This window comes from Parabacteroides sp. PM6-13 (assembly GCF_029892605.1).
GTDB lineage: Bacteria > Bacteroidota > Bacteroidia > Bacteroidales > Tannerellaceae > QVMG01.
Genome location: NZ_JARXWF010000013.1, coordinates 1 through 110,289, shown reverse-complemented (window position 1 = coordinate 110,289; position 110,289 = coordinate 1). Strand labels below are relative to the sequence as shown.

The 110,289-nt window shown below is 45.6% G+C and carries 89 protein-coding genes and 1 pseudogene; 46 read left to right on the top strand and 44 right to left on the bottom strand.

Annotation, left to right across the window (positions count from 1 at the left end):
- Positions 1-162: 162 nt before the first annotated feature.
- The gene (locus M2134_RS12760; RefSeq protein ID WP_280751700.1) at positions 163-1,503 is read right to left on the bottom strand and encodes a dihydroorotase; all 1,341 of its coding nucleotides are present in this window, start codon (positions 1,501-1,503) and stop codon (positions 163-165) included.
- Positions 1,500-2,264: a polyprenol monophosphomannose synthase gene (locus tag M2134_RS12755; protein WP_280751699.1), complete on the bottom strand. Its 765-nt coding sequence runs from the start codon at positions 2,262-2,264 to the stop codon at positions 1,500-1,502. The genes M2134_RS12760 and M2134_RS12755 overlap by 4 nt, the downstream gene beginning before the upstream one ends.
- Positions 2,265-2,395: 131 nt before the next feature.
- Between M2134_RS12755 and M2134_RS12750 the strand changes: the two genes are divergently transcribed.
- Together M2134_RS12750 and yihA are read left to right on the top strand one after the other, a co-directional pair.
- Positions 2,396-3,871, top strand: a complete 1,476-nt coding sequence (locus M2134_RS12750) for a sodium:solute symporter (protein WP_280751698.1) — start codon at positions 2,396-2,398, stop codon at positions 3,869-3,871.
- Positions 3,872-3,890: 19 nt separating this feature from the next.
- On the top strand, positions 3,891-4,487 hold the full coding sequence (yihA, locus tag M2134_RS12745) for a ribosome biogenesis GTP-binding protein YihA/YsxC (RefSeq protein WP_280751697.1): 597 nt from the start codon (positions 3,891-3,893) through the stop codon (positions 4,485-4,487).
- Between the two features lie 25 nt (positions 4,488-4,512).
- On the opposite strand, the gene M2134_RS12740 is transcribed toward yihA, so the two are convergent.
- Entirely contained in the window at positions 4,513-6,528 is a 2,016-nt protein-coding gene (locus tag M2134_RS12740) for an AAA family ATPase (protein WP_280751703.1), read from the bottom strand.
- Between the two features lie 164 nt (positions 6,529-6,692).
- On the opposite strand from M2134_RS12740, the gene M2134_RS12735 reads away from it, so the two are divergent.
- Together M2134_RS12735 and M2134_RS12730 are read left to right on the top strand one after the other, a co-directional pair.
- Complete coding sequence (locus tag M2134_RS12735) at positions 6,693-7,640, top strand: SPFH domain-containing protein (RefSeq protein WP_280751696.1); 948 nt, start codon at positions 6,693-6,695, stop codon at positions 7,638-7,640.
- A 21-nt stretch (positions 7,641-7,661) separates the two neighbouring features.
- Positions 7,662-7,844: an Arc family DNA-binding protein gene (locus M2134_RS12730; RefSeq protein WP_280751695.1), complete on the top strand. Its 183-nt coding sequence runs from the start codon at positions 7,662-7,664 to the stop codon at positions 7,842-7,844.
- A 4-nt stretch (positions 7,845-7,848) separates the two neighbouring features.
- Here the strand turns inward: M2134_RS12730 and M2134_RS12725 are convergent, their stop codons facing one another.
- Positions 7,849-8,808 (bottom strand): SPOR domain-containing protein, encoded by a 960-nt coding sequence (locus M2134_RS12725; protein ID WP_280751694.1) that lies wholly within the window; start codon positions 8,806-8,808, stop codon positions 7,849-7,851.
- A 175-nt stretch (positions 8,809-8,983) separates the two neighbouring features.
- Here M2134_RS12725 and M2134_RS12720 point away from each other — a divergent pair, with 175 nt between their 5' ends.
- Complete coding sequence (locus M2134_RS12720; protein ID WP_280751693.1) at positions 8,984-9,274, top strand: hypothetical protein; 291 nt, start codon at positions 8,984-8,986, stop codon at positions 9,272-9,274.
- Positions 9,275-9,359: 85 nt separating this feature from the next.
- Here the strand turns inward: M2134_RS12720 and htpG are convergent, their stop codons facing one another.
- Entirely contained in the window at positions 9,360-11,411 is a 2,052-nt protein-coding gene (gene htpG / locus M2134_RS12715; protein ID WP_280751692.1) for a molecular chaperone HtpG, read from the bottom strand.
- Between the two features lie 195 nt (positions 11,412-11,606).
- Here htpG and M2134_RS12710 point away from each other — a divergent pair, with 195 nt between their 5' ends.
- The gene (locus M2134_RS12710) at positions 11,607-13,907 is read left to right on the top strand and encodes a cation:proton antiporter (protein WP_280751691.1); all 2,301 of its coding nucleotides are present in this window, start codon (positions 11,607-11,609) and stop codon (positions 13,905-13,907) included.
- On the opposite strand, the gene M2134_RS12705 is transcribed toward M2134_RS12710, so the two are convergent.
- The 5 genes from M2134_RS12705 to M2134_RS12685 all read right to left on the bottom strand — a co-directional run bounded on the left by M2134_RS12705 (position 13,904) and on the right by M2134_RS12685 (position 21,577).
- Positions 13,904-15,172 carry a hypothetical protein gene (locus tag M2134_RS12705; protein WP_280751690.1) on the bottom strand — a complete coding sequence of 423 codons (1,269 nt, stop codon included), beginning with the start codon at positions 15,170-15,172 and terminating at the stop codon, positions 13,904-13,906. The two genes, M2134_RS12710 and M2134_RS12705, sit on opposite strands and share 4 nt — an antisense overlap.
- 121 nt (positions 15,173-15,293) lie before the next feature.
- Complete coding sequence (locus tag M2134_RS12700) at positions 15,294-17,846, bottom strand: ATP-dependent Clp protease ATP-binding subunit (RefSeq protein WP_280751689.1); 2,553 nt, start codon at positions 17,844-17,846, stop codon at positions 15,294-15,296.
- A gap of 875 nt (positions 17,847-18,721) precedes the next feature.
- A complete protein-coding gene (locus tag M2134_RS12695; protein ID WP_280751687.1) occupies positions 18,722-19,306 on the bottom strand; it encodes an LEA type 2 family protein in 585 nt (194 codons plus the stop codon).
- An 88-nt stretch (positions 19,307-19,394) separates the two neighbouring features.
- The gene (locus tag M2134_RS12690) at positions 19,395-20,078 is read right to left on the bottom strand and encodes a response regulator transcription factor (protein ID WP_280751686.1); all 684 of its coding nucleotides are present in this window, start codon (positions 20,076-20,078) and stop codon (positions 19,395-19,397) included.
- Complete coding sequence (locus M2134_RS12685; protein WP_280751685.1) at positions 20,075-21,577, bottom strand: HAMP domain-containing sensor histidine kinase; 1,503 nt, start codon at positions 21,575-21,577, stop codon at positions 20,075-20,077. The genes M2134_RS12690 and M2134_RS12685 overlap by 4 nt, the downstream gene beginning before the upstream one ends.
- A 159-nt stretch (positions 21,578-21,736) precedes the next feature.
- Between M2134_RS12685 and M2134_RS12680 the strand changes: the two genes are divergently transcribed.
- Together M2134_RS12680 and M2134_RS12675 are read left to right on the top strand one after the other, a co-directional pair.
- Positions 21,737-22,594 carry a GLPGLI family protein gene (locus tag M2134_RS12680; RefSeq protein WP_280751684.1) on the top strand — a complete coding sequence of 286 codons (858 nt, stop codon included), beginning with the start codon at positions 21,737-21,739 and terminating at the stop codon, positions 22,592-22,594.
- Positions 22,595-22,598: 4 nt separating this feature from the next.
- Entirely contained in the window at positions 22,599-25,106 is a 2,508-nt protein-coding gene (locus M2134_RS12675; protein ID WP_280751683.1) for a carboxypeptidase-like regulatory domain-containing protein, read from the top strand.
- A 157-nt stretch (positions 25,107-25,263) separates the two neighbouring features.
- Here the strand turns inward: M2134_RS12675 and xylE are convergent, their stop codons facing one another.
- The 4 genes from xylE to M2134_RS12655 form a co-directional block, all read right to left on the bottom strand.
- Positions 25,264-26,649, bottom strand: a complete 1,386-nt coding sequence (gene xylE, locus M2134_RS12670) for a D-xylose transporter XylE (RefSeq protein ID WP_280751682.1) — start codon at positions 26,647-26,649, stop codon at positions 25,264-25,266.
- A 67-nt stretch (positions 26,650-26,716) separates the two neighbouring features.
- Entirely contained in the window at positions 26,717-28,045 is a 1,329-nt protein-coding gene (gene xylA / locus M2134_RS12665) for a xylose isomerase (RefSeq protein WP_280751681.1), read from the bottom strand.
- Positions 28,046-28,073: 28 nt separating this feature from the next.
- The gene (locus M2134_RS12660) at positions 28,074-29,552 is read right to left on the bottom strand and encodes an FGGY family carbohydrate kinase (RefSeq protein WP_280751680.1); all 1,479 of its coding nucleotides are present in this window, start codon (positions 29,550-29,552) and stop codon (positions 28,074-28,076) included.
- A gap of 4 nt (positions 29,553-29,556) precedes the next feature.
- On the bottom strand, positions 29,557-30,309 hold the full coding sequence (locus M2134_RS12655) for an NUDIX domain-containing protein (protein ID WP_280751679.1): 753 nt from the start codon (positions 30,307-30,309) through the stop codon (positions 29,557-29,559).
- Between the two features lie 842 nt (positions 30,310-31,151).
- On the opposite strand from M2134_RS12655, the gene M2134_RS12650 reads away from it, so the two are divergent.
- Genes M2134_RS12650 through M2134_RS12640 form a run of 3 tightly spaced genes read left to right on the top strand, consistent with a single transcriptional unit; the run spans position 31,152 to position 34,643 of the window.
- Entirely contained in the window at positions 31,152-31,916 is a 765-nt protein-coding gene (locus M2134_RS12650; protein WP_280751678.1) for an exodeoxyribonuclease III, read from the top strand.
- A gap of 22 nt (positions 31,917-31,938) precedes the next feature.
- A complete protein-coding gene (locus M2134_RS12645; protein WP_280751677.1) occupies positions 31,939-33,282 on the top strand; it encodes a sigma-54 dependent transcriptional regulator in 1,344 nt (447 codons plus the stop codon).
- Positions 33,283-33,314: 32 nt separating this feature from the next.
- A complete protein-coding gene (locus M2134_RS12640; protein WP_280751702.1) occupies positions 33,315-34,643 on the top strand; it encodes an ATP-binding protein in 1,329 nt (442 codons plus the stop codon).
- A gap of 71 nt (positions 34,644-34,714) precedes the next feature.
- Here the strand turns inward: M2134_RS12640 and M2134_RS12635 are convergent, their stop codons facing one another.
- The 3 genes from M2134_RS12635 to M2134_RS12625 form a co-directional block, all read right to left on the bottom strand.
- On the bottom strand, positions 34,715-35,050 hold the full coding sequence (locus tag M2134_RS12635; protein WP_280751676.1) for a YegP family protein: 336 nt from the start codon (positions 35,048-35,050) through the stop codon (positions 34,715-34,717).
- Between the two features lie 84 nt (positions 35,051-35,134).
- Positions 35,135-39,397: an acyl-CoA dehydratase activase gene (locus M2134_RS12630; protein WP_280751675.1), complete on the bottom strand. Its 4,263-nt coding sequence runs from the start codon at positions 39,395-39,397 to the stop codon at positions 35,135-35,137.
- Positions 39,398-39,451: 54 nt separating this feature from the next.
- Complete coding sequence (locus M2134_RS12625) at positions 39,452-40,069, bottom strand: TetR family transcriptional regulator (protein WP_280751674.1); 618 nt, start codon at positions 40,067-40,069, stop codon at positions 39,452-39,454.
- Positions 40,070-40,298: 229 nt separating this feature from the next.
- On the opposite strand from M2134_RS12625, the gene proS reads away from it, so the two are divergent.
- Both proS and M2134_RS12615 read left to right on the top strand, forming a co-directional pair.
- Positions 40,299-41,780 (top strand): proline--tRNA ligase, encoded by a 1,482-nt coding sequence (gene proS / locus M2134_RS12620; protein WP_280751673.1) that lies wholly within the window; start codon positions 40,299-40,301, stop codon positions 41,778-41,780.
- 271 nt (positions 41,781-42,051) lie between these two features.
- Positions 42,052-43,902, top strand: coding sequence for a biotin/lipoyl-containing protein (locus M2134_RS12615; RefSeq protein WP_280751672.1), 1,851 nt, complete (start codon positions 42,052-42,054; stop codon positions 43,900-43,902).
- A gap of 86 nt (positions 43,903-43,988) precedes the next feature.
- Here M2134_RS12615 and M2134_RS12610 read toward each other — a convergent pair whose 3' ends face one another.
- Together M2134_RS12610 and M2134_RS12605 are read right to left on the bottom strand one after the other, a co-directional pair.
- Positions 43,989-46,073, bottom strand: a complete 2,085-nt coding sequence (locus tag M2134_RS12610; RefSeq protein WP_280751671.1) for a pitrilysin family protein — start codon at positions 46,071-46,073, stop codon at positions 43,989-43,991.
- Positions 46,074-46,105: 32 nt separating this feature from the next.
- Complete coding sequence (locus M2134_RS12605; RefSeq protein ID WP_280751670.1) at positions 46,106-47,428, bottom strand: pitrilysin family protein; 1,323 nt, start codon at positions 47,426-47,428, stop codon at positions 46,106-46,108.
- Between the two features lie 348 nt (positions 47,429-47,776).
- Between M2134_RS12605 and M2134_RS12600 the strand changes: the two genes are divergently transcribed.
- The 17 genes and pseudogenes from M2134_RS12600 to M2134_RS12520 all read left to right on the top strand — a co-directional run bounded on the left by M2134_RS12600 (position 47,777) and on the right by M2134_RS12520 (position 66,667).
- Positions 47,777-49,066 (top strand): L-serine ammonia-lyase, iron-sulfur-dependent, subunit alpha, encoded by a 1,290-nt coding sequence (locus tag M2134_RS12600; RefSeq protein ID WP_280751669.1) that lies wholly within the window; start codon positions 47,777-47,779, stop codon positions 49,064-49,066.
- A 136-nt stretch (positions 49,067-49,202) separates the two neighbouring features.
- The gene (locus M2134_RS12595) at positions 49,203-49,808 is read left to right on the top strand and encodes a DUF6088 family protein (protein ID WP_280751668.1); all 606 of its coding nucleotides are present in this window, start codon (positions 49,203-49,205) and stop codon (positions 49,806-49,808) included.
- Positions 49,801-50,817 (top strand): nucleotidyl transferase AbiEii/AbiGii toxin family protein, encoded by a 1,017-nt coding sequence (locus M2134_RS12590; protein WP_280751667.1) that lies wholly within the window; start codon positions 49,801-49,803, stop codon positions 50,815-50,817. Before M2134_RS12595 ends, M2134_RS12590 begins: the two co-directional genes overlap by 8 nt.
- A 63-nt stretch (positions 50,818-50,880) precedes the next feature.
- Positions 50,881-51,255 carry a LytTR family DNA-binding domain-containing protein gene (locus M2134_RS12585; RefSeq protein ID WP_280751666.1) on the top strand — a complete coding sequence of 125 codons (375 nt, stop codon included), beginning with the start codon at positions 50,881-50,883 and terminating at the stop codon, positions 51,253-51,255.
- Entirely contained in the window at positions 51,252-51,902 is a 651-nt protein-coding gene (locus tag M2134_RS12580) for an FHA domain-containing protein (RefSeq protein WP_348525044.1), read from the top strand. Before M2134_RS12585 ends, M2134_RS12580 begins: the two co-directional genes overlap by 4 nt.
- A gap of 203 nt (positions 51,903-52,105) precedes the next feature.
- A complete protein-coding gene (locus tag M2134_RS12575; RefSeq protein ID WP_280751664.1) occupies positions 52,106-52,345 on the top strand; it encodes a hypothetical protein in 240 nt (79 codons plus the stop codon).
- Positions 52,342-52,857 carry an FHA domain-containing protein gene (locus M2134_RS12570; protein WP_280751663.1) on the top strand — a complete coding sequence of 172 codons (516 nt, stop codon included), beginning with the start codon at positions 52,342-52,344 and terminating at the stop codon, positions 52,855-52,857. The genes M2134_RS12575 and M2134_RS12570 overlap by 4 nt, the downstream gene beginning before the upstream one ends.
- Positions 52,858-52,871: 14 nt before the next feature.
- On the top strand, positions 52,872-53,678 hold the full coding sequence (locus M2134_RS12565; protein ID WP_280751662.1) for a protein phosphatase 2C domain-containing protein: 807 nt from the start codon (positions 52,872-52,874) through the stop codon (positions 53,676-53,678).
- 43 nt (positions 53,679-53,721) lie between these two features.
- A complete protein-coding gene (locus tag M2134_RS12560) occupies positions 53,722-55,572 on the top strand; it encodes a serine/threonine-protein kinase (RefSeq protein WP_280751661.1) in 1,851 nt (616 codons plus the stop codon).
- Between the two features lie 6 nt (positions 55,573-55,578).
- The gene (locus M2134_RS12555; RefSeq protein WP_280751660.1) at positions 55,579-56,523 is read left to right on the top strand and encodes a hypothetical protein; all 945 of its coding nucleotides are present in this window, start codon (positions 55,579-55,581) and stop codon (positions 56,521-56,523) included.
- Between the two features lie 12 nt (positions 56,524-56,535).
- Complete coding sequence (locus M2134_RS12550) at positions 56,536-58,764, top strand: hypothetical protein (RefSeq protein WP_280751659.1); 2,229 nt, start codon at positions 56,536-56,538, stop codon at positions 58,762-58,764.
- Positions 58,765-58,769: 5 nt separating this feature from the next.
- Entirely contained in the window at positions 58,770-59,657 is an 888-nt protein-coding gene (locus M2134_RS12545; RefSeq protein WP_280751658.1) for a serine acetyltransferase, read from the top strand.
- Positions 59,658-59,838: 181 nt separating this feature from the next.
- Positions 59,839-60,237 carry a (2Fe-2S) ferredoxin domain-containing protein gene (locus M2134_RS12540; RefSeq protein ID WP_280751657.1) on the top strand — a complete coding sequence of 133 codons (399 nt, stop codon included), beginning with the start codon at positions 59,839-59,841 and terminating at the stop codon, positions 60,235-60,237.
- A 29-nt stretch (positions 60,238-60,266) separates the two neighbouring features.
- Positions 60,267-62,060: an NADH-quinone oxidoreductase subunit NuoF gene (locus M2134_RS12535; protein ID WP_280751656.1), complete on the top strand. Its 1,794-nt coding sequence runs from the start codon at positions 60,267-60,269 to the stop codon at positions 62,058-62,060.
- A gap of 8 nt (positions 62,061-62,068) precedes the next feature.
- Positions 62,069-63,817, top strand: a pseudogene (locus tag M2134_RS12530) (NADH-dependent [FeFe] hydrogenase, group A6); the annotation flags it as partial.
- A 6-nt stretch (positions 63,818-63,823) separates the two neighbouring features.
- Positions 63,824-64,297, top strand: coding sequence for an NAD(P)H-dependent oxidoreductase subunit E (locus M2134_RS12525; RefSeq protein ID WP_280751701.1), 474 nt, complete (start codon positions 63,824-63,826; stop codon positions 64,295-64,297).
- Positions 64,298-64,342: 45 nt separating this feature from the next.
- On the top strand, positions 64,343-66,667 hold the full coding sequence (locus tag M2134_RS12520; protein WP_280751655.1) for a UvrD-helicase domain-containing protein: 2,325 nt from the start codon (positions 64,343-64,345) through the stop codon (positions 66,665-66,667).
- 127 nt (positions 66,668-66,794) lie between these two features.
- Here M2134_RS12520 and M2134_RS12515 read toward each other — a convergent pair whose 3' ends face one another.
- A complete protein-coding gene (locus M2134_RS12515) occupies positions 66,795-68,468 on the bottom strand; it encodes a M56 family metallopeptidase (protein WP_280751654.1) in 1,674 nt (557 codons plus the stop codon).
- A gap of 12 nt (positions 68,469-68,480) precedes the next feature.
- The gene (locus M2134_RS12510) at positions 68,481-68,840 is read right to left on the bottom strand and encodes a BlaI/MecI/CopY family transcriptional regulator (RefSeq protein ID WP_280751653.1); all 360 of its coding nucleotides are present in this window, start codon (positions 68,838-68,840) and stop codon (positions 68,481-68,483) included.
- A gap of 464 nt (positions 68,841-69,304) precedes the next feature.
- On the opposite strand from M2134_RS12510, the gene dnaB reads away from it, so the two are divergent.
- Together dnaB and M2134_RS12500 are read left to right on the top strand one after the other, a co-directional pair.
- The gene (dnaB, locus tag M2134_RS12505; protein ID WP_280751652.1) at positions 69,305-70,831 is read left to right on the top strand and encodes a replicative DNA helicase; all 1,527 of its coding nucleotides are present in this window, start codon (positions 69,305-69,307) and stop codon (positions 70,829-70,831) included.
- A gap of 5 nt (positions 70,832-70,836) precedes the next feature.
- Positions 70,837-71,769, top strand: a complete 933-nt coding sequence (locus M2134_RS12500; RefSeq protein ID WP_280751651.1) for a DMT family transporter — start codon at positions 70,837-70,839, stop codon at positions 71,767-71,769.
- Between the two features lie 2 nt (positions 71,770-71,771).
- Here the strand turns inward: M2134_RS12500 and M2134_RS12495 are convergent, their stop codons facing one another.
- Positions 71,772-73,034, bottom strand: coding sequence for a DUF5103 domain-containing protein (locus M2134_RS12495; protein ID WP_280751650.1), 1,263 nt, complete (start codon positions 73,032-73,034; stop codon positions 71,772-71,774).
- Between the two features lie 131 nt (positions 73,035-73,165).
- On the opposite strand from M2134_RS12495, the gene M2134_RS12490 reads away from it, so the two are divergent.
- From M2134_RS12490 to M2134_RS12460, 7 genes are all read left to right on the top strand, one after another.
- Positions 73,166-74,539 carry a Na(+)-translocating NADH-quinone reductase subunit A gene (locus M2134_RS12490; protein WP_280751649.1) on the top strand — a complete coding sequence of 458 codons (1,374 nt, stop codon included), beginning with the start codon at positions 73,166-73,168 and terminating at the stop codon, positions 74,537-74,539.
- 23 nt (positions 74,540-74,562) lie between these two features.
- Positions 74,563-75,765 (top strand): NADH:ubiquinone reductase (Na(+)-transporting) subunit B, encoded by a 1,203-nt coding sequence (locus M2134_RS12485; protein ID WP_280751648.1) that lies wholly within the window; start codon positions 74,563-74,565, stop codon positions 75,763-75,765.
- A gap of 18 nt (positions 75,766-75,783) precedes the next feature.
- Positions 75,784-76,467 (top strand): NADH:ubiquinone reductase (Na(+)-transporting) subunit C, encoded by a 684-nt coding sequence (nqrC, locus tag M2134_RS12480; protein WP_280751647.1) that lies wholly within the window; start codon positions 75,784-75,786, stop codon positions 76,465-76,467.
- 4 nt (positions 76,468-76,471) lie between these two features.
- Positions 76,472-77,101, top strand: a complete 630-nt coding sequence (gene nqrD / locus M2134_RS12475) for an NADH:ubiquinone reductase (Na(+)-transporting) subunit D (RefSeq protein ID WP_280751646.1) — start codon at positions 76,472-76,474, stop codon at positions 77,099-77,101.
- 26 nt (positions 77,102-77,127) lie between these two features.
- A complete protein-coding gene (gene nqrE / locus M2134_RS12470) occupies positions 77,128-77,748 on the top strand; it encodes an NADH:ubiquinone reductase (Na(+)-transporting) subunit E (RefSeq protein ID WP_280751645.1) in 621 nt (206 codons plus the stop codon).
- Between the two features lie 28 nt (positions 77,749-77,776).
- Positions 77,777-79,036: an NADH:ubiquinone reductase (Na(+)-transporting) subunit F gene (gene nqrF, locus M2134_RS12465; protein WP_280751644.1), complete on the top strand. Its 1,260-nt coding sequence runs from the start codon at positions 77,777-77,779 to the stop codon at positions 79,034-79,036.
- 184 nt (positions 79,037-79,220) lie between these two features.
- Positions 79,221-79,427 carry a hypothetical protein gene (locus tag M2134_RS12460; RefSeq protein ID WP_280751643.1) on the top strand — a complete coding sequence of 69 codons (207 nt, stop codon included), beginning with the start codon at positions 79,221-79,223 and terminating at the stop codon, positions 79,425-79,427.
- Positions 79,428-79,560: 133 nt separating this feature from the next.
- Here M2134_RS12460 and M2134_RS12455 read toward each other — a convergent pair whose 3' ends face one another.
- A complete protein-coding gene (locus M2134_RS12455) occupies positions 79,561-80,022 on the bottom strand; it encodes a type I restriction enzyme HsdR N-terminal domain-containing protein (RefSeq protein WP_280751642.1) in 462 nt (153 codons plus the stop codon).
- A gap of 47 nt (positions 80,023-80,069) precedes the next feature.
- Between M2134_RS12455 and M2134_RS12450 the strand changes: the two genes are divergently transcribed.
- The 5 genes from M2134_RS12450 to M2134_RS12430 all read left to right on the top strand — a co-directional run bounded on the left by M2134_RS12450 (position 80,070) and on the right by M2134_RS12430 (position 84,887).
- Entirely contained in the window at positions 80,070-80,846 is a 777-nt protein-coding gene (locus M2134_RS12450; RefSeq protein ID WP_280751641.1) for an AMP nucleosidase, read from the top strand.
- Between the two features lie 41 nt (positions 80,847-80,887).
- Positions 80,888-81,910, top strand: coding sequence for a DNA polymerase III subunit delta (holA, locus tag M2134_RS12445; RefSeq protein ID WP_280751640.1), 1,023 nt, complete (start codon positions 80,888-80,890; stop codon positions 81,908-81,910).
- Positions 81,911-82,696: 786 nt separating this feature from the next.
- Entirely contained in the window at positions 82,697-83,140 is a 444-nt protein-coding gene (locus M2134_RS12440) for a helix-turn-helix transcriptional regulator (RefSeq protein WP_280751639.1), read from the top strand.
- A 59-nt stretch (positions 83,141-83,199) separates the two neighbouring features.
- The gene (locus tag M2134_RS12435) at positions 83,200-83,982 is read left to right on the top strand and encodes a dihydroorotate dehydrogenase electron transfer subunit (RefSeq protein WP_280751638.1); all 783 of its coding nucleotides are present in this window, start codon (positions 83,200-83,202) and stop codon (positions 83,980-83,982) included.
- Positions 83,970-84,887 (top strand): dihydroorotate dehydrogenase, encoded by a 918-nt coding sequence (locus M2134_RS12430; RefSeq protein WP_280751637.1) that lies wholly within the window; start codon positions 83,970-83,972, stop codon positions 84,885-84,887. Before M2134_RS12435 ends, M2134_RS12430 begins: the two co-directional genes overlap by 13 nt.
- Here the strand turns inward: M2134_RS12430 and M2134_RS12425 are convergent.
- The 3 genes from M2134_RS12425 to M2134_RS12415 form a co-directional block, all read right to left on the bottom strand.
- Positions 84,884-87,439 (bottom strand): hypothetical protein, encoded by a 2,556-nt coding sequence (locus M2134_RS12425; RefSeq protein ID WP_280751636.1) that lies wholly within the window; start codon positions 87,437-87,439, stop codon positions 84,884-84,886. The two genes, M2134_RS12430 and M2134_RS12425, sit on opposite strands and share 4 nt — an antisense overlap.
- A 44-nt stretch (positions 87,440-87,483) precedes the next feature.
- Complete coding sequence (locus tag M2134_RS12420) at positions 87,484-90,420, bottom strand: hypothetical protein (protein ID WP_280751635.1); 2,937 nt, start codon at positions 90,418-90,420, stop codon at positions 87,484-87,486.
- A gap of 659 nt (positions 90,421-91,079) precedes the next feature.
- Positions 91,080-91,616: a TlpA disulfide reductase family protein gene (locus tag M2134_RS12415; RefSeq protein ID WP_280751634.1), complete on the bottom strand. Its 537-nt coding sequence runs from the start codon at positions 91,614-91,616 to the stop codon at positions 91,080-91,082.
- A 225-nt stretch (positions 91,617-91,841) separates the two neighbouring features.
- Here M2134_RS12415 and rplS point away from each other — a divergent pair, with 225 nt between their 5' ends.
- Positions 91,842-92,189: a 50S ribosomal protein L19 gene (gene rplS / locus M2134_RS12410; protein WP_280751633.1), complete on the top strand. Its 348-nt coding sequence runs from the start codon at positions 91,842-91,844 to the stop codon at positions 92,187-92,189.
- A 136-nt stretch (positions 92,190-92,325) separates the two neighbouring features.
- Positions 92,326-92,949: an HAD family phosphatase gene (locus M2134_RS12405; protein WP_280751632.1), complete on the top strand. Its 624-nt coding sequence runs from the start codon at positions 92,326-92,328 to the stop codon at positions 92,947-92,949.
- On the opposite strand, the gene M2134_RS12400 is transcribed toward M2134_RS12405, so the two are convergent.
- The 18 genes from M2134_RS12400 to M2134_RS12315 all read right to left on the bottom strand — a co-directional run.
- On the bottom strand, positions 92,944-93,624 hold the full coding sequence (locus M2134_RS12400) for a queuosine precursor transporter (protein WP_280751631.1): 681 nt from the start codon (positions 93,622-93,624) through the stop codon (positions 92,944-92,946). The genes M2134_RS12405 and M2134_RS12400 overlap by 6 nt on opposite strands.
- Before the next feature lie 548 nt (positions 93,625-94,172).
- Positions 94,173-95,288 carry a universal stress protein gene (locus M2134_RS12395; protein ID WP_280751630.1) on the bottom strand — a complete coding sequence of 372 codons (1,116 nt, stop codon included), beginning with the start codon at positions 95,286-95,288 and terminating at the stop codon, positions 94,173-94,175.
- Between the two features lie 116 nt (positions 95,289-95,404).
- A complete protein-coding gene (locus M2134_RS12390) occupies positions 95,405-95,680 on the bottom strand; it encodes a DNA-binding protein (protein ID WP_280751629.1) in 276 nt (91 codons plus the stop codon).
- A 115-nt stretch (positions 95,681-95,795) separates the two neighbouring features.
- Entirely contained in the window at positions 95,796-96,503 is a 708-nt protein-coding gene (locus M2134_RS12385) for a phosphatase PAP2 family protein (RefSeq protein ID WP_280751628.1), read from the bottom strand.
- Positions 96,504-96,531: 28 nt separating this feature from the next.
- The gene (locus M2134_RS12380; protein WP_280751627.1) at positions 96,532-97,305 is read right to left on the bottom strand and encodes a tetratricopeptide repeat protein; all 774 of its coding nucleotides are present in this window, start codon (positions 97,303-97,305) and stop codon (positions 96,532-96,534) included.
- Positions 97,305-99,140 (bottom strand): BatD family protein, encoded by a 1,836-nt coding sequence (locus tag M2134_RS12375; protein ID WP_280751626.1) that lies wholly within the window; start codon positions 99,138-99,140, stop codon positions 97,305-97,307. The genes M2134_RS12380 and M2134_RS12375 overlap by 1 nt, the downstream gene beginning before the upstream one ends.
- A gap of 27 nt (positions 99,141-99,167) precedes the next feature.
- Positions 99,168-99,902: a tetratricopeptide repeat protein gene (locus M2134_RS12370; RefSeq protein ID WP_280751625.1), complete on the bottom strand. Its 735-nt coding sequence runs from the start codon at positions 99,900-99,902 to the stop codon at positions 99,168-99,170.
- Positions 99,903-99,910: 8 nt separating this feature from the next.
- Positions 99,911-100,927, bottom strand: coding sequence for a VWA domain-containing protein (locus M2134_RS12365; protein ID WP_280751624.1), 1,017 nt, complete (start codon positions 100,925-100,927; stop codon positions 99,911-99,913).
- Positions 100,928-100,939: 12 nt separating this feature from the next.
- Positions 100,940-101,926, bottom strand: coding sequence for a VWA domain-containing protein (locus M2134_RS12360; protein ID WP_280751623.1), 987 nt, complete (start codon positions 101,924-101,926; stop codon positions 100,940-100,942).
- A 2-nt stretch (positions 101,927-101,928) separates the two neighbouring features.
- Positions 101,929-102,936 (bottom strand): hypothetical protein, encoded by a 1,008-nt coding sequence (locus tag M2134_RS12355; RefSeq protein ID WP_280751622.1) that lies wholly within the window; start codon positions 102,934-102,936, stop codon positions 101,929-101,931.
- A gap of 7 nt (positions 102,937-102,943) precedes the next feature.
- The gene (locus M2134_RS12350; protein ID WP_280751621.1) at positions 102,944-103,813 is read right to left on the bottom strand and encodes a DUF58 domain-containing protein; all 870 of its coding nucleotides are present in this window, start codon (positions 103,811-103,813) and stop codon (positions 102,944-102,946) included.
- 98 nt (positions 103,814-103,911) lie between these two features.
- Positions 103,912-104,907, bottom strand: a complete 996-nt coding sequence (locus M2134_RS12345; RefSeq protein WP_280751620.1) for a MoxR family ATPase — start codon at positions 104,905-104,907, stop codon at positions 103,912-103,914.
- 162 nt (positions 104,908-105,069) lie between these two features.
- Entirely contained in the window at positions 105,070-106,197 is a 1,128-nt protein-coding gene (locus M2134_RS12340; RefSeq protein ID WP_280751619.1) for an HU family DNA-binding protein, read from the bottom strand.
- The gene (locus tag M2134_RS12335) at positions 106,190-106,480 is read right to left on the bottom strand and encodes an HU family DNA-binding protein (RefSeq protein WP_280751618.1); all 291 of its coding nucleotides are present in this window, start codon (positions 106,478-106,480) and stop codon (positions 106,190-106,192) included. Before M2134_RS12335 ends, M2134_RS12340 begins: the two co-directional genes overlap by 8 nt.
- A gap of 60 nt (positions 106,481-106,540) precedes the next feature.
- Entirely contained in the window at positions 106,541-107,833 is a 1,293-nt protein-coding gene (rimO, locus tag M2134_RS12330; protein ID WP_280751617.1) for a 30S ribosomal protein S12 methylthiotransferase RimO, read from the bottom strand.
- Positions 107,834-107,836: 3 nt separating this feature from the next.
- Positions 107,837-108,790 carry a signal recognition particle-docking protein FtsY gene (gene ftsY, locus M2134_RS12325; RefSeq protein ID WP_280751616.1) on the bottom strand — a complete coding sequence of 318 codons (954 nt, stop codon included), beginning with the start codon at positions 108,788-108,790 and terminating at the stop codon, positions 107,837-107,839.
- A gap of 89 nt (positions 108,791-108,879) precedes the next feature.
- Positions 108,880-110,019, bottom strand: a complete 1,140-nt coding sequence (gene nspC / locus M2134_RS12320) for a carboxynorspermidine decarboxylase (protein WP_280751615.1) — start codon at positions 110,017-110,019, stop codon at positions 108,880-108,882.
- Positions 110,020-110,104: 85 nt separating this feature from the next.
- A partial coding sequence (locus tag M2134_RS12315; RefSeq protein ID WP_280751614.1) for an RHS repeat-associated core domain-containing protein occupies positions 110,105-110,289 on the bottom strand: 185 nt, incomplete at its 5' end.

Genomic DNA, 110,289 nt, shown 5'->3' with positions numbered 1-110,289 from the left:
TAAAACTACACCAATATGGATTAAACTCCATAACTGAAGTGTCAAGGAAGGATTTTGTACAACCCAGAGTAAGCGCTGGGTCTCAAGAGACCGCGATTACTCTACTTATTATCCATGTAGAAGCCCTTTCGGGCTTTATTTCTAAATTAGCTACACCGTATCTTAGCGATACGCTACTTCCATCCCCCGAACAGCGTCATTGATGCAGCCATCGCTGTAAACCTCCTGCCCGTTGACAAAGGTTTTCCAGACTTTATGGTGGAACCGGGTTCCTTCAAAGGGCGACCAGCCGCATTTATACAGTATATTCTCTTTCGTCACCACCCAGTCGGCCTTCGGGTCGACCAGTACCAGATCCGCGTAATAGCCGCTCCGGATATAGCCGCGCTTCTCTATACCAAAGAGATCAGCCGGAGCATGCGCCATTTTCTCGATCACCTTCTCGACAGAGAACAAGCCGTTGGATGCCATTTCGAGCATTGCTACCAACGAATGTTGTACCAACGGACCTCCGGATGCCGCCTTCAAACAGCTTCCTTCTTTCTCAGCGGGTAGGTGAGGGGCGTGGTCGGTGGCCACGATATCCAGCTTGCCATTGTTGATCGCCTCTCGCAAGGCTTCCCGATCGTCGCGTGTTTTAATGGAGGGATTCCACTTGATGCGGTTCCCGTATTTCGCGTAATCAGCATCGTCAAACCAAAGGTGATGCACACAGACTTCGCCGGTAATCTTTTTATCTTTCAGCGGTTTGTCGCTCAAGAGTGTCATCTCCTTCGCAGTCGACAGGTGAAGAATATGCAACCGGCTACCTAACCGCTCGGCCAGTTCCACCGCCTCGGCGGAAGAGGCATAGCAGGCCTCCGCATCCCGTATCTTCGCATGGAAGGAGATATCCAGGTCTTCACCGTATAATCCGGTGTAATAGGCTATGTTTTTCTTGATGATTTCCTCTTTTTCGGCATGCACGGCAATCAACATATTGGCTTCGCCAAAGATACGCTCCAGGGTCTCTTTCTTATCGACCAGCATATTACCTGTCGATGAACCTAAGAAGAGTTTTAAGCCCGGTATGCGTTTTTTGTATATTCGTTTTATCTCCTCCAGGTTATCGTTGGTGGCTCCGAAAAAGAAAGAGTAATTGGCACATGAAGTCTCTGCTGCACGTTGCAACTTCCATTCCAGATCAGCGATTGTCGTGGTCTGCGGCTTCGTATTGGGCATATCCATAAAAGTGGTCACGCCACCGGCCACAGCAGCACGGCTTTCACTGGCGATATCGCCTTTGTGGGTTAATCCCGGCTCGCGGAAATGCACCTGATCATCGATCAGGCCGGGCATTAGCCATTTACCGGCGGCATCGATCACACGATCCGCTTCCTGTTCACGACCGGCAGACAGACTGCCTTCCACAATCTCGCCGATGGTTTCGTCCTCTATCCGGACGGAGCCATCAAATATCCGCCCCTCATTGACGATGCTGGCGTTTTTGATCCATGTAATCATACGTTTGCGATTGCTTTCTTTTGCTTCTGAGGATATTTGCGGAAGAAGCTCCACCATTTGAGTTTGAGCACCCCGAACAGCGCCTCTCCGAAGATCGAGCTGTTCATCTTTGATACACCCAATACCCGGTTTACAAAGATAATAGGCACTTCCGCCAATGTGAATCCGCATTTATAGGCGGTGAATTTCATCTCTACCTGGAAGGCATACCCTTTGAAATGAATCTTCTCCAGTTCGATTGTCTCCAATACCTCCCGGCGATAACACTTGAATCCCGCCGTGGTGTCTTTGATTTTCATACCTGTCACGATACGGACATACATAGAAGCAAAATAGGACATCAACACACGCCCTAAGGGCCAGTTTACCACATTCACGCCATCGATATAGCGCGATCCGATCGATACGTCGGCTCCCTTTAGGGCACACGCCTCATAAAGGGGAATCAAATCGTTCGGGTTATGGCTGAAATCGGCATCCATCTCAAAGATATACCCGTAGGTATGTTCCAATGCCCATTGGAATCCCCGGATATAAGCGGTGCCAAGCCCTTGTTTTCCTTCGCGTTCCACAATAAACAGACGCTCGGGAAACTCCTCTTGCATCCTCTTGACGATAGCAGCTGTCCCGTCGGGCGAGCCATCATCAATAATCAGGATATGAAAAACCTTCTCCAGACCAAAAACGGCCCGGATAATATTTTCAATGTTCTCTTTCTCGTTGTAGGTGGGAATGATAACGATACTATCCGACTTATTCATTTTGCTTTCAATTGGATTAGATTACAAATGTAAGGATTTATTTGTTGTATAAACCTTTTCAACAGCCGGATGTTCGCTAAATCGAGGTTTTTCTCACAATTATCCCTACCTTTGTGCGAAATTTATTCTGCATGAGTAGTTCCGTCATTCTTCTGATTATTATAGCCTATTTTTGTCTCCTTCTTTTAATCGCCTGGATAACCGGACGGAAAAACAGCGGGAACGATGCCTTCTTTCTGGGCAATCGTCAGTCGCCCTGGCTGATTGTATCGATCGGTATGATCGGGACCTCGCTATCGGGCGTCACTTTTGTGTCGGTGCCGGGCATGGTGCGGTCGATTGATATGACCTATATGCAGACAGTGTTGGGCTTTTTTGTTGGATACATCCTGATTGCGAAGATATTACTGCCATTATATTACAAACTGAAACTGACGACAATTTATTCGTACCTCAAGGTTAGGATAGGGCAGAGGGGGTATAAAACAGGGGCCTCCTTCTTTTTGCTTTCCAAAATAGTAGGAGCGGCCGCACGGCTCTATCTGGTGGTGCTTATATTGCAGAATTATGTGTTTAGTGCCTGGCATATTCCGTTTGGGGTGACGGTGGTGATCAGTATTTTTCTTGTCTGGTTATATACCTTTCGCAGTGGGATCAAAACCATTATTTGGACAGATACCTTGCAGGCTATCTGCTTGATAGGTATGCTGATACTGATTATTTGGCAAGTAAAAGATCAAATGGGATTGGATATGCGGGGCATGGTCGATACGATCGCTTCGAGTCCTCATTTCCGGATCTTTGAGTTCGATGACTGGCACAGCACTCAGCATTTTGCCAAACAGTTTTTTAGCGGGATATTTATAACCATTGTGATGACGGGACTCGATCAGGATATGATGCAAAAGAACCTTTCCTGTAAGAACTTACGCGCGGCACAAAAGAATATGTACACATACGGCTTTGCCTTTACGCCGGTGAATTTTCTCTTTCTCTGCTTAGGGGTGTTGTTGATTGTCTTTGCTCAACAGCAACAGATCGCCCTGCCGGAGATGAACGACGACATATTACCGATGTTTTGTGCTTCGGGTATGTTGGGTAATAGTATCCTGATATTCTTTACCATCGGTATTATTGCGGCTGCATTCAGTAGTGCCGATTCGGCATTGACGGCACTGACCACCTCGTTCTGCGTGGATATTCTGGGGATCGAACGCGAGGAAGCCGGGAAGGCCAAGCGTACGCGCCTGAAGGTGCATTTATTGATTTCTGTCTTGTTTGCCCTTATCATAATCGTATTTAAAGCGGTGAATAACAGATCGGTTATTGATGCTATCTACATGATTGCTTCTTATACCTACGGGCCATTGCTCGGACTGTTTGTGTTTGGTTTGTTTACCCGCCGACGTCCGCGCGATAAATATGTTCCTTATATTTGTATTGCATCGCCGTTGATCTGTTTTGCAACCGATCAATTAGTTACTCATTATACGGGGTATCGTTTTGGCTATGAGATGTTGATGTTGAACGGGCTGATTACCTTTGCCGGTTTATGGATAAGTGCTGTCCGCAGAAGCCTGTTGCCGAAAGAACCCTCCGGGAAATAATCAATTAAAAGACGAAGAAATGGAAATCAAAAGTGCTGAATTTGTCATTAGTAATACGGATGTAACGAAGTGTCCGCAAGATAACAGACCCGAATATGCCTTTATCGGGCGCAGTAATGTAGGGAAATCCTCCCTGATCAATATGCTGACCAACCGCAAAGGCTTGGCAATGACTTCGCAGAAGCCGGGGAAGACGCAGTTGATCAACCATTTCCTGATCAACGATGAATGGTATCTGGTCGACCTGCCCGGCTATGGCTATGCCCAGCGCGGAAAAGAGGGACGCGAACGGATACAGAAGATCATCGAAAACTATATCCTGGAACGGGAGGCTATGACCAACCTGTTTGTGCTTTTGGATTGCCGGCATAGTCCACAGAAAATAGACCTGGAGTTTATGGAGTGGTTGGGCGAAAACGGCATCCCTTTTGCGATTATCTTTACCAAGATCGATAAACTCAGTAATTCACGCCTTACCGAGAACCTGGAAGCCTACACAGAAAAGCTGCTTGAAGTCTGGGAAGAGCTGCCTCCGATATTCGTAACCTCCTCAGAAAAGAGGGATGGCCGCGACGAGGTGTTGAATTATATTGAAGAGATTAATAAGAGTTTATAATGAGTCTTTTTTAAGTTTTTCAGACTTATCGCCCTCTTTCTTCCCGCAATTCATTGGCAATATCCTGGTGCTTTTGAGCCAATTCTTCTTCTCCCAGATGGCGGTATGCCTCGGACAGGTATTCATGTGCGGGGGGATGCTTGGGTTTTAAAGACACGGCTTTGTATAGATCAGCCATTGCCTCTTCGTAATACTTTATATGCAAATAGCATTTCCCTCGGTTATAGTGCGCCTTGAAGGAGTTGGGACTAAGCTTTACCGCTTGATTAAAACATGACAAGGCGTCGTATTCTTCCTCTAAATCAGCCAGAGTAATGCCTTTGCGCACCCAGGCATCCACAAAGGTTGGATCGAGTTTGAGGGCTTTATCGAAATTGCGGATAGCGGCACGAGCATCACGGGCTTTCGTAACACATTCGTTGCCCATCAGATAATATTCATGGGCATACTCCTTTTGTACTTCACGTAGGGCATGCAGTTCCTCTTTTAGTTTTTTGTTCTGTTCCGTCAGGGTATTGATCTTGCCCAGTTTGAAACGCAACAAACGCTGTACCTCTTCGCTTTTTAGTTCATTCCGCTTTTCGATGGCTGCGGCAAACGATTCCACCGCCGTTTTCATATCCCCCTTATTAAAGCTAAGAGCGGCTTGTGCATATTGCAGTTCGGCTTCACTCTCGCGGAAGCTGTTTTCTATCAGTTGCGGATTATTAAAGCGTTGACTGAAGGCTACAATCTCTTTGCGCACAAAGATATCGTGGAAAGAGATGCGGTTTCGTAAGACTAATCCTTCCAATGAAGTGCAACGACTGAGGGCAACGTATGTCTGTCCACCGGCAAAAACACCGCCGGTCAGGTCGACTACGACACGACTGAAGGTGAGCCCCTGGCTTTTGTGTACGGTAATGGCCCAGGCCAGACGGATAGGGAGCTGCTCGAAGGTGCCGATAATCTCTTCTTTCACCCGTTTTTCCTTTTCATTATATTTATAGCGATAGTTGCGCCAGGAGGTCATTTCCACCAAATGTTCAGAGCCATTCTCCAGCATCACATACACATTGCCGTTCTCATCGATCCCGGAAACCATGCCGATCGTGCCGTTTACCCAGCGACGCTCGTGATCGTTATCGATAAAGATCACCTGTGCCTGCTCCTTAATGGCCAGGTTAAGCTGGGTGGGGAGGGAGGCTTCGGGGAAGTCCCCGTCGATACGGCCCACAGAGACAAACTCTTCTCCCTGCAACTCTTTGAGTTTGCGCTCATTGATAAAGTCGACCTGGTCGCGTCGGGTGGCCAATGTGATGTACATATCTTCATTGCGCGGTTCGAACTGAGGGAAAAAGCGGGTATTCAATACCTCCAGATGCTGCTTATGGGCTGCATTGTTGCGTATATGATCCAGGATATCGATGAATACCGGATCGGTCTGGCGATAGACCTTCTGCAATTCGATCGGCACCAGGTTGATTTCCTTGAATACCCTGGCCGAGAAAAAGAAGGGCGTGGCATAGAAAAGACTCAGTATCTCCTTCTGATCGGAAGGAACCACCGGCTCTAACTGGAAAATATCGCCGACAAACAATAGTTGCTTGCCGCCGAAAGGCAGACGCGTATTGCCGGAAAATACCCGTAGAATGCGGTCTATCGTATCGATAGTATCCGCCCGTACCATAGAAATCTCGTCGATAATAATCAGTTCGATCTCCTGAATCAGCTTCCGGTGCTTCTTCTGGTATTTAAAGAATTCGAATATGCGTCCGCTTTTTGTGCTCAGATCCGGATCGTCGGGCATCATCGGGCGAAAGGGCAACTTAAAGAAAGAGTGCATCGTAACCCCTTCCGCGTTGATGGCGGCAATACCGGTAGGCGCCAGTACGACATGTTTCTTTTTGGTATGCTTACAGATATATTTCAGAAAGGTCGATTTTCCTGTCCCCGCCTTGCCGGTCAGGAAGACCGACTGGCGCGTATGCGTGATCAATTGCAACGCGTTTTGAAACTCGCTATTATCTGTATCTAATTGGAACTCGAACTCAGCACTCATAATATCGACAAAGATAGTGAAAGTTGAGCGCAATCAAGCTTGCTTGAATAGCCGAAACGCATCCTATCTTATCAAAAGATACAAATTCTATGAAATCATTTGCATTTTCAAAAAAATATGCTTTCATTTGTGATATCATTTTAATATCATAACAAAATCAAATCATGAAAGCATCAGAAACTGTTTTTAAAGGCGTGAAAATGTCAGGCTTTGCCGCCCTGACTGCTTGGTTTATCTTGTTGGCAGGGTTTATTTATCTTATTACTTTGGGACTGACCTGGAGTGTTCTCGTCGGCATAGTCGGCCTGTTTACATTGTTCATCTGCCTGATGGGCTTTATGACTATTGAGCCAAACGATGCGCGGGTGATGGTTTTCTTCGGAAAATACAAAGGGACTATTACGGAAAACGGGTTTATGTGGGTGAATCCTTTCTACAATAAGAAAAAGATAACCCTGCGCGCCCGCAACCTGGATGCTGCACCTATCAAGGTGAACGACAAGGTGGGTAATCCGGTGATGATCGGAGCCGTTATGGTATGGAGAGTGAAAGACACCTACAAAGCGATGTTTAATATCGACTCTTCTTCGTTCTCCGTTGTACAAGCCGGCACAGTAACGATCGGAACCTCCGCCGAACTGTCAAAACATATGCAGAGTTTCGAGAACTTTGTTACGATTCAGAGCGACGCTGCTTTGCGTAAGATCGCCGGCATGTATGCCTATGATTCGCATGAAGCGGAGGGAGATAATGTTACGCTTCGATCTGATGATGGAGAAGTGGCGCGCAAACTGGAGGAAGAACTCAACAGTCGCCTGGCGATTGCCGGTATCGAGATCATCGAAGCCCGCATCAACTACCTGGCTTATGCTGCTGAAATTGCTGGAGTTATGCTGCGTCGCCAGCAGGCCGATGCCATCATCGCTGCCCGGGAAAAAATTGTAGAAGGCGCGGTGAGCATGGTTCAGCTCGCTTTGGATAAATTGGCAAAAGAAGAAATCGTTGATCTGGACGAAGAAAAGAAAGCTGCTATGGTAAGCAATCTATTGGTTGTTCTCTGTGCCGATGAAGCGGCCACGCCGGTACTCAACACAGGAACCCTGCATCATTAAACAAAAAAACTGTAACTGAAAATGGCCAAAAAAGAGAATAAAAGCTTCATATTGCGGATTGATGCTGAGATGATGGAGGCTATTGAAAAATGGGCTGCGGACGAGTTCCGCAGCACAAACGGCCAGATTCAATACATCCTGGATCAGGCCTTGCGTAAAGCCGGACGATCAAAGAAGAAAAAGAAGGGGGACGAGAAGGAGTGAATCCTTAATTGCGGCTGACAAACAACCAGGCTTCTTTGTGCTTTTCAGATTCCCGGATGGAGCTAAGAAAAGACTCCGCATCCTGTTTGTTGTCGAATGTATTGGCATACACCCGATAGCGACCATCTTTGACTATGGTTCCGATATACGGATATTGATCGAGGTCAAGCGTTGAAAGATATTCGTTTGCCTTTGCTTCGTTCGGGAAACTTCCGATAACAATGTGGTAATTCTTAGTACTTTTTGCCGGTTCCGGCATAGCTTCCTCTTTTGTATTCGGTTCAGTTTCTGCCACCACCTCAAGCGATTCTCCAATCGAAACCGTCTCTGCCGGCATCTTATTCAACAGTTCATGTGGAATCATACTGGCGGTATAGGCCGATTGCTGCACATCTGTTACCGGCGTTGATATGATCAGGAACAGGACAATGGCAGCCGCCACGGCGACAGCGCTACGCACAAACCGCATATTGACAGGCAGGTAGAACACGTCTTTCTTTTGCTTTTCCGGAAGAATAACCCCTGTTTCGTCGCGCTCTATCATAGGAAGCTGCGGGAAATGGAAAGAAGGCAATCCGTAATAATCTACATTGAAGTGATTTGTTTTTGCCGGATGGTAAACGATCTGCCCTTCATCACCCAGGGTGAGGGAGCCTAATTGCTCGAAAGCCACTTTCCTAAAACGGCGGAGTTGCGCCAGGAGTTCAGCTACATCTTCTTCCACCATCATTTGAGCTTTACGGAAATCGGTCTTGTAGGACTGCATATAGGACTCTGTCAACAGTCCATCGTTGTGTTGCAGCGAACAGTTAAAGACCACCTCCTTATGCATCGGCTCGAAGAAATGCGTCACCTTCTCACGGGAGGAGGCGACAGTTTGTAATACAAAACCACCCGCCTTGGGCACAATCACACAATCATGTACCAATAGCAACCGTTCGATATGTTTTGTTATTCGAAGCATAGGTGCAAAGGTAGCCAATTTTTGTTACTTACCCAAAAGATCTATTAATATCGAGGGATATTGGAACTATTTCTATTTAATAGTTGTTATTTGGAATAGAAATGTTGCAATATGGACCTTTTGTAATCGTTTTAAATGTACGAAATTTACTGTATAATATTTAACTGATATAGAGATGAGGATAGCATTAGTTTTAAGGCAAGAGCAGAAAGAGGTCGAAGACCGTATCAGTCGAGTGATCGTATTCGATGTAGAGAATGACAAGGTAGTAGGAGTGGAAAATGTGGATGTGGCATCAGCCGATCTGAACACCCTCTCCAATTGGGCCCTCACCGAACAGGTGGAAGAGATATTTGTCCCTGAGGCGAACGACAGAGTAAAGCCCTATTTCAATCTGAAAGGAATAGAAATGAAGGCGTATGATGAGTTAGGAGACAACAAACTGTTTCAAACATTTATAGTGTAAAGTGACTTTTTCGATTCAAAGGAAAGGCTGCCTCCCGAAAGGGAAAGCAGCCTTTTTCTATATCTATACAATACAAGTAAAATAATTACTCAATCATCTGCACACTTCGCTTGATAAACTGGCTGAGGGCTTCACCTTTCAGCATGCCGTTGGCCAACAGAGCCAGGTCGATCAACTGACTAACCATTTTGTTCGTGCCGGCATATTCGGCGATGATCGCATCGCGCTGTCCGCGCAGTTCTTCCAACTTTTTGTCGGTGTTGGCCTTGTCTTCTTTCTCTTCGGAGGTGATTTCTTCCTCTTTCTTCTTACTCTGTGCCTCCTGAAGGTCAGCCTGACGAGCCTCCCAGCCTTTGATATCGGCAGCAATCGGCGTGATCTTGTCATTTAGAGCCAGCTCTTCATCCGCCAATACTTTTTTCACCAACGCATGATCGGTGTTTAATACCAGGTTATAGCTGTCGGGCAGTTCGCCATAGAAAGACATGCCAGGTTGCATAGCCGCCATTTCACGCATACGGCGCATATATTCACTTTGAGTCAGCATCACCGGATTACTGTTTTCGCCTAAGGCTTCGAAAGTAACCATAAACTCTGTTTTCTCGATCTGGGGAAGCTGCGTCTTGAACATCTGCCGCAAAGCGTTCTGCTGTTCTTCATCGAGTGTCACCTTGTTGGCATCGCTTTTGCGGATCAGGTTATCAACCGTATCGCTGTCGACACGCACAAAACGTGTCTTCTCAAACTTCTGCTCCAACTGCCCGATCACGTGCGCATCCAATTGTCCATCCATAAACAATACGCTGTAGCCTTTGTCTTTCGCTGCATGGATATAGCTATACTGCTCTTCCCGGTTGTTGGTGTAGAGATAGATTAGGTTTCCTTCTTTATCTGTTTGATTCTCATTTACCAACGTTTTGTATTCCTCGAAAGTGAAATAGGTATTATCCACATCTTTCAACAGGGCAAACTTAGCCGCGCGGTCGTAAAACTTCTCGTCGCTCAGCATACCATACTGGATGAAAAGTTTCAGACTGTCCCATTTCTCTTCAAACTGAGGACGGTCGCTCTTGAAGATCTCTTCCAGGCGGTCGGATACCTTCTTGGATATATGGTTGGAGATCTTTTTCACATTCTGATCGCTCTGCAGATAGGAGCGCGACACATTCAATGGAATATCCGGTGAATCGAGCACACCATGCAACAGGGTCAGAAACTCCGGAACGATGCCTTCTACCGAATCAGTTACAAAGACCTGATTGCAGTATAGTTGGATCTTATTCCGGTTCAGGTCGATATTGCTCTTGATGCGTGGGAAATAAAGAATCCCTGTCAGGTTGAACGGATAATCCACATTCAGGTGAATCCAGAACAGTGGCTCTTCCGCCATCGGATAGAGGTCGCGGTAGAACTTCTGATAGTCTTCGTCGGTCATATCAGCCGGCTTGCGCACCCAAGCCGGTGTGGTGTCGTTGATGATGTTATCTTCTTCCGTGTCGACATATTTACCATCTTTCCATTCCTGTTTCTTGCCGAAAGCGATCGATACCGGCAGGAAGCGGCAATATTTAGTCAACAAACCGAGCAACTTCTCTTTGGTAAGGAAATCTTTATTCTCATCGTCGATATACATGATGATATCGGTACCACGATCGGCCTTTTCAGTTTCCTCCATGGTGTATTCAGGATCGCCCTCGCAGCTCCATTTCATAGCGACAGCACCCTCTTTGTACGATTTGGTGACAATCTCCACCCGTTTAGAGACCATAAAAGAGGAGTAAAAGCCTAAACCGAAATGACCAATGATTGAGGCCGCGTCGTTTTTATACTTCTCTACAAACTCTTCGGCACCAGAGAAGGCGATCTGGTTGATATACTTATCGATCTCATCGGCCGTCATACCGATACCACGGTCTGAAACAACGATCTTCTCGTCATCGAAACTGACACGGACTGTCAGATCGCCCATTTCACCTTTGAAATCGCCTACCGATGCCAGCGTCTTCAGTTTCTGGCTCGCGTCGACTGCGTTTGATACAATTTCGCGCAGGAAGATTTCGTTGTCACTGTAGAGGAACTTCTTGATAATGGGGAATATATTTTCACTCGTTACCCCAATGTTACCTTGTTTACTCATCGTTCTTTATTTTTATGTAGTTATACTATTGTTTGTTCTTTATTCACTACTCTTTCCTATACAAAAGAGATGCCAAAAAGGGCAGGAGAGGGGAAGTTTCTTTCCGACTGACACATTTGCAGACATAAAAAAGAGAAATTGTCATTTGATACTAACGGATTTTTACTAATTTTAACGACACAAACGACTTTTACTATGACGCATCTGCATGATTTCATAGGCGACCTGGCCCTTATCCTTATCACGGCAGGTATCGCTACTATACTTTTCAAATGGCTGAAACAACCGGTAGTATTGGGCTATATTGTAGCCGGATTTATAGCCGGTCCTTATATTACATGGCTTCCGACGGTGACCGATATGGGAAACGTAGAGATATGGTCGGAGATTGGTGTGATCTTTCTTTTGTTTGCGCTCGGGCTTGATTTCAGTTTCAAGAAACTGATGGACGTAGGTGGGACGGCCTCCATTGCGACATTGATCAATATGGGCTCGATGATTCTGATAGGGTATATTGTCGGGCAACTGCTCGATTGGTCGCAAATGGATAGTATCTTTCTCGGGGGTATGCTCTCCATGTCGTCGACCACCATTATTATCAAAGCCTTTAATGATATGGGGTTGCAAAAGCAGAAGTTTGCCGGTATTGTATTCGGTATGCTGATCGTCGAAGACCTGGCAGCTATCCTGATGATGGTATTGTTGTCGACGGTTGCCGTAAGCCATACCATCGAAGGGGTGGAACTGTTGAATAGCCTGTTGCGCCTGATGTTCTTCGTATTGGTATGGTTTATCGTAGGTATTTACCTGATCCCCACGATGCTTAAGAAGCTGGGGCGGTATCTGAACGACGAAACCCTGTTGATTGTCTCGATCGGTCTTTGCCTGGGCATGGTCTTGTTTGCCTCAAAGGTTGGATTCTCAGCAGCGCTTGGGGCATTTATTATGGGATCTATTCTGGCGGAAACAGTTAAGGCAAAGGCGATAGAGCATCTGGTAGAGCCTATCAAAACCTTTTTTGGGGCTATCTTTTTCGTTTCTGTAGGTATGATGCTCGATCCGAATATAATCGTAGAGTATGCCACACTCATCGTTGTGCTCACTTTAGTGGTACTCGTAGGGCGTATTATTTTTGCCACCCTGGGGGTGTTAGCTTCCGGAGAGGGGCTGAAAGTGGCGATACAGGCAGGCTTTAGCCTGGCACAGATCGGGGAGTTCTCTTTTATCATCGCTACGTTGGGCAATAGTCTGGGGGTGATCAGCAACACGCTTTACCCGATTATTGTCGCCGTATCCATCATTACCACCTTCACTACGCCCTATTGCATTCGCCTCTCGACACCCTTCTACAATTGGATAGAAAAACATACGCCTGCCAATCTGACCCGCTTACTGGAAGGCTATGCCTCTTCGAACCTAAAGACGGTAAACAAACGCACGCATTGGAATCGTTTATTGCGTAGTATACTGCAGTTTACAGCCGTTTATGCAACGGTCTCTTTAGCCGTTGTCTACCTGAGCGAATACTTCATTACGCCTTTTATTTTAGAGAATGTGCCGGCTATTTGGGGGCGGTTATTGGCGGCTACCATCACGCTTATCCTGATGGCGCCCTTCCTGCGTGCCATCATGATGAAGAAGAACCGCTCGGAAGAATTCAAGTCTTTGTGGGAAGACAACCACTTCAACCGCGGAGCCTTGATCTCGCTGATTGTACTTCGTGTGGTTATATGTATCGGCTTAACCATGATGGTATTGACGCCTCTGTTTCCGAACGCCACGGTTTGGCTATGGGTTATCTCCGGTGGTGTGGTTACCTGTATCATCTTCTTCCAGGGCTTTAAGACGCAATCGCGGCGTATGGAAGCACGCTTCTTAGAGAATCTGAACCAGAAACAGCTGTTTGAAGAGAAGCGGGCACCCATACATCCGAAGATTGCCAATGCCTTATTGTCGAAAGATATCCACCTGGAAGAGATAGATGTGTCGCCCTCTTCGCCCAAAATAGGGAAGACCTTGCGCGATCTTGACCTCAGAAGTCGCTATGGCGTGAATGTGGTCTCTATCATCCGTGGAAGCCAGAAGATCAATATCCCGGATGCCAACGAGCGTATCTATCCTTATGATAAAATGATTGTGGCCGGATCGGATGAAGATATCCAGAACATGACCAAGGTGATTGCCGACCGGGCACAGGTGGAGATACCGGAAGAGACTCCCACCTACCAGATCAGCTTATCACAATATGTGGTGGAACCCGGCTCTCCCCTGATCGGAGAAACGATCCAGTCCATGAATATACAAAACCAGACAGAATGTATGATTATCAATATCGAACGCGACGACGTCTCCATTATCCATATCTATCCCGACTTTATGTTCGAAGAAGGCGACACACTATTGCTTGCCGGTGAAAAGGAGAAGCTCAACGCGTTTGAAGAAAATCTGGGATTGATCCCGCCTTTTATCGGGATATTACATACCGATGCACATTAATCGATCGATAAGGTTCGTATATTCCGGGCGTTTTCCAGGTAGTGGATGGTCTGATTATCGATCCATCCCGGACGCGAAATGCCGTAGGCTTCCCTTTGGTTGACATCAAATCCGGTCAATTGACTAAATTGTTTCTTTTCGATATCATAGACCCAAAGCTGTGTGTTTCCAGAACGGTTCGAACTGAAAGCGATTCTCTTTTTGTCGGGAGAGAGGGATATATCCGTATCGATCCATTGGGAGTGGAATATATTTTCGCATTTGTCGCTGTTGACAGATGCCTTATATACACAAGAATAATACGGATATTCATATGCTGTTTCTCTTGCCTCAAAGATAAAATCTTCGTTGTTGATCCAATCGATACTTTCCAAACTGCTGAATTCATCTCGCTTTAGGATGTTTGCAATCTCTTTTGTTTCCATGTCGAACAGACGGATAGAGTACTTCCGTTCAGTGGCGTCATCCAGCGAAGTGTACAGGATCTTTTTGCAATCGGGTGAGATGGCCAGACGGAACATATAGGAGGCAGGCTCTGTAAATAGGATTGATTCCTCTTTTGTCTTCAGATCATACAAGATAACAGTTTTATCACTTCCGATAACCGTGGAATACACAACCATATTCCCGTCACTGCTCCAGCAAACATCATACAGAGAGCGATTTTCATTGATCATTTCTCTTTCTGAACCATCCAGGTTGGATACCAGCAATGGATTCTTATTTTCACTATTCAAAAAGGTGTTGAACACAATTTTTTTATTCGTCGGACAGTAGCGTATGTGATTAATAAAATCGCTCGTGTTTGCTTCTTGAAAGATAAACTGGGGTTTTACTTCCCGGTTAGGAACAACCATAATAGTCGGTGACACCTCCGAATCATAGTCCTTCCGAGAGGATTCTACATAGAAATAAACCGTTTTTCCATTCTCCAGGTCTTTAATCGTATATTCTAAATAGGACTCTTTTCGGTTCTTTAATTCAGCCACCTTGGTGAAATTCTTATCCGAGTCAAACGATTGGTAGATGGTAAATTTCTCAGGTTCAAGATCAGGCAGCATGATGCACTTGGTATTTGCATCTTCGTAATGCAGTTTGCTACCCCAGGCAACGGTTACTTGTCCATCGCCAATGGTGGTCTTTTCCATGCGTACAGTGCGTAATTTTCCGCTATTTTCTTCCGGATCGTCAAAATCGAAACCGTTATCACAGGCCGAGAACAATAAAACAGACAGGACGAAAGCAAATAAACAGGACTTTTTCATAAGATTATCTTTTACTGTGTTTCTATTATGATGCAATAAGCATTTGAAATGTTGCACTATAAAATATAAAAAGGTTACCAACCCATTCGCCGGTAACCTTCTCTCGATTATATTATTTATTTCAAGCCTCTTCTTTCGGCTCTTTCTTCTTTACTTCGGTGGTGATCTGTTGTTCTTCTTTGTTGAAGCCGACAATGATCTCATCACCTTCGCCCACCGATGCCCGAATGATCATCTCTGCCATTTCATCTTCCAGGTATTTCTGGATGGCACGTTTCAATGGACGGGCGCCAAACTGTACATCATATCCCTTGGAGGCGATGTAATCCTTCGCATCATCGGTAATAACTAATTTGTAACCCAGGTCTTCAACACGCTTGTAAAGTCCCTTCAGTTCGATGTCGATAATCTGATGGATCGATGATTTATCTAATTGGTCGAACATAATGATATCATCCACACGGTTCAGGAACTCAGGAGCAAAGGCCTTATTCAACGCCTTTTGTATCACGCCGCGCGAGAAATCTTTATCCGCTTCGCTTGCCGCCTGTGCCTGGAAGCCGATGCCACGTCCGAAGTCTTTCAACTGACGGGTACCGATATTGGATGTCATGATCACAATCGTATTCTTGAAATCAATGCGGCGTCCCAGACTGTCGGTCAGGCGCCCTTCGTCTAACACCTGCAGGAGCAGATGGAACACATCCGGATGTGCCTTCTCGATCTCATCGAGCAATACAACCGAATAGGGTTTGCGGCGCACTTTCTCCGTCAACTGTCCGCCCTCTTCGTATCCCACGTATCCCGGAGGCGCACCGATCAGGCGCGATACGGCAAACTTCTCCAGGTATTCGCTCATATCAATACGAATCAGAGAGTCAGCCGAGTCAAACAGATATTCCGCCAACTTCTTTGCCAGGTGTGTCTTACCCACCCCTGTCGGCCCCAGAAACATAAAGGTACCGATCGGCTTGTTCGGGTCTTTCAGTCCGACACGGTTGCGCTGAATGGCTTTTACGATTTTGCTCACCGCTTCATCCTGGCCAATCACCTGCTTTTTCAGGATATTACCCATTTCCAATAGGCGGGCATTCTCCGTGGTGGCAATACGTTGAACCGGCACGCCTGACATCATGGCAACCACTTCGGCCACCTTGTCTTCGTCGACCGTTTCACGATGTTCCTGCATCTCCTGTTCCCACTTGGCTTTCGCTGCCTCCAGCTGCAACAGGTATTGACGCTCTTTGTCACGGAAGCTGGCAGCCAGCTCAAAATTCTGCGATTTCACAGCAGCCAGCTTCTCCGCTTTCGTATCTTCAATTTTTCCTTCCAGCTCTTCGATGCTCTTAGGAACAATGATATTGGATATATGTACACGCGATCCGGCTTCATCCAGGGCGTCGATCGCCTTATCCGGGAAGTTACGGTCGCTGATATAACGTTCTGTCAATTTGACACACGCCGTAAGCGCACCGTCCGTATAGGTCACGTTGTGATGCTCTTCGTAGCGCGGTTTGATGTTTTTCAATATCTGTAATGTCTCTTCCGCTGTGGTCGGATCGACGATTACCTTTTGGAAACGACGTTCCAGGGCACCGTCTTTCTCAATACTCTTGCGGTATTCATCCAGTGTAGTCGCCCCAATACATTGTATCTCACCACGCGCCAACGCCGGTTTCAACATATTGGCTGCGTCCATAGCACCCGAAGCCGAACCGGCTCCGACAATCGTATGAATCTCGTCGATAAACAGGATGATATTCGGATTCTTGGAAAGCTCGTTCAGGATCGCTTTGATTCGTTCCTCGAACTGTCCGCGGTATTTCGTTCCGGCGACAATCGATGCCACATCCAGACTTATCACACGCTTGTCGAACAGGATCCGCGATACCTTACGTTGGGTGATCCGAAGCGCCAGCCCCTCTACGATGGCCGACTTACCAACACCCGGCTCACCAATCAACACCGGATTATTCTTCTTGCGACGACTCAGGATCTGTGCCAGGCGTTCGATCTCCGTCTCACGTCCGATAATCGGATCCAGACGGTTTTCGGCGGCTGCACGGGTCATATCGGTACCGAAATTATCGAGTACAGGTGTGTCATTCGGCGACTTCGGCTGATTGCCACTCTGTCCACGCGGACTGTCCTTGCGGGAAGCAAAATCATCTTCGTCATCATCTTCATCGTCGATGTATCCGTCGCTTATCTCATCTACCTCCTCATATTCGGTCAATCCGCTGCCGCTTACCAAATGATTGTAAACGCTGCGGTAGTTAACACCCTCTTTGTTCAACACCCGGGCAGCCACATTAAATTCCTCTTTAAGTATGGCTAAAAGCAAGTGTTCGGTTCCGGTTTCCGTACTTTTGAACATACGGGCTTCCAATACGCTCATGCGCAGTACGCGTTCGGTGGTTTTAGACAGGGCAATCTCCTGCTGGTTGTCGTCGTCCGCATCGGCCGTATTGCGAATATCCTGTTCGATATTCTTTTTTATGCCAACCGGATCCGCATTCAAGTCATGCAGAAGCTGTATCGCTTTCCCTTCACCGTCGCGGATGATGCCCAGCATCAAATGCTCCGGTCCTATATAGCTATTTTGAAGACGCATAGCCTCTTCACGACTATATTCGATCACATCCACCAGTCTCTTAGTATAGTTTTGTTTCATCTTTCTGTTTCTTCTTATTTGTATCTATGCAAATATAATCATCTCATTTAATAAACAACAAATACTATGCCATTGTTTTGAGAATGACGAAAGTGTCCAAAACGCAAAAATACCATTTGTCAAATTGATAGCAAAAAGTCGGTTTTGCTTTACAATATGATACGTTAAAAAGTGTTACTCGCAGGACTAATTTTAAATACCCCTACGTTTTTGGAAAAATAGTCGGGCGATTTTGACAAAATGTCAGATGCTGAACTGTGATTTTTTTGAACCGCAGGATAGAGTATGATGTGATTGTCTGATTAAAAAAGATGACTCTGATGGATGCTTTTCTTCAAATCGGAGAAAAGGGGAAGGAGAAAGGAGAAGGGAGAAAGGGAATAGGAATCGAAGATCGCTTAGCCGAAGGCGCAGAGCAAATAGGAGATGTTGGCACAGGTGGCACAGATAACACTATGCTTGAGTTTATTTATGTGACTGAAGGTCACAGCAGGCCTGCAAGGCCGAGTCCCAACGGGACGAAGACTTAGCCCACGGGTAAGCAGGTTGAAGGCCTGCGCCACCCTGGGATTCCATGGATATATAAAAATGAGTTCTGTAAGAACGAAAGAAAAAAACCAATATTCACAGGCGCTATCCTATCATAATATCTATCGTTCTTTCAGAACTCCATTTATTGTATTGTTGTGATACCCAGGGTGGCGCAGGCTTTCAGCCTGCTTACCCGTGGGCTAAGTCTTCGTCCCGTTGGGACTCGGCCCTTCAGGCCCTCTGTGGCCTTCAGCCATGAATATATATCCCAATTCCTTCAAACCTTCCAATCTTCCAAAATCTGAAGATTTCCATGACAGCAGATCCGAGTGACCTTCGGTCATCTATTTCCCCCCAAAAGCAAAGCTAACAGGCAGGTAAACAGGGGAGGGGATGGTGTAATCGCCCACTTTGATATTGGGACGCAGTTGGAGGGTGATTTGTGATTGCTGGTCGTTCACGCCGACAATGTTCTTTACGACATTGACTACGGCATCTTTGCTATCGCCTTTCAACAGTGTAGCCAGGTCGAAGCCGATGGTCAGTGGCAGTTGTTGTTTGCCTCCGGCAGCGATATTGAGCGCCTGGTTGATGCTTCCGGTGGTAAACTGCACCCCATCGATCTGCAGGATATATTGCAGTCCCTGCAGGAAAGCGGCTGATTGATTAGGATTGGTTATGTCCAGATTGAGATTAAAATGGAGTGGCACAGAGCTGGCCTGTCCGGTTAACAGGGGTGTCAGTTGCAACAACTGCATCGCGTTAACGCCTTTTGACAGATCCATGCCTGCCAGTTGCAGGTTGGTTATCGAGTTATAATCAAATTTACACTGTGTCAGGTTGTAGGCACCACTTACCTGTTTGGCTACATCGCAGCCTTGCAATAGGACACAAGCCAGTAACAGAGAGAGAAAATGTTTTAGTTTCATATCAAAATAATTTTATAGTGTATGTATATATAAACCGCGAAAGCCTGATTTGTTCAATCAGGCAACAAAAATAGGTAAAAAGAAGGTTCTATCCTTTCAACATATAGCCTTTTCTTGGGATGGCGACTATCCGGATGGTCGGATCATGGGCGATCGCCCGGCGGATATAGGTGATCTGCACATTCAATGCCAGGGAGTTCGTATACGAGGGATCGCCCCAGACTTGTGTGAGCAGGATGTCACGACTGACAGCCACCTCTTTGTTGCGCGCCAACAGACGTAAGATGTCAGCCTGCCGTGAGGTGATCAGTGCTTTATTATTGCCGACACGCAGTTCATTGGTACTGTAATTGAAGGTGGTTTGTCCGAATGTATAGGTCTCTTCTTCGACTACATCCGTAATATGAAGCTCCAGCCGCTCTTTGATACGTGCCAGAAGCTCTTCCGGATAAAAAGGTTTGGCCAGGTAATCATTACCCTTCAGGCTGAATCCTTTCAGGCGATCGCTTTTGTCGGAGCGGTCAGAAAGAAAGAAGATCAATGTGTGCCGGTCGGTCTCGCGTATCTTTTCTGCTACTTCAAAGCCATTCAGGCCGGGCATATTGATATCCAGTAACACCAGATCCGGTTTAATAAGTGGGAACTGCTCCCAGGCTTTCTCACCGTTGCCGGTATAGGTCACTTCGTAGCCCTCCTTTTCCAGGAAGCGTTTGATCACGAGTGAATACTTCAGATCATCGTCGGCAAAGAGTATTTTCAGATGACGGTTCATTGCGGTAAATATAATGTGATGCTGGTTCCTTCGCCCAGGCGGCTATCTAAGGAGACCCGTCCATGGTGCGCTTCGCTGATCAGTTTCACGTAGCTTAAGCCCAAGCCTAATCCCGGAATGGTTTTGTCGGGGATCTGGCTACTTCGGTAGAATTTGGCAAATACCTTCTCTTGCTCCACCAGCGGAATGCCAATGCCATTATCCGAGACGGTAAGGCATAATTGCTGTTCTCTCCGCCGGGCTTCGATGGTGATCACCACCCGGTCGCCGGAATACTTGATCGCATTCTCAATCAGATTACTAAGCACATTCGCCACATGGATCGGATCAGCCTCAATACAGGGCGACTCCATATCGAAACAGGTAGAGAAGTCGACCCGTTTTCCCGCAGGAATATGCGTCAGGCGAATCACCTTCTCGATCAGTTCCTTCAGATCGAACCGGCTGATATGCAACGGGGTCATCTCATCGTCCGCACGTACCATATCCCGCAGTTTGTTCAGGTATGCAGAGAGGTTGTCCAGTTCAAACATGGAGTCCTGCACGATCTGTTCTGTCATCATCTCGTCGGAACGCATCTCTTTGTCGCTCAGGAAGGCAACAAATGTTTTAAGCGTTTGCACCGGGCGTTTCAGTTCGTGAATCATCGTGTTGACAAAATGCTTGCGCATTTCTCCTATTTTCCGCTGCTTGAGAATGGTAGAAATCTGGAAAACAATACAACCGATCAATAACAGGATCAAGCCGAAAGAGAGAAGTAGCTGTGTTGCCATCTGCCGGAAAAGGGGCATAGGGGGAATGGTTGCTTTCACCTTGACACCAAGCTGCTGAAATGGATTGTACGCGTAATATACCTGAACGGCAGGAGCATATGGCATGCCTGTTTTTGTGCCGTAGGATTGCATAAAAACGGTATCAGCAGCGCTTTCCCAAGGGGTTATATGAAAATCTATTTCGGGGAGAGATTGACGGATCAGGGAGTCTAAAAGAGCCGCTTCAAATGGCCTGTTCTTATGCACAAAAGCCCTACTCATTCCGATAACGATGGAGTCTTCCGACAGATTATTCGGGAAAGAGAATCGCATGAGTACCGAATCCGGTTTGGCTATGGCGGCCATCCCGCTTTGGGACACTTTTGCCAGATTCAATAGGGAATCCATATTCTGTTTGAGCAATTCGTCCAGGCTGTTATCATCATGCAGCCGATTGTTCTCTCCGTTGTAGAACGACATAACTGTTTTCCGGCTTTTCACATTGCCTGAGTCTTTTTGAGCAAATTCCAGATCGCGTTTGATAGAATAGGAGAAAGATCCTCCACCTTCTTCTTTTCGGATCGTATATTCTTCATCACCGGCCTCCAGGATTTTCTGAATGATCTCGTTTGCATAGATATCGGCTTTGTATTGGTATTGGGTGTACAGCCAGTTGCCTTGCACGCCAATGACAAGCAGCGCCGACAAGAGCGACAATATCCACACTATTTTGATTCTCCTCTCCATGTACTTTGTTTTGTGCAAATATAAACGCTCTTTACCTACTGACAATGTACGCGAACGCCTTTTATCCGTTGAGTAATATTTCAGTAATATAATCCGAGCCGATATATCTCATGCCTCTTTTACTTTTGCCTCCGTGAAACAATTAAAAAGAACAGCTATATGAAAACAATTATCCGAGCCACACTCGTGTTGGCAGTACTTTTTACGATGCCCTTGGCAAAGGCACAAATCATGGTTTATTCGAATGCTCCGGTTCAAACGGAACCGATTGATAAAGCCCAGTTTTCCGTTCAGTACGACATGACCTTCCTGCGTGACACCTTAAAAGAGGAGCGTAGAGAGGAGGAGACCATGATTTTGAGAATAGGGAAACAGGTCTCTCAGTTTTATAGCTTCTCTAAGTATATGACGGACTCCCTGGCGACTGAAGCCTTAGCAAGCGGTGCCTCGCAGGATGTCTTGATGGGTATTTTTAAGAAGTATGTAGCGAAAGTCACTTATCAGGTATTTAAGAATTATCCTTCCGGCAAGGTGACCCTATTGGAACATATAGGCATGAATCGTTTTCGCTGTGAAGAGGAAAATGAACGTCCTGTATGGGAACTGCACACTGATACCCTAACGATCCTGACCTATCCCTGCCGGAAGGCGACCTGTCGCTTCAAAGGAAGGGACTATGAGGCCTGGTTTACCACAGAGATCCCCCTGAGCGAAGGTCCCTGGAAGCTACATGGCTTGCCCGGCCTGATCCTGAAAGCGGCAGACAGTCGCGGGCATTACACTTTTGAGGCAACAGCCATAACGCAAAACAACGGGGAAGATATCCTGTTTGCCGGCAAAGACTTCGAACCCATCACCCGGAAAAACCTGAATAAGGTGTACGAACGCTTTGCCGCGGATCCGGTAGGGTTTGTGACCTCCACCTCGCCCAATGTGAAAGTGACCATTCGGGGAGAAGATGGGCAAGCGACCTCGGCACCGAAAAATACACCTTATAACCCGATCGAATTAGAATAAAAACATGAAAAGGACACATTGCCTATTCACTCTTTTGATCTCTCTGATTTTTTCATCATACAGCTCTTTTGCCCAGACTGTTTTGCGGGGGATGGTTATGGATGCAGAGACCGCTCTGCCGGTAGAAATGGCTACCGTGCAACTCCTTCGGCAAAACAGTGGGCAATTGATCAGTTATGCTTTGACAGATGAGAAAGGGGCATTCACCCTGTCGACCGCTCAGATCGATGAGCCATTGGAAATCGTCATCTCTCTGCTTGGGTATGAAACCAAGAAGATAGTTGCGGAGACCGATAAGAATATGTTAATCAATCTGACACCTAAGGTGTTTGCCATTCGGGAGGTCGAGGTACGTCCCGGAAGGGTATGGGGCAATCGGGATACGATCAATTATGATGTCTCTCAATTCATTTCTCCTAAAGACGATTCAATTAAGGATGTGATCCGTAAACTGCCCGGGATTGATGTGGACGATGTGGGGCGGATCTCCTACAATGGGAAACATATCAGTAACCTATATGTGGAAGGAATGGATATCTCCGATAGCCGTTACGGGCAGATCACCAACAACCTGGATGCAAAAGCTGTCGAGAAGGTACAGTTGCTTGAGAATCATCAGCCGATCCGTATCCTGAAAGACAAGGTGAATACGGAAGATATTGCCATTAACCTGAAGCTGAAAGAGGATTTCAAAGATAAATGGATGGTGACACTACAGGGCGGGGCTGGTCTCTCGGAGTCTTCTGTATTATGGGATGCCAACCTCTATGCCATGCAGTTAGGGCGTAAGAGCCAATCGGTCTACGGGTATAAATCAAACAACCGGGGCGTGGATGTGACGGAGGAGATGATGGAATTAGGACAGTTATCCTTTTACCAAACACAGGAACCGGCTGTTCCCTCTTTTCTCTCTATGCCCTCTTTCTCTGCGCCTTTGAAACAAGAGAAGATGCTGTTTAACGATACGCATACCCTCTCTGCCAACCGACTGTATAAATTGAACGAGACGATGCAGCTGCGAATCAACGCGGGGTATGTGTATGACGAGCGAAAGCAGGAAGAGGGCAGTGAGACGACCTATTTCCAAATAGGCGACACCGTGTCGGTAACCGAGCAGCGCCATGCCCGTTTGCGCAACGAGCGAGGTGAATTAAAGCTTACGCTCGAGAACAATGCAGATTCTCACTATATGAACAATCGCTTCACCACATCGGGCGAGTGGGGGAGATCCTTCGATCAATATAGTACCGAACGGCTTATTAAGCAAGCGATGAAACGAACGGATCTAATGCTGAAAAACGATTTCAAAACAAACTGGAACCGAGGTGCCTATACCTATGAGGTGCGGTCGTTTCTTCGTTTCCATCACCTGCCTTCGGAGCTTACGGTAGACGGAATGAAGGAGCGTTTGCCTATCAATCAGTTCTATGGCGACCATTCCTTTTCGCTTATCCGCAAGAAGGGCATCGTTTCCCATCGCTATTCGGCCGGCATCAAAGGGGAGGCAAACACGATAGAGAACGGATATACCCCTTATGCAACGGCCCATTGGCAGATCGACTACCGGAAGTGGCAAACGAACCTGACTCTTCCTGTTACGTTTACCCATTACCCAGGGATTGATTTCTCGCGCTTCCAAGGTAGTCCGTTGCTTTATATACGCTATAAGTATAATTACGCCTGGCAATTCTCTCTAAGCGCAAGCTACCGGGAGGCGTATGGAGATATCATTTCTTTGTATGATCGTCCCTATCATACCAATTACCGGCATATCAGGCAACAGATAGGAGAGTTACCGATTCGACGTACACAAGGCTATAATCTGTATGGAGAATATAAGAACACGGTGAATGAGTTCTTTGCTACGCTTACCCTGAGCCACTCGCGCAACTGGTCGAATCAGACCTATGAGCAAATCGTCGATCAGCAGCAAACTCTTTTACTTGCTCATAAGATATCGAACCAAGGAGAAGGGTGGGGGGTGAGAGGCACGCTTTCTAAGGGCTTCTATGATTGGAATATGAAGACTTCGCTTGACTTCCAGTTCTCCACACAGGAATCAGAAATGATCAGCCAGGGCGAACGCCTATCTTCTCAAATGCGCTTTATGCAGTATGAACCCAAGATCACCTGGTCGCCCACGCGTCGCTGGGAAGCCGCCTATCAAGGAAACTTCCGTTATGGTGGCAATAAGATTGGGGGAAACCGTCTGACTCCCTTATGGAATGTGGTGCAGAAACTAAGTGTTTCTTACGCGCTTTTCCCGATCGAATTCAATCTTTCGGCTGACCATTATTATAACGACATTGATAAGAGGAAATCTGTAAATGCCTTTTTCCTCGATGCTATGCTTCGCTGGAAAACGGCTTCCTGGCAGTTCGACTTTATCCTCTCCAACCTTTTCGATAAGAAGCAGTATAGCTACACTCAATACAATGCGTTACAAAGCTATACCTCCTGGATACATATCCGCGGGAGAGAGGCCTTGATCTCAGCCAGATACAAGTTCTAACAGTAATGAAACGAATTGGTATAAAAAAACGCGGGAACCATCCTTTTGTAAAGGATAATTCCCGCTCATCATTCATTAGTGGTAATATTTGTGTCTTTTAAGTGGTTTTTTCGTTGTCTCTTTTAGAAGCTTCTATACATATCAAAACAGCTTCTTCTTATTTTTTCCAATATTTTTCAATCTCTTCCAGTGATTTCCCTTTGGTTTCCGGAACCATCTTCCAAACAAAGAGCATGGATAAGACAGCCATTAATCCGTAGAACCCGTAAGTCATCGGTTCGCTAAAGCTCATCATAGACGGATAAGTCGATGAGATGAAGAAGTTAGCTGCCCATTGTGCCGCTACTGCGATAGCAACCGCCTGTCCGCGAATCTTATTCGGGAATAGTTCGGAGATGTAAACCCAACAGATCGGTCCCCAAGACATCATAAAAGAGGCCGTGAAGATGATGATAAATACCAATGTCAGGATATTGATAATCTGAAAGTGTGCTAAAATAGCTACGGCAAACATACCCACTGCCATACCAATAGAGCCAATGATCAACAAAGGCTTACGTCCCAGCTTATCTACTGTCATGATCGCCAGTACAGTAAAGATTACATTAACCAATCCCATCACAATGGTTTGTAGCATAGAGGCATCTCGTCCGGCACCCATGTTCTCAAAAATGGTCGGGGCGTAATATAGTACGACATTGATTCCTACAAACTGTTGGAATACAGAGAGTAATACACCGATGATGATTACTTTTTTGCCATAAGACAATAGTTTGCCTTTCGTATTTTCAGATACTGTAGCAACAATCTCTTCCAGGATTTGTTTCGCTTTTTCCTTGTTTATGTTGATCTTTTCCAGCACACTCAGTGCTTTATTCTCTTCACGTATCAACGCCAAATAACGCGGTGTTTCCGGAACGAAGAAAAGGAAGAGGAAGAACAAACCGGCAGGAATAGCCTCTGAGGCAAACATATAACGCCATCCCATATCGTGTACCCATTCAGTCGTTTGCCCTTTAGCAATACCCCAGTTCACAAAGTAAACCACAAGCATACCAAAGATAATCGCAAACTGGTTGAAGGATACCATCCGTCCACGCATATCCGCAGGAGCAATCTCTCCGATATAGGTAGGACATACAGCCGACGCTAAACCGACACCGATACCTCCGATAATACGATAACAGTTAAAAGCCAACAGCAGGCCAATAGAGGCTTCCCCTTTTGTGAAGAACAGTACTTCGGGGTAAGCGGAGGTCAAAGCCGAGAGGAAGAAGAGGAAACCCGCGATTTGCAGACTTCTCTTTCGTCCGTAACGATTGGATAGAAAACCGGAAATCAGACCTCCGATAATACAGCCAATCAAGGCACTGGATACGGTAGCTCCCAAAGCAAAATCACCCAATTCGTTTGGCGTAATGAAATTAGCTTTGATGGAATCAACCGTACCGGAGATAACTGCCGTATCGTAACCGAAAAGCAGCCCTCCCAAGGTAGCAACCAAGGTGATTGCAAAGATATAGGTCGAATTGTATTGTTTCATGGTAATCGGTTTACAGTGAGCCGTAAGCAGTGGTTTTCACTGCTTACCGCTTGACTGTTTACTACTATTAGATGTACAAATTAACGATTGCTTCGTAAAGCTCTTGCTTGCCGCTGGTTTGAGCAGGCTCGCCTTTTGCCTTCGCGTATGCAACGATCTCTTCCAAAGAGAGCTTTCCTTCTTCGAATTCTTTTCCTTTACCGGCATCGAAAGAGCTATAACGATCTTCCAACATCTTCGGCATCGGAGATTCTTCTAAGATAGAAGCAGCTACTTCCAAAGCACGAGCGAATGCATCCATACCGGCGATATGTGCAATGAAGATATCTTCCAGGTCGGTTGAGTTACGACGTGTTTTAGCGTCGAAGTTCGTTCCGCCACCTTGCAATCCACCACTGCGCAGGATCACTAACATAGCCTGAACCAGTTCGTTGATGTCGATAGGGAATTGGTCGGTATCCCAGCCATTCTGATAATCACCGCGGTTAGCGTCGATTGAACCCAACATATCTGCATCAGCAGCACATTGCAATTCGTGTTCGAACGTATGACCTGCCAGCGTAGCGTGGTTTACTTCGATATTCAATTTGAAGTCTTTATCTAAGCCATGTGCGCGCAAGAAGCCGATCACTGTTTCCGCATCCACATCGTATTGGTGCTTCGTTGGTTCCATCGGTTTCGGTTCGATCAGGAAGTTACCTTTGAAACCTTTGCTGCGAGCGTAGTCGCGAGCGGCTGTCAACATCATAGCCAGGTGCTCTTTTTCCCGTTTCATTTCGGTATTCAAGAGAGAAGAATAGCCTTCGCGACCTCCCCAAAATACATAGTTTTCGCCTCCCAGTTCGATCGTTGCATCGATAGCATTCTTGATCTGAACCCCTGCGCGAGCCACTACGTCAAAGTCAGGGTTGGTAGCCGCACCGTTCATATAACGTTTGTGTCCGAATACGTTTGCCGTACCCCACAACAGTTTGATGCCTGTTTCTGCCTGTTTTTCTTTCGCATAAGCGACAATAGCTTTCAGGTTAGCTTCATATTCTTCGATTGAGTTACCCTCGTCGATTAAGTCTACATCGTGGAAGCAATAGTATTCAATGCCTATTTTCTGCATGAATTCAAAGCCTGCATCCAGTTTTTGCTTGGCTATTTCCAAAGCCGAGTTGCCTGCTGCCCAGGGGAAAGTCTTGGTGCCACCACCAAATGGGTCTCCTCCTTCTGCGCAAAGGGTGTGCCACCATGCCATAGAGAATTTGAACCAGTCTTTCATTTTACGTCCGTAAACCATCTTTTCCGGATCATAATAGTGGAATGCCATTGGGTTTTTAGACTCTTTTCCTTCGAAAGCGATTTTCCCAATGCCAGGGAAATACTCGTTGTTACCTTTGTTGATACTCATGATTCTTACTGTATTAATTAAATGAATATTAAATCTGTTTTTCCAGTTTCTCTTTCCATACTTCGTAAGCAGCGCAATAGCTATCGGCATGGATGCCGTCCGGCTCAATCACCTGCAGTTTTTTAAGCGAAATAAAAGCCTCCTCCGGGGAAGCATAAATACCCGCACCTATTCCGGCTCCACGGGCTGCACCTGCTGCCCCATCCGTATCATATAATTCGATTTGGGCGCCGGTTACTCCCGACAGGGTGTCGCGGAAGATCGGGCTCAGGAACATATTGGCATTACCGGCACGGATCACACTGATGTCGATGCCCATACCATTCATGATATCCATACCATATTTGAAGGAGAATACGATCCCTTCCTGTGCGGCGCGTGCCAGATGTGCTTTGTTGTGAATGTTGAAATTGATGCCGTTCAGTGAGCAACCAATCTCTTTATTGGCGAGCATACGTTCCGCCCCATTCCCAAACGGCAACACAGAAACGCCGCCGGAACCGATGGGCGCAGTGGCCGCCAGGTCGTTCAATTGATTGTAGCTCAACTCTTCGCCGATCATGCGTTTTGTCCAGGAATTCATAATACCCACGCCATTGATACAGAGTAATACACCCAAACGTGGGTTCTCTGCCGTATGGTTCACGTGGGCAAAGGTGTTAACGCGTGAAAGCGTGTCGTAGTTCACCTGATCGTTTACCCCATACACCACACCCGATGTGCCGGCTGTTGCGGCGATCTCTCCGGGATTCAGGACGTTAAGCGACAAAGCGTTGTTAGGCTGATCGCCCGCGCGATAGGTCACCGGAGTGCCTTTCTGCAGACCCAATTCTTCGGCAATAGATCCGAGCAGTTCGCCCTGCAACCCGAAGGTGGGTTTGATATCGGCAATTACCTCCCGGTTGAAGCCATAATAATTCATCAGATCATCCGACAGGCTGTTATTTTTGAAGTCCCAGAATATCCCTTCCGACAAGCCCGATACCGTCGTAACGATATCGCCCGTCATGCGCATAGCGATGTAATCGCCCGGCAGCATGATCTTATGGATCTGATCGAATAGCTGCGGTTCGTATTCTTTTACCCAGGCCAATTTAGAGGCCGTGAAGTTACCGGGGGAGTTAAGCAGATGTGCCAGGGTATGTGCCTCGCCCATATTCTTAAAGGCTTTTTCGCCATAAGGCACCGCGCGGCTATCACACCAGATGATCGAAGGACGAAGCAACTGCTGCTTCTTGTCCACCAGCACCAATCCGTGCATCTGATAGGAGATACCAATTGCTTTGATATCTTTTCCGCTGGCATTCGCCTGAGCCAAAGCACCTGCAATAGCCATTTTCAGGTTTTTCCACCATTCGTTGGGATCCTGTTCGGCCCAACCCGGACGAACAGCATGGATCGCTGCCTCCTGCTTAGGATAAAAGTCTGAACCAATAATCTCACCTGTTGTCTCGTCTACAAGCGCTGCTTTAATAGAAGAGCTTCCTATATCACATCCTAATAACATATTATTACTCCAAGTTTTTATTGAGCTTAGCTCTTTGTTTATTATAAATTATCTTGTCAAAACGATAATAGCGGGGCGAGCGATGTGCCGTACCCTCTTTCCGGTCTTCGGTTGGCAATAGGTATTCCCACGATTTCATCTTCTTATGGAAATTACGTACGTCCAGTGTCTTATTGTACAGGATCTCGTACGTGCGCCGCAATTCTGAGGCCGTGAATTTCTTTTTCAGGTAATTAAATACGATCGCCGGTTCCCGATCGATCCATAACCGTATCTCTTTGACGGCTTCGTTGACGATCTCATTGTGGTCGAAGGGCATACGGGGCAGGCTGTCGATCGCCACCCAGTGTTTGGATTCATATTCGCTGTCAGCGGTTTTCTTGTCGGGCTTGCATAGAGCCAGGTAAGCCACTGTGATGATACGAATACTGCCCTGATAGGCCTGCATGATCTTTTGGTTCGAAGCCGATTCCAACCAGATCACATCCTCTTTATTCTTTGTACGCATAGGGGAACCGAAACAGCGGAACTGGTGCAGTTGCACCCGTTTCATACCGGTCGCATCGTTCAGCGTTCGGTTGGCCGCTTCATCCAGGTCTTCTGTCTGGTAGATCAATCCACCCGGCAGTTTTAACCCCAAAGCATGCCCATGTTGATCCTTTCTTTCTACCAACAGGACAGAAAGTTTATCGTTAACGATGGTCATTAAGACGCAGTCTACCGATACGTGCGGATTGAACATTTTTGCGTTTTCCATGTGTACTCACTCGAATAATCAGTGCACAAATATATGTATTAATTTCATATGTCAAAATTTTATTCTCATTTTTTACAACATGTAAACAGCTTAATATAAGCATGTTTATTATCTTACTTTGTACAATAACAATTTATCACTTTGTGTAAACGATACAATAACTACCTTTGTGTACTTTGTACAATATAGTATTGATGGGCATTTTCCACAAAAGCAGGCGACAAAAAATGACATTATCTACACCGGGAAATAGACCAGCTTGTAGGGAGCGAATAAAAAGTAAGATGTAAAGAGGCTGTCAAGCTGTTGTCAAAACGTGGTGAGCTGGTGGTATGAGACGATTTCCCGGAAGCGTACAGATAAGGGAAGGAGTACCTCCATACTGCCTAAGGGGTGCCTACGTACTGCCTACGTACTGTCTACGTACTGTCTACGTACTTTTTACGTACTTTTTATATAGGCACTATGTAGGCACCATATAGGCACTATATAGGCACTCCCTAGGCACCCCCTAAATACTGTTAAAACGTAAGTTAATCACCCTGGATACAACCCGTTTTCTCGGTATATTCCTATCAAAAAGAGTCTTATTTCGGGGAATTGGTTACTTTTTGATAGTGAGAAAAATGCGAATTTGAAGCTTCATTTTATGATTTATTAACATATGACCTGATTTAAGGTCATTAAATAGCGAAAATGCAGGAGAGATGGCAGGTTCTCTTGTGGTTATTTCTTTTCTTTACTCTGCGACTTTTCACAGCTTTGTGGCAGGAATTTAGTTCATTGATAGTATCTTTGGAGGGCATTTCATACGTCATGCGTATAAAAAACAAGAATGGTATATGAAAATAATCACCTATAATGTAAACGGTTTACGTGCCGCTATTGGCAAAGGTTTTCCTGCCTGGTTAGCCGAGGAACGGCCGGACGTGCTCTGCCTGCAGGAGACTAAATTGCAGGAAGATCAGTTTCCGAAAGAGGTTTTTGAGGCGTTAGGCTATCACAGCTACCTCTTCTGTGCCGAGAAAAAAGGCTATAGCGGCGTGGCGATACTGTCGCTGCAGGAGCCGGACAAGGTAACCTATGGCATGGGTATAGAGCAATACGACCGGGAAGGACGGTTTATCCGGGCTGACTTTGGCGATCTCTCTGTGGTCAGTGTCTATCACCCTTCGGGCACCAGTGGCGACGAGCGGCAAGCCTTTAAGATGGAGTGGCTGGAAGATTTTCAACGGTATGTGGTCGATTTGCAGCAAGAGCGGCCGAACCTGATCCTGTGTGGTGATTACAATATCTGCCATGAGCCGATCGATATTCACGACCCGGTGCGCAATGCGAAGAATAGCGGTTTCCTGCCCGAAGAACGTGCCTGGATGACTCGTTTCCTTGCCGCGGGATACATCGACAGCTATCGACACCTGCATCCCGACGCGGTGGGCTATACCTGGTGGAGCTATCGCTTCAACGCCCGGAAAAACAATAAGGGATGGCGTCTCGACTACTGCATGACAAGCGAACCGGTGCGCCCCCTGATCGGAGAGGCAACGATCCTACACGATGTTCACCATTCGGATCATTGTCCGGCTACACTGACAATCCATAAATAACGCAAAGAGCAAGAAAATAGCTATGGCAAAACAAGGTACCCTATTGGTTGTGGATGATAACAAAGGCATACTGACAGCCGTTCAGATGTTGTTGAACGCCTATTTTGAAAAGGTGATACCCCTTACCAATCCCAATAAGATAAACGCTACGTTGCAGGCAGAGAAGGTTGATATCGTTCTCTTAGATATGAATTTCAGCGCAGGCATCAACAGCGGAAATGAAGGATTGTTCTGGCTTTCGGAGATCAAGAAAAAGGAGCCCTCCCTGCCGGTCATTCTCTTTACGGCCTATGCCGACATTGAATTGGCGGTCAAGGGAATCAAAGAGGGGGCAGCGGACTTTGTTGTTAAGCCATGGGACAATCAAAAACTGATCGAGTCACTGCAAAACGCTTACAAACAACGAAAAGGCGAGAATAAAGCCCGGCGGAAAACACAACCGCTATCGACCGAAAGCGGTATGTTCTGGGGAGAGAGCCCGGCGATGCAGCAATTGCGTCACCTGATCGAGAAGGTGTCGGTAACCGATGCCAATATCCTGATCACCGGAGAAAACGGGACGGGGAAAGAGATGTTAGCCCGGGAGATACACCTGCTTTCGCGGCGTAAGAACGAGGCGGTTATCACGGTCGATATGGGAGCGATCACGGAAACACTGTTCGAAAGCGAACTCTTTGGGCATGTAAAAGGGGCGTTTACCGATGCCCGCGCCGATCGTCCGGGCAAATTCGAAGCCGCCAACAACGGCACCCTCTTCCTCGATGAGATAGGTAACCTGCCTTATCATTTGCAGGCAAAGCTACTGACGGTGCTTCAGCAACGGGCGGTGGTGCGCGTAGGCAGCAATACGCCTATTCCGGTCAATATCCGCCTGATCAGCGCTACCAACCGGGATCTGACGCAGATGGTGCGTGAAGGAGCGTTCCGCGAAGACCTCTTGTATCGCATGAATACGATCCATGTAGAGATCCCTTCGTTGCGTCAACGCATCGAAGATGTGATTCCCCTGGCGGAGATATTCCTGGTCAAATATGGCAATATCTACGGAAAACCGAACCTGCAATTATCGCCTCAGGTAAAAGAAAAGCTGAAAGAACTGCCCTGGATGGGAAACATACGGGAACTGGAACATACCATTGAGAAGGCGGTTATTATCGGCGAAGGGAAGGTGTTGGATATCGCTGACTTCCATTTTCCACAAAAGCCGGTGACTCCACTCAAGGAATCGACCACCTTGGAGGAGATGGAATACAACATGATCAAAAATGCCATGGATAAATGCAATGGCAACCTATCGATGGTCGCCAGTCAATTAGGGATCTCGCGACAGACACTCTATAATAAGATTAAGCGCTACGGATTGTAAAAACAGACCAGGAGATGAAACAACTAACGACGATCCGCCTTATCATCAAGCGAATAGTTGATAATATCTATTTCCGCCTATTGCTGGTGGTAGGATGTACGATACTCACCATGTGGTGTTATCAATCAAGTAAATGGGAAGGGTTTCTCTTATCCTTGATCGGGTTATTTGCCTCCCTATTGTTGACCCGTAACCTCTATGGGAAAAATGCCCGTAAGATCGCTTTTATGTTCGATGCGATCGATAATAGTGATTATGCCTTTAAGTATGCCACGCGGGGGCATGCTTCTGATGATAAATTGGTCAGTGAGTCGATGAATCGTATCACCCAAATACTCTTTCAGGCAAAGTCGGAAGCGGCACAGCAGGAGAAGTATTACGAACTGATTATGGACTCGGTCTCTACCGGTATTATCGTATTAGACGACAACGGCTATATCTACCAGACCAACAAAGAGGCATTGCGCCTGTTGGGCTTATCGGTATTTACCCATGTCAAACAATTAGCGAAGGTAGGGGCAGGCGTGGCTCAGGTGATGCAGCATATACAACCGGGCGAAAAGCATCAGATCTCCTTTACGAACGAACGGGGAACGGTCTATCTCTCCCTGCGTGTGTCGGAAATGACCCTGCAATCGAAGCATCTGCGCATTATAGCCATCAATGATATCAACCGCGAACTGGATGAGAAGGAGATCGACTCCTGGATCCGACTAACACGGGTATTAACACATGAGATCATGAATTCCGTAACACCGATTACCTCACTGAGCGATACACTCCTTTCGATGCATCAGGAAGAGGTGAATGAAGATATCCGAAGCGGACTGGAAACGATTAGCACCACCGGTAAGGGCTTGATAGCTTTTGTGGACTCTTATCGTAAATTCACCCGTATACCGACGCCTGTGCCTACCCTGTTCTATGTAGGCAAGTTCCTGGAGAGAATGATACAGTTGGCAAGACATCAGAACAATTATCCGATGATCGAAGTCGTAAGCCTGGTAGAGCCCGATGATCTGATTGTTTACGCCGACGAGAATCTGATTACCCAAGTGGTACTCAATCTATTGAAAAACGCTATGCAGGCGATTGGCGGTGAGCGGAGTGACGGGAAGGTGTTGATACGCGCCTATTCGACAGAAGAGGAGGCGGTCGTTATTGAGGTGAGCAACAATGGTCCGATGATTCCGGCCGAAGAGATCGAACATATTTTCATTCCTTTCTTCACCACCAAAGAGGGTGGGAGTGGGGTCGGACTCTCTGTCTCCCGACAGATCATGCGCCTTTCGGGTGGCAGCATAACGCTGAAAAACAACCTGCCGCCCTTCTCTACTACGTTTGTACTGACCTTTCCGTAAAGAGTTTAAAAACGAAAAAGCTGCCCGCAATCGGACAGCTTTTCTTTTTTTCAACAGTTATTTGTCGGTTTTTATATGATCGTTAAATCGACTAAGGTTGCATCCGGTGCATTCTTTTTAACGGATTCAATACCATTCTTCATAGCTGCTTCGCTACTATACATCTCGCTGGTACCGATTACTTGTCCGTTTGTTGCTTTGAGATTGAAATAAGGACGGTTGTCTTTCGACGTCTTTATCTCAAAACGAGTATCAATTTGACTGTTCTTACGTACAGATTCAATACCCTTTTGACAACTGTCCTTGGCTACGTATCCTTCACTTGCCAGAATTACCTGACCGTTACTTGCTTTCAAATTGAATTGGAACTCTCCATTCTTTCTCTTTGTAATTTCAAACTTTCCCATACTATTTCTCTTTCTTTTATTGTTTACTATTGATATAACAAAGAAGAAGGAGAGTTGGTTCAGCATTAACAAAATTAAACTATTTCAGGTGTATGCCATCATGAAATGCAAGCGGTTTTGCAGGTTTACCTCGGCTACGCCTCCGTCGATATCGAGGAAGAGAATATTCATTTCCGGATATATCTTTTTCAGCCTCTTCTCTACACCACGCGCTACAATATGGTTGGCAATGCATCCGAAAGGCTGTATGCAGACCACTTTGTTTACTCCCTGACGGGCATAACAGGCCACTTCTGCCGGGATTGACCAGCCTTCGCCAAACTGATGTGCCAGGTCGAGCACCTCAGAAGCATACTCTGCTTTGACAAAAATCGACTCGGAGGGCTCGTAGAACCGGAAATTTTTCATGCGGCTCTCAAACACCTGCATTTGTTTGTTGATATATTTCCAGGCGATCGAGTTGAAGAGATCGCCCAAAATAGTCTCCTTCTTGATGCCATTCTTCACGTTGGTCTGCGCATTCACGAAGTAGGGTAGGACGAAATCCATAATGGGCGGCGTGTGTACTTCCATGCCTTTCGAACGCAGCCACTCGGTGATATGTGCCTGACCATAGTTGTTGTATTTCAAATAAATCTCCCCTATCAATCCCACTTTGGTAAACACACGGTCATAGATCGCTACCTGGTTGAAATCGGCAATGGCCTGCTCCAATAGCTCTACGAGGCATTGATGATCGTTGCGCTGCGTAGCCTTCACCCCCTGTTCGATATAGAAATCAAACAATTGCTTGCTTTCTCCCTCTTTCTTCTCCCGGCTAACGAGCGAGCTATACATACTTTGAATCGCATCCGCATAGAGTATCGCGTAGATAATGATGTGAATCAATTTGACAACCGGGATCTTAAAGGCACGCTGGTCGTTCTGATACACCTTGCCTGTGCTGACGGCCAAGATGGGGATATCTTTGAATCCGGCACTCCGGATGGCATTCTTTATTTGGGAAATATAATTCGTTGCCCGGCATTGCCCGCCGGTTTGCGTGATGGCTACCACCGTATTTTCCAGGTCATACTGCCCGGATTGCAAGCCCATAATGATATCCCCCACAATCAAGGTCGAAGGGTAACACACCTCATTATGCCCGTATTTCAAGCCTATCTCTGCCGATGCCTTTGATGATTTGGGGAGGTTCACAATCCTATACCCCGCCAATTTACCAATAGCCGGGATAAAAGGAGAGATATAATCGGCAAACCAAGGGATAAGAATAGTCTTCTTCCGGTCCTCCTTTTTATAGGTTACCCCATAAGCTTCAAAGCCTTTTGCTTCCGAAGGCATATCTGTTGGCTGAATAGCTTTCAGCGATTCGATCAACGAGCGCAGGCGCAAACGAATAGAGCCGGGGCTGGCGATTTCGTCGATACGCAATATCGTATGGTTCTTCCCGGCTTGTTTTAGGATGTCTCCGATCTCATCCATAAAGAAGGAGTCGGGGCCACATCCGAAGGAGTTCAGTTGAATATACTGCACATTTCGGGGCGACTTTGCCACCTCCATGGCGGCTTGTACTGTGCGGTTGGGATAAGACCACTGGGATACGATATTCAAGACACCAAAGCCTTGCTGGTTTGTCACGCGAAACACATCATCCGTAAACACATAGCCTCCCAGGTCAGACAGGATCTGTCCCACCTTCTGATGAATAAGCGGGTCGGCATGATAGGGACGTCCGGCAACCACAAAGACGGGTTTGTTGTTGGTCACCGCCTCGTCAAAGATTCTTTTTTGCTCGACAGCCAGCTTCTCTTTGGTGGCGGCACGCTCCTTCAGAGCATGCGTAAAGGCACTTCGGAAAATCCCTTTAGGCACCCCTAAGGAGGAGATATAGATCCAACAAGCCTTCTCAAGCGCCTGATCGCTACTGAAGGTAACCACCGGCTTGTCGAAAGGAATGCCAAAGCGCTCTTCCGGGTTCATGGCCGAACGGATCACATCGGGATATCCGCTGACTACCGGACAGTTATACGAGTTATTCGCTTTTCCGAATTCAGCTTCTTCTTTTGGCACAATGGGGTAAAAGATACGATCCACTCCTGCCTCTGCCAAGGCATGGATATGCCCGTGTACCAGCTTGGCCGGGAAACAGATATTCTCGGACATTACACTGCCGACCCCTTTCTGATAAAGCGCAAAGGTAGACTCCGGCGATAATACTACCCGCAGACCGCAATCGGTGAACAAGCGATGCCAGAAAGGATAATTCTCGAACATATTCAATACCCGCGGAATACCTATAACAGGCAGGGTTTCGTTTTGCGCCGTAATCTCTTCCCGCTGGAAAAGGATTTCGTTCTTCTTTTCAAACGCATTGTATCCTTTTTGATGAACCGTGTTTTTGTTGAAAAAAACCTTTTCGCACTTATTCCCTGCATAAGAGGTGTTCCCATTCTTGAAGCGGAAACGCAAGACGGAGCATTTATTGGTACAGCCTTTACACTGCAACTCTTTGGTTTCGATATGATCGACATCGGGCAGGGCTTCGTGTCCGGTGAACGAGGTGGTCTTTTCTTCATTCCATCTTCGCTGGGCATACAAAGCAGCCCCCAGGGCACCCATCAGTTCGGGATGGTCCGTAGTGCTGACTGTTTTCCCGGATAGCTGCTCCAACACACGGTAAACCGCGTCGTTGCGGAAGGTTCCTCCCTGTACTACGATGTGGTCGCCCAGTTGGTTCAGGTTATTTATTTTAAGCACCTTGTATAGGCAATTCTTCACTACTGAATAGGCCAGTCCGGCTGCAATATCCCCGATTTCAGCGCCTTCCCGCAGGGCTTGTTTCACTTTTGAATTCATAAACACCGTACACCGCGAGCCCAGATCGCTCGGACAGGCCGACAGACAGGCAGCCTTCGAGAAGTCGGATAGGGAGATGTGCATGGTTGAGGCAAAGTTTTGCAGGAAAGAGCCGCAGCCCGATGAACAGGCCTCGTTCAGTTCGATGTTAGAAATAACCCCTTGATCGACAAAGAGCGACTTCATGTCCTGCCCGCCGATATCGAGTATGAAGGAGACTTCCGGATCAACATATTGGGCACCGGAGAGATGTGCCATCGTCTCTACGATCCCGTAGTCCAGGTTAAGGGCCGAGCGCACCAGGTCTTCTCCATATCCTGTTACAGCCGAAGAGAGGAAGCGGTAGTTTACCCCCTTTTCCGCCGCGGCGCGATAAAAGGCCTGCAGGCCTTCTACCACCTTTTTCAACGGATTGCCTTCGTTCGCACTGTAATAAGTATAAAGAATATGTCCGTCTTCTTTCATCACGACGATCTTGGTCGTGGTCGAACCGGAGTCGATGCCCAGGAAACAGCTTATGTCTTGTTGAAGCCCTAAAGGCTCCATCTTGATTCTCTTGATCTTTCTTGTCTCTTTCCACTGGTTGTACTCCTCTTCCCCTTTGAACAGAGGGGGCAGGGTGTCTTTCTCTTCCGTTTTGGTGGCGTTTAATTGCTGAAGCAACGCTGGGATATCGACCGCCTGGAGGTTCTCTTCCTCCTCTTTTAATAAGAGGGCGCAGCCCAATGCCGGGAAATATTCGCCGTTTTCGGGCATAAGAAAATCCTCCTCTTTCAGTTGAAGCAATTCCCGAAACGCATGGCGAAGTGCCGGCAGGAAAGTCAACGGGCCACCAATACACAATACTTTACTTTCGATATCATATCCTCGGGCCAATGAGGTGATGCATTGCAGGGCTACCGTATGGAGAATAGAAGCCGATAGGTCGTTCATCGGTACGTTCCGGCAAATCAGATTTTGCACGTCCGTCTTGGCAAATACACCACAGCGCGATGCGATCGGATAGATCTTATCGTACTGCATCGCCTGCTGCCCTAACTCTTCAATAGATATATGCATCAGGTCTGCCATCTGGTCGATAAACGCGCCCGTACCTCCCGCACAATTCCCATTCATACGGATATCAGGCTGCTTTCCGGCGTGAAAGAATACCATTTTAGCATCTTCACCACCCAGATCGATCAAGGTACGCGTTTCGGGATAGAGGCGATTGACTACCTCCACGGATGATACCACCTCCTGCACAAACGGAATGCCCGTACGTTCGGCAATGCCCAACCCGGCAGAGCCTGTGATTTGTATCCGGTAAGAAAACGCAGGGAAGGTATGGATAATCGTATGAAGCTCTTCCGCGAATATGCGGTTGATATTGGCTTTATGACGACGATAGGTTTTGTAGATGATGGTGTCGGAAGGGTCTAATACGATCATCTTTATCGTAGTAGAGCCCACGTCAATGCCCACACGGCACACTTGTTGATCTTTCTTCATGTTAATGTCCTCTTCTTTATTAAACGATCGTTTAATTTATAGGCAAAAAAAATATTATGGCTTGAGAGCTTGTATGACAAAACGTTTTACATAGTCTTTATGCTGAACCAGTACCTCATGATATTCATCCATGGATCGGCCGGTTACTTTAACAGCCAACGAACCGAAAATGAAAGGGAATATACAAAGGGAGAGTATGTTCAGAAGTAGGTCTAACACCGATGTTTCCCGGATATTCCCTTGCTGAGCCTCCTCTTCCAAACGCTTGGATATTTTAAGGAAGATATCGTAAGGCTCGCGCCTCTTGATGCGTTCAGGCAGTCTTTCCGGGTGCTGATTGACCTCATACAGTATGAAAATAGGTATCTGTGGATATTCCATCAAACTTTCGTAATAGGAATCGATCCATTCTTCTATCAGCTCCAGGATCGGCAAGTCTGAACGGAGTACGGAAAACACCCGGTTCATTACTACATCGAACGCCTCTTCGAAGATGTATTCAAAGAGGTTGTATTTAGAGTGATAATAGTAATTGATCATCGCTACATTGGTCTCCGACGCAGCCGCTATCTCCCGGATGCTCGTACCATTATAGCCCTTCTCAATAAAGAGGCGGCGCGCCACCTCCAGAATCCGACCTTTTACATCTGTATTATCTTTTGCGCTAAACATTTGTTTTAAACACTTGTTTAATGCAAAGGAACGGTTTATTATCGTCTCAGCAAAGGTTTAGGGGCTTATAAAGCCTAAAGGATGTTAATAAAGCTTACGTTTAAAATATTCTCACCCGCGTGAGAAAAAATTCTCATGCGGGTGAGAATAAAAAAACACGTCTCAGTCAGTTTTTTTGTACCTTTGCGCCTTATTATTAATCAGTGTAATTTTTTAGAATACAAGGAAAATGGCAAAAGAGCTGAAAGAACTTACCAAAAGAAGCGATAATTACTCGCAATGGTATCAGGACCTGGTCATTAAAGCCGAGCTGGCGGAGAACTCCGCGGTGCGCGGTTGTATGGTAATCAAGCCATACGGATATGCCATCTGGGAGAAGATGCAACGTGTGTTGGACGATATGTTCAAAGAAACCGGTCACGTCAACGCTTATTTCCCCTTGCTGATTCCCAAGTCTTTTTTAAGTAAGGAAGCGCAACATGTGGAAGGATTTGCCAAGGAGTGCGCCGTGGTAACCCACTATCGTCTGAAAAACGACCCGGAAGGGAAGGGTGTGGTGGTTGATCCGGCGGCAAAGCTGGAAGAAGAATTGATTATCCGTCCGACATCGGAAACAATTATATGGAATACTTACCGCAATTGGATCCAGTCCTACCGCGATCTGCCTATCCTGGTGAATCAATGGGCAAACGTAATGCGTTGGGAGATGCGTACGCGTCTGTTCCTTCGTACGGCAGAGTTCTTGTGGCAGGAAGGCCATACGGCTCATGCTACGCGTGAAGAAGCAGAAGTAGAAACACGCAAGATGCAGGATGTCTATGCTACTTTCGCCGAACAATATATGGCTATGCCGGTTATCAAAGGGGTGAAATCGGAAAGCGAACGCTTTGCCGGTGCGGAAGATACCTATACGATCGAAGCGATGATGCAGGATGGCAAGGCGCTTCAGGCAGGTACCTCGCACTTCCTCGGACAGAATTTCGGTAAGGCTTTCGATGTGACATTCATTGATAAAGAGGGCAAACAGGAATATGCCTGGGCTACCTCCTGGGGTGTTTCTACCCGTTTGGTGGGGGCGTTGATTATGGCTCATTCCGATGATAACGGTTTGGTATTGCCTCCGCTGTTGGCTCCGATACAGGTGGTGATTGTTCCGATCTACCGCAGCGAAGAGCAACTGAATGCAATCCGTGAGAAGGTAGGTGGCATTGTGGCCAACCTGAAGAAGCGGGGTATCTCGGTTAAGTTCGATGATGCCGACAATAAGAAGCCGGGCTGGAAGTTTGCCGAATATGAACTGAAAGGGGTACCCGTTCGTTTGGCAATGGGTGGCCGTGATCTGAAAAACAATACGATCGAAGTGATGCGTCGTGATACTCTCGAAAAAGAGACCATCACCTGCGACGGCATCGAAGAATATGTACAGAATCTGTTGGATGAGATCCAAAAGAATATCTTCCAGAAGGCATATGACTTCCGTGAATCGCATGTGATCTCGGTAGATACCTACGAAGAATTCAAGGAAAAGATCGAAGATGGCGTATTTATCCTGGCTCACTGGGACGGCACACCGGAAACAGAAGAGCAGGTGAAAGCGGAAACCAAAGCCACCATCCGTTGTATTCCATTGGAAGGCGATAAGACACCGGGCGTATGTATGGTGACTGGTAAGCCATCCAAGCAACGCGTTGTATTCGCAAGAGCGTATTGATAAAGAGAGCCTACGCTCATAAATAAACGACAAAGGGCTGCCCAATCAGGCAGCCCTTTGTCGTTTATTAAAGTCTATAAGGATATCAAGGTATTTAAGGCCTAAAAAGCAGCAATCCGCCAAACAAAAAACTCTTCTGCAAATTAGTTAATATGAGGCAAATATAGGACTTTAATTCATATGTTTGAGATCATTGTGGAAATATTTCTTTAATATAATTTAATCCATACATTTACGCCGTCAAAAGACTAACTAAACTAAGAATTAAGACATGAAGCCAAAATTGAAAATCAGGGATTTGACCCTTCGTGATGGTCAGCAGTCTTCCTTTGCGACACGCATGACCCAACAACAAATTGACCGGGTGTTACCTTATTACAAAGACGCAGGTTTTTACGCGATGGAGGTATGGGGCGGAGCCGTTCCCGACTCTGTCATGCGCTACCTGGAGGAGAACCCCTGGGATCGATTGGAGAAGATTAAAGCAGCCGTAGGTGATGCCTCTAAACTAACAGCGCTGTCGCGCGGACGTAATCTTTTCGGCTACAACCCTTATCCCGACAGTGTGATCGATGGTTTTTGCAAAGAGAGTATCGATTCCGGCTTAGGGATCATGCGTATCTTCGATGCCTTGAATGACATCAACAACATTCGATCGACCATCCACTCCGTGAAGAAGTATGGCGGTATGGCCGATTGCGCGGTATGCTATACCATTGATCCGCATTTCACCATGGCGGAGCGTCTGAAAGCGCAGCTGAAAGGGAAAAAGCTGCCTAACCATATCTTTACGGATGACTATTTCCTCCGGAAGGCAAAGCAGATGGAGGCGCTGGGCGCTGATATGATTACGATCAAAGACATGAGCGGACTGATCCCGCCCAGACGGGTAGCAGGCTTAATTAAACTTTTCAAGAAGCATTTATCTATTCCTATTGATTTCCATACCCATTGTACGCCCGGCTACGGATTGGCTTCTGTACTGTCCGCTATTGTGCATGGGGTGGATATTATCGACACCAATATATGGTATTTCGCCGGTGGCCCGGCTGCTCCGGCTATTGAGTTGATCTATGTTTTCTGCCAGAAACTGGGCATCGAGCTGGATCTGAATATGGAAGCCATCGAAAAGATCAATGGCGAACTATTCTATATCCGGAAAGAGCTGGAGGATTTCGATGTGGTGAAACAATACCCGAATAAATTCTCCCCATTACGCGATCAGCTGCCGGAATCGGTAGACAACCTGTTCGACGTAGCTATAAAAGCGGCAAAAGAAAACAACGAAGAGACCTTGGTAAGGGTTTGCCATGCCATTGAAGCCTATTTCGGATTCCCTAAACCGGACGAACTGGTGAAGAAGGCGGAAATACCGGGCGGTATGTACACCAATATGGTTGCGCAGCTCAAGCAGTTGAAGAGCGAGTTTATATTGCAACGTGCCATGGAGCTGATACCACACGTTCGACTGGATGCCGGTTTGCCTCCATTGGTAACGCCTACGAGCCAGATCGTCGGGGTGCAGGCGGTCAATTGCGCGCTCGACGAAAAGAACGGAAAACCCAAATACTCGAATGTATCCAATCAGTTCCGTAACCTGGTGAAAGGAGAATATGGAGAAACACCTGTACCTGTTGATCCCGAATTCCGTTTTCAGATTGCCGGTGTACGTGAGGAAACGCCTTACGACACGTCGGCTTATGAGACACAACCCAACCCGGTCTTGGAGGATTGTGGTGGTGTGAAGCTGGCGGAAAACGACAAAGAGCAATTATTGTTGGAACTCTTCCCCATCGTTGCCAAAGATTATCTGACAAAGGTCAAGAAAGAGCGATATCAAAAAGAACACGCCGGAGCCGTGGGAGAGGAGTCTTCGAAAGAGACCACCAAGCAGACCACACAAATAACCGGTCGTGTTATCACTTCGCCCATGCCGGGACGCGTTTTCCAATTATTGGTAAACCCCGGTGATATGCTCAGTGGCGGAGAGAATGTGTTGATCCTCGAGGCGATGAAGATGGAGAATAATATCTCTTCTCCTTATGCCGGCAGGGTAAAGCAGGTGTTGGTCAACCGGGGCGACTTTGTGCCGGAAGGCGCTCCGATGTTGGAGATAGAATAGGGGAGTATATAAATCGAGTAGGGGCTGTCCAACTTTTTGGACAGCCCCTACTGTTTTTATAGTAAAATCCTTAAGGACTTCTCTGATTACTTAAACACCGAATCTTGCAAGCCTGTGTTTACTTCCACCGTTTTGAAAACCGTTTTCATGGCTTGTCCCATCACCGATTGCGTCATCTCATGCGGGAACTTCACACCATTCACCTCACGGTAGTCGCCGATATCGCTAATGGTCTGCATCTCGCCCATAGGAGACTGAACGGTCTGTACGCTGCGCAATTTCAATCCGCTGGCTACGCTGTAATACTCCGTTGTGGCGTTTCCGTCGCGTTCTACCTTCAAGGTATAAGCCTTTTCGCCATTCACCTCTTCTACAGCGCCTACAGTCAGGGTATATCCATTCTGCAGATAAGACATTTCAGGAGCAAGACCCGTGCCGTTTTTAATCGCGTCGTACTCTTTGCCTTCGGTCAGTTCCTGGCTTCCCTGCATACCTGATACGCGCAGTGTCTTGCCGTCGAAAGCCATTTTCTGGATCACCATTCCCTGTATAGACATAGAGGTCACAGACATATTCGGTTTCTTGAAGTATTGTTCCACGACTCCGGTCTGTCCCATCATTTCCATCTCGCCAACGATCTTATAGTCGTTCACCTTATCGATAGCCTCTTGGCCACCCAGTGCTTTCACATAGTTAGCTATGATCTCTTCAGCGCTTACATTGGCCACTTCTGCTTTAGGGGCTTCGATCGGGTTCACATCGTAATCATACCATTGCACCTTTCCGTCACCGGCAAAACGTGCCAACGCGTCTGCATATTGCTTGTCGCCGGTCACTACGATCCAGGCATTCTCCGGTTTGATATATTTCTTGGCAGCCGCCTGAATATCGGCAGGAGTCAATGCTTCCAGACGTTTCAGGTAGTTACGGTAATAATCTTTCGACAGGTTATATTTGTCGATGTTCACGGCAAACTGAGCCATTGTTTCCGAGTCGGCCAGTGAGCGTGAGAAGTTACCCGCACGATAGGTCACAGCATCTTTCAGTTCCTGTTCGGTTACCGGTTCGTTGATGATGCGATTGAACTCATAAAGCACTTCATGGATAGCGCTATCCGTAGCCGCAGCCTTCACCGATGCCGCTCCGCGTCCGCTTGTCAGTGACATGGAACCCACCTGTTCGCCGGAAGACAGGCTGGTATAAATACCGTATGTCCAGCTTTTATCTTCGCGCAGGTTCATAAAGAGATGACCGGTTCCGCTACCGCCCAAGATCTGGCTCATCACGGCTGCCGCGTCGTAGTCAGCCTCTTTCACGTTGAACTGGATAGGATAACAAACATCGATAGCCGATTGCACAGCGCCCGGTTTGTTGGCAAACGCCACTTTCAATTGTTCCGGCGCGGTCGGAATAGTGTACTCAGCCACAGGCACATTCTTCTTTGCCCATTTGCCGAAATACTTCTCCGCCTGCTTTTTTGCTTCCTTCAGGGAGATATCTCCAACAATCACCAGACGCGCTACATTCGGTGCGAAATAGGTATTGTAATAGCCTTCCAGGTCTGCCAGGGTAATGTTATCCAATGTTTCCAATGTTTCCACTTCACCCGCGGGATATCCTTTGCCATAAATAAGGGCGTTCGCTATACGGCTTGTGATCTGTCCCGCGTCATCTCCCAGCGTATTGAGGGCCGTTTTGTATTTTCCTATGTTCAGATCGAATTCTTCCTGTGAAAACACCGGATTGAAAAGCATATCTGTCATGATATCCAATGCCTGATCATGGTATTTCTTTAGGAAATAGCCATATCCGCCACCACGGTGTACGCCACCGCGCATCGCGATCATGTCGATGTCTTTGTTGAGTTGTTCTTTCGTGCGGTTTTTGGTAGCCGTACCAAACACATCCGAGAACAGGCCATTCATGCCCGCTTTCTCACCCTGCAACTGTTGTTTCACGTCCAACTGCAAAGAGTAATATACCAAAGGGGTGTTTTTATCCTCTACCAGGAACACTTTTAGCCCGTTCTTAAGCGTAAATATCTGGGCATCTTTGATGTTCACCTCCTTAGCCGGAGCCGCCTCAGGGCGGATGCTTCTGTCGAGAGTCTGTGCCTTAACGCCTATAGAGCAGATAAGGACAAACAATAAACTATATATAATTTTCTTCATGTTATATTCTTTTTTTAGGATTATCGTTGGGATTATTCTTTCTCAGCCATCGGCAGGTAATGAAGCACCACCCGTGAGTTGGTTTGCAGGTATTTCTTGGCAACCGCCATCACATCTTCCCGCGTCACCGCTTCATATTGTTCCAGTTCCTTGTTCACCAGGCTGGCATCTTTGAAATAGGTATAGCAATTAGCCAGGGCTTCCGCTTTACCCGACAGGGATTGCAAATTAGCAGCTACCGAAAACTCTTTCGCTGCCAGCACCTTCTGGAACTCCTCTTCCGACACCAATTCTTTCGACATCTTTTCTATTTCAGCTGTCAGAATAGCCTCTACCTCGTCGAGCGACTTACCCATATTCGGAATAGCCAGGACATAGAGCAATCCGGGATCTTCGCTACCCATCGCCATCGCCAACGTTTGAATGGTCATCCCTTTATCGTCCAGGTTCGTTTTGAAACGGGAAGAAGCACCTCCGTAGAGGATACGGGTCAGGATATCCATCGCGAAATAGTCTTTTGTTCCCATAGCCGGCACATGGTAAGCCATGAATATCGCCGGAAGCTGGATGTTATCATATACGATGTCGCGGATCTCTTCTGTCTGTTGAGGCTCTACGACATTCGGACGGTGCATAGGAAGTGTTCCTTTGGGTATGCTTCCGAAGTATGTATCGATCCATTCACGTGTCTGCTTTTCGTCGTAATCACCGGCAATCACCAATACACAGTTGTTAGGCACATAATAGGTGTCGTAGAAATTCTTGATATCATCGAACGTAGCCGCGCGGATATGCTCCGGATCACCGATCGTTTGCCATTGGTAGGGATGCTTGGTAAAGGCTCTTTTGCCCAATTCTTCGATGAAAGTACCATACGGCTGGTTGTCGTAAGACTGCTTGCGCTCTTCGATTACCACGCCTTTTTGTGTTTCCACACCGATCTCATCTATTTTCGCATGAAGCATACGTTCCGACTCCATCCACAACGCCAATTCCAATTGGTTAGACGGCATGGTCTCGAAATAGAACGTTCTGTCTTGTGAAGTGTTGGCATTCAAGGAACCTCCCGCAGCCTGTACCAGTTTGAAATACTCACCCCGGTCAATATTTTCAGATCCTTCAAACATCAGATGCTCAAAGAAATGGGCAAATCCTGTACGAGAGGGGTCTTCATTTTTGGCGCCTACATGATACATCAGCGATACCATCACATTGGGCGTACGGTCATCCTGATGAAGAATAACATGCAATCCGTTCGGCAGATCGTATTCCACGAACTTGATTTTCTCCGATTGTCCATTTGCCGTCAGAATACTGGCAAAAAAGACAAATAACAACATTAATTTACTTTTCATACTTTTGAATTAATAACTATTTATGATGCAAATGTAACAATTTAAAGGCGGAAGATACAAAACCATCTACTTTTTCGTCAAATGTTAAAATTCATATTGTCAGCAAAACGCCCCTTTTCGCAGCAATCCGATACGTTAAAAAGTGTTACCCGCCCGACTAATTTTAAATACCCCTACGTTTTCGGAAAAATACTCCCGCATTTTTGACAAAATGACAAATCGGATTTTTTAAGAAAAGGTGTAAGTTGACATATATTCACACACAATCAAATGAAGTAACTTTCCCTCATTCGCAAAAGAAAAATATGGAAAAGTCATTATCTTTGCTGTGATTAAACCATAGTAAGAATGAACGCAAAAACTAAACAACAGATTATTGATCTTATAAATCGGGAGGTGATTCCTGCGATTGGATGTACGGAACCGGTGGCGGTTGCTTTGGCAACGGCACGCGCTTCGGAGGTGTTGGCTCAAACGCCGGAAAAAATAGAGGTGCAATTAAGCGGAAATGTATTGAAAAACGCGATGGGCGTGGGTATTCCCGGAACCGGGATGGTCGGATTGCCTATCGCGATTGCTTTGGGTGCGCTTGTCGGCAAATCGGCTTATGGGCTGGAAGTGTTGCGCGATATCACTCCCGAAGCCTTAGAAAAAGGGAAACTCTTTATAGAGGAGAAAAGGATATCCATCAGCCTCAAAGAAGCGGATGTCGATAAGCTCTATATAGAGGTAGGCTGTTTCTCTGGTAAAAACCAGGCGCGGGTGATTATCTCCGGCGGGCATACCACGATTGTCTATGAAGAAAAAGACGGGGCGGTGTTGTCTGACAAACGCGGTTTGGTTTCTGACAATCAAGAGGAGGAGCGGGAAGAAGATATTCCGCTTACGTTTGCCCTGGTGTATGAATTTGCCAATACCATGCCGTTGGAGGATATTCGTTTTATACTGAAAACGGCGGAGGTGAACAAGAAAGCCGCAGAAGAATCGATGCATAATCACTTCGGACATACGGTGGGACGCATTGTATCGGGCGAAACGGGTAAAAAATGGCTGGGCGAATCACCATTCACCCATATGCTTGCGATGACAGCCGCCGCTTGCGACGCTCGTATGGATGGGGCGATGATTCCGGTGATGAGCAATTCGGGCAGTGGAAACCAAGGATTGGCAGCCACCCTGCCTGTCGTTTCGTTTGCAGAGGATATACATTGCTCGGAAGAAGAATTGATTCGTGCCCTTATGCTGAGCCATTTGATGGTTATCTATGTCAAACAGAGCCTGGGCAGGCTTTCCGCCCTTTGCGGATGTGTCGTAGCGGCGACCGGCGCCAGTTGTGCCATTACCCAGTTGATGGGCGGAAACCGGGAGCAGGTGATTTACGCGATCAAAAATATGATTGGCAACCTGACCGGCATGATCTGCGACGGTGCCAAGCCCAGTTGTGCCATGAAGGTGTCGAGCGGTGTTTCCACTGCGATGCTTTCCGCGCTTATGGCGATGGAAAATAAGGTGGTCACATGCGTGGAAGGGATTATAAATGAAGATGTGGATCAAAGCATCGCCAACCTGACACAGATCGGCTCCAAAGGCATGGAAGAAACCGATAAATTAGTTCTTTCTATTATGACAAAACAGTAAAATACTTGCACTTTTCCATTCAAAGAGCGACTGATGTAATGTCTACCGCTTTATTGTTTCAAAAAATATGTATTCAATCAGTTTGTTTTGTCGCTAATATATCGTATTTTAGCGACATAAATAAACGAAAAACCAAATGCAATCGATTGAATCAAAGATTATTGCCAGCATATCAAAATGCGGAAGAGGTTCTGTTGTTTTTCCTTTGGATTTTGCTGGTTATGGGGAACCGAAAGCTGTTCAAAAAGCCTTCGAACGATTAACAGCAGATAAAAAAATAATCCGAGTAGCTCGTGGAATTTACTGTTACCCAAAGATTGATAAGAAGTTGGGACTTGGCATTCTTTATCCTACGTTTGAGGAAATTGCAATTGCCATTGCAAAACGCGACAAGGCAAAGATTGTTCCTACCGGAGTTCATGCATTGAATAAACTCGGACTGTCTACGCAGTTCCCTATGAATGTGGTGTATTTCACTGACGGATCTCCTCGTAAAATCAAGTTGCAAGAGGAGAGGGGCATAGAGTTCAAACATACAGCAAAAAAAAATATGGCGTTTCAAAATGATTTCACCATGCTGCTTACATTTGCTTTACGTGAGCTTGGCGAAGGTAATATTACCGATGAACAGCTGACGCATGTCAAAGCCCTTGTCAGTCAATACCCATTTGAAAGTATTAAAAACGACTTTAAACTTATCCCTGCATGGATTCGTAAAATAATACTTTCCGCTTATGAATAAATTCCTAACACTTGCCGTCGCCCAGCGCAGGTCAATTTTTGAGCAGACAGCTGTGCGAAAACACCTTCCGGTGCGAGCAGTTGAAAAGGATTTTTGGGTGACGGAAATTTTGAATATTCTTTCTTTGTTGCCTTATGCGGATAAGATAGTGTTCAAAGGTGGAACATCACTAAGCAAGGTATGGAATGTGATCAAACGTTTCTCGGAAGATATTGATATTGTCGTTGACCGTAGCTTGTTTGGTATAGAGGGGGATGTGACGAAAAAACAACTAAAAAAACTCCGCAAAGAATCTTCGTTATTTGTAAGAGATACCCTTGTGCAAGATTTGATATTTGCTATTGAAAAAGTTGGACTAAGTGAGTTTTTTACAGTTATTCCTGATCCGGATGGGGAAGGCGATGCTATGTATCCGGAACCTCGACAAATTCATGTCTTCTATCAGTCCGTTTTTCCAATAGAACATAACGTCTATCTTCGCGATGAGGTACTGCTGGAAGTGGGGGCTCGTTCATTATTTGAGCCAACAGCCATCGCGAAAGTTGAATCTTTTGTAACTGAAATGTTTCCACACCTCACGTCACGTAATTTGGGGACTCATGTTGTTGTAGCTGTAGCAGAAAAGACATTTCTCGAAAAAGCATTTCTTTTACATGAATTATTTTCGACAGACGGATGTCAAAATGCCAATCGCAAATCACGCCATCTTTATGATCTCTACAAAATGATTGAAATAGGCATCGTCGACAAAGCGATTTCTAATGACAACCTCTGGGAAGCAATCCGTCATCATCGTGAAATATTCACCCCCGTGCGCGATGTGGATTATAGCTGGGATGTGCGTAGTCGCATTTGTCTATTGCCTCCCGAGAAAGTTAGAAGTGAATGGCGGAAAGATTACGAATCAATGGTCGAAAACATGATTTACGATGATGTTGTTCCGTCTTTCGATCAAATAATTGAAGCGATGAAGCAACTTCAAAATGCATTTCAGCAGTCTCTGTTATGATTTTCTTTTGCCGTTTGCGGAAAAAGCTGTATTTTTGTTATTTGTATAAGATAAAATCAAAGCATGGAGCGATATTTAATTATCAAGACGCGAGATGAATTATTGCGTATCAGAATTGGTCAAATACTTTATTTCGAGGCGGATCGCAATTATACTAAACTTTTGCTTACCAGTGGGATTCAATTTACTTTTGCTATCAACATCGGCAAGATAGAAGAGATGCTGGAACGCCAGGTGGAAGGCAGCAAAAAGATTCTGATGCGTGTAGGTAAGAGCCATATTATTAATAAGAACCATATCTTACAAATTCACCTGCCCAAGCAGCGCTTGATCTTGCTATCCAACGAAGGAAAGCCTCGTGAATTGAATATCTCCAAGGATCCCCTGAAAGCATTGAAAGAATCGCTGGAAAAGGAGATGGGTAAAACGGAAGCATAATGATTAAAATAGGCAAGGAAAGCGACAACCAGTACATTGTAGACGACCCACACGTGAGTCGCCATCATGCCCAGCTTGAAAAACAAGAGGATGGGGTATGGTTGCTTATTGACCTGAACTCCACAAACGGCACCTATGTGAACGACCAGCAGGTGGCTCGCAAGCGGGTGAATACAAAGGATGAAATCCGGTTCGGAGAACATGTCTGCTCTCTTTCCGATATCCTTAATCAGCATAATGACTACAGCGAAGAGTTCGCTTTGTTGAAGGGAATATATGATCGTTATATTGAATCAAAAGTTAAGATACAATCATCGAACCAGTTCAAAACAAGACTGTTACAATCTATTCCATTCGCACTACTCGGGGTGGTTGGGGTGACCCTAAGCTTTCTTGAGAAAGGTAGCCCTTTGTTGATGGTAATCAGTTTCATTGTGATGGTTTGCGCACCGACAATAGGCATTTTTCTTGGCGCCAAACAATCGGCTAAAGTGCCACGACAACTGCAACACATCGCGAATCAGTTCAAAATTGATTATGTCTGCCCGAAATGCGGCACGTTCCTGGGCGAAATACCCTGGGAATCGCTACGAAACAGAAAGCAATGCCCCGTCTCTTCGTGCAAGGCCAAATGGATTAACGAATAAAAAGGGTTTTCGTCATATGAAAGAGATACTTTCGTACAATAAACCCAAGTCTTTGATTATAAGAGATTGTTATCTGTTTGCTAATCTAACACTTTTCGTACATTTGTATAATGTAAGATGCGCTTCGGCAATATCAAGCAAGCTTGATTGCGCTCAGCTTTCAATACATTTGCTTTGTATTTTATGTCTTATTAAAGTGTAGTATGCAAGAAGAGGAATATACATTCGTGACTATAGACAGTGATGACGCCTTAACGGAGGACGCTGTTATTATAGTAGAAAACGATGATGTAATCGAAGCAGTCGTTGTGGATGAAAACACCGATGAGAACTATGGCTTCTTTACATTGTCGGACGAGACGGTTATGCTGTCGGAGGCCGATATGCTTGACTTATCATCCGACGACTTAATTATTGACAGCTCTGACATTATTGTACTATGATCTCCATCCGATGTCCACATTGCCACGTAGGGTTAAAGGTTGATGAAGGAAAACTGCCTCCGGGCATTTTGTCTTTCAAATGCCCGAAGTGCAAAAAATCGATACCCATTTCTCTGTTACGAGAAAGAAATACGACTGATGATTCTTCGTCAGACACCACCCTCTTACAAACATCCAAATCAACGCTTGGGCAAATAACGGTCTTAGCCGACGAGAACACACAGGAGCAGAAATTCCCTCTGTATGAAGGCGTTAGCGTTATAGGCCGCAGCTCATCTGCTTCGAACGCGACAATCAGCATTGTGACCAACGACCGCTCTATGAGTCGGGAGCATATTCGCATCGAAGTAAGAAAAGAGGCAAAAGGAGGATATAAACATTACCTTTCAGATAATAATAGTAAAAATCAAACGTTATATAATAGCAGTTTCTTAGAAAAAGGAGAAGTTATTGTACTTAAAGATAATGATGAGATCATTATTGGCCGTACGGTACTTCGCTTCAACGATTAAATCTCGTGCCTGTTATGAATATAACGATTGGAAAGCCATGCGCTATTAGTGAGAAGGGTGGCCGGTTGAACAATGAGGATTCGCTTTATCCGCAACCGGAAACAGTTACCATCAACCAACGCTTGTTTATCGTCTGCGACGGAGTAGGAGGAGCAGACAAAGGTGAAGTAGCCAGCGCGTTGGCATGTGAATCCATTCAATCCTACTTTTCCACCTTCCTGGAGGGAGGGGATCCCACCAAAGAATTTATCCAGAAAGCTATTCAGTATACGGAAGCACGCTTTGACGATTATACCGAAGAGCACCCCGAGGCCAAAGGAATGGCTACCACATTAACCTTGTTGTATATTGGCTCCAAAGGAGTAACCATTGCCCATGTTGGAGATAGCCGCATCTATCACTTCCGCCACGGAGAGATCAAGTACCGGACAGAAGATCATTCATTAGTAAACTCACTTGTTCAATTGGGGAAAATCACTCCGCAAGAGGCAACGGTGCACCCACAAAGAAATGTAATTCTTCGCGCCATCCAGAGCACGACACGCCCCACGGAAGTAGATGTTGCCCTATGCCAGGACATCCAGGAAGGAGATGCCTTTCTCATGTGTACGGACGGTGTATTGGAAAATCTGTCCGACGACAAACTATCTGACATTTTCAAAAAGACCTCGGCAGCGGATGCCATTAAAGATTCCATTGTGGAATATTGCAATGGACGCACACGGGATAACTTTTCATTTTACATCATTCCCGTTCAACAAGTGCATGATAATGCAGGATTAAAGCAAAATCTTCTTTCTTTATTTTATTCTTTTGTATAATTAATGTACTTTTGGCAAATAAATAAGCATTGCCAAAGTAATTATGAATTTACCCTACGGGCACCTACTACAAAATGGAAAATACCGTCTTACTCACGTGGTGGGACAGGGGGGCTTTGGCATTACCTATAAAGGAGTCTGGAACACAGAAGTAAAGGGCTCGCTGGGTACGGTAGACACCGAAGTGCCTATCGCTATCAAAGAGTATTTCTTTAAAGACTATTGCTATCGTGACACCGAAACCAATGAGGTAAAAGTTCATTCAGAGACCGGGAACAATCTCTTCCATAAATTCAAGGAAAAGCTTATAAAAGAGGCGCGTATACTTTCGGACGTACATCATCCGCATATTGTGAATGTATTGGAAGTGTTTGAAGAAAACAATACGGCCTATATTGTCATGGAGTTTATCTCGGGATTATCATTGAAAGAGATGATGGAGCGGGATGGTGTTATGTCTGAAAACAGAGTGCTCCGTTACATCCACCAGATAGGCGAAGCACTTCAGTTTGTACATGACAAAAACATCCTCCACCTGGACATCAAGCCCAGTAATATTCTGATTGACCAGAGAGACAATGCCAGGTTGATCGACTTCGGTGTAAGCAAACGATACGATACCGAGCAGCAGGAGACCAGCACCACCATGCTCACGCTCTCCAAAGGTTTTGCCTCTATTGAACAATATGACAACGAAGGAACCCAGGTGTTTTCACCCTATCCGGATATCTATTCCTTAGGGGCGTCACTCTATAACCTGTTGACCGGCAAGATCCCGGTCGAGTCGATTCTTCGGGCTACGCGCCCCATGACGAAGCCAACGGTGATCAACAAAGCCATCTCCGCAAAGACAGAAGGTGTTATTCTGAAAGCCATGGAGATTGTGCCGACAGACCGATACCAGACGGTGCGGGAGATGATGAGTGTCTTAGATAAACCCTCAGAGGAAGCATGCAGCCCGACCGACGCGACGAGGACAACTGGAACAAACATCGGTAAAGGAGGAGATACGACACTTCTTTTTCCAACCAACACCCCGGAACAGCGAATAGGAGACACCGCGGATCAAACGATTCTGAATACCCCCCAGGAAGAGATCAAAAAGCCAAAGGGCAAGAAAAGAAAGGTGATAATGACTGCTGTTTTTGCTGTTATCGCTCTTGTTGCTTCTGCTGTAATCTATACGCTCTATATCCAAAAGGGACCGCAAACGACGATGGGAAACGATAGTCCGTCTACGACAGAACAAACCACGGAGATTGAGAATCCTGCCCCGGCGGAAGAAACAGAAAACACCCCCGTTTCTACACCGGAGAATACCTCCGGATCACCCCAAACGACTTCACAAACAGGAGATAACGAAGAAAAAGCACCTGTAAATGAGCCTCAAAGAGATCAGGAAAAGATTGTGTCGGAGCCTATCGAACAGCCGGGCACACCGACAACAACGGAAGAATCAGCCTCCCTGCTTCCTTCAAAAGAAGAACTGAATGCAACAATTTCCGCATTGATTGCATCAGCTAATAAAAAGATGCTTCAGTCGGATTTCAAAGGAGCAGAAGACGACTACACCGAAGCGTATAAGCTATCGCTCGATGATAACCTACTGGATCAAATCAAAGAGGCCAGCAAAAAGGCGGAAGAGAAAGATATTGAAGAAAAGAAGGCACAGTATAAGACGATGATGACCATTGGACATGGTGAGCTGACAGTCGTAAAGAAAATATCAACCGGTAAAATTGGCGCCATCAACAACGCGGGTATGGAGATTATACCGTGCAAATACCTTGTAGCCGACTGGCATGAAGAAGGCAGAGCTTTTCAACGGGAAGATATGCTTTATGATATATATGACGAAAATGGTAAATTGGTTCGCGAAGGCGTAATCTTATAAGAAATTATGAATAGAATTTGGATTATGATGGTATTTGCTTTGTCTGCATTCTGTTTGAATGCGCAACAACATGCAACGTACAATCAAAAAGGAGATGAAGCTTTACAGCAAAAAGATTATACCAGTGCCCGTATGTGGTATGGGGAAGGCATTGGCTATTGTGATATATACAGCATCGAAAAACTGACTGATATCTGGTTGGAAGACGAAAATATGCGTCCTTCTATGCGTAACCTGATGACACGTTGCCTGAAATGCTTGAATGATAAAGCTGAGCTTAACGACACGACAGCCATTAAATTGTTAGTGGTCTATCACGCGAAAGGAATTGCTACCCCAAACAGCGATACCATAGCCGAACATTGGCAAAACAAATACGAAGAACTGACAAATCCCTATGCGATTTACGCAAACAATCTGATTGCCAAAAAACCGAAAGAACCGATGTCTTTTTTTGCCGGTTATACCTATTCAACAGAGATGCCGGTAGGTTTGACCTTCGGCGGTCTACAGGAAAAGGCTGGTTGGTATGTCCGTGTGAGATCCGATCTCTCATTCAGAACTACGGACTATGCCTGTAAGCTGGAAAATGACGCCAGCGCGATTGTTGATCCAGATAACAATAAGACCTATCAGGCATTAGATATGTCGAATAAGAAAACCTCCTTTGCAGGTACGGCCGGTTTTATTTATAAATTCACGGATTGGTTATATGCTTCTGTCGGAGTGGGCTATGGAGAAAGAAATCTGTTGTCGCCATTCACGATGACGGATAATACGTCGGGTGCGAAAGAGTTTATCTGGTGTAATAATCAAACCTATTCCAGCAAAGGAGCCGTAGGAGAATTAGATCTCACGCTGAGATTTAATTATGTTTACGTCAGCGTCGGAGGTCATACAGTAAACTTTGATTATGTCGATTTGAATGCCGGTATCGGCCTGTTTTTCTAAAAATAGATAACAATGAAAAGGAATATTTCGCTTATATATATCGCTTTAGCCTCACTCTTCTTTGTCGGATGCGCTGAAGACCCCCGCATGCCCGGCAACCTGATAGGCGCAAAAGAACCGGTTGTTACCACCGAAAAGGTAGAAGGAATAAAAGCAACGGAAGTAACGGTATTTGGTAAAGTGGACAAAGAAAATGGAACCCAAGTGACCGAAAGAGGCTTTGTCTGGTATAAAGAAGAGACTCCGGAAGAGAAACAGACCCAGGCGGTTACGGATGGAACAAACGAATCTTTCTCTTTCAAAATCACCTCTTTGGAGGACAGCACTAAATATATTGTTCAGGCGTATGCGAAGAATAGTATCAATTATGGGTATGGTAGCACCCTCTCGTTTACTACGATCGAAGGCCTGGCCAGTGTGATAACGCTGGAAGCACTGGATGTTAAATCGACCTCAATAGAGATAGGGGGTGAAATCACCGACAAAGGCGAGGGTGAAATCCTGGAACGAGGTGTCTATTACGCTAAAGCGTCGCTCACCGAAGCGGGTACCGAGAAAGACTCCCTGGCAAGCACCATGGATACGGATTCATATACTTGTACCATCACAGAACTGGAGGCGCTTACTACCTATTATGTGCAAGCTTATGTAAAAAATAAGTTCGGCACCTCTGTCGGAAAAGAGATAGAAGTAAAAACGACCGACGGACTTCCTGTCGTGGGCAATCTGACCATAGATCATGTTACGACTACCTACGCGGAATTCAGTGCCGAGGTTACTAACCCGGGAGATACAGACGTCACGCTCAGAGGATTCTGCTATGGATTGTCGAGAAACCTTGAAATCGGGGCAGCCGGAACGGATACGATCCTGTGTGATGCCGGTGTGGGTCTCTTTACCGGACGGATTTCCAACGTCGAACAACAACGTCCCTACTATGTGAAAGCCTTTGTGAGTAATGCGGATACGCTTGTTTATAGCTCGGAAGTTGTCTCGTTCACTTTATTGAGTGAGAAACCAACGGTGGTGACGGCTACTCCTATTGTTGGAGACGGGACGGTAACCCTTGGCGGATCGGTTGCTGCTCCGGGAATAAAAGAAGAGGGGCAACCGGCCACTATCGTTGAAGCAGGTATCGTATGGTCAACGAATGAAAACCCGACGATAGATGATGATGTAAGAATTGATTTGTGGGGAACCAGCACGTCGTTCACTACGTATATAACCGATTTCCTTCCCGGAACCACTTACCATGTAAGAGCCTTTGCCTTGAATAGTGAAGGATATCTTTCTTATGGCGACAATGAAACGTTTACTACGGTGGAAATCTTCGCGACGTTGCCGACAGGCTATTTTAGTGGAGAGATACAAGTCCCTAATTCAGGAGCTTACCTGACGTTGGCCGAACGAAGAGTGGGGTATCTCGTAGGAGGTGATAAGAACTCCTACGGAGATCAAACCAATCAGTTCTGGAAATTCGATATGAATAGAGATAGTGAATATTATCTTACCTGGCAGGAAAACACAAGCCATCTCCCCGCGAAAAGGAGTATGATGGCCATAGCCAGCAATAAAGATGGTATTCATGTTTGGGGAGGCTTTAACACCCATCGACAACCGACAAGCGACCATTATTTTAATGTTTTTATTAAAAACAACTGGATACTCGCCGAAGATGTAAGCCCTACGCCTATGTATGGCTCTTTTGCCTGTTACCTGATTGATATGATTATGATTGGTGGTGTGCAAAGGACTGCGTCGGGTGACTCGATTGTTGCCGATGTGTGGAAACAACGTGTGATACAAACCCCACGATGGGTACAGGAGGCTGATTTCCCTGAAGCACAGTATAGCGGCTACGCCTTTGCTGTTGGCGACTATATCTATGCCGGATTAGGTTTGACCTCCATAGGTATGAATCCCGATTTCAGCAATAGGTTATGGTCAACCAGAAAAGCGGTGAACGACAGCGAAGTATTCAACTGGGAAGAGCAGGAGCCTATGCCGGGAGATTACGCGGCGAAAGCCGGGGTGGCCATCGGTTCTTCTATTTATATGATCGACAGCGAAGGATATATCCGGATATTTGACACCATAGCGAAGACCTGGAGTACAGCCAATTCACGGGTGCCGGAAACGCATCGCGATATTCATTGTGTATTCTCCGATGGCAAGAGAATGTACATAGGCTTTGGTTCAAACCGAACCACCATTTGCTACGACCCGGCATGGGATAGATAAACACCATGGACAAGAATCATATCCTCCAACAAATACTGGAAAACAGCGATAAACTGGCAGCGGCTGACCTGCCGGAATATCGTTATATCCCATTACATCAAAAGCCGTCACCATCGATCGCTTGCCTGGAAGAGGTGATGCATCTGTTACGTTTGGTGGTTTTCCCCGGTTTTTTTGGTACGACCAAAGAGGCACAACCCGACACGATCCGTTACTATATGGGGGTTTATCTCGAACAGCTATATGATCTTTTGTTGGAACAGATCTACCGAGGACTTTGTTTCGAGTCCGAGGCTTGTTGTGATTCAAAACAAAGAGCCTCCGAGATAGCTATTTCTTTCATCAACAGAATCCCTGAGATCAAAGCGTTGTTGTCGACCGATGTAAAAGCCATGCTGGACGGAGACCCGGCAGCCACCAGCGCCAGTGAGGTGATCTTTTCCTATCCCTCCATCGTAGCGATCCTGCATCAACGTGCGGCCCATCAACTCTTGAAACTGGGGGTGCCTGTTATTCCCCGTATCATCACGGAAATGGCACACTCCAAAACCGGCATCGACATCCACCCGGGAGCAGAGATAGGCGAATACTTCAGCATCGACCACGGCACAGGCGTTGTGATCGGAGGCACGGCTATTATTGGCAACCATGTACGTCTTTACCAAGGGGTTACTTTAGGTGCCAAAAGCTTCCGCCTCGACGAAGAGGGGTTACCAGTTGATATTCCCCGTCATCCGATTATAGAAGACGATGTGATCATCTATTCCAACACCTCTGTTCTGGGACGCATCACCATCGGCAAAGGCTCCGTTATCGGCGGAAATATCTGGCTGACACACGACGTTCCTCCCTATTCCAAAGTACTTCAATCCCGTATCGTAGAGGATAAATAGTATTTCTTTTTTTAACATATCATATTGTAAAGCGAAATAGGCGTTTTACTTTCATTTTGTCAAAATCACATTTTCGTCTGCTATTTCCCTCTGAATCATGCTTATTCTATGAAAGAAATTTGTATGTTTGTGTAGAAAAACGCAAACATAAATCAGTTATTAACCTTAGTTAAAGTACGCCATGAATAAAATTAAGACCTTAGATGACCTGCGCAAAATGCGGGAGGCTTTCAAAGCCGACATTGATCTTCGCGAAAAGAGCAACCATCCGGAGCAGATGATTCAGATCAAAATTTCTATGGCCACCTGCGGCATTGCCTCCGGGGCTAAAGAGATTATGAATTATTTTGTACAAACACTCAATAAGCGTCAGATTGACGCACTGGTGACCCAAACCGGCTGCATGGGCTATTGCTATGCCGAACCAACGGCTGAGATTATCCTGCCCGGCAAAGAACCGTTGGTGTTCGGATATCTTACGGAAGAGAAAGTCGACGAACTGATCAATCAGTATATCCAGCAGGGCATACTGGTCGACGGTATTATGCCGATCACATACAACGCGGTGAATCCGGAGTAAACAAAAATCCTTACTAATAGAAAACACATATGACGACATTCACAGATTACATACTGGTATGTGGAGGTACCGGTTGCCGTGCATCTCAAAGCGAACAACTGATCAATTCGCTGAAATCGGCTATCCTGCAGCAGGGATTGCAGGAAAAAGTACAAGTGCTTCGCACAGGCTGTTTCGGCTTTTGCGAACAGGGACCGATTGTTAAAATGGTTCCCGACAACACTTTTTATGTACAGGTGTATCCTTCAGATGCCGATGAGATCGTTCGCGAACATTTGGTTAAAGGGCGCAAAGTAGCCCGACTGTTATACACGAATCCGGAAACCAAAGAGCATATTTCCGACTCTAAACACATGGATTTTTACAAAAAGCAATACCGCATTGCTTTGCGTAACTGTGGTTTCATCAACCCGGAAAACATCGACGAATACATTGCCCGCGACGGATATGTATCCTTAGGCAAAGCCTTGACGGAAATGACGCCCGAAGAGGTGATCCAGGAGATTAAAGACAGTGGCTTGCGGGGTCGGGGAGGAGGCGGATTCCCTACCGGCATGAAGTGGGAAATCACCCGTAAGGTGGTTGCCGACCAGAAATACGTGGTCTGCAATGCCGACGAAGGCGACCCGGGTGCCTTCATGGACCGTTCAATCCTCGAAGGCGACCCTCATTCTATATTGGAGGCAATGGCTATCAATGGGTATTGTACGGGTGCTGATAAGGGCTTGATCTACATCCGTGCCGAATATCCGCTGGCAGTAGAACGCCTGAAAATCGCTATCAAACAGGCAACGGAATACGGGCTTTTGGGAGACAATATCTTCGGAACCGACTTTTCGTTCTCGATCGAGATTCGTTATGGTGCCGGCGCCTTTGTGTGTGGTGAAGAGACGGCATTGATCCATAGTATGGAAGGACAGCGGGGCGAAGCAACCAGCAAACCTCCCTTCCCCAGCGAACAGGGCTACAAAGGGCAACCGACCAATGTAAATAATGTGGAGACCTATGCCAACATTCCTGTAATTCTGCAAAAAGGTGCCAAATGGTTCAGCAGCATCGGAACGGAGCGCAGCAAGGGTACCAAGGTGTTTGCCCTGGCCGGAAAGGTCAACAATGTCGGCCTGATCGAAGTGCCGATGGGCACAACGCTCCGCGAAGTAATCTTCGGTATCGGAGGCGGCATCAAAGACGGAAAGAAGTTCAAAGCCGTACAGACGGGAGGTCCTTCGGGAGGCTGTCTGACGGAAAAGCACCTGGATCTGCCTATCGACTATGACAACCTGTTGGCTGCCGGCTCTATGATGGGGTCGGGTGGTATGATTGTGATGGATGAAGACGACTGTATGGTGGCTGTTTCGAAATTCTATCTGGACTTTACCGTAGAGGAATCCTGCGGGAAATGTACTCCTTGTCGCGTTGGAAACAAACGCCTACAGGAGATCTTGCACCGTATCACGATCGGAAAAGGAGAGGTAGAGGATTTAGAACTATTGAAAAACTTAGGGAATGTAATCAAAGACACCGCTCTTTGCGGGCTGGGGCAAACATCGCCCAATCCGGTCTTGTCGACCATGGAGCATTTCCGTGACGAATACCTGGCGCATGTGGTGGACAAAAAATGTCCTTCGCACCAATGCCGCAAATTGATCCATTATTATATAAATGCGGAGAAATGCCGTGGATGTACTGTCTGCGCCCGTATCTGCCCGGTGCATTGCATTACGGGAGAGCGTAAGATACCGCATGTGATCGACACCTTAGAGTGTATCCGCTGTGGCTCTTGTATTGAGAAATGTAAGTTCGACGCCATCTATATCATCTAAACAATACCATGGAAACAATTAAATTAACGATAGACAATAAAGCTGTTGAAGTAGAAAAAGGAGCCACCCTCCTGGACGCAGCGAAAAAGATAGGGATACGTATTCCCACACTCTGCCATTTGAATCTGCATGAGTTTGAATATAAAAACGAACCGGGCGCCTGCCGTATATGCGTCGTGGAAGTAGAAGGACGCCGCAACCTGGCGCCTGCCTGTAAGACCACCTGCATGGAAGGTATGGTGGTGCAAACCTATAGCCCCCGTGTGATCAACGCCCGTAAGACAGTGATGGAGCTGATTCTCTCGAATCACCCGTCGGATTGTTTGATATGCAGCAAGAATGAGAATTGCGAACTGCAGAAGGTTGCCTACGACCTGCACATGCGTGAATCGCGCTTCTCCGGCCATCGCATAAGCCATCGCAAAGACCGTTCGGAGTCGATTGTACGCGATATGAGCAAATGTATCATGTGCCGTCGCTGTGAAACGATGTGTAACTCCATCCAGACTGTCGGCACCTTGTCGGCTGTCGACCGTGGTTTTGAATCACTGGTACAAACGCCTTTCGACCGCAACATAGCCGACAGCAGTTGTACCTATTGCGGACAATGCGTGGCAGTATGCCCGGTAGGCGCCTTGAGCGGACGCAGCCATACGCAGTATGTACTCGATATGCTGGCTGATCCGACGAAAACAGTGATCGTGCAAACAGCGCCTGCCGTTCGTACGGCATTGGGAAATGACTTCGGATTCCTTCCGGGAACCTTGGTGACCGGCAAAATGGTAGCGGCCTTGCGTCAGCTTGGTTTCGACTATGTGTTCGATACCGATTTCGCTGCCGACCTGACCATAATGGAAGAGGGAACGGAATTGTTAGGCCGCCTGGGTGGTTATCTAAACGGGGACAAAGAGGTGAAGATACCTTTGATGACCAGTTGCTGTCCGGGATGGGTTAATTTTGTAGAAAAGAACTATCCGGAATTGAGCGATCACCTGTCGACTGCCAAGAGTCCGCAGCAAATGTTTGGCGCCATCGCCAAGACCTATTTTGCCGAGAAGCTGGGCATCAAACGGGAAGACCTGGTGGTTGTCTCCATCATGCCATGTCTGGCTAAGAAATACGAAGCCAGCCGTCCGGAGTTTGCTGTCGATGGAAATCCCGATGTGGATGTATCGATCTACACTCGTGAGTTGGCACGCCTGATCCGTTATGCCAATATTGACTTCCGCAACCTGCCGGATAGCGACTTCGATCAGCCACTCGGCGAATCGACCGGTGCTTCGGTTATATTCGGAACGACCGGTGGTGTGATGGAAGCAGCCTGCCGTACAGCCTACGAGGTGCATACCAAGAAAACATTAGGTGATGTTAATTTTGAATGTCTGCGTGGCCTGAATGGTATCAAAAGCGCGACAATCGATTTCGATGGCGTGCCGGTCAAGGTGGGAATCGCCAATGGATTGGGTAATGCCCGAGCCATGATCGAAGAGGTGAAGAACGGAACCTCTCCGTATCATGCTATTGAAATCATGGCTTGTCCGGGTGGATGTATCAATGGCGGAGGACAACCTTTCCACCATGGCGATATCAATGTGATCAAACGCCGGGCATCCGCTTTGTATAAAGAAGATGCCGACAAGGCACGACGCAAAAGTCATGAGAATCCCTATATCATCTCCCTCTACAAAGAATACCTGGGCGAACCCTGCGGACCGCTTTCGCATAAATTGTTGCATACGCATTATTACGATCGCCGTCCGAAGTTGCCGAATGGAAAGGCGCAAGAGTTGAAAGAGATATGCGCGCGATTCAACAATGACCCGGGCGAACTGATCAACGTACTGCATGCCGCACAGGGCAAGTTTGGTTATATTCCGCAAGAGGTACAGGAGGTGATTGCTGCGGAATTGAATATCCCCGTGTCGAAAGTCTACGGCGTAGTGTCGTTCTATTCCTTCTTTACGATGACACCGAAAGGGAAATACCCGATCTCGATCTGTATGGGTACGGCCTGTTATGTACGCGGAGCGGAAAAGGTATTGGATGAGTTTGAACGCCAGTTGGACATCAAGGTGGGCGAAACCACACAGGATGGTTTGTTCTCCATCGATTGCCTGCGCTGCGTAGGTGCCTGTGGACTGGCGCCGGTAGCCATGATCGGCGACCAGGTGTACGGACGGGTGACGCCTGAAAAGGTGAAAGATATCCTGAGCGATTATTACGAGAAAGAGGGATGATTTAATCTGTTTCTTACTACCTTTGTTTTTTGAACGAAAAGCAAAGTGGAAGAATATCTGAATCAACTGAATGAAAGTCAGCGTGCAGCTGTCACATATACCGAAGGAACATCGTTGGTAATAGCAGGTGCAGGATCCGGGAAGACCCGGGTCCTCACCTATAAAATAGCCTATCTGTTGAAGAAAGGGGTGCCTCCTTATGCCATCCTGGCATTGACCTTTACCAACAAAGCGGCTCGTGAGATGAAAGAACGAATCGCTTCCGTTGTAGGCGAACAGACGGCTCGCCGCCTCTGGATGGGCACTTTCCACTCGATCTTCTCGCGTATACTGCGCTCCGAAGCGCAATATATCGGCTATCCCGCCCAATTCACCATCTACGACGCCACCGACTCCAAGAGTCTACTCAAAGCAATCATCAAGGAGATGCAACTGGACGATAAAACCTATCGCCCCGGTATGGTGCAGAGTCGTATCTCCAATGCCAAGAATGCGTTGATCACCTGGCGCGCGTATGAGCAAAACCGGGAACTGATCGATATCGATACGAAAGGGAAGGTGCCACTTATTCGCGAGATATATAAGCGTTACCAGCTGCGTTGTCAGCAAGCCGGTGCCATGGATTTCGATGATCTGTTGTTGCAAACCAACATTCTCTTCCGTGATCACCCCGATGTATTGGCGAAATACCGCGGTTTCTTTCAGTATATCCTGGTCGATGAGTACCAGGATACCAATTTTGCCCAGCACCTGATTGTGCAACGCCTGAGCGAACACCATGGACATCTGACGGTTGTTGGCGATGATGCCCAGAGTATTTATTCTTTCCGCGGGGCAAATATCGATAACATCTTGCAACTGAAGCAGGTATACCCCGATTGTAAAACATTCAAACTGGAGCGCAATTACCGTTCGACACAGAACATTGTTAACGCGGCTAACAGCTTGATAAATAAGAATCAAAAGCAAATTCCCAAAACAATTTATTCAGAGAAAGAACATGGAGAGAAGGTATTCGCCTTTTCAACCTATTCCGATTACGAAGAGGCATACGCCGTGGCGGCCCGATTGGCTGAAATGAAACGGAATAAGGAGTATGATTACGCTGATTTTGCCCTGCTCTACCGCACGAATGCTCAGTCGCGTATTCTGGAAGAGGCCTTTCGCAAACGCGGCATTCCTTACAAGATCTATGGCGGTTTATCTTTTTATCAGCGTAAAGAGATCAAAGATGTGATTTCTTACTTCCGCTTGATCGTAAACCCGCACGACGAGGAGGCTTTGAAACGCGTAATCAATTTCCCGGCACGTGGGATAGGGGATACGACTGTTGGCAAACTAACGGCTGCCGCTTCACAACATAATGTAAGCCTTTGGTCGGTACTTCGTGAGCCTTTGGAATATGGTATCTCGATCAATAAAGGTACGGCCACGAAGCTGAATGCCTTCCGCGATATGCTTCTCTCCTTTATCAATTTCAGCCTGGAGAATACCGCCGAAGAGACAGCCGCCCATATTGTTAAGAAAAGCGGCATATACGCGCTCTACCTAACCGATCAATCGGTTGAAGGAACCAGTAAAAAGGAGAATATAGACGAATTATTGAATGGTATCGTCGAATTCGTGCAGGTTCGACGGGAAGAGGGAATCGAACGTGTCACCCTGGCGGATTTCCTTTCGGAGGTCGCTCTGTTGACCGATCAGGACAATGAAAAAGAAGAGAACAACGATAAAGTAACCCTGATGACTGTTCATGCGGCCAAAGGATTGGAGTTTAAGAATGTATTCGTTGTCGGGCTGGAAGAAGACCTTTTCCCATCCCAGATGTCGAAAGACAGCCCCCGGGCGATTGAAGAAGAACGCCGTCTGTTTTATGTCGCTATCACCCGGGCGGAGGAGAACTGTGTATTGTCTTTTGCTAAAAGCCGTTTCCGCAATGGCAAAACCAATGTGTGTTCGCCCAGCCGTTTCCTGCGTGATATCGATAAAGCCTACCTGGAATTTCCGGAAGAGACAACAACGACAACCGAAGAGGACTTCGCTACCGAGCGCAGCCGCTACCAAAAGCCAGCCTTCCAGTCACTCTTCCGGCAACCGCAACCCAAAGAGGAAGTGGCACTTGTTGAGCCTCCCACACGTTTCCGCAAAGTGGCCTCCAAGCCGTCGGCTGCGGAAGCCGCACCAACACCCTCGCCAGTTTCTATTGGTGGTTTGCAGGTTGGTACCCGTGTTCAGCACGAACGCTTTGGGGAAGGTGTTGTGTCAGCCCTTGAAGGAGAGGGGAACAATGCGAAGGCAACCGTCCAGTTTACCCATGCGGGACAGAAAAACCTGCTTTTGAAATTTGCTCGGTTGACTATTCTTGATTGATAGAGTCATTAAAGTCTTTAAGGTCTTTAAGGTCTTTAAAGTCTTAAAGCATTAAGATCATCCTCAAAGTCTTTAAAGTCTTTAAGGTCTTTAATGACCTTAAAGACCTCAATGACTTTTCCCCATTTTATAAACTAAACTGCACTGGCAAAGCATATCTCACCCGAACAGGCTTGCCTTCGCTTAGTGCCGGTGTCCATTTTGGAAAGGTTCCAACTACGCGCATAGCTTCTTTATCAAGAGACGGATCCACACTCTTCAATATCTCCACACTGGAAACGCTTCCGTCTTCCTCCACAATAAAAGAGACGACTACCCGCCCTTTAATACCATTATCTTTCGCTATCTGCGGATATTTCACATTGTCTGTCAGATACTTCAACAACGCCTGCTCGCCACCGGGATATTGAGGCATTTTTTCCGCCACCCGCAAAGCATCGCTCTTAGGCGAAGGAGTATTAAGACCCGAATCTGTCTTTTTACCTAAACTGAATTGTATAGGTATCGTGTACTTTACCCGCACCGCTTTTCCTTTATCTTGCCCCGGTGTCCATTTAGGAGAAAGCATAATAACACGCATAGCTTCCTCATCCAAAGAAGGATCTACACTTTTTACCGCTTCCGGATTAGTAATGGAGCCATCTTTTTCAACCACAAAACTAATCACCACACGTCCCTCAATGTCATTTTCATGCGCAATCTGCGGATAACTAATTGTGTTATTGAGGAACTTCAACAGCTCTTTGTCACCTCCGGGAAACTTTGGCATTATATCAGCCATGGTCAAAATAGGATCCTCCTGTTGCTGGATAGGGAGAGAGGTTGCTGCCACGATTTCTTCTGTCATCACAGGTTCTGTAGATTCACCTGTGACCATTCGGGCCATGGCATCCAGGTTGCTGACGATCAACAGCCCGGCAACAATGGGAATAAGTGCCAGGTATTTCAATGTCCTAACACGGTTTGTTCTTTTTTTATTCAACATACTAATTCGCTTTTTTAAAGGTAAAACACTAAAATAATTATATAGGTTTGCTGCAGCCAAAGGATGATCGTGCTCCATGCCAATCAGGTGATATTGGTAGTTTTTCTTATTGCACCCAGAAAGCATAACGCTTTGGTCTGCAATATATTCATGGTTTATCCCAATCTCTTTCTTTAAGAGCCATACGAAGGGATTGAACCAACAGATGACCGATATACATTCCGCTAAAACGATATCGAACGAATGGAATTGACGCACATGGGTATGTTCGTGCAAAAGTATTTCACGCAGTGTCTGATTATTGTATTTCTTGGGATCAATAAATATCCAATCAAAAAAAGAATAGGGCTCTTCGATCTCCTCTGAAATATGAACCCTGATGTCCGCCAACACCTCTTGCCGGCAACGTCTACGCGTGCGGACAACGGATAGGATCTCCGCCAGGCAGCGGAACACCAAAAGCACAACACCTATTACATATATAATAAGAAGAATCATCCTCCCTGTTTCCTTCCAATTGGTTGCCGCGACCTCTTCATTCGCTTCCAAGGTAGAGACATAAGCTATTTCATCGATCGGTTGCGGCGTATCCAGCCAGGAGGAGTAGGTGACTACGAACTCATTCAATGCCGGCTTTTCCGAAATCCAACCGTTCAGATCAGGAAACGGATAGATAAACGCCAGTAATAGAATGGCTAAAAGCGTGATCCGCCGTAACTGAAAGAAGGTGTCATTGCGGAATAATAGCTTATAAACCAGGTAGAAAACAGCGAATGCCAGGTTTATTTTCAGAAAGTATATCCAAGCTGCACTCATAATCGGTGGTATTTATTCTTCGTTTTCAATTTGATTCATTAGATCCTGCAGATCATTCCGTGAGAGTTTTCGGTCGCGTATAAAAAACGAAACCATCTCTTTATAGGAACCGGTGAAATAATCGCTTACCACCTTCGACATAAAGACACGCTTATATTGCTTTTCCTTGATAATAGGCGCATACCGGGTTATCACCCCCAATTTCTCTGCCGAAACATAACCTTTGCGTTCCAGGTTGCGCACAACAGACGCCACACTCGTATAAGGTGGTCGAGGCTCTTCCATCTCATTCAGTATATCCCGTATAAAACAAGGCCCAAGCTTCCATATATGAAGCATAATCTCTTCTTCCTGCATCGTTAATCGTTCCATAATCATCAAATTACTACTGTTTCGTATTATTTCTACGCAAACCTACTTAATTTAAGTAGATCTACAATTATTTCGTAGATAATAATTGTTAAAAGAGAAAAAACGGTTCGATAAACCATCCATTTTACCACTCAAAACCGTTTACCTTGAATTATCATTTTGATAGCAAAAAGGCGATTTTGCTATACAATATGATACGTTAAAAAGTGTTACTCGCCTGACTAATTTTAAATACCCCTACGTTTTTGGAAAAATAGTCGGGCGATTTTGACAAAATGATATTTCGAAAACTGTGATTTTTTTTTGAATACAGGACGGGCTATGAAATCACCTACCCATTTACCAGATAAAGCCAAGAAATAGGCCCGTTCATTTTTGGTTAATAACTATTCGTCGCTTCCCGCTTCCACTCTCGGGAAATAGTTGTAATTTTGGTGTCCCAATAAAAAGGGTATTCTATTGATATGGCAGAAAAAGGAAGATCAACGACAAGTAAAGGCAGACAAAAAACAGTTGTCGTGCCGGATATGGCAGGGCGGTTACAGCCTCAGGCACGCGAATTGGAAGAGGCCGTATTGGGTGCTCTTATGCTGGAAAAGGATGCTTACTCGATGGTGAGTGAGATTCTCAAACCGGAATGTTTCTACGACAAATCGCACGAATTGATTTATACCGCTATTGTCGACCTGGCGCTTACGCAGCGACCGGTGGATATGTTGACGGTGACGGAACAATTGAAGAAACATGGAAACCTGGAAGCTGTTGGAGGCCCTTTTTATATTTCACAACTTACGACAAAGGTAGCCAGTAGTGCCCATATAGAATATCATGCTCGCATTATTGCCCAAAAATACCTGGCGAGAGAGCTGATATCTTTCTCTGCCAATGTGCAGAATAAAGCATTCGATGAAACTCAAGATGTAGACGACCTGATGCAGGAGGCGGAAGGGAAGCTCTTCGAGATCTCTCAACGCAATGTCAAAAAAGACGCTACACAGATCAATCCGGTAATCGGGGAAGCCTTGGAATTACTGCAAAAAGCTTATAACCAGAAAGAGGGATTGAGCGGACAGCGTACCGGCTTTGAAGACCTCGATAAGATCACCTCCGGCTGGCAGAATTCCGACCTTATTATTATTGCGGCCCGTCCGGCTATGGGTAAAACAGCTTTTGTGCTCTCCATGGCGAAGAATATGGCGGTTCAGTTTAATATTCCGGTAGCCCTGTTCTCGCTTGAAATGAGTAACGTACAGTTGGTTAATCGTTTGATTGTCAACGTGTGCGAATTACCCGGGGAAAAGATCAAGAGCGGACGCCTGGAACGCCATGAATGGGAACAGCTCGACTTCAAACTGAAAGAACTATACGACGCCCCCATTTTTGTAGACGATACGCCCAGTCTCTCCGTGTTTGAATTGAGAACCAAAGCGCGCCGCTTAGTACGCGAACATGGCATTAAATGTATTATCATCGACTACCTGCAATTGATGAATGCCAGCGGGATGAATTTCGGAAGCCGTGAACAGGAGGTGAGTACGATCTCCCGCTCGTTGAAAGGATTGGCAAAAGAACTGAATATTCCGATTATCGCGCTTTCACAGCTGAACCGTGGGGTGGAAAACCGGCAGGGCAACGAAGGCAAACGCCCGCAGCTGGCCGACTTACGTGAGTCGGGAGCGATCGAGCAGGATGCCGACATGGTTTGTTTTATCCATCGTCCGGAGTATTATAAAATATTTGAAGATGAAAAGGGTAATAACCTGCGCGGCCTGGCTGAGATCATCATAGCCAAGCACCGTAACGGGGCAACCGGCGATGTGCGATTGAAATTCAAAGGTGATTTTGCCAAGTTTATGAATGTGGGCGATGATTACGATGTCAAAGAATATGCCTCTGGCATTAATAGCGCCGACCATATGCCACCACCTATCTCACCGGAAGGCGCCGATTTTCTGCAACAGGCAAGTAATTTTAATGATCCTCCCTTCTGATCCGTATGTACACAGGGGAGATCATCTCGCTGGGAGTGGCCTGCTCCTGGACCATCACAGCGCTTTGCTTTGAGTATGCCGGAAAGCGAATCGGCACCCTCTCACTGAACATCCTGCGATTATTGTTAGCCATTGTGATGCTGGGACTTACGATGGTTTATTTCACCGGACACTTTATGCCCGTCGACATGGGCGCAAAGGCCTGGTTCTGGCTGGCTGTCTCCGGTTTTATCGGGTATGTCCTGGGGGATTACTGCCTCTTTAATTCCTATATGATCATCGGTTCGCGCTTCGGACAACTATTTATGACCCTGGCGCCTCCATCAGCAGCTATTGCCGGTTATTTTGTATTAGGGGAAAAACTGGGCCTGACAGCCTGGCTGGGCATGGCTGTTACCCTTTTCGGAATCGGCCTGTCGATTGTTGGTAAGCCGGATGGCAGCCGCAGAAGACTCAACCTAAAGCTACCGCTCAAAGGCGTTCTTTTAGGAGTTGGCGCCGGAGTAGGACAGGGGATAGGATTGGTTTTCAGTAAATTAGGCATGGATTATTATATGCAGGATATCGATCTGGCCAATCAAACAGTCGTACAGTTGGTTCCATTTGCTTCCACACAGGTGCGCGCGATTGTGGGTGTGATCGGCTTCCTCGCCATGATGATGTGGACAAAACAGGGTAAAGCGCTGATTGCTGCTCTAAAAAATAAACGAGGCATGGCTTTCACCACCGCCGGAACCATATTCGGTCCCTTCCTGGGCGTCTCTTTTTCGCTTATGGCCGTTCAATATACCGAAGCCGGCATCGCCTCTACACTCATGGCCTTAACCCCCATTATCATCCTATTACCCGCCTGGCTTTTCTTTAAACAAAAGATTACAACAAGAGAAGTTATCGGAGCTATTATCAGCGTATTAGGGGTTGCATTGTTTTTTGTATAGTATCACAACAACTGATCACTTTTTACCTTTCCCATTCCAATCAAGCGATCATAGCGTTCGCCCATCGGACGGTAATAGACATGGATGCGGTATTCGTTTTCGGTCGGGTAATAACTGCCCTCTATCGGCAGGACAGTAGCCTTTGATTCGCCTTTTTGCTGAAAAAGATACTGGTAGTTGTAATGACCCTGCTTCAGGAAGATATTCTTCTCATAAAATCCTGTCTGAGGATTGTAGAGCATACGGCTTCGTTCGTTTGGGAGATTATTGGTGAGATCCCCTGAAAGATAGATACTTCCATCGAACTGAACAGGGTAATTCAAAGCAAAATGCACCATATAATAATCAGCCTGTGTGTCGGGCTCGGTGCAGTTGCGGCAATTAACCAGGTAATGTCCATTCTGATCCTGATCGTACTGATACACATAGTTGGCGCGTGCCTCGTCCGCCATGATCGTTACATGGTAATAGGGGTGATGGAAGGAGATATCTTCCACACGCAGTCCGTTGTAAGTGGGACTCAGAAATTCAAAGCGACGAAACTCATTACCCGCCTCAAAGATCAAGTCCTTCAGGTTTACGTAATCAACACGGTTATTGCTTATACCTGAAGGCATAAGTGCTGAGACGGCATTATCCCGACGATTATTCTGATAAACATACACCTTTAGATCGGTTTGCGGGTAGGGAATCGGGAAGCGAGAGGTGTTGATGTTAAAGTTTAATTGCTGATGCGTAAGATTGGTATCAATCAATGTATTAGAGGTTACTTCAGCAGCCAGTTGCACTGCGTTTTCAAACACATAAAAGCAGGCTGTCAATACCTCATTCTGCGGATTATCTTCATCAAAAATACGTACGGCATAATTACCGGAAACCTTAAACCGTACCTCTTCATTGGGTAGAAAAAGACGATAATTAGTATAATCAACAGTCGTTCCCATACCATTAGCAAAATCCTCTATAGGAAGTCCCTGAAAACCGTCCATATATTCAAACGGTATAAGCGCAGAGGGCTGCCAGTTGGCATCACAATGCACAACAGAATAGGTAAAACGATGAAAATCGGGATCCAACAGATCAAAATTGATCTCAATCTGCTGGTCTCCATTCAGATGGATATAAGGGCTGGAAAGCATTTCATCTGCCACCTTCACCTGGAGTGTATGTATTTTATTATTGAAGACCTGAGTCCGGTAAACTTCCTGCGCTTTGAGGGGCAAAATAGCGATCAGAGCGGCAAATAGGAACCCTATATTCTTCATATTTTATGCGTTTTAAATGATAACGCCAAAATTAGAGAATTATTTCCTTAATTATTTACTATTCTCTGCCATAAAGCATAAAAAAATGTTTACTTTTGCGGGAAATTTTGAAATACCAACTTAAGTATATCATGGCAAATGTGATTAAGATTAAAAAAGGCTTAGACATTAATCTCAAAGGCAAAGCTTCAGAGACCTTGTTGAGCGGGCATACTAGCGCGACCTACGCTATTGTTCCTGATTCATACAACGGTATCTATCCGAAGGTGGTAGCCAAAGCGGGAGACAAGGTCAAGGCCGGCTCAGTTCTTATGATAGATAAGAACCGTCCCGAAATCAAGTTTGTTTCGCCCGTCAGTGGCGAAGTAATTGCCGTTAATCGTGGAGAGAAGCGTAAAGTGCTTAGCATCGTTGTGAAGCCTGACGCTCAAAACGAGTACGAGCCATTCGGCAAAAAGAATGTTTCTTCTCTTCGTCGGGAAGACATCAAAGAATCTCTTCTCAATGCAGGTCTCTGGCCCTACATCAAACAACGTCCGTACGACCAGGTTGCTACACCGACAGATACGCCGCGCGACATCTTCGTCTCGGCTTTCTATTCGGCGCCGTTGGCTCCTGACTTCGACTTTGTTGTGCGCGGACAGGAAGGCGATTTCCAAACTGGTTTGGATGCGTTGGCCAAATTGACCGACGGCAAGGTGTATGTAGGTGTACGCCCGGGCTCTTCCGTGAAGCCGAAAGGAGTAGAAGTGGTTGAATTCGTGGGACCGCATCCGGCAGCTAATGTTGGAGTGCAGATTAATCACATCAAGCCAGTTAATAAAGGTGAAGTTGTGTGGACAGTGAATCCGCATGATGTTATTCTGATGGGACGCCTGTTTAACAATGGTATAGCTGATTTCACCCGCTTGATCGTTATCGCCGGTTCCAGAACCAAGGAACGCGGATATGTCAAAGCGATTGCCGGCTGTACGATCGAGAGCCTGGTAAAAGACAGAGTAGAGAAGGAGACCTTCCTCAATGGCTTCCAAGGACTTGACCACGCACGCATCATCAGCGGTAATCCGCTGTCGGGCACGAAGGTTGACCGCTCGGGTTGGCTGATGGCTTACGACAACCAGCTTTCTGTTATTCCGGAAGGAGATAACGTGCATGAGTTCTTAGGATGGGGTATGCCGGGATTGGATAAATTCAGTACCACCCGCACCTATTTCTCCTGGTTGCTTGGCAAGAAGAAAGAATATGATATCGACGCCCGTATCCGCGGCGGAAAGAGAGCCATGATTATGTCGAACGAATACGATAAAGTATTCCCGATGGATATTCTTCCCGAATATCTGTTGAAAGCGATCATTGCTTTCGACATCGACAAGATGGAAAACTTGGGTATCTATGAGGTTGCTCCAGAGGACTTTGCATTATGTGAGTTCGTGGATACCTCTAAGATAGAATTGCAGAAGATCGTCCGCAACGGCTTGGATCTTTTATACAAGGAAATGAATTAATAACATTAAAAAATTAGAATACATTGAAAGCGTTAAGGAATTTTCTCGACAAGATTAAGCCCAATTTTGAGGAAGGAGGAAAGCTGTCGATGTTCCGTTCTGTATTCGATGGTTTCGAAACATTCTTGTTTGTGCCGAATACCACATCGAAATCAGGCGTACATATTCATGACAGTGCAGACTCAAAGAGGACGATGATTATTGTTGTCATCGCCTTATTGCCGGCGTTGCTTTTCGGTATGTACAATACCGGTTACCAACACAACCTGGCTATCGGGGCAGATCCAGGCTTCTGGATGACTATGGTATATGGTCTGTTGGCTGTATTGCCTAAGATCATTGTTTCTTATCTGGTAGGTCTGGGTATTGAGTTTACGGTTGCCCAATTCAAAAATGAAGAGATTCAGGAAGGATTCCTGGTGTCAGGTATATTGATCCCTATGATTGTGCCCATCGATACACCGTTATGGATGATCGCGGTTGCTACGGCTTTTGCGGTGATCTTTGCCAAAGAGGTGTTTGGTGGTACGGGGTATAATGTATTTAATGTGGCGTTGGTAACCCGCGCGTTCCTGTTCTTCGCCTATCCGGCAGCTATGTCGGGCGACCAGGTGTTTGTGCGTACCAGCGATACCTTCGGTATTGGCGCCGGACAGGTGGTGGATGCCTTCTCAGGTGCTACGCCTCTCGGACAGATCGGTATTGCCGGAAAGGAACTGATCGGTTCGTTCCAGACAGTCGATGTGTTAGGCAATCCGCTGACAACCTGGGATATGTTTCTGGGATTGATCCCGGGATCGATCGGTGAAACATCGGTGATCGCGATCCTATTGGGTGCGGTTATATTATTGTTTACCGGCGTAGCCAGTTGGAAAACGATGGTTTCGGTTTTCATCGGAGGAGCTGCAACGGCCTTCTTGTTCAATCTGGTTGGCACAACCGTTCCGATGAGTGTGTCTCCCCTCGATCATATTCTGTTGGGAGGTTTTGCTTTTGGTGCTGTCTTTATGGCAACCGATCCGGTTACATCGGCACGTACCGAAACAGGGAAATACATCTACGGCTTCCTGGTGGGAGCGATGGCGATTATTATCCGCGTATTGAACCCCGGTTATCCGGAAGGTATGATGCTTGCTATTCTGTTGATGAATACGTTTGCTCCGCTGATCGACTATTATGTGGTAGAAGGAAACGTGAACCGTCGCTTGAAGAGAGCAACCAAATAACTTTATAATAAGAAGATTATGAATAGAGATAGTAATGTATATACCGTTGTCTACGCCTCAATCATGGTGTTGCTGGTAGCCGTTTTACTGGCTTTCACTTCACAGACGTTGAAGAGCTACCAGAAAGAAAACGAAGATAACGATAAGAGACAACAGATATTGCGATCTGTCAATGTAACAGCTACGGCAGACGAAGCGAAAGCAAAATACGAAGAACTGATCAAAGAGGCTTTTCTTGTCAACGATAAAGGTGAAAAGGTAGAAGGCGATGCCTTCGCTGCCGATTATACCAAGTCGTTTGCGCAGAAGACCTATCCGGTTTTTATCGCTGAGATTGATGGACAAACCAAATATGTCATGGCATTGCAAGGAGCCGGACTCTGGGGACCTCTCTGGGGATATATCGCCCTGGATGCCGACACAAACACTATTTTCGGTACGGACTTCAGCCACGCCGGCGAAACTCCGGGGCTGGGAGCTGAAATCACCAATCCGAGCTTTAGCCAACAGTTTATCGGGAAAAAGATTTTCAAAAACGACGCCTTCAAATCGGTGGCAGTCGTTAAACCCGGAAAATCGGCTATCGACCAGGATTATGTGGATGGCATATCCGGTGGTACGATTACCAGCCAGGGAGTTGACAAAATGCTTTTTGACAGCCTCGGCGGATATGTTCAATTTTTAACCTCTCAAAAACAGTAAGAAGATGGGATTATTATCAAATAAAAATAAAGAAGTATTGGTAAGCCCGTTGAGCAAAAACAACCCGGTCATCATTCAGATGCTTGGTATTTGCTCGGCCCTGGCTGTAACATCCAAACTGGAACCGGCTATTGTAATGGCTATTTCAGTGACCGTTGTTGTTGCCTTTGCCAATGTTATTATATCCTTGTTGCGTAATACGATACCCAACCGTATCCGTATTATCGTGCAATTGGTGGTCGTTGCCGCGTTGGTGACAATCGTAAGTGAGGTATTGAAAGCGTTTGCTTACGATGTAAACAAGCAACTTTCCGTATTCGTAGGGTTGATCATTACAAACTGTATCCTGATGGGACGCCTCGAAGCATTTGCTTTAGGCAATGGCCCGTGGGAATCGTTCCTTGACGGGATCGGTAATGGCTTGGGCTATGGTCTGATCCTGGTGATTGTTGGTTTCTTCCGCGAACTCTTGGGTTCGGGTACACTCTTAGGATTCCAGGTCATACCACAGGCTTTCTATGATTGGGGATATGTAAACAATGGGTTGATGATTCTGCCTCCGATGGCATTGATCGTGATTGCGGTCATTATCTGGGTCCACCGGGCGAAGAACAAAGAACTTCAGGAAAATTAATACAAAACGAATAAAACGATAAAAGAATGGAATTAGCATTAAGCACATTTGTCCGCTCAATCTTCGTTGAGAATATGATCTTTGCCTACTTCTTGGGGATGTGTTCCTACCTGGCCGTATCCAAGAACGTAAAGACCGCATTAGGATTGGGTATTGCAGTAACGTTTGTATTGGTTTGCACCCTGCCGATCAACTATATGCTTGAAAACTACGTACTGACCGAAGGCGCCCTGGCGAAATGGCTGGGTGACTCTTTTGCTACAGTCGACCTGAGTTTCTTGTCATTGATTATATTCATTGCCATTATCGCCTCTTTCGTACAGTTGGTAGAGATGGTCATTGAGAAATTCGCACCCACTCTGTATGCCTCTTTAGGTATCTTCCTGCCCTTGATCGCAGTAAACTGTGCCATCTTGGGAGGTTCTCTCTTTATGCAGCAGAAAGCATTCCCTAATGTAGGGATAGCGACTGTTTACGGTCTGGGCTCCGGTATCGGTTGGTTGCTGGCTATCCTTGGTATGGCAGCTATTCGTGAGAAGCTGACGTATTCGGATATTCCGAAGCCATTGAGAGGCTTAGGTATCGCTTTCATCATCACCGGGTTGATGGGGATGGCATTTATGTGTTTCTCAGGGATGAATATTTAAGTATTAACGCGACTAAACGAATATAGAGATGATTTTATTAATGGCAGGCGGACAAACGATCGTAGTGAGTGCAGTAGTATTCCTGGTGATTACACTGATACTCGTTATTGTCCTTTTGTTCGCAAAAGCAAAACTGATACCATCCGGTAATATCAAGATGGTGGTCAATGATGAAAAAGAGTTTGACGTCCCTATGGGAGGAACCGTATTAAATACGCTTCAAAGCCAAGGCATCTTCCTGTCTTCCGCTTGTGGAGGTGGAGGTAGCTGCGGCCAGTGCCGTTGCCAGATCCCGGAAGGGGGTGGTAATATCCTTCCGACCGAGGTGGGCTTCTTCTCACGCAAACAGATCAAAGACAACTGGAGACTGGGATGCCAGACAAAGGTGAAAGAGGATATGAAGATTATCGTACCGGAAGAGGTATTCGGTGTGAAAGAGTGGGAGTGTACCGTGGTTTCCAACCATAACGTGGCCTCCTTTATCAAGGAATTCACCGTACGTCTACCAGAAGGCGAAGCTATGAACTTCAAACCGGGTAGCTATTCTCAGATCAAGATTCCTAAATACGATTTGAAATTCACCGAGTTTGCCGTGGAAGACCGCTTCAAAGAAGAATGGGATAAGTTCAAGATGTGGGATCTGGCTTGTAAGAACGACGAAGAAACCATCCGTGCCTACTCCATGGCCAACTATCCTGCGGAAGGAAATATCATTACGTTGAACGTGCGTATCGCTACGCCTCCGTTCGATCGCAATACCGGAACGTGGAAAGCAGGTATCAAACCGGGTATCGGTTCTTCTTATATCTTCAACCTCAAACCGGGTGATAAGGTGACTATGTCAGGTCCTTATGGCGATTTCCATATTCTCGACACGAAACGGGAGATGTTGTATATCGGTGGTGGTGCAGGTATGGCTCCGTTGCGTGCTCACCTGTTGCACCTGTTCAAGACACTGAAAACGACCGACCGCCAGGTTTCTTACTGGTATGGTGCCCGTTCTAAGAACGAGATCTTCTACGAAGAGGACTTCCGTGCTATCGAAAAGGAATTCCCGAACTTCAAGTTCAACATTGCCTTGTCGGAACCGCGTCCGGAAGATAACTGGACAGGTCCTGTCGGATTCATCCACCAGGTGATCCACGACAACTACCTGAAAGATCACGACGCACCGGAAGATATCGAATACTACATGTGTGGTCCCGGCCCGATGGCGAAAGCCGTTGAAGGCATGCTCGACAGCCTGGGTGTACCCCGTGAAATGTTACACTTCGACGACTTCGGATAAGAAGAAACAAGCGAACAAACAGACAAATAAAAGCCGCAGAGAACACCTCTGCGGCTTTTTTATGCGCACTGGAAAAGACCAGTATTCGACTCTAAAAAATAAAAAACACTCTTTTATACAATATCATGCAACATTATTCGTTCTTATTACATCTAAGCTTATGTATTAAATAAAAACTGTTGACATGAAGCCTTTGATATTATCATTTTTCCTGGTTATTTTAGCCTACTCGCTTTTTCTGGACAAGAAAGAAGAGCCGCAGGAGATCACCCCTGTGAACATTAATAGCCAAACTATTCATCTCAACTTCATCGATAATACGGAAAACACAGACTCGACAGTTCTGTTTGCCCAACAGATTGTCTATCCTATGATATTGAAGAACTCATAACAATCTTCATTGCTTTACGCCTTCGGCTAAGCGATTTTTAATTTTTCATTGCTTTACGCCTTCGGCTAAGCGATTTTTGATTTTTCATTGCTTTACGCCTTCGGCTAAGCGATTTCCGCTTCGCTCCAATTCTTCATTTTTCATTCATCATTTCCTCGTACCTGGGGATCTGTTCCAAAAAAGTATAATTTCCATTCCCATCATCGATCCGGCAGCAATAATGGTTCATGCCATTGCTTACGATTAGGTATTTCACCTGCAGGGTCATATTATAGCGCACGATCTGATCGAATACAGCAGGCGTTATCTCAACGGTGGGGGCTTTATACTCCAGAACCATCAAAGGGGCTAAAAAACGATCGTAGACCACCGTATCGCATCGTTTGGAGGTCCGATGCACCTTAATGCTGATTTCATTCCCCACTAAATTCTTCGGATAGCCCTTTTCGCGGATAAGATATTGCACAAAATGCTGCCGCACCCATTCCTCAGGGGTAAGTGCCACATATTTGTTTCGTATCTCATCAAATATCTGCTTTTTTCCTTCTCTTTCGGTTACTTTATAAGCGTATGTTGGTAAATTTAGTGCGAGCATTTCTTCTATTTCACTATATTTGTAGAATAGAACAAAGGTAGGTAATTATGAAAACTAAACAAGAGATCGTTGAGAATTGGTTGCCGCGTTACACCGAGCGAAAACTGGAAGACTTCACCAATCATATACTATTGACAAATTTCACCAAATACGTGGAGATATTTGCCAGCCATTTTGATGTGCCCATTATGGGCCTGAAGTCATCCATGCCGAATGCATCGGCCAATGGCATCACCATCATCAATTTTGGTATGGGAAGCGCCAACGCCGCGACGATCATGGATCTTCTTTCGGCCATCAAGCCGACAGCGGTTCTTTTTCTTGGGAAATGCGGCGGGATCAAGAAGGTGAATGCATTGGGTGATTATGTGTTGCCTATCGCCGCTATCCGGGGTGAAGGGACATCCAATGAATACCTGCCGCCGGAAGTGCCGTCGTTGCCTGCCTTCTCCATGCTTCGCGCCATTTCTTCGGCCATTCGTGACCAAGGGAAAGATTATTGGACAGGTACGATCTACACCACCAATCGCCGCGTCTGGGAATATGATAACTCGTTTAAGGAATACCTGGTGAAAACACATGCGACAGGCGTGGATATGGAAACGGCCACCCTGTTTACGGCCGGATTCGCCAATAAGATACCAACCGGAGCCCTACTGATGATCTCCGACAAGCCACTGGAGGAAGATGGCGTAAAGACGGAGGAAAGCGACAGAAAGGTCACGCAACTGTTTGCTTCGGAGCATGTTTTATTGGGAGTAGAGACGCTTCAGCAGATTATTGAAGAAAAAAAGACCATCCAGCATATTCGGTTCAGTTGGTAAAAACCGGAATTGAGAGGATCATGAATAATTGATAGAAAGAAATGGCTAAGAAAGAGCATACGTTTGAAGGAATTTGTCGGGATATTGTTCAGAAGCAATTCGCACCTGTTTATATACTGATGGGGGAAGAACCCTATTTCATGGATAAGATCACAGATCTGTTGTTGGAACATGTCCTGACGGAAACAGAAAAAGATTTCAACCTAACGATCCTCTACGGGGCAGACTCAGACGCCGCCAAGGTATTGAACGCTGCCCGGCGCTTTCCTATGATGTCGGAATACCAGCTGGTGGTCGTTCGGGAGGCGCAAATGATCCGCGATATCGAACTATTGACCAACTATGTCAAAAAGCCATTGGAGAAGACGGTGCTTGTGGTCAACTACAAATACAAGACGTTAGACCGGCGTAAAACGTTAGCAAGTGCGGCGGATGCAAACGGAGTTCTGTTCGATTGTAAGAAGATCCCTGACTACAAAATGGCCGGATTTATCTCTTCGATGATGCAGATGCGCCAGATCGGTATCGATCAGAAATCCACACAAATGCTTGCCGATTACCTGGGGAATGATCTAACCCGGCTCAATAAGGAATTGGAAAAATTGATCCTCCTAATGCCTCCAACGGGGGTAAAACGGATCACACCGGAGCTGATCGAACAGAATATCGGAATCAGCAAGGAATTTAATAATTTTGAGCTATTACGTGCTATTGTAAATAAAGAGGTGTTGAAGGCCAACCGCATCATACAATACTTCGAGAAAAACCCGAAAAACAATCCGATACAGGTGACATTAACGGTACTTTTCAACTATTTCTCCAACCTATTGATCTGCTACTATTCCAAAGATCGATCCGAATATGGACTGATGAATGCGTTGGGTATGCGAAATGCCTTCCAGGTGAAAGACTACCTGACCGGCATGCGCCATTATCCGGCCATGAAGGTATTCAATCTAATCACCGATATACGGCTTGCCGACGCGCGATCAAAAGGAGTGGACAATAGCTCTGCCACAGATGGAGAATTGCTAAAAGAGCTCCTTTATAAAATATTACACTAATTACCGTCAACTACATTTTTGCCTTTTTCGATAAGGTAATCAATCACTTATCTCTATTTTGACCAATTATAGGGCGCATATCCTGTGCTCATCGTCCACTTGTTCACAAATATATCAACCACATAAAATATACAACTGTAATTTACATAAGTTATAGTAGGAGGATGCTTTTGTGTTACATAAAAGCAGAATTCTCTAAGGAGAACCTATTTGTTACAAATGTTCGTGTGTACATTTGTATAAAACTAAAAAAATATACAAAAGCATAGCTCTGCGATTGTTTACATTTGCACACATTTGTATTGTATCACTTTTGTATACTGAGCTAATTTGATACAAGAATATCTATAAATTAACAACTTTATCAGCGTAAAAAACCACACTATAAAACAAGAATAAATACACATATATACGCATCTAAACCAGTGTTTTACGTCGTTTTACTATACATTTTATTCAAGTTGCAATATATGAATGTATAAATAGAGTGGGGGAGATGGCGAATTTGCATAATACTCATAATATATATTACTATAAACCAGTTTTTTACGTCAATAATATAAAGTTTTGATACAAGCCGTTTTTACCCGTACAATCCAATGGGGTTAAACAAATGTAACAAAGCATCTAATCATGTATACAAATATATATGTAAACATTCTTTTTGTTGACTACATTTGTTTCGTTTATATTTTATACATTTGCAACATCGCCTTGTAACATTAGTATACACACGTATACAGGTAAAAAAGGTCAAATATGTAACATCAGTAAACAAACAGGAATATGAGAGATCGAATAAATCAGATTATGGAGCATGAGCAACTCAAAGCTGCACGTTTTGCTGAAGAGATAGAAGTTCAGCGCGCGACATTGTCTCATGCATTAAGCGGGCGTAACAATCCAAGTCTCGAGATAATCACCAAAATACTTCAGCGCTTTCCGGAGATAAATGGCGAATGGCTGTTGTTAGGGAAAGGCAAGATGGTTAAAGAGAAAACCATGGGAGATTTGTTTACAACTACGTCATTATTTCCCGACGAGGAACCGGAAGTTCCGGAATATCGCAAGGAAATTGAGCCAAAACAGCCTGAAATAACGATTGAACCTCCACAAATGCAGGAGATTAAGGTTATCGAAAAGCCTACCAGAAATGTAAGCCGAATAATGCTTTTCTATTCAGACAATACCTACGACACGTTCATCCCCGAGGATCAGGAGGACAAATAAGCTCGCAGACTGATAATTTAGAATAGAATACCTATCTTTGTATCACTAATAATGTGGATATGAAGAAATACATGTTGGACTTGAAGGTGGTCGAAAATCAACGCCTTCATTCAAATTATTGTCTACTGAAACTGACAACCGACGATTCCTTGCCCGAAATGCTTCCGGGGCAATTTGTTCAGGTCAGGGTAGATAATTCACCTACTACTTTTTTACGTCGCCCCATCTCTATCAACTATGTCGATTATAAAAATAATCAACTGTGGTTGCTTGTTCAATTGGTTGGAGACGGAACACGAGCCATGGCGGCATACAAACCCGGAGATATTGTAAATCTTCTGTTGCCATTAGGCAATACGTTTACCATCCCCTCTGGTGATACAGCCGAAAAGTTGTTATTGGTCGGCGGTGGTGTGGGCACAGCCCCTATACTTTTCTTAGGAGAAAGACTGAAAAAAGCCGGCTTCGAAGTAACTTTCCTATTGGGAGCACGCTCGGCCGCGGATCTGTTACAGCTGGATCATTTTAATGCAATTGGCAAAGTAGCCGTGACTACCGAAGATGGTTCCATGGGCGAGAAAGGATATGTAACCGATCATTCCCTATTGAAATCCAACCGCTTTGACAGAATTTACACCTGTGGGCCGAAGCCTATGATGATGGCAGTAGCCCGTTATGCGGCTGCCCAGTCTATTACTTGTGAAGTTTCTTTGGAAAATACGATGGCTTGCGGTATCGGTGCCTGTCTCTGTTGTGTAGAGAAAACAAAAGAAAATCACCATGTATGTGTGTGTACAGAAGGTCCTGTTTTTAATATCAATCAATTATCATGGCAAATTTAGACATACAAATAGGCAATCTTTCCCTTAAAAATCCGGTGATGACCGCTTCCGGCACATTCGGATACGGCACAGAGTATGCAGACTTTATGGATATCGAACGCTTAGGCGGCATTATCGTAAAAGGAACAACGGCCGAACTACGTGAAGGAAATAATTACCCGCGTATGGCGGAAACTCCGGCGGGTATGTTGAATGCCGTGGGCTTACAAAACAAAGGGGCGGACTACTTCATCAAAGAAATATATCCGACTATCAAGGATCTCGATACCCGAATGATCGTGAATGTGAGCGGTTCTTCTGTTGATTCGTATGTGGAATGTGCAGAAAAAATAGCCACGCTGGATCATATCCCGGCCATCGAACTGAATATATCCTGCCCGAATGTAAAACAAGGTGGCATGGCTTTCGGGGTGACTTGCGCCGGAGCTGCTGAAGTAGTAAAAGCGGTGCGCAAGGTATATCCCAAAACGTTGATCGTTAAGTTGTCGCCCAATGTAACGGACATCACAGAAATTGCCCGGGCTGTGGAGGCAGAAGGAGCTGACTCGGTTTCGCTGATCAACACCTTACTGGGTATGGCCATTGACGCGGAGAAGCGAAAACCCATCCTCTCGACAGTCACCGGCGGATTATCAGGCCCTTGTGTAAAACCAGTTGCCTTGCGCATGGTATGGCAAACCTATAAGGCTGTCAAGATACCAATTATCGGTTTGGGAGGCATTTCCAATGCAAAAGATGCCATCGAGTTTATGCTTGCCGGAGCTACCGCCATCCAAATCGGCACCTACAATTTCATCGATCCGACAGTTTCTATTAAAGTCATCGAGGGAATCAATGATTATTGCGATCGCCACGGATTCCAATCGGCTCGGGAATTAACCGGAGCCTTACAACTTGCCCACTAAAATAGGGGCCATTCAACGCGCATATCCTTTATCAGCGTAGCTCCTCCATGCACTGTACCGGTATGCTGGAAGCCAACTCCTCCGAAAGGATTGAGTTGAATATCCGTTTCCATATTAATCTCGTTCGCGACATTCGCTCTTGCTGTCTTGTTGTTGCCTCCCAAGAGTTCGGCTTGCGCAATAAGCTTATTTCCACGTACTTCAACCGTAATACGACATTCCGGATTATAACATGAGGTGGTGATAGGTTCGCTTATCGGATGTGCTTTTCCATTTTCATAACGCATAAGAACAAAATCAACCGCATCGTGATACTTCGTTGTACGCACAATCCGCAACGCATACCCATTCATCGTTTGGGTATCGAACTTGATGAAAATATCCATATATTGCGCCGTCGCACTACCAAAACCCTGCCCGGCTGTCTTTGCCGGCACAGCTGTAAAGCTGATTTTCATATCACCATAGTCGGTCCCTACGGGAGTATAACGCATACGTGCGCCTCTTATAGCCTGCACAAATCCGATAGCATTCGCCGCCCCATTGATACCCGGTCCATAGTACCAGGGATCAACGCTATTGTCTGCCTCCCAGTTATGTCCACGTGTATCTTCCGGAGCGTAGCAATCAAGTGTCCAATATCCCGGCAACACCAACGGCTGATAGCTGGAAGAGAGCGTTTTGAAATCTACATCCATCCATTTATTCGATGTACGAACATCCTTTGCCCGTATCGACGTTTTGGAGATCACACAGGTAGCCTCTCCGGGTAACGAGCGCAAATCCTTAGGCATGATCTTGGCCATCAAATATTTACCGCAGTCACCGGCAGTCAATACATATTCGCGCATCGGATCGTTCATACGCGATACGGCAACCTCTATCGGATTTGTGCCATTTTTATCATTACAACGATACCAGGTAATGAGTGACTGGTCGGGATAACGCGTATCCAATGTATAGTCTAACAACAACTTACCGTCCTTCTTCCGCAGCGTAGGTTTTCGTACAAACGCAGGAGCCTCCAGCACCTCGGGAAGGATATAGACTACGCTCGCGGCCTCCAACCCCGAAGCAGAAACAGCAGAAACGACAATTTGTTGGAGATGATCGGTTTGATTCGTCGGGATCACTTCACACTCCTGTCGGTCGTTCACAGAGAGTTGAGCAAAGGCTCTGTCTTGTGGAGAAATACTCCATTGAATATGCTCACTGACCTCGGCATCGAAATTACCAAACCGTTTCATAATAGGGCGCAACAGCAGCGTAGACTTAGCTGTTTCGATCGTATCACGCGTGGTGGAGATCAGCAATTGTGTAGGAAGGTTTGTGTACGATTTCCCATCTCTTTCTTCCGCCTCACGCACACACTCTTTCATATGTAATGGATCCCAATCATCGTTTCCCTTGAGCAGATTGTATATATTATAATGTATCTGTCCATCGTGTTTGAAATAATAGGCATCCAGCAGAGGTTTATCGCCCAGCTGCACCGTATTCATAGGATTACGTTCGCCCCCAATTATATAGGGTTTATCATTCAATGTAACCTCATGTTGATAGTTGCGTGACTCATCGGCAGGGATATCGCGCCATCCCCAATAAGGAGCCGTTTCCGACCTTAATCGTGAATGCAGAACAGCAACCTGTCCACCGCCTTTCGTAAAATACTGTTCAGAGGTGGTAAACGACTGCAGATCGCAATTCAGGAATACGGAACCGGTAAGAATAGTACTTCCAAAGGGTTTAGAAGAATAGAAGTCAAAATCACAATTCAGATAAACCGCCGTTTTGCACAGCGCATCATCGGTCGATTCAAAATGACAATTCACAAACAAGGTTCTTTTTCCACTGCCAAAAAAAGGATTCAGATTCAGTCTACTCACAAAACGACAGTTACGTGCAAAGACCTTATCGCTATCACAAATCACCAACTGCGCCTGCACAATAGCACTTCCTCTTTTCGTGCGATTCAATTGTGGCAGAAGCGGATATTCCAAGTCGATATTACAATAATTACCCAATGTGATATTTTCGGTTGTAATGCCGTCTCCTGACATTTTGAACATGGTGTAATTGCCTTTTGCCCCCATTGTTTGTCCTCGATTAACAGCCAATACCACATGTCGCGGATCCTTGTTCAACCCATGAAAGCGCAACCAGTTGCACTTCAGAATAATGGCATAAGGCAACGACTCACCCTCTTTCGCCACTCGTATCGCCGGGTCATCGGGATCGTCAAGCCAGTAGACATAAGGGGCAATGTGCAAGGTCATCGGCTCATCTTCCGTTCCGTCGATGATCTGCTCCACAGCCTCATTGACCGTATTAAACACATAGGGATACCGCGCGGCGACCTCGTCGGGCAGGCGGGCATCGATGAAAAACGATCGCGCCCCAAGCTCAATCCGCTCACCTTGATAAACAATATGGTCACCACCAAAACATATCGGATCGCTCTGATCTAAAGAGTGATACGCGTAGGGTTGCTGACTCATCACACTCGCTGCCAAGGTAAGAAATGTGATCAATAAGGAAAGTTTTATGTTCATATCTCTGTATCGATTAAAACAATTCAGCAGTATCTTACCTTCTATCAAAGAACCGGCTTTTTAGCGAACTGGTAATAACAGTCTACCAAATAGGGGAATCCGCCATTTTTGTTTTCCTTGTCTATCAGCCAGTATCTGCCGAAGGAGAAGTTCTCAAAGGTACCTTCTTTCTGTTTCTGCGAATCGCTGAATTCTTTTCCTTTCCAGCTTTTTCCCGATCCTTTCAGGTAATACATATAGTTGATATAGAAAAACAAATCGTCATTGGGATGAGAACCGACGCCTCCGTTTCCATGTTGAACCTTTCCTATATTAATACATTCGTGTACAGCGGCATAGCTCTGTATCGATCCCAGTATGCCTCCGTTATCACGATTGTTCGACTCATTTACCGCCCCTTTGTTGTAGCAATTGTGCATATTGACAGTACGCTCACCATCTTTATCTCCATTAAACAAGCGGCCTGCCACACCCCCCATCGTATAACGGGATTTGCTTTTATCCCCATGGTTGGTTATGGTCGCTGTATTACAACAACTAATCAGTTTTATATGACTTTGATTCTGCTCTTTGCCTCCCAGTACACCCGCGACTCCACCTACACCATTATAGGTAGAATATTGCAACGCCGTTACCGGACCGTGGTTGGCAGATTCTCTGATCTCGGCACAATACCTGGCTGTACCGACAACTCCACCTAATCCAAACATTTCCTCCCCGTCTCTGTAGGATCCTGAAACCTCACCGTAGTTGACCGCGCGTTTCAGGGTCACGATATTATCATTCTTAGACCCCTTATCTTTTGATATGAAAGAGCCGATAACACCACCAACAGATCCGAAACCTGTTACATTCCCTACATTAATAAAATCAGAGATGGTACCCTTTCCTGATTCAAAATAACCAATTATACCCCCTGAGGAATCTCCTTCTTTATTGGAACAGGAGACAGACGCATTGTTGACTAAGTAATTGATTCCTTCCGCTTTAGTCATAAGCATTTTCCCACAAATACCGCCTGCAGCGAATGATTGTGCCTCCACAGATCCGCCTTTCGTCACACAATATGTTAGGAATGAATTTATTGCATTACCGGCAATACCACCAATTAATCTTTCACCTCGTACCTCGGCGTCAGCCATAACATTCTTGATCGTACAATCTTCCACCTCTCCAAAGAGACCTCCGGAAGTGTAGGTTGTGGTTCTATACGCCTCTAGGTTATTAATCTTTCCTGAAAAAGAGGAGGATCCTTTTAGATTCTTAATAGCCTGATCCTCGTCCACTATGAAAGAGACATCTCCGGTAAACGTTGTATTCTCCGCTCTTCCAACAATTCCACCAACCGTATAAGCAGCATTCACCGACACGTTCTTACCGATGGTAAAAGAAGCCGGAGATATGTCAATCTCATTTTTTGACTTTAATACCTCGCCAAATACTCCACCGGCAACTTTTTTCTTTGCCGTGATTGGTTCGCTCGGTTCAATCTTGACACCGTTCACCTTTCCGCTTACCCAGTTTGCCGCATACAATTGCCCGACAAAGCCACCAACATTTGTCATTCCGGTGACACTTGCTTGTTGAAGCAGATTAGACAACTCATTCACTCTTACGTTCGCCCAGTATCCCACGAATCCTCCGACATCGCTCACCCCGGAGATCTGGCTTGGCAATACCCTATTATCTTTTAATGTGATACCATAACCTGACTCATACTCATCTAGAGAAAGATTACCCAAAAAAGCACCTACCCGATCCACACCATGAATAGGAAGTTGTATCGTAGAACCACTGATCGTGGAATGACCTCTTAGACTCGCCCTACCAATTATACCTCCGAGACAGTAAGCCGTTCCCCACAATGCGAAAGATCCATCATCAACCGTAGCCACTTGGAGGGATACATTCTTAATATCGAAGATGCCAGAAAAATCCCCGATCAGACCACCCACATTATCTCCCCCGGAAACAGAGAAACCTTTCGTATTCCGAACCGACGTAATGGTCACATTGCTGAGACACAGTCCAAACAAGCCGCCGACACCAAAATCATTTCCTTTTACAATGATACCCAAGTTTATATCCTCCACTAAAAGATTGCCCGTCGTAGTAGACCCGATCAGGCCTCCTACACTTAGGTTACCCTGCACCTTGCCGGATACCGAAATATTCTTCAAACTTACTGAGCCATAGGAACTGCCAGCGACAACGCCCACATTGTTTTCCGCATTGATAATCATAACGTCGCTAAACACTATATTAGAGACAGAAGAACCATCGTTCAACTCTCTAAAGAATCCCACATACGAGTTTTCCTTCACATCATTATTCGCCCCATCAAAGGTCAGGTTTTTGAGTTTGAAACCACCTCCGTCGTAGCTGCCGGAAAAGTTGGATCGGATGGCCTGCACAGGCATTATCAGATCCTCTGTCTGTCGGAAGAATAATCCTTTGGCGTTGGTACGATCCGCCGATAACAGGGTAAGAAACTTATCTATATCGTTGACTAAATAAGGACTTTCAGCCGTTCCGTCGCCGGAGAAATAGGCCGAATAGTTTGTCGTATTTTGCAAGATCGCCGCGACCATTTCATCCTTGAATGTCAATACAAACTGAGTGGGAATAGTTATCGAATTATCCGCCGCTGTGAAAGCCAGATTGTAATCTCCATCCGGAATCACGTTGTCGATGGGTATATGTAATTCACAGATTATCTCATCAGGTTTTATCTCTTTTATACTTCCATTGAAGTTGAATTTTCTACCATCACGCAGCGACTGTAATCGATGCTTGAGCTTCATTAGCCGTTCTATCGTCAACTGTTTATTGGGTATTTTGAAAGAGCTCACTTTCATATTTCCAACTACTTCGATTTGCGAACCAGCCGCATTGGTGATTACTTCCTGTTTGTCGTCTTCACAAGATGAGCAGAATAGCAACAGACAGAATAAGAAAAAGGGATACAGTTTATTTGCCATTGGTAATTGATTTTATATAGTTATATTTTATACGTCTCCTTAGGGTGAGTTCCAGGTTAATGTTATCCACGGAAAAATTTTGTTATGTATAATTTTTTGTAACAAAGATAATAATTTTCATATTGGTCATATCCAAGAGCCCCAAAATCAAGGCTAAATCCGAAGGTTTGTAAGGTTTGTAAGTTTATAAAAGCCCTAAATTTGGTTTTTGGGTATCGTTATTATCACGCATCTTTTTTTTCGAGAAATAAAACACGACACTGTATCTATCTTTCAGTTTTCGATTTTCGAGTCAAACAAGTATTGGTTTTATGGCTTTTACTGTATTAGTTTCTAAAATAATCATTCAGAAGTACTAAAAAATCAAGGGCTATGTCTATTTTTGATACATAACAAAAGAGCAAAGAACGATGAACCTTTTTAGGGAAATTGCCTTTACATCTTTTATATATGGTTTTTTAGGCAAATATAACTTTACCAAAACCTTAACTATTTTTGAATTATGACTTTGTAGTGAATTGGAACTATGGCGCACATGCACACACTTTGTTTTACTTGTGCTAGTGAGGGGGGTCCGAGATGGATACCCCTCACTTTTGCTTTAAACCCATCCCTCGCGTTTTAGCTCCTCGTAAATTTGATATCAAAATATTTATACATCAAGGAAGCTTTTTCAAACGATCAACAAGATCTTCAGCCGTTGTCGACTCCAAATTTTCTATAGCCATCCAGCGTACGGTGCCGGTCGTATCAATCAGGTATATACGAGGAATGTAATTACCGGCAAAAAGTGTAAAAATCTCCCGTTTGGGATCCGGAAAAGCAGGAATCGTCAAATGACGCTCATTCCAACAAGCATCTATTGACTCCATCGTCTCTTGCCTTCCAATGGCAATCACCTGGTAATCCGGATCATTTTTCAATTTTTGCCAGACAGACTCTATGATTTCCAATTCTCTTTTGCAGTCGCTACACGTGGTATTAAAAAGCGTCAACAACGAACGCTTCCCTTTAAAATCATCCGCATGGAATCTATTCCCTTTATTATCTTCCACCGAAAAGGAGGGAACCCGGTCACCTACAAATACATAGCTAACCACATCATCCGAATCTTCATTATGTTCTTTTATGCAAGACGATAGGCTGCAAACAAGGCAAAGCGCCCAAAAAACAAATACACTTTTGGTTAATCGCATAAGGAGTTTTATTTAGTTTATTGACTACAAATATAAGAAAGCTTTTCATTTTCATCGATTAAATTCTCCTATCTTTGCCTCTAACACTAAAATAACCAAGCACTTTCTTGGTAGATTCACAAAACTTTCGTTCCTTTGCAACCGCTTTACGTAATCTCTGTCGGGATCAAAAGTGGCCCGTTATATTGCGTTTCATTATTAATTACAATTAAAAAGCTATAAACAATGGATTTAATTAAAATTGCAGAAGAGGCATTTGCTGTAAAGAAAGAGCATCCTGCATTCAGAAGCGGAGACACGATTACAGTGGCTTATCGTATCAAAGAAGGTAACAAAGAACGTATCCAGCAGTATCGTGGTGTTGTTATCCGTATCTCTGGTCATGGAGACAAAAAACGTTTTACCGTGCGTAAAATGTCTGAAAACGTAGGTGTTGAACGTATCTTCCCTATGAACTCTCCGTTTATCGAAAGTATTACCGTGAACAAACATGGTAAAGTTCGCCGCGCCAAATTGTATTATTTACGTGCGCTTACCGGTAAGAAAGCCAGAATCAAAGAAAGAAGATTCTAACAACTATTTAGCAAATAGTAGAAAAAGGTGGATTCAAACGAATTCACCTTTTTTCTTTATGCTACCTTGAGGGGATTTACATATCTTTGCACGGAGACAAACGAAAGGATGTCAGGGAAATTGGAAGGAATGACTTATGGGAGGGATAAAAAATTTGATTTTTGACTTTGGAGGTGTGATTATCAATCTGACGCGCAATCGTTGTATCGAAGAATTTGCCCAGTTAGGTGTTGATGTGCACGAACAACTGGAAGGATATAACCACAAGGAGCTGTTTATGCAGCTGGAACTTGGCGCTATCTCTGCCGCGGAATTTCGGGATGGCATACGCAAACGATCGAATCTCCCTATCACTGATGCACAAATAGACAAGGCATGGATCAATATGCTGGACGATGTGCCCTCTACCAAGCTCGACATTTTACTGGATCTCCACCAAAAATACAACCTTTATCTACTCAGCAACACCAACACCATCCATTGGGAATGGGCCGAAAAAAAGATCTTTTCCTACAAGAACCATACAATCAACGATTTCTTTCATAAAATATACCTTTCTTTCGAGCTTCATTTGTTGAAGCCCAATGCAGAGATCTATGAATACGTGTTGCAGGATGCCGGCCTACGCCCCGAAGAGACCCTTTTTATCGACGATGCCCTGGTGAATTGCAAAGCGGCCGAAGCCTTAGGCATTCACACCTACAATGCCCAGCCTCGGGAAGAATGGACCTTTCTTTCCAACGAGAGAGAATTATTATAGATCCTTTATTTTCAGGATATTATAAGAAGTATCCGTATCATACACATCGCTACCATCTACCTTTTTAATATACTTCACCACCAGAATGGTAAGAGGAAGAATGATGATCTCGTAGAGAGATTTAAGCACTGCCTGTGTCCCAATCAAAACAAACAGCTCGGGTAGGGGAATCAATCCGATAAAAGCTATCGGGAAGAAAATCAACGAATCCGCAGTTTCTCCGACCAAGGTAGAAATAACTGCCCGAAGCGAGAAGTGTTTTCCTTTTGAGGCCACCTTCATCTTACTCATAATAAAGGCATTAAGAAACGATCCGACCAGGAATGCCACCAAGCTGGCCACAGCGATACGCGGCGCCATGCCAAATACGAAATTAAAACTTTCTTCGCCTTCCCAATAAGGAGCTGCCGGCAGATGAATAGCTATCTGCGCAAACATAATCACCAGGAAATTGGAAGCAAATCCGCTCCAGATAATCAATCGGGTCTTTTTATATCCCCAGACTTCAGCAATACAATCATTGATAATGTACGAGATGGGAAAAACGATTAAACCGGCGGTAGCGGTGACACCAAACACTTGCACAACTTTGGTTTCCAGCAAGTTGGCTGCCACAAGGCAGATGTTGAAGAGAATACCCAACAGCATGAAGGGTACAGATACTTTCTTTTGCATATTTTCTTGTTTTTAACGAGGTATTCAAGCACTCGGCTGCAAAGGTAATGAAATTTAACCGGGATTTCGCTGAAATCAAAACAATCACATCCAGAAAATCCAAAAATTAGCGAAATCCCGGTTCTGACCGATTTGACAATTTGTCAAAATCGCCCGAGAAATTTTCCGTAAACGTAGGGGTATTTTAAATTACCCGCAGGAGTAACACTTTTTAACGTATCATATTGCAAAGCAAAATCGCCTTTTTGCTATCAAAATGACAAATCGGTTTGAGAGGCTCCAGAAGCCTATTTGAATTCAAAGTCCCACTTTTGTATAATCACTATTATGTTTAATTGTCTTTTCCGAAATAGCTATTCATCTTCCCCCAGCCACAAAAAAAGATCCGTATACAACTTCACAGTCATATACGGACAAACAAATAACAAACTCTACTTATATGAAAAAACAAATACTACTAACAAATTCTTTTATATAGAACAAAGAAAGTAGTAAAATGTTCATTCGTAAAACATTTTTTTTTCGTTTTCTATGTTGCAACACTTATTTTATGTGTGCATCACCAATAATGGCGTATCTGTATGGAATAACATCTTCCTTGCAATGCTCGGATTGAACATCCGTGCCAGAATATTCCGACGCTGCGTGCTCAAGGCAATCATCTCTATGTCATTCTCACGGACAAATTTCTCAACAGCCAACAACAGATCGCCATCCGCCAATACATTATGCACAATGTTAGCATCCGGGTATTGTTTTTTAAAGTATTCCTCCACCCCTGTCAGTCGAATCTCATTCCATTCATCCTTGCTGGTCGAAATGTTAAACAGGTGGATGCGGAAGTTATATTCCTTCATCAAATCCATAAATTTATCGAAGATAACCAGGTCGCGTTGATTGAAAGAGGTTGCAAAAGCGATATTATGTACGTAATCGAGGTTTCGGAACCTAACATTCTCAGGCACAGCCAATACCGGCACCCTGAGCGCTTCGAACACCTCGCCTGTCACACTACCAATCAGATCCACCTCTTTCTGGTTTTTCCCACGGGTACCCATGATGACCATTGTCGGATGATATTCTTTGCTATACGCCACAATTTCCTCTTCCGGCAAGCCTTCCCGTAGGATGTAGTTGTACTTCACCTTAGGCAGCTCTCCTGCCTCTATCTTTCTGTTTATCAGATTGCAAAGATTGTCCATATCCTTCTGCACCCGTTGCATGATATGGTGCACGGATTCCTCTTCATTGACCTGATAAGCCAGGGTATCACCCATCGGTATGGCCGAAGGGAAATAGGGACTGAAATAGGCATGCATAATCATGACTTCCGCCTGAATCGTATAGGCATAATTGAGGCCTATCTCACAGGCTTTGATCGAATAATCAGAGAAATCGACCGGTACCAGAATCTTTTTCCGCTTATCTTCCACTTTTACCTCGGTCTCTTTCGGTTCATCCAGCCAATGGCTATCTTCTATTATCCGCAGTGCATGAGGGAGATCACTCTCTTTAATACGCACCCTCACTCCTGCCGACACCACCGGTTGAATCTGATTTACATTGTGAATATACACATCGATGCCTTCCGTTTCCAATAATGTCTTTAAAATTTGTGCTTTTTCATAGGTATGAATAGCTACTGTAACCAATTTTTCTTCCATAAGGCTTTACGTTTTTTTATAAAACAAATACTATTTCAAAATAGTTTATACACAAAAGTCCCAAAGCATAGCCGTGTAGTTTTGCATTGGGACTTTTTTACGATTATGTAATAAAATTACTCTTCAGAGGTAGCAGACGACGGAGTACTTTCCTCCAAAATCTGCTGAGCACGTTCATAGATTGTCGTATCATCTAAAACCACAATTCCCCCACCCGGTCCCGGTTCTATATGAATACCACAACTTTTACCGTCTTTGAAATTCTGCCCGCCGAAATAGTTGCGTACAGTCTCTACGGAGATACCCAATTCATCAGCCATACGATGAATACTTCCGTCAGGCAAACTGTCTTTCAGGCGTCTTAACTCATTAAATGTAATTGTCTTTGTCATGGTGATATTTTTCTAATTAAATGATTATTTATATGGATCAATAATGTACGAACTTAAGGAATATCCGGCAGTAGAACAAATTCCTTATCCCTTAATTAACATGCTTTACGGCATTTTATACATCTCTTAATAAATTCACCAGCTGGACATTTAACAGCATGATGATCCCTACGGTAACAAGGATGGCGACCACAATCATCCGCTCGCGCCTGACAGAGTATAAAGAGGAAGCCGGGGGCACCTCTCTCCCACCCCTTCCGATGATTTTCACTCTCACACGTGAATAAATTGCATACACCAAAAAGCCAAATCCGATCCCGACAAGCGCACCGGGAATAATGTCCGAAATAAAATGAACACCCAGGTAAATACGCGTATAGGCGGTGATAAATGCCCAAATAAAAATAGTTGTCGAAAACAACGGACGATAACGGAACAATAGCGTCATAAACATCGCAAAACCAAAGGCATTGGCCGCGTGGCTCGAGATAAAGCCATATCGGCCGCCCCGATATCCGAATACCGTATCTACCTCATTCATAAAATCCGGATGATGCGTCGGACGCAGACGCATAAAGGTCGGTTTAATAAAATGAGAGGCAAACTGATCACAAAGTGTGATCACCAGGGCTATGGCAATGAGAATCAGAATCGATTCGCGCCAGTCTTTCTTATACACCAAGAGGAAAATAATGACAACTGCCAATGGCAACCAAACAATTTTCCCTGAATAGAGCCACATAAAGTGATCCCAAAAGGTGGAATTACTACCGTTAAGCGCTAAGAATAGTTCGCGTTCGTAGTCTAGAATTTTTTCGAGCATTAGATGTAAGGTGGTGTTTGAGGGTAAATTAAATGATTTCTATATCTTTTTTCTGTATCCATCCTACACTTCCACTCTCCAGCTCAATTTCATTCCACTCGCCTATCTCACTTTTAACAGATACTTTCGTTCCTTCATGCAATATAAAAAGATCCGTTCCGCTTGCGGATGGGGAGCTTTTAGCCGTTACCGTCGGGGTAAACACTATCGCATGGGTGCGGTTGATCAATTCATTCTTCTGATTCCGTGCAAAGATATTACACACAACAACCAATACCAGGAAAACACATCCCAGGTAAAAGCCTACCTTTTTCATGCGTATCCAACGGGAGAAGAAGAAAAACAACAAGCACACAATGAAAACCAAGAAACAGACCACACCCAGTTTGGCCCATGAATCCGACGAACCCATATCCTGTATACTGAGGAACCATTTCTTCAGGAAGAACTCCCCGACCGGTTCTATCTGATCGACAGCACGGAGTTTGGCCATTTGCAGGTTGAAACGGATATCGCTATCACCCGGATCAAGCAATAAGGCTCTCTCGTAATTAAGGATAGCCGGCGCTACAAGCCCTGCCTTATAATAGGCATTTCCCAGATTATAAAGGATTTGGGATGATTGTCCCTGTTCCGCTAATATGGATTCGTATTTCTCAATCGCTAAAGCATAATCCTCCTGTGCATAGGCGGCTTCAGCCTCTTTAATGGCAGTTTCCTGCGCGAATAGGGAAAACACCAGACATTGTGTCAGCACAAAAAGAATGGTTTTCCGCATGAATATATATCGAGCCATTTTCATTACTTTTTAATTGTATTTTCCATTTTACCAATCGCATCTACCGTCTGTCCATAGATCTTGTCCATAGCATCCGGTGCCTGAGAAGGTGCATAACGCGCAAACTCACAATCGTTAAGAATAGCCATAAACTCACTGATAAGCTCATCCCCTACTCCATATTTCGACAACTCATTGGCCACATTATCTTTCGTTAGATCCGACTGAGGAATACTCAATTTATCACTCAAATATCCCCACAACGCACGAAGCACCTCTTCGTAGAACGCTTCTTTCTTATTCTCTTTCAACAGCTTACCAGCATTCTTCAAACGTTTCACAGCCATTCGGTTGGCTCTTTTCGTACGTTTCAATGCGATATTGGCATTTTCTTTCATCTGCTTCCGGTAGATAAAGAAGAAGACGATGAAAAGCAATGCAGGAACAATATAAGAAAGATAAAACAACATCGAGCCATAAAACAGGTCTTCCTGCGACTCAAAGTGAATACCTTTCACCTTCAGATAACGTATATCCTGCCCCAGGAAGCGAACGCTCTCCCGGTTGTTAAAGTTCGTTACGGCAGGGCTATTTTCGCCCTCTTCGCCCCGTTCCACCTTCAACGTATAAGATTCGGACGTAAGCGTTTTGTAGGTCGCCGATTTCGGATCAAAATAGGAGAAACGGATCGCCGGTATTTCAAACTCCCCACCAAAACGAGGTATAGCCATGTATTCAATCGTCTTTGAACCGGATACACCACCCGCCGACACCCGTGTGTCAACAGATATTTTCGGATCATATATATCAAAATCATTGGGGAATTTTACTTCCGGATTCTTCATCAGGCGAATATTTCCCGTTCCGCTGATCTTAGTCGTGATGGTAACAGCTTCGTTTGCTTTCAGATCAGTGGCATTGATATTGGTATTCATCGTGAAGTTACCCACAGCGCCGGAGAAGTCGGCCGGTTTTCCACTGGGCAAAGGCTTGACATCGATCGTCATCGACGGGGTTGTCAAGGTCTTATTAACCGTTCGGACCTGCGGAGCAAAGAAATCATCAAAAATACTTTGGCTTCTTTGTTGGACAGGAACACGAATAGCCGCTTCAAAACTTCCTTTTTCAATCGTTATCTTACCGGTTTGTTGCGGGAAGAGGATCCACTGTCGCAATACCACCGTTTGATAATTCCTACCATTATATTGTTCCAGAACGGCACTTTGTTCAGACAACTCAATTTCCTGTTTATGGAATCCTGCAAATTCCGGGAATTTATAGTTTGTAATACTCGGTGTCCGTGTAAAATAAAGTTTGAATGTTACCAAAAATCCCTCCTGCTCATACACATTCGTCCGCGAAACAATCATCCGCATAAAGATATCACTATCGGATATGCCCGAGCCTGCCGAAGCAGCGGAAGCGGCACCTTGCTGCCCACCCTGTTGCGCGGCATCATTTGTTTTATCCGGCGGTAATACTTTAATAGACAATTCATTGGAGGTATACGTCGAATTGGCTACTTTAATGGTTGCGGCAGGGATCTTAAAGGTTCCCTCCTCTTTAGCCATTAGGATATAGGTATAACTGACATTCAACTCACTGGTTCGCTTTCCATTGACAATAGAGGTGCTCTGGGAAGTCATCTGCGAAGGTCCCATCAACACATCAAAATCTGCCGGATGCTGCACCCGCAGGTCTTTTGCTTCGGTATTGATCGTATAGGTGACTTTGAATTGCGCTCCTGCCACTACGGCCTCCGGTGCGAGGGCTTTAAATTCTACCTGCGCAAACAAGGACACACCGGACACGACAAATAATATAAATAAGAGAATTATATTCCTTCGTATATATTTCATATGCTTGTATCTCATTTTGCTACAAAGTTACCATTCTTTTTCCGTTTTGCGACGCTGCTGTTGTTGCTGCTGTGCTTTTTTCACCTTCTCCTGCGTATCTTTTTCATCTTGCAGGAAGGCATCCAGAATTTGCTGCGCGTTATCCTGGCTCATTTGCTCATTGGGCTTTTGTTCTTCCTGGGTCTTATCCTCTTTCTGATCATCCTGATTTTGTTGCTGTTGCTGCTGATCCTGGTTCTGATCCTGATTTTGTTCTTGTTCTTCCTCCTTGTCGTCCTGATCCTGGTCTTCGTTCTGCTGGTCTTCAAGCAGTTTTTGTGCTAAAGCCAGGTTATAACGCGTCTCTTCATCATCGGGATTCAGGCGCAGCGATTGTTTATACAACTCAATGCTTTTGGCATAATCTTTTTCTTTCATGCCGATATTACCCATATTATGAAACACCTCTGCCGCACGCTCCTGTCCACCTTTGGTATCGATCAACTGTTGCGCCTGTCCGGCAAGCATTTCATATTGCTTGGCTGCCTCCTCATATTTCTCCTGTTTGTAAAGCACATTTCCCAGGTTATAATTCCCCTCCAATGAACGGGGATTCACATCCATACTCTTCCGATAAGCTATTTCCGCTTCATTCAGTTGCTCTTTCGCAAAAAGCTTATTTCCTGCCCGTACGCTCTTCCGCTCTTCTTTCTGAGCAAACAATACCCCATGGCAGAGAAACAGGGCAACTATCAACCATCCTATCTTTTTCATCTGTTTCATCTTTCTACTTATGAAAATAGTCTGACTTTTCTGAACACCCGGTTTTTCCGGTCTAACGTCAGTAATTCAACAATTAAAAGAAACAATACAATCCATGCCAGCAGTTGGAACTGTTCGTTATACTCCGAATAGACCTTACTGTCAAGTTCTGCTTTATTCATCTTTTCAATTTCATTCTGAACCGCTTTCAGAGCCGAATTCGTATTATCCGCCCTGACATACATACCGCTTCCTGCGGCGGCTATCTCCTGACACATTTGTTCGTTCAATTTCGTAACGACTACCGTTCCCTCTTTGTCTTTCAGGAAATTATTTCCTCCGACCGGAATGGGAACACCCTGAGGAGAACCAATCCCTACGATATTGATATGGATCCCTTTTTCCGCCGCTTTCTTAGCCGCGCCGATGGCATCATCTTCGTGATTCTCCCCGTCCGTAATCAACAGAATAGTCTTATCGGATGCCTCATTCGGTGTAAAGGATCGCAAAGCCAGATTGATAGCGGCGCCGATTGCCGTTCCCTGGCTCGACACCATGGAGGGATTAATCGAAGAAAGGAACATCTTTGCGGAGGCATAGTCGGACGTAATCGGCAACTGCGTAAAGGCATCGCCGGCAAAAACAATCAGTCCCACTTTATCATTCGTAAACCCATCTGTCAACCGTGAAAGCATCTGCTTGGCTTTCTCCAGACGGTTGGGGGCGACATCTTCTGCCAACATCGAATTGGAGACGTCCAGACACACCATGATCTCTACGCCCTGGCGTTTTACAGTTTCAAGCTTGGAACCAAACTGTGGGCCGGATATCACAAAAATCATCACCGCTATCGCGCTAAACAACAGCCAGAATTTCAGATGTTGTCTTTTAGGCGACACCTCCGGCATCAACTCCGACAACAAGGCGGGGTTCCCGTATCGCTTAATAGCTTTCTTCTTCGATGTCATCGAATAGATATAAAACCCTATCAGTACGGGAAGTATAAATAGTAAGTAAAGATAATCCGGATTAGCAAAACGAAACATAAGCCTTTTCTTTTATGGAATATTTCTCAACAATGTATTTCTCAACAATATTTCTATCAGCAGCAGCGCAAAGACAAGCAAAGCCCAGAACTTATACTCTTCCTGTTTTTTGCTGAATTGCTGTACGCTGATCTTCGTTTTCTCCAACTGGTCGATTTCCGCGTAGATCTGTTTCAAGCTGGAATTATCCGTCGCACGGAAATACTGCCCACCCGTTGTTGCGGCAATCTGCTTCAGCGCAGGTTCATCGATCTGCACCTCAATATTGTGGTATTGCACACCAAAAGCCGTTTGAAAAGGATGGGGTGCCATGCCTTGTGTGCCGACCCCGATGGTATAAACCCTCACCCCGAACGTACGGGCTATTTCAGCCGCTGTCACCGGAGCAATTTCTCCCTGGTTATTCACCCCGTCGGTCAACAGAATGATCACTTTAGAAATCGCATCACTGTCTTTTATACGACTAACAGCATTGGCCAATCCCAAGCCAATAGCTGTACCATCGTTAATCAGACCGGTTTGAACATCTTTAAATAGATTCAACAACACCGTATGGTCAGTCGTGAGCGGACATTGCGTAAAGCTTTCTGCCGCAAACACCACCAAACCGATATTATCTGTCGGCCGGCCGTTGATAAAGGAGGCCGCTACATCTTTGGCTGCTTCCAGACGGTTCGGCTTCAAGTCTTCTGCCAGCATACTGGTCGATACGTCCAACGCCAGCATAATATCGATCCCTTCCGTCGAGGTGTTCTCCCAGCGGTTGGTCGATTGCGGACGTGCCAACACGATGATCAATAAAGCGATTGCCACCATACGAAGAACAAAAGGTAGATGTCTTAGGTAGACTTTCCAGGAGGCCGTTTTAGGCAAGTCAAAAGCTTCCGAAGAAGAGACCTGCAAACTGGCCTGGCTGTTACGCAATTTATAGATGTACCATCCGATCAACGGAATCAATAGCAATAATAAATAGAGATATGTAGGATTTGCAAATACCATGGTTAATCTACTTTAGAATTGTTTGTTCCTTCCATTTCATCATCTCCCTCTTCCGGTTTCTCTCCTTCGCCCGGTTTAGGCACCTCCTCGATCTTTGTCTGATTCACAAACAGGTAGGCATTGACCATGCTCAGATCATTCTCATCCGGTAGCGGGTGCATTTTGGCAAATTTCACCAGGTCAGCCAAACGAAGTATCTGCGCCAGGTTGTCCTGAGCCGCTTTATATTCGGTTTCATAGCGCATCACATCCAGGATCTCACTGGAGGTCATCTCCATCGCATTGGTGCCGAAACGCTCTTCTATGTAGCGACGGAGCGTATCCGTAAGCTGCGTATAGTATTCTTTGTGACGTCCCTGTTGCCATAGTTTCAATTTCTTAAGCTCATTCAATTCCTTCACGGCCTGTTCATGAGGAGGCAATTGCGGTTCTGTTCGTACCGGCATAAGCGGTTGCTGGTTTCGTTTGCGCTGAATGATATAGCCGACAACGCAAATCAGGAAGATCAGCAACAGCACTCCCATCACCAACATCCTGTCAGGCAGATAGTCGGCCAACACAAAAGGAGGCTTCCACACATCCTTGATATCATGGAAATTCTCCGGATTCTCTATATCCACAGGCACAGTCGACACTTTCAGAGCCACCTGTTGGGAAGAGATCGTATCGGTCGCATCAATCACCTGAATAGGCGGCAACAGATAAAGTAAAGAATCAAAAGAGGTAATAAGAATATCCTGTTTGATAACCAAGCGGTTATTCTCTATAATCGCTGAATCGGGTTGAGAATAAGCAAGCACTTCTACCCCCCGCATCAACGTGTCAACCGGAAGCATAATCTGTACCGGCCGATCAGGATCCGACGTAACAGTCAGACTCAACACCGCCTGCTGCCCAATCAGGATCTCTGAAGGCTGCAACGACACATCGATCAATGTCCGTTGCGCAAACAGATTCAGCCCGGAAACAAGAAATAAAAGAAACAATATACTTTTACTAATACATTTCATTGTTTGCTTAATTACGTTTGTTAAAAAGAGCGATCAACGCTTTCACGTAGTCATCTTCTGTCCGGACAGAAACGGCGTCTACCCGGCTCTTTTTAAAGGAATCATTCATCACGTTTTGTCGGCGATTCCACCATTCCTGATATCCTTCACGCACTTTAGAGGAAGAGGTATCGATCCAACGTTCTTTACCGGTTTCCGCATCTTTGATCTTCATCAAACCAACGGAAGGAAGCTCCGCTTCCCGCCGGTCGTACACCTGGATAGCCACCACATCGTGCTTACGGTTTGCGATAGTCAACGCATCCTTAAAGTTTCCTTTGTCGATAAAGTCAGAGATCAGGAAAGTGGTACACCGCTTCTTGATCGCATTCGTCAGATACTTTAACACAAGACTGATATCTGTCTGTGTATCTTCCGGTTGAAAATCGATCAGTTCGCGGATAATATACAGGATATGCTTCTTCCCTTTCTGGGGAGGAATAAACTTTTCAATCTTATCAGAGAAGAAGATCACCCCGATCTTATCATTATTCTGAATAGCAGAGAAGGCCAGCGTAGCAGCTATTTCTGTGATAATCTCTTTCTTCATCACATCAACCGAGCCGAACTCACGGCTTCCGGAGACATCGATCAATAGCATAACCGTCAACTCCCGCTCTTCTTCAAAAACCTTGATATAGGGACGGGCATAACGTGCCGTCACATTCCAGTCAATGTCACGCACATCATCGCCAAACTGGTATTCACGCACTTCGCTAAAGGCCATCCCCCTACCCTTAAAGGCAGAATGGTATTGCCCGGCAAAGATATTCCGCGAAAGTCCCCGGGTCTTTATCTCTATCTGACGTACTTTTTTTAATAGTTCACTTGTCTCCATTTTATCAATTGAGAGTTGAAAGTTGAAAATTGAAAATCGAAGATCGTATAGCTAAGCTAATGCCATTTTCAATTTTCAACTTTCAATTTTCCATTTACTTAAGGTACTTCTACTTTGTTCAGAATCTCGCTGATAACCTCTTCTGAGGTAAGATTATTGGCTTCCGCTTCGTAGCTAAGACCAATACGATGGCGCAACACATCATGACACACAGCGCGTATATCTTCCGGAATCACATAGCCTCTGCGCTTGATAAAGGCGTATGCCCGAGCTGCCAATGCCAGATTGATCGACGCACGCGGAGAGGCTCCGAACGATATCATATTGGCCAGGTTCGCCATGCCATACTCTTGCGGGAAACGGGTAGCAAACACAATATCGACAATATAACGTTCGATCTTCTCATCCAGATAGACTTCGCGCACCACTTCGCGCGCTTCCAATATCTCTTGTTTCGACAATACCGGTTTGATTTCCGGATACTTGCCCGATATATTCTGACGGATAATAAGCTTTTCTTCCTCTTTCTTCGGATAGTTGATCACCACCTTCAGCATGAAACGGTCAACCTGTGCTTCCGGAAGCGGATAGGTACCCTCCTGCTCGATCGGGTTCTGGGTAGCCATCACCAAAAAGGGCTTAGGCAATGTATAGGTATGCTCGCTGATCGTCACCTGGCGTTCCTGCATCGCTTCCAACAAAGCACTCTGTACTTTCGCCGGCGCACGGTTTATTTCATCCGCCAATACAAAGTTCGCAAAAACAGGACCCTGCTTGACCATAAACTCTTCATTCTTCTGGCTATAGATCATGGTACCGATTACGTCGGCAGGAAGCAGGTCGGGCGTAAACTGAATACGGCTATACTTCGCGTCAATCAATGAAGCCAGTGTTTTAATAGCCAACGTCTTTGCCAATCCGGGAACCCCTTCCAGCAAGATATGTCCATCCGAAAGCAAACCTATCAACAATGATTCTACCAAATGTTTCTGACCAACGATCACCTGGTCCATTCCTACTGTAATCAAATTCACAAACGAACTCTTCTTTTCTATTCGTTCATTCAACTCTCGAATATCGACTGTTTGACTCATAAATAAATAGTTATTGTGTTATATTTTTTTCCTTGTGTTTACTCTGTCCGCTTTTTAGTTGCACAAAATTAGAAATGTTAAAGACGCATAAGGAACTTTTGCCGTTAAATTATTATAACTAACGTGCGTAGTTTATTTAAATTATAAAACGTATAAACGTTTTTAATTTCCGCCTCCAACAATTTCTGCCTGGATCGCCGCCGCCTTTTCAATAGCTTCCCGGCTTCGTGTTATTTCATAAAGATCCGGCCGTGGTACTTTTATCTCTGTCCCTATCGGGATATTATTCGGATTGGTGACATGATCTTTGTTATAATCATACAGATAGACCCAGAAGAACTTATGCCCGTAATGCTCCAGCGCTATCATGGTCAGTGTTAGCCCCGGCTCAATGATCACACGGGCAATCACCTCCTCTTCCTGCTTTTCCTCCATAGGGGTAACTTCCTCATTCTCTTCCGCATCAATAACCTCTTCCGTTGGTTTGTTTTCTTCTGCTGTTTCTGTCGGCACAAGCTCCGACTGAGGGGCAACAGAGGCTACCGGCAACGGTTCCTGCACGGATGATGACAAAAAGAAATGATAAACAAAGACTCCCGCAAGAACCAAAAATAGCAACACAATGCATAGAGTCCAATCCCCCCCCTTTTTTCGAGGCTTTTCTGATTCTACTACTACTGTTTTCTGAGGCATTTCAACCTCTATAGGTTCAGGTTCTTCTGTTTCTTCTGTTCCTTCTATTATCTCAACTTCCTCTGACGCGACTATTTCAGTTTCTTCCGGTTCCTCTATCGCTTCCGGTTCCTCAGGGATTTCCGGTTCTGATACCTCTTCTATTATCGGTTCAGCCTCTTCCGCTTCCTCCGGAGCAGTCAGTTCCACTTCTTCTAATTCCTCCGCCACTTCCGCTTCCGGCTCCGGAGAGATTTCCTCCTCTTTTTTCTCTTCCGATTCAATCAAAACGGATTCATTCTCCACCTCTACGCTCTCAAAAAAGGAAAAAGGAGCATTAACCAGTTCTTTCAGTTCTTTATCCGGCGTAAAGGTCAATTTGAAATGCCCCGGAATAACAAACCGCTCCCCGGTATTGACATGCACACTCTCCCGGTCTTCCACTTCGACGAGTTTGAAAGTCCCAATCTCTTTGATTTTAACTAACCGATCTTCAAAAACACCCTGCGAGACAAGCGAAACAAATTCTTTCAGAAACTCTTCCGTTTCCTTTTTCTTCCGTCCGGTTTTCTCCGCCAACAAACCGGCCAGATCTGAGATAGATAACCGGTTATTCATTGCCTTTCAATTCTTTTAGTTTATTTTTTATGGTCTTACCCGGTTTGAAAACGGGAACCAATTTGGGAGGTACCAGGTAACGCTTTCCGGTGGCCGGGTTCACGGTGATACGCTCAGCCTTTTTCTTTACTTCAAATTGCCCAAATCCCTGGATGTAAATAGTATCGCCACCAACTAACGAGTCGCCCACCACAGCGCTCATAGCCGACATCATATCAGCCACTTCCTGTTGTGTCCATGCGAGGCGCTTCGACAATTCTACTACAAGCTCTTTGTTTTTCATGCCTTATTCTCTTGTGATGTGCAAATATTAATGATTATTTTGGAATCATCCAAATCATTCTTACACATTTCCATACAATTCAAAGGGTTGGGCATCTGTCATATATACCGGATAGAAGGTTCCGGGTATCAGTTTTTTATCTTTAGTGATCAATACTTCGGGGTCTACTTCCGGCGAATCGAACTCTGTCCGTCCGATATAGTAATCATCTTCTTCGCGGTCGACAATCGTTTTGAACACCTTCCCTACTTTCGATTCGTTTATCTCCGCCGCAATCCTTTCCTGTATGCGCATCAGATGATCCAGACGCTCTTCTTTCACCTCCTGCGGAACATCATCGGTGTAATGCTTATAGGAATAAGTCCCTACTTCATGGCTATAGGCAAAGGCGCCTAAACGCTCGAAGCGAACCTTCTGCACAAAATCAATCAGTTCTTCAAAGTCCTTCTCTGTTTCCTGCGCATGCCCGGTCATCAACGTTGTCCGCAAATGAATGCCCGGTACCTCTTCCCGAATGCGGGCAATCAGGTCGTAGGTTTCCTGGCTATTGATTTTTCGTCTCATTACCTCCAACATATGGTCGCTGATATGTTGCAAAGCGATATCCATATATTTACAGACATTGTCACGCTCACGCATCACCCGCAACAGATCGTAAGGAAACTGCGATGGATAGCCATAATGCAGGCGGATCCATTCCACACCCGGAATATCCGACAAACGTTCGACCAGCTCCGGCAAAGCCAGGCGTTTATAATTGTCTTGCCCATAATAGGTCAGGTCCTGGGCAATCAATTGAAACTCTTTCACACCCTGCGCAACCAACAAGCGCACCTCTTCTTCCAATGTTTCCATCGGACGCGACTGATAGCGCCCCGTTATCAAAGGGATAGAACAATAAGAGCAGGTACGGTTACAGCCTTCGGCTATTTTCAGGTAGGCATAGTGGTTCGGGGTGGTGATAATACGATGCGAAGCCAGCTCCTGATGGAAAGACTTCCCTAAATCCGTAATCAGCTCCTGCCAATTGAACTTTCCATAAAAACGATCCACCTCGGGCAGCTCCGTTTTCATCTCTTTCAGAAAGCGTTGCGACAGGCAACCCATAACAAACAGCTTTCCTATTTTCCCTTTTCGCTTGGCCTCACCAAGCGCCAGAATGGTATTAATGGATTCTTCCTGGGCATCGCCAATGAAGCCACAGGTATTGACAACAACTATCTCCCCGTTTATCTTATCCGCATCATGCGTCACCTGATACCCATTGGCCACAAACTGGCGCATCAATTGTTCCGAATCAACCAGGTTTTTGGAGCAGCCTAAGGTGAGGATATCTACTTTATTCTTACGCATCTGTTACTCCCCAAACAACGAATCAACAAATTCTTTCTTGCGGAACACCTGCAAATCTTCTATTCCTTCGCCTAATCCGATATATTTTACCGGGATATGGAAATGATCGGAAATACCAATCACCACGCCCCCTTTTGCCGTTCCGTCTAATTTAGTAACAGCCAATGCGTTGACCTCGGTTGCTGCCGTGAATTGTTTAGCCTGCTCAAAGGCGTTTTGCCCGGTCGATCCGTCAAGCACCAACAGAATCTCGTGCGGAGCATCCGGCATCACCTTCTTCATGACATTTTTGATTTTGGTCAATTCGTTCATCAGGTTTATCTTATTATGCAAGCGACCTGCCGTATCGATAATAACCACATCCGCCTGATTCGCCTTCGCAGAGGTCAGGGTGTCGTAGGCTACCGAAGCCGGATCCGATCCCATCTTTTGTTTCACAATGGGAACCCCTACCCTTTCGCTCCAGATCACCAACTGTTCTACAGCAGCGGCACGGAAGGTATCAGCCGCTCCCAGGTAAACGTTTTTACCGGCTTTCTTGAACTGATAAGCCAGCTTACCGATCGTTGTCGTTTTGCCCACGCCATTGACACCAACCACCATAATCACATAAGGCGATTTGTCGGCAGGCAGTTCGAAGCCATCCCCGTCCTGGGTATTGTTTTCGGTCAATAAGGCCGCTATCTCTTCCCGGAGAATGGCGGTTAGTTCGCTTGTATTGATATATTTATCTTTGGCGACGCGCTTTTCTATTCGTCCGATGATCTTCAATGTCGTATCCACGCCCACATCCGATGTGATCAGAATCTCCTCCAGATCATCCAACACATCATCGTCGACCCGGCTTTTGCCGGCCACCGCCCGTGTGATCTTCGAAAAAACATTTTCCTTGGTCTTCGACAGACCTTTATCTAACGTCTCCTTTTTATTCTTATTGAAAAAACCAAAAATTGCCATCTGTTTTACCTTAGTTTATATATAGAGTGCGAAATTACTACTTAAAACTCATAATTCATAATTCACAATTCATAATTACTCTATAGCACTCAACTCATCCGATGTTTATAGTCTTCGTACCCAAACTCACGTAGCATCACCAGCTTTTCCTCCCGGGTCCACATGGCGATCGAAGGATGCGGAATACCGTTAAACATATTGGTTTTCACGATCGTATAATGGATCATATCTTCAAAGATCAATCGATCGCCCACACATAGTGGCTTCGTAAAATACCAATCACCCATAAAGTCACCACTCAGGCAGCTATTCCCTCCGATACGGTAGACATAAGCGCCCTCTTCCTTACTTACCGCCTGTCGTATCACCGGCTGGTAGGGCATTTCCAGACAGTCGGGCATGTGGCAGGTAAAAGAGGCATCGATAATAGCCGTCCGAATACCATGATTCTCCACCACGTCCACCACGGTTGTCAACAAGAATCCGGTCTGCCAGGCAAAGGCGCTCCCCGGCTCCATAATGATCTCCAAATTGGGGTATTTCTCTTTAAAACCTTTCAACAAACGGATCAGATGTTCCACATCATATCCTTTGCGCGTCATCAGATGTCCACCTCCCATATTCAGCCACTTCACCTGCGGGAGCAATTTCCCGAAGCGCTTCTCGATTGCTTCCAATGTACGTTCCAGATCATACGAAGAGGATTCACACAACGAATGAAAATGTAATCCTTCAATTCCGGCAGGTAAACCATCTGTCAACAAATCACTTACCACACCCATCCTCGAACCGGGAGCCGTAGGGTTGTAGAGATCTGTTTCTACGACCGAGAACTCCGGATTAATGCGCAACCCACAAGACACCTTGTTTCCATCAGCTACGACCATCGGATAAAAACGATCAAACTGCGAAAGCGAATTAAAAGTAATATGGCTACTGTATTTCAGGAGATCCGGGAAATCCTGCTCAGTATAAGCCGGCGAATAGGTATGTGCCAGGCTCCCCATCTCCTCATAAGCCAACCGGGCTTCATAGATGGAACTGGCCGTGGAATAGGGAATATATTCGCGTACAACAGGAAAGGCCTTCCAGAGCGCAAAGGCCTTAAAAGCCAGGATAATATTTACACCGGCACGCTCCTTCACCTCTTTTATCAACTTGAGGTTTTCCCGCAACAGCCTTTCTTCCAACACATAACAGGGTGATGGGATCTGATCAATCAATATCATTTTGTATTTGTTTTTATGACAGATGGCAAAGATAGTGAAAGTTAAAAGCAGAGCCAAACTTGTTTAAGCATTGCTGAGACACATTCTATCTTTCTGCCATTTGCCTCTTCTGTAGCAACTTGTAATCATCTACAAACATCCCCGTCGGATCCACATACCGCATCGGGTTATTCAAACAATACGCATACGGACTCGTACTGTAATACTTCTCCGCCAGCGGATCCATGGTCAGGAAGCCGCCTAAGGCGGGATCGTAGTAACGCGCCTCGA

Excerpts from the sequence above, each read along its gene's own strand:
- M2134_RS12550 (WP_280751659.1), top strand. The coding sequence starts at position 56,536 with ATGAAAAGGAATATTTCGCTTATATATATCGCTTTAGCCTCACTCTTC.
- M2134_RS12650 (WP_280751678.1), top strand. The coding sequence starts at position 31,152 with ATGAAAATAATCACCTATAATGTAAACGGTTTACGTGCCGCTATTGGC.
- M2134_RS12335 (WP_280751618.1), bottom strand. The coding sequence starts at position 106,480 with ATGAAAAACAAAGAGCTTGTAGTAGAATTGTCGAAGCGCCTCGCATGG.
- M2134_RS12340 (WP_280751619.1), bottom strand. The coding sequence starts at position 106,197 with ATGAATAACCGGTTATCTATCTCAGATCTGGCCGGTTTGTTGGCGGAG.
- M2134_RS12515 (WP_280751654.1), bottom strand. The coding sequence starts at position 68,468 with ATGAGTGCAGCTTGGATATACTTTCTGAAAATAAACCTGGCATTCGCT.
- M2134_RS12760 (WP_280751700.1), bottom strand. The coding sequence starts at position 1,503 with ATGATTACATGGATCAAAAACGCCAGCATCGTCAATGAGGGGCGGATA.
- M2134_RS12565 (WP_280751662.1), top strand. The coding sequence starts at position 52,872 with ATGAATATAACGATTGGAAAGCCATGCGCTATTAGTGAGAAGGGTGGC.
- M2134_RS12700 (WP_280751689.1), bottom strand. The coding sequence starts at position 17,846 with ATGAAACAAAACTATACTAAGAGACTGGTGGATGTGATCGAATATAGT.
- M2134_RS12395 (WP_280751630.1), bottom strand. The coding sequence starts at position 95,288 with ATGGAAGAAAAATTGGTTACAGTAGCTATTCATACCTATGAAAAAGCA.
- M2134_RS12350 (WP_280751621.1), bottom strand. The coding sequence starts at position 103,813 with ATGGAGACAAGTGAACTATTAAAAAAAGTACGTCAGATAGAGATAAAG.
- M2134_RS12450 (WP_280751641.1), top strand. The coding sequence starts at position 80,070 with ATGAAAACTAAACAAGAGATCGTTGAGAATTGGTTGCCGCGTTACACC.
- M2134_RS12405 (WP_280751632.1), top strand. The coding sequence starts at position 92,326 with ATGGGAGGGATAAAAAATTTGATTTTTGACTTTGGAGGTGTGATTATC.
- M2134_RS12585 (WP_280751666.1), top strand. The coding sequence starts at position 50,881 with ATGGAGCGATATTTAATTATCAAGACGCGAGATGAATTATTGCGTATC.
- M2134_RS12355 (WP_280751622.1), bottom strand. The coding sequence starts at position 102,936 with ATGAAATGTATTAGTAAAAGTATATTGTTTCTTTTATTTCTTGTTTCC.
- M2134_RS12380 (WP_280751627.1), bottom strand. The coding sequence starts at position 97,305 with ATGAAAATGGCTCGATATATATTCATGCGGAAAACCATTCTTTTTGTG.
- xylE (WP_280751682.1), bottom strand. The coding sequence starts at position 26,649 with ATGAAACAATACAATTCGACCTATATCTTTGCAATCACCTTGGTTGCT.
- M2134_RS12345 (WP_280751620.1), bottom strand. The coding sequence starts at position 104,907 with ATGAGTCAAACAGTCGATATTCGAGAGTTGAATGAACGAATAGAAAAG.
- M2134_RS12385 (WP_280751628.1), bottom strand. The coding sequence starts at position 96,503 with ATGCTCGAAAAAATTCTAGACTACGAACGCGAACTATTCTTAGCGCTT.
- M2134_RS12710 (WP_280751691.1), top strand. The coding sequence starts at position 11,607 with ATGACGCATCTGCATGATTTCATAGGCGACCTGGCCCTTATCCTTATC.
- M2134_RS12555 (WP_280751660.1), top strand. The coding sequence starts at position 55,579 with ATGAATAGAATTTGGATTATGATGGTATTTGCTTTGTCTGCATTCTGT.
- M2134_RS12595 (WP_280751668.1), top strand. The coding sequence starts at position 49,203 with ATGCAATCGATTGAATCAAAGATTATTGCCAGCATATCAAAATGCGGA.
- M2134_RS12605 (WP_280751670.1), bottom strand. The coding sequence starts at position 47,428 with ATGAAAAGTAAATTAATGTTGTTATTTGTCTTTTTTGCCAGTATTCTG.
- M2134_RS12400 (WP_280751631.1), bottom strand. The coding sequence starts at position 93,624 with ATGCAAAAGAAAGTATCTGTACCCTTCATGCTGTTGGGTATTCTCTTC.
- rimO (WP_280751617.1), bottom strand. The coding sequence starts at position 107,833 with ATGCGTAAGAATAAAGTAGATATCCTCACCTTAGGCTGCTCCAAAAAC.
- dnaB (WP_280751652.1), top strand. The coding sequence starts at position 69,305 with ATGGCAGAAAAAGGAAGATCAACGACAAGTAAAGGCAGACAAAAAACA.
- M2134_RS12415 (WP_280751634.1), bottom strand. The coding sequence starts at position 91,616 with ATGCGATTAACCAAAAGTGTATTTGTTTTTTGGGCGCTTTGCCTTGTT.
- nqrC (WP_280751647.1), top strand. The coding sequence starts at position 75,784 with ATGAATAGAGATAGTAATGTATATACCGTTGTCTACGCCTCAATCATG.
- M2134_RS12460 (WP_280751643.1), top strand. The coding sequence starts at position 79,221 with ATGAAGCCTTTGATATTATCATTTTTCCTGGTTATTTTAGCCTACTCG.
- nqrE (WP_280751645.1), top strand. The coding sequence starts at position 77,128 with ATGGAATTAGCATTAAGCACATTTGTCCGCTCAATCTTCGTTGAGAAT.
- M2134_RS12705 (WP_280751690.1), bottom strand. The coding sequence starts at position 15,172 with ATGAAAAAGTCCTGTTTATTTGCTTTCGTCCTGTCTGTTTTATTGTTC.
- M2134_RS12455 (WP_280751642.1), bottom strand. The coding sequence starts at position 80,022 with ATGCTCGCACTAAATTTACCAACATACGCTTATAAAGTAACCGAAAGA.
- M2134_RS12690 (WP_280751686.1), bottom strand. The coding sequence starts at position 20,078 with ATGAACCGTCATCTGAAAATACTCTTTGCCGACGATGATCTGAAGTAT.
- yihA (WP_280751697.1), top strand. The coding sequence starts at position 3,891 with ATGGAAATCAAAAGTGCTGAATTTGTCATTAGTAATACGGATGTAACG.
- M2134_RS12425 (WP_280751636.1), bottom strand. The coding sequence starts at position 87,439 with ATGAACATAAAACTTTCCTTATTGATCACATTTCTTACCTTGGCAGCG.
- htpG (WP_280751692.1), bottom strand. The coding sequence starts at position 11,411 with ATGAGTAAACAAGGTAACATTGGGGTAACGAGTGAAAATATATTCCCC.
- M2134_RS12720 (WP_280751693.1), top strand. The coding sequence starts at position 8,984 with ATGAGGATAGCATTAGTTTTAAGGCAAGAGCAGAAAGAGGTCGAAGAC.
- M2134_RS12630 (WP_280751675.1), bottom strand. The coding sequence starts at position 39,397 with ATGAAGAAAGATCAACAAGTGTGCCGTGTGGGCATTGACGTGGGCTCT.
- M2134_RS12615 (WP_280751672.1), top strand. The coding sequence starts at position 42,052 with ATGAAGCCAAAATTGAAAATCAGGGATTTGACCCTTCGTGATGGTCAG.
- M2134_RS12660 (WP_280751680.1), bottom strand. The coding sequence starts at position 29,552 with ATGTTATTAGGATGTGATATAGGAAGCTCTTCTATTAAAGCAGCGCTT.
- M2134_RS12600 (WP_280751669.1), top strand. The coding sequence starts at position 47,777 with ATGAACGCAAAAACTAAACAACAGATTATTGATCTTATAAATCGGGAG.
- M2134_RS12750 (WP_280751698.1), top strand. The coding sequence starts at position 2,396 with ATGAGTAGTTCCGTCATTCTTCTGATTATTATAGCCTATTTTTGTCTC.
- nspC (WP_280751615.1), bottom strand. The coding sequence starts at position 110,019 with ATGATATTGATTGATCAGATCCCATCACCCTGTTATGTGTTGGAAGAA.
- M2134_RS12370 (WP_280751625.1), bottom strand. The coding sequence starts at position 99,902 with ATGAAACAGATGAAAAAGATAGGATGGTTGATAGTTGCCCTGTTTCTC.
- nqrD (WP_280751646.1), top strand. The coding sequence starts at position 76,472 with ATGGGATTATTATCAAATAAAAATAAAGAAGTATTGGTAAGCCCGTTG.
- M2134_RS12435 (WP_280751638.1), top strand. The coding sequence starts at position 83,200 with ATGAAGAAATACATGTTGGACTTGAAGGTGGTCGAAAATCAACGCCTT.
- M2134_RS12575 (WP_280751664.1), top strand. The coding sequence starts at position 52,106 with ATGCAAGAAGAGGAATATACATTCGTGACTATAGACAGTGATGACGCC.
- M2134_RS12735 (WP_280751696.1), top strand. The coding sequence starts at position 6,693 with ATGAAAGCATCAGAAACTGTTTTTAAAGGCGTGAAAATGTCAGGCTTT.
- nqrF (WP_280751644.1), top strand. The coding sequence starts at position 77,777 with ATGATTTTATTAATGGCAGGCGGACAAACGATCGTAGTGAGTGCAGTA.
- M2134_RS12675 (WP_280751683.1), top strand. The coding sequence starts at position 22,599 with ATGAAAAGGACACATTGCCTATTCACTCTTTTGATCTCTCTGATTTTT.
- M2134_RS12590 (WP_280751667.1), top strand. The coding sequence starts at position 49,801 with ATGAATAAATTCCTAACACTTGCCGTCGCCCAGCGCAGGTCAATTTTT.
- M2134_RS12490 (WP_280751649.1), top strand. The coding sequence starts at position 73,166 with ATGGCAAATGTGATTAAGATTAAAAAAGGCTTAGACATTAATCTCAAA.
- M2134_RS12440 (WP_280751639.1), top strand. The coding sequence starts at position 82,697 with ATGAGAGATCGAATAAATCAGATTATGGAGCATGAGCAACTCAAAGCT.
- M2134_RS12740 (WP_280751703.1), bottom strand. The coding sequence starts at position 6,528 with ATGAGTGCTGAGTTCGAGTTCCAATTAGATACAGATAATAGCGAGTTT.
- M2134_RS12390 (WP_280751629.1), bottom strand. The coding sequence starts at position 95,680 with ATGACAAAGACAATTACATTTAATGAGTTAAGACGCCTGAAAGACAGT.
- xylA (WP_280751681.1), bottom strand. The coding sequence starts at position 28,045 with ATGAGTATCAACAAAGGTAACAACGAGTATTTCCCTGGCATTGGGAAA.
- M2134_RS12625 (WP_280751674.1), bottom strand. The coding sequence starts at position 40,069 with ATGTTTAGCGCAAAAGATAATACAGATGTAAAAGGTCGGATTCTGGAG.
- rplS (WP_280751633.1), top strand. The coding sequence starts at position 91,842 with ATGGATTTAATTAAAATTGCAGAAGAGGCATTTGCTGTAAAGAAAGAG.
- M2134_RS12755 (WP_280751699.1), bottom strand. The coding sequence starts at position 2,264 with ATGAATAAGTCGGATAGTATCGTTATCATTCCCACCTACAACGAGAAA.
- proS (WP_280751673.1), top strand. The coding sequence starts at position 40,299 with ATGGCAAAAGAGCTGAAAGAACTTACCAAAAGAAGCGATAATTACTCG.
- M2134_RS12570 (WP_280751663.1), top strand. The coding sequence starts at position 52,342 with ATGATCTCCATCCGATGTCCACATTGCCACGTAGGGTTAAAGGTTGAT.
- M2134_RS12535 (WP_280751656.1), top strand. The coding sequence starts at position 60,267 with ATGACGACATTCACAGATTACATACTGGTATGTGGAGGTACCGGTTGC.
- M2134_RS12610 (WP_280751671.1), bottom strand. The coding sequence starts at position 46,073 with ATGAAGAAAATTATATATAGTTTATTGTTTGTCCTTATCTGCTCTATA.
- M2134_RS12655 (WP_280751679.1), bottom strand. The coding sequence starts at position 30,309 with ATGGAAAACGCAAAAATGTTCAATCCGCACGTATCGGTAGACTGCGTC.
- M2134_RS12540 (WP_280751657.1), top strand. The coding sequence starts at position 59,839 with ATGAATAAAATTAAGACCTTAGATGACCTGCGCAAAATGCGGGAGGCT.
- M2134_RS12635 (WP_280751676.1), bottom strand. The coding sequence starts at position 35,050 with ATGGGAAAGTTTGAAATTACAAAGAGAAAGAATGGAGAGTTCCAATTC.
- M2134_RS12420 (WP_280751635.1), bottom strand. The coding sequence starts at position 90,420 with ATGGCAAATAAACTGTATCCCTTTTTCTTATTCTGTCTGTTGCTATTC.
- M2134_RS12495 (WP_280751650.1), bottom strand. The coding sequence starts at position 73,034 with ATGAAGAATATAGGGTTCCTATTTGCCGCTCTGATCGCTATTTTGCCC.
- M2134_RS12680 (WP_280751684.1), top strand. The coding sequence starts at position 21,737 with ATGAAAACAATTATCCGAGCCACACTCGTGTTGGCAGTACTTTTTACG.
- M2134_RS12500 (WP_280751651.1), top strand. The coding sequence starts at position 70,837 with ATGTACACAGGGGAGATCATCTCGCTGGGAGTGGCCTGCTCCTGGACC.
- M2134_RS12695 (WP_280751687.1), bottom strand. The coding sequence starts at position 19,306 with ATGAAACTAAAACATTTTCTCTCTCTGTTACTGGCTTGTGTCCTATTG.
- M2134_RS12365 (WP_280751624.1), bottom strand. The coding sequence starts at position 100,927 with ATGTTTCGTTTTGCTAATCCGGATTATCTTTACTTACTATTTATACTT.
- M2134_RS12430 (WP_280751637.1), top strand. The coding sequence starts at position 83,970 with ATGGCAAATTTAGACATACAAATAGGCAATCTTTCCCTTAAAAATCCG.
- holA (WP_280751640.1), top strand. The coding sequence starts at position 80,888 with ATGGCTAAGAAAGAGCATACGTTTGAAGGAATTTGTCGGGATATTGTT.
- M2134_RS12730 (WP_280751695.1), top strand. The coding sequence starts at position 7,662 with ATGGCCAAAAAAGAGAATAAAAGCTTCATATTGCGGATTGATGCTGAG.
- M2134_RS12510 (WP_280751653.1), bottom strand. The coding sequence starts at position 68,840 with ATGGAACGATTAACGATGCAGGAAGAAGAGATTATGCTTCATATATGG.
- M2134_RS12685 (WP_280751685.1), bottom strand. The coding sequence starts at position 21,577 with ATGGAGAGGAGAATCAAAATAGTGTGGATATTGTCGCTCTTGTCGGCG.
- M2134_RS12725 (WP_280751694.1), bottom strand. The coding sequence starts at position 8,808 with ATGCTTCGAATAACAAAACATATCGAACGGTTGCTATTGGTACATGAT.
- ftsY (WP_280751616.1), bottom strand. The coding sequence starts at position 108,790 with ATGGCAATTTTTGGTTTTTTCAATAAGAATAAAAAGGAGACGTTAGAT.
- M2134_RS12645 (WP_280751677.1), top strand. The coding sequence starts at position 31,939 with ATGGCAAAACAAGGTACCCTATTGGTTGTGGATGATAACAAAGGCATA.
- M2134_RS12375 (WP_280751626.1), bottom strand. The coding sequence starts at position 99,140 with ATGAAATATATACGAAGGAATATAATTCTCTTATTTATATTATTTGTC.
- M2134_RS12360 (WP_280751623.1), bottom strand. The coding sequence starts at position 101,926 with ATGGTATTTGCAAATCCTACATATCTCTATTTATTATTGCTATTGATT.
- M2134_RS12545 (WP_280751658.1), top strand. The coding sequence starts at position 58,770 with ATGGACAAGAATCATATCCTCCAACAAATACTGGAAAACAGCGATAAA.
- M2134_RS12560 (WP_280751661.1), top strand. The coding sequence starts at position 53,722 with ATGAATTTACCCTACGGGCACCTACTACAAAATGGAAAATACCGTCTT.